Source organism: Bacillus sp. FSL R9-9497, assembly GCF_038005805.1.
GTDB classification, from domain to species: Bacteria; Bacillota; Bacilli; order Bacillales; family Bacillaceae_G; genus Bacillus_A; species Bacillus_A cereus.
Map to the genome: position 1 here is coordinate 3,024,217 of NZ_JBBOTY010000001.1, position 115,343 is coordinate 3,139,559.

Genomic DNA, 115,343 nt, shown 5'->3' on the forward strand with positions numbered 1-115,343 from the left:
ACATTTTATTATATCGGCTTAAGTATTATGAAATTAAAATTGAAAATAACACCAAAACTCTTTTAAAGGCTCACACATCGTTCGTATCGGGTTTATTATCTTTTGATACCTATTCCATTAACACAACTAAAAAAGTTTATTACAAAGGAATATGAGAGGTTTTTTCAATTTCGAATTTTTTTTTTGTAAATTAAAGGAAAAATAATCCATATATATACGGATTATTTTCTTAGTGTACTCTGTATTGACCTGTTAACTGTTTTTCAGCCATTCGAACTAAGCGTTTTGTAATCTCTCCACCGATCCGAACCATTTGCAGATGATGTGATGTATCAGGTCCCAGTGTGACTCCTAGTTCAAAAGCAATTTCATACTTCATTTGCTCAATAGTACTTGTAGTAGCAGAAATAAGAATTTCATTTGTATTACTTTCTCATCTTTGAATATTTATAAATAACATGTACCTAATTATGCTATTTATGCATGAGCAACCTAATTTATTCCAGTATTTTTATAGAAACCCTTTCCCTCCCCTTATTCCACCAATTGAATTTGAAACACAAATGTACATTGCATTTCAATATAACAATAAAAGCTACAAAAGCAACGAATTTACTATTTTAAAGTTAAGTGTTTAACCTTGAAGTACTTAAATTCTTTTTTCCAGATAAAGCATACATTATATCTTGATGTTTTATTGTCCTCTTATAATTATGTGGTATCGGGAATTTATTTCGGTGTTCTTTTATTATAATTAAAGTTTGAAGTTCAATGTTCAATACTTTTGCGAGGACATGATAGTTATATCCATTGTTTAACAGAGAAATTATGTCATAAAACATAGTTTTTCCACCCACTAATTTTACTAATTTATTCTTTAACTCATCCCCTTTTTCTTTAGCTTCATCAATTTCTAACAACATAGATTTTTTATTTGTCTGCTTAATGTATTGAGTATACAACTCTGGGAATTCTTTTTGTACTTCTTTGTTTAATACTGGTTTATATTTAATCATATAAGTAACTTGTAACAATGAGCGTTTTAACAAACTATCTTCAATGAGATACGCTACTTTATTAAATAAATGGACATATTCCTCAATATTGGAATAACTATTAAAATGAGCTAATACTCTACTTTTTATACTAAAAGCCTTGCCTACATAAATAATATTGTCATTATAATCTTTAATGAAATAAATACCACTGTCAGATTTTTTCAATTTATTATCTAATTCTTCTATACTCATAAAATGCAATTCACTCATACTTCTCTCTCCTTAGCAGTTTTAAATCGTAAAAAACAAGCAAGGTTTCTAAAAAAGTACTTAGCTGCCCTAGCATCTCTTATTTTATCTCTTGCTAAATGTCAAAAAACTGTTTCTATGTTCCTCAACTATCAATATGATTATTAATAAAATTTTCTATCGTTATTATCTCGCAATTTTATCATGTAATTTCGAGATCGTTTCCTCATTTAAATTACTGTGTTTTATCGAATAAAGGAAATATATTACTACCCCAATAGTAATCCAAATACTAAAGTACACCCATGTCCTTAACGGTAAATTTAGCATTAAAAACACACAGCATACAATTGCAACGCATGGTAATACAGGTACAAAAGGTACCATAAATCCACGTTTTAAATTTGGGTGTGATTTACGTAGAATAATAACTGATAGACAAACTAACGCAAACGTCACCAAACTACCGATATTAACTAAATTAACTAATTCTTTCAAATCAATAAACCCAGCTATTATAGAGCTCCCTATTCCTGCCAATCCAGTTATAAAAGTGGGTGCTCCAGTTTTCTTATTAACTTTCGCAAATGATTTCGGTAACAATCCATCACGACTCATTGCAAAGAATACTCGTGTTGCCGCATACATATTGGAAAAAATAACAGCCATAAGGCCAATTACAGCACCTGCAGCAATTGCACCAGCGACTTTTCCTTGTCCTACAACTTCCATTACATAAGCCATTGCCTCAGGAACATTTAATTCTTTATAGGAAACCATTCCTGTCATAACAAGGCATACCATAACATAAATAATTGTACATATGATTAATGATGCAATAATACCGATTGGAAGATTACGTTTCGGATCTTTTACTTCTTCTGCTGAAGTTGCTAATATATCAAAACCCGTAAAAGCGAATAAAATAGCTGCTCCACCCGTAAAAACTCCACTTAAACCGTATGGTGCAATTGGTATCCAGTTCATTGGTTTTACATAGAATATACCAACCGTAATAAACAACAAAATCATTCCAATTTTAATCAATACCATTGTATTATTGATTCGTTTGCTTTCCCTCGTACCACGGGATAACATCCATGCTAATATCAATGTAATGATTACTGCTGGTAGATTCACAATACCACCATGCGAAGGAATTGTTACTAGAGCTTTAGGTATCTCTAATCCAAATCCCTTTATTAAATTGTGGAAATAGCCTGTCCATCCAGCAGCGACAGCTGCTGTTGCCACGATATATATTAACAGCAATGACCAACCTACTAGATGAGCAACAAACTCACCAATTGTTGCATATGAGTACGTATATACACTACCAGACGCCGGGAGTGTAGAAGCAATTTCCGCGTAACATAATGCTATAAATCCACATATAATTGCTGCAAGTATAAATGAAAAAATAACTGCTGGACCAGCATCTCTTGCTGCTACTAATCCAGTTAACACAAGAACCCCCGTTCCAACTATCGAGCCTATCCCTAACATAATTAAATCAAATGCTCCTAATGTTTTCGTTAAAGTCTTGCTTTGATTATGCTCTAACAATTGTGTAACGGATTTCTTTTTTAGTAAATTACTCATATTTTCTGTATCCCCTTTAAAATAAGGTTGGTTCTTCTCGTTAGTGTTGTATATAAATTTACTTAGTTATTAACTAGCCTCATAATATTTCTTTTACATTAAATAGATTTGAAATATTATATAAATTCGCTTCTCACTTACTAGTTAAACTAGACATTTCCATAGATTTTTGCGTACAACGTTTCATAGCTAAAATGATAGCTGTTCTTAAACCTTTTTCTTCTAGCGTTACTACAGCTTCTATCGTCGTTCCACCTGGGGAACAAACCATATCCTTCAATTCACCTGGATGTATTCCTGTTTCCAATACCATTTTTGCAGAACCTAATACAGCCTGAGCCGCAAATTTATAAGCTTGTTTTCTCGGCATACCACCAAGTACAGCAGCATCTGCCATGGCTTCTATAAACATATACACATATGCTGGAGAAGAACCACTAATAGATGTAACAACATCCATTAGTTTTTCATTTATGACCTCCGTCTGGCCGAAAATATTAAATATGTTCAGTACCTCTTTTATATCTTTTTCTGTAACCATTTCATTAAAACATAACGCAGACATTCCTTCTCCAACAAGTGCCGGTGTATTAGGCATTACTCTAACAACCTTTAACTTTCTACCAAATTCATTCTCAGTGCTCTTAATACTTTTTCCTGCAGCAATAGTTACAACGATTACATCATTTTTTATTTGATCTTTTATTTGGTTAATTACCGATGAGTATAAATCTGGTTTGATTGATAAAATTAAAATGTCAGCACTGTTAGCGACTTCATTGTTGTTAGTAGTTATAGTTATGCCATATTCATTACTAGCATTTTTTAAATTAATGACGTTTAAATCTGAACAAATTATTTGATCTGGAGAAACTATATTTTTTTTTATCATCCCACCTATCATAGCAATACCCATGTTTCCACATCCGATGAATCCTATTTGTTTATTCATAATAATTTGCTCTTGCTCCTTCTACTCTAAATTTTATTGATTTTGAAATTATTATTCTAAATAAGGGCTATTACAATTACTTGGTTTATCAATAGAATTTCAAAATTCTCCTTCCTATATAGAGCTTACATATACCTCTAATAACTTCTTTGCTTTCGCTGAATTTTGAGGTGGGGGTCTTACTGCCCGGCAAATAGCCGGATAAAATCATTTCTTTAATCTATAATAAGAAAGACATAAAAAAACAAAAAGTTACAAAAATTTTTAAATTAAAATTTTTGTAACTTTTTGTTTTGATGCAAATATAATTTCAATTAAGGTATCTCACCGTTTTAAACTTGACGCTCCATAATCTTGTATAGTTACATTTATATGATATTTAATCGGTACCTTACTAAATGTTTGATCCCAATTTTTTTTGACTTTCTCCCATGTTCTCGGGTGTTTAATTCTTAATTGGTTGCCAAAACCCGCAATATCGACTTGGTATTCTTTTTGTATTTTTTTTGTAACATGATGTACTAAGTGCTTTACTTCTTTTTCAATGGCTTTTTCTTCCCTTTTTAAAAATTCACTTTCAAAATCTTTTCCTGATTGTATCCAATTTTCAGACAAACGCCCTTCTGATTCAATGTTTACATCAAAGGAAATATTATTTCCGTTAACATGTGGTATGATTTTGCTTTTTATTGACTTTATTTCGTATATAATGAGTTTCTTTGATTCTTTATCAAAAGTTTTTACCACACCACCATTCCTTTTTCCGTTTATCCATACTACTCCTTCCAATTCCTGTTCATTTAAAAAGCCCATCAGCTTTTTTGTCTTTCCTTTAATTACAGCAGCTCCTGCAAATTTCGTTTCTCCTTTTATCGAGATTACATTTTGCAAAAGAAAACTGGACCCTGACCGCATCTTTCCTTCCAATTTAGCGAGCGATACAGGAGGTAAAATCCTTGTTGTTCTATTTCTATTATCTGCAATTCCAGACAAACGAAATGCTGGGATTTCTCCTTTTTTGTTTGATTCCAGTACCTCCTTCGCTAGACCCTTGCTAATTAAGAGCATACAGCTAAGCCGAACTTCATTGTCACGGAGATACTGTTCAAGTAATTGTTCTAAACTGTATGTACGTACAAGATTATCACTAATAACAATGTTTTTTAAATGTGGGCTGAACATTGTGCTCTCTCTTTTCAATGAAAACTCACGAACAATTTGATGAATGGAATCACCGGTCTCAGAAACATTTATATAACGTTTTTGTTGTCCATTTCCTTTACTTTGTGCTTGCGAACTAACAATTTGATAAGTAGCTGTTATAAGATTTCTTTTAGGATAACCTCCTTCCTCATCCTCTTTCTCAATTGTTGAATCCTTCCCTTTATCTAGTGCTATACCTGCAGTTAAGCTCAACTCTTCTACTTCTTTACTGCTCCAACATCCTGTTAAAAATAGAAGCAAAAGCGTCCATAACAAAGCCAAATAGAACCGCATATAATTAAATTTATGTTTCACACTACTCCTCCTTTTAATCGCGTAATAATAAGAAGAAGCAGTGGTAGTAAACCAAATAAAAATAATGCAACATTACCGAGCATATCCCCCAATTTAAGCAAGTCATTTATATTTTTCGAAGTCATAGCAATGATGTAAATGATTGGAATCAAAGCAAAAATAAACGGATGAATACTCTTTTTAAAGAGTTGCGCTAATCCTAATGCAGCTGCATAATAACTAATCGTATAGGTAGCAAATATTTGCATAATCCATATTACAAGCAGTAAAGATTCAAAACGTTCAAATATCAAACCAGAAATTTCAAAACTGCGCATAAGGTCAATTGTCGGCCATGTTCTTGTTACAACCCCATCAATTGATAATGCACCAATGACCATTACAACAGTTATTACATAAAAGATTAACGGAATAGAAATTCCAACTAAAATAGCTTTTACTGCTTTCTTTCGTTGTTCCATAAATACCAAAAGAATTAACATAATTTCAGGACCTGTATATGCGAGAGACGTTGTTTTTATCCCATCTAACACTGGTTTAATTCCCAAACCTAATACGGGACGGAGATTATCTATCTCGAATATTCCGATACTCATAAAGGAAATGATTAAAAAAATAAAAACAGTAATAGGAAATATTATTTCAAACATCCGTGCAATTGAATTAATACCACCCATAATCAAATAGAGACCTATCCACATAAAAGGCATAACAATAGCCCATGTGGGGGTTCCTTCGAGCAAAAAAAAGCTTATTACTTCTGCCATTGAACGAATTTGAAATGCTGAAGTTGTAAGAAAATACCCTATAATAAGAAAACTAAGCAATCTGCCTATCCATTTCCCTACAATATCTTGACTGTATTGGTAAAATGTTTTTTCTGGAAACTGCTGACTTAATTTGACCATAATTACTCCTGAAACCATTGCGAGTATCCCACCTAATATCACACTTAACCATACATCTGGTGTTTTCACTTTTTCCACAGATGCTCTGGGCAAAGTAAGAATTCCTGTCCCAAGTATGTAATTTACAATAATAACAACTGCTTGTGAAGTTGTTATTCGGTCTTTAGGTATAGTAATCACTGAAGGCCACTTCCTTTCGTCATCAGCTACCTTTTGCGGATAGTTTTTTTGGTATGCATTATTTTCGGTCGACGTCTCATTATTTTTAATGGCATGCGAACCATAAAATCTTTCCAATCACTGAATCGATATGGAACAGCAGGGCTGGTATAAGGAACGCCAAAACTTTTCAGTTTCACTAAATGACTGCAAAGTAAAAGAAAGAAGAGAATAACTCCATACAATCCAAATATCGCAGCACAAAACATAGCTACAAAACGAAGAATGCGTAACGTAATTCCCACACTATATTGCGGAATAGTAAAAGAAGAAATAGCTGTTACCGCAACAACGATAACCATTATTGGACTAACAATTCCTGCTTCTACGGCAGCCTGACCAATTATTAAACCGCCCACAATTCCCATTGCCGGTCCAATCGGTTTAGGCAGACGTAAACCTGCTTCTCGTAAAACTTCGATAGCTACTTCCATAATTAACGCTTCTATTAAAGCGGGAAAAGGAACTCCTTCTCGCGATCCGATAATAGAAATAGCGAGCTTAGTGGGAATTAATCCTGGATGAAATGAAATAAAAGAAATATACAGTGCTGGAGCAAATAATGAAACAAAAGCTGTCATGAAGCGTAATAAGCGGAGAAGCGTACCAGGAAGCCACCTTTCATAATAATCTTCTGGTGATTGCAGCAGCATACTAAATGTAACTGGAGCAATTAAAACAAATGGTGTTCCATCTAACAAAATAGCTACTCGACCTTCCATCAAAGCACTAATAACACGATCAGGTCGTTCTGTATTTTGAATCTGCGGAAAAGGACTGAGATAATTATCTTCAATAAGTTGCTCTATATAACCAGATTCGAGTACACTGTCTATGTCAATTTTCTGAATTCTGTTTTTTATTTCATCCACCAATTCTGTACTAGCAAGATCTTTAATAAATGCGACGACTAACTCTTTCTTTGCACGTTCTCCTACTGGTAGCTTTACTAATGATAAGCTCTCATCCGCACAGTGTCGTCGCAAAAGTGAGGTATTATCACTTAATACTTCAGTAAAACCGACCCGTGGCCCTCTGACTAATGCCTCCGATACTGGTTCTTCAATGTTTCGTTTATTTGCTTTTGTTGTACCAAGAATAAACACATCTGCTAAACCATCAATTAAAAGAGCTGTTGAACCTATCAATACTTTGGGTATTAAATCTTTTATGTAATGGACTTCTGCTACTTCACTAATTGTAAGAACTTTATTTTTAATATATTCTTTTGAAACAGTCCCCTCCACATAAGAAGATTCATTTTTATATTCATCAGAAAAATCATCCATTAGTAATTTCATAATATGTTTGTCAATTATCTCTTTATCTGATAGACCATCAACAAAAACGATCCCAGCCTGAATATCTGTGCGTCCAATATTAAACTTCCGAAATCGAACATCAGAATTATGTCCGATTTGTTGCTTTATAAGTTCTAAGTTAGAGGCAAAATCATTTGTGAAATGAACGTTTGTATTTTGAGATGGTTTATGCTCTTGTTTCGTTTTACTTTGAATATTATTTTTTTTCACTTGTTTGTCTCTTGACTTCCACCAACTCATTCTTCCCACTCTTTCTCTGACATACGAACCCAATGAAAAAATCTTGAGATAGTATACGGAATTAAAAACAAGATAAAAGCTTGTACAAAGACTTTCCAATCTGGAAGATAAGAAGTAATTATGTTCCACATTTTTATCACCCAATTTATATACTCTGCTAGGATTGAGATTTCTAAAAAACGATATGTACTTAATAAAAAATAACGATAAGATTAAAGAGCAGAAAAGCGAGACATTATGCTTATTTAGTACCAATAACCTAATTAGTATAAAAACATTTCTGACCTAAAATACCATTTCCAATTATAATTTGTTAAATATTATCTCCTTTTCCCTTATTTATATGCCCGCATTTGAATTTCAAATAATATAAGGATCAATGATATTTCCTCTTAAAGAAAAAAAGATGCCAGAAGATAGCATCTTTTTTTCAATTCAACTTACTATGTATTTATATTTTATTGTTAAAATACTCGTTTTTTTTAATGAATATTAATGTGTAAAAAATACATATTCTTTTGTTTTAAGTTCATACACTTCTACCGAATCGATACGGAATTTTCTGATTTTAAAGCCAATATGAAATAAAGGAAAATCCTCTCTTAGAAAAACTATATAAAACCAATAACATGAAAATAATAATCAATCTATCAATTGAAAATAATACTTAGCAAGAGTTTATCATCTTAACTCCAAGTGTATTCGTTTTGCTTCAAAATAAAGAACTTGAATAAATTTTTTCGTATCAATACGAGCAGGTAATGTTGGTTCATTATTCAATTCTGTCATCTTTCTCCTTACGGTAGTAAAATCAAAAAATCTAGAAGCATAATTTTCGAACTTCGGGTTTAAAAAATCAGTAAGTCCAAGGGATGCTAAATGGTTTAATGATTGATAAATTGCTCTCCGAATCCGTTGTTTGGAAGCTTCTATGAACCTTTTTAATTCGGCATCTTCAGCTGAATCCCCAAGTTTTTTTTGAGCTAAATTCATAAAAATCTCTTTTAGTGAGGGAAAGCCTTGTTCCAACGTGTTATCTTGTTCATATTTATATAAATAATCTAGCATATCCATTAAATCTTTACTTCCACTTTCACTGGCTATTCCTAATTCAGACAAAAGAAAATGAATGGAATTTTGAAAATGATTGAAAGTATTTAAATGTTTTTCACTACGGTATTTTTCTTGCGTACTTAAATTACTATCCAATTTTAGTACCATATTAAGCGATTCTTGAATGTTTTTTATCGATTTTTCCAAACGAATTCGTTCAATGACTTTCCGAACAACTGTTAATACTTCAATCCGGTTAATTGGCTTAATAATATAGTATTCAACACCAAGCGAATAAGCTTCAGCAATTAATTCTTTTGATTCTACTTGAGAGACCATGATGATTTTCCCTTTAAACGAAGGTTTTATTTGACGAATTGTTTTTATTCCATCTTGATTCGGCATTAACAAATCGATAAATAAAATGTCTATATTTTTAAGGATTACCATTTGTTGCTCTAAAGATAAACCATCCTCAGCTTCTCCTATAACCTCCCCAAGATCTTCATCCTCGATAATTTGAGCCAACATTGAGCGAACCGCTTTTTCATCATCTACTATATAAAAATACATAGAATCACCCTTTCGAAATTATATGATCAATCCCTAATCTAATTATAAAAATTGATCCTTTTCCTTCGGTTCTGTCCTCAAGCGTAACATCACCTTCAAGTTGTTCGACCATTTCTTTAACATACGATAATCCGATACCTGTCGATGGGTTGCCTAAATCATCATATTTAGAAGTAAACCCAGGCTCAAAAATTGAATCTTTATATTTTGAAGAAATACCAGGACCATTATCGCCTATTTGAAATTCAACAAAATGGTGGTCTTTATTAATGTCAATTGTGATGGTTCCCATACCTTGGATAGCTTCTACAGCGTTTGTAACGATATTATTTATAATAGATAAGATTGTGTAAATATGATAATGAGGATGCACACCATCAATTTTATACACAAATTGGATGTCTTTCTCTAGCAACCGTGCATATTTCGTATTTGCCCGTATAATGATATTTACTAGTTCATGCACAGACATATAATCTGTAAAACTTTCATCAGAAATTAATTTTGAAAGTCCCGCAAAAATACGTTGGTTATCCTTTTTAACATCATGGACCTCACCAGCAATTTGTAATGCCTGTTGCCTTAAATCCTCAAACTGAAAATCCATCTGTTTGTGCTCAAAAGAGTCTAAGGTTTTATATAAATCATAGGATTTTTTTGTTATATTCTCAGCATCTTGTAATGTTTTCTTTAAATGAACAGCATCTTCATATAAATTAGAGATAAGCATGAGCATATGTTCATTTTGTTTCTTTATATGTCTCTCCCTTGATTGCGCTTCATACAATTTCATCATATTGAAAAAGCTTAGAACTATAAAACTATGGGAACATGCGATAACAATGATCTCATTTATTGCCTCGGATGTGATCGATGTTTTTAATACGAAATATTGAATCATTAATTCCACACAGTCTGACAGTATTTCAATCATGCAACCAATAAAACCAATCATTAGTGGTTGATGATAAAAACGTTTGATTTTTGCTAAATGAAAGAGATACGAATAAGTAAAATAAAAGAAAAAACTAGGATAGTGAGTATGAAAAGCGGCTAGCCAATCCATATTTCCCTTTATAATGACATCCATTGAGATACGAAATACTACCACGACTATCGCTGTTAAAAAACCCGGTAAAAATGCTGGAATTCGTCGAAACAATAACAAAAAAAAGAAAAATGTTGGTGCGCCAAAGCTCATTCTAAATGTTTCATTTAAAGGAAATGACTTTATTTCACCTACTAAGGGTACTGTAAGTATCATTAAAACGAGAATATAAATGTCTTTTTTTACTAAATTACTAAGATTCAAAATAATCACTTCTCACTTTCGCCTAACAGTCAGTATACAAACCTATTTGCATTAATACAATACTTACTCTATTTTTTTCAAAAACTGATAAATAAGATATAAACGAAAGCATTCTAGATTGTGAGTATTCATTACACCCTTCTACTTTAGAAAGATACTTTATAACTCAAAAATGTTCAGACACAATATAAGGTCTGAACACTTTTGGACTCGCTCTAACACCAAAATATCTGTGCTCCTTTTTAAAATATACTTAAATCCCATTCTTTTGCAATATGTTCTAACAACATAATTCCTGGTAAACTATTCCCATATTCATCAATGGCTGGTCCGTAAATACCAATACCACATCCATCTTGGAACGATAAATCCTTCCTAGATTTTGAGGGAACAAGTGTCATAATTCCGCCCGATACCCCACTCTTAGCTGGTAATCCAATGAAAGCAGCAAATTTTCCAGAAGCATTGTACATTCCACAAGTTAGCATTAAAGCTTTTGTTAACCTAGCTACTTCTTTAGGGAGCACTTGTTCTTTGCGAATAGGATGATATCCATCATGTGCTAGTATAAGCCCTATTAAGGCAATATCTTCTGTATTTATTTCAATCGAACATTGTTTTAGGTAAACCTCTAGTGTCTCCTCCACATCTGATTCTAGAAAACCATTCTCCTTTAAATAGTATGCTAATGCTCTATTACGATGAGCCGTTTCCCATTCTGATTGAAATACTATTTCATTAATAGCGGGACGCTTCTCTATCATTTTTTCAATTAATACGTATAGAGATTCTAATTTTTCTTGCACCGATGTCCCTGGCAAAAGTGAAGCTATCGTAATTGCTCCAGCATTAATCATAGGATTAAAAGGTTTTCCTGGTTTATGTATCTCTAAACGAATAATTGAATTAAAGGCATCTCCAGTTGGCTCTACGTCAACTCGTTCTAATACATAAGAAATACCGCGACTTAAACAAGCGGCTATAAAACCGATTACTTTTGATATACTTTGTAATGTGAAAGGTATCTCCCAATCTCCTGATTTTATCATTGTTCCATCTGGCTTTACTATACAAATACCTAACTGCGATACATTTATTTCCCCCAGAGCAGGAATATAACTGGCGCTTCGTCCCTTAGCTGCATACGTTCGATAATGAGCTACCCATTGATCTAAGCAAACTTTTTCTTGACCCTCAACTTGAACGCTAGAATCCTTTATCATTTAATCATATTCCCCCGTACTATTAACTTTATATAGAATGATTTTTTCTTTACTATAATCAATAATATTTGCACTAGAACCAAGAAAAATATTCAGACATATTGCAGTCTGAATATCCTTCTTATTACACACTTTTCTTTTTTGAAGTTTTCTCATAACTATCCCAACATTCAATATTTTCAAGCCCTTTAATGTTTTCTTTATAAAAAATAGGATCTTTACCAGCTTTTTTCTGGTTTATATAATCTTGTAACGCCGCAAATGCTACTTTTGAAAGTAAGGTAATAGCAATTAAATTAATAATAACCATAAAGCCCATAAATAAGTCCGCTAAATCCCATACAATTTGAATCTTTGCAACAGAACCAAATACAATCATAGCCAACACACTTATTCTGTATATCATTAACCACACTTTACTTGTATGTAAGAAGCGAATATTTGTTTCACCATAATAATAGTTGCCAATTAACGCACCAAATCCAAATAAAAAAACAAAGATAGCAAGACAACCCGATGCCCAAGGACCTATGTGTTCACTTAATGCTGCTTGTGTAAGTGCAATACCATTTAACCCCGGTTGTTTATATGCATCAGACAGCAAAATAATAAAGGCAGTGCTAGTACATATGATCAGTGTATCCGTTAATACACCAAATGCTTGAATCAGTCCTTGTTTCACCGGATGACTTGTTGTTGCTGTTGCGGCAACGTTTGGTGCACTTCCCATACCAGCTTCATTTGAAAATAAACCACGTTTAACTCCATTCATAAGTGCTGCACCAATTGAACCGCCTGCTATTTGTTTAAAACCAAATGCGTTTTGAACAATAAGAGAAAGAACTTCCGGCATTTTTGATATGTTGGTAACTACAACAAATAATGCAACTCCAATGTATAATACCGCTAAAAATACCACCTTGTATTCAGCCATTTTTGCAATACGTTGTACACCACCAAAAATAATCGCAGCGAAAGCAATGGCCATGATTATCCCAACTGTTAGACGATCTGTACCAAATGAGTTTTGAAAAGCAATTGTAACTGTATTTGATTGTACTGAATTGAATACAAGACCAAAAGTAATTGTGATTAAAATAGAGAATAATACTCCCATCCAACGTTTATTCAACCCTTTTTCCATATAATAGGATGGACCACCGCGGAAACCAGTTTTATCTTTTACTTTATATATCTGTGCTAATGTGCTTTCGACAAAACTGGAGGCCGAGCTAATAATAGAAATAATCCACATCCAAAATACAGCTCCAGGACCACCTAATGCAATTGCAATCGCAATTCCTGTGATATTCCCTGTTCCAACGCGGGCTGCCATACCAATACAAAACGCTTGAAAAGGAGAGATTTGATCTTTAGAACCACTTTTCCCCTCCATTAATACACGGACCATCTCTTTTAACATTCGAAACTGTACAAAATTCAATTTAAATGTAAAATAAATTCCGCAAATAACAAGCATAATAATTAACAATTTAGACCATAAAAAATCATTTGTTGATCCGACTAACTCTACAAAAAATCTTTCCATATTATCACTCCATACCAAAAATTTATCTATCATAATCTATATAAAATCACCTATATTCCTTGGCATAAATACCTCATTCATATTCAAATACAACAAGGATAAAAATTTTCTATATGAATAGAATTGGCCTGTTTAAACAAACATCGTAACATGCAACTTCAAAACTGAATTTTCTAAAAACTTTCCGTTTATACACACGATGCTCTATCCCCTTCTGCAAAACTAATATTCTTATCCACTAATGTTGTTGTACTATTATGTTTGTTTCGTTTACCGGTGATTTATATTTAAATCATAATAATCAATAGTGATTAACTGGTTTTTTGTTAATTTTCTTAAGAACATGGAAATATCTCCTTTCTTACTACTAATCTCAAAAATAGGCTAGGTAAAAATTTCACGAAAAACCTATAAAGCGCTTTCAATCTTTAACTAAGAGAAGCTTGTCTTTAATTTATAATTAAAAGTACAGAATGTTACGAAAAAGTACAGATTTTTATAAAAACAAAAAAATATTTTAAGATTTTTCATCTAAAAAAACAGTGAGATTTTGTGAATTTTATACAGTATCCAAACGTCGCAGATTTTGTTCTACCTATCCTTTGGCAAGCCTCTATTTTCTTCATAAAAACATGCATACTTTTTCTCTTTTAGAAGTTCATATAAAGTATTTGAAATCAAGAATCAATAGAATATTATAAGAATATTAAAAAAATAAAGCATTTAATTTATTTATGGTATCATACAAAAAACATTTGTTTTCTCAATTAATCCCCCTAGTTGGATTCGTCTATATTGCACATATTTACAACATGAAAGACACTAAGAAAAAAGGATTTTGTTGAAAGGATGAAACATTACAAAACTCTTATTTAGGACCTTATGACATCGTCTTTTCTAGCAATATCGAGTTATCCCAAAAAACGTATATTTACTAACATAGATTACAGGTGGTGTATTGTGAAAGAAATAGTATTCGTTCAAAATAAAAAAAGACTCCTTATGAAATTCGAATTTTTAAAAAAGGATTTAGTGCTTACCATTTCACTGATACTAGCAATTGTAAGCTGCTTAATACATTCGCCAAAGATCGAATATATTAACTTTGAAGTGTTAATTAGCTTATTTAATCTAATGGTGGCCATTAAGGCCTTGGAACAGCTAAAGATATTAGACAAACTTGCCGTTGCGATTTTAAATAAATGCAATAACAGCAGGTCAATATCTATTATTCTAATTTTGTTATGCTTTATTTGCTCCATGTTTGTAACAAATGATGTCGCTCTCCTCACTTTTGTGCCAATAACACTTGTCATTAGTAAAAAAACACAAATGAACATGATGGATACAATCATCCTGCAAACAATTGCGGCAAACATCGGCAGTAGCTTGATGCCTATGGGAAACCCACAAAATTTATACTTATATTCTTACTATGGAATTAAGCTCATCCCATTTTTAGGTTCAATCCTGCTTTTAGCTGTACTTGGAATCAGTTTGTTATTTATATTTACTCAAAAACTTCAAAAAACAGATTTAAAAATAGAACTACCTGTTATTACCGTGAAGAATCGAAAAAAAGCTACCATCTGGATTTTGATACTTATCACTATCATTGCATCTATTTTTGGTGTCATTAGTTATTACATTGCGCTAATAGTTACATTGATGGCAGCATTTACGTTAGATAGAAACTTACTATTTAAGATCGATTACTTTCTTCTAATAACCTTTGTCTGTTTTTTTATTTTTATCGGAAACATTTCCCATTCCGATGCGCTGGAGACATTTGCTCGCGCTAATTTAAAAGGAGATACTTCAGTCTTCTTTAGTTCCATATTTTTGAGTCAATTGATTAGCAATTTTCCTACTTCAATTCTTCTATCAAACTTTACTTCTGATTGGAAAGCTTTATTACTAGGAGTAAATATTGGAGGGCTTGGAACAATTATCGCATCTTTAGCCAGTGTAATTTCCTATAAACTATTCACTCAAGCCAATGGTAAAGAGAGTAAGGCGTATTTAATTAAATTTAGCATTTACAACTTTGCATTTTTAATCATACTTACATGTATACAATACTTTATCTTTAAATTTCTAAAAATTTTTTAAAAAATTGATTACTTTAGAAAAACCCAAATATCTCAGCATTAAATTGAGAAATTTGGGTTTTAATATAGGTATGTTTAAAGAGATACAACAAAGTTACCATCAATTTAATATTTTAAGATGTTCTCAAAGCGAAAATCTTTTAGCTTTTACGCTATTTATTAGATTTCAGTTCATTTTTGAAGTCCTCTTCACAAAATCCTTAATGTCCCTCAATTTTTTTCCGCTAATATTATCTTTGATCGTTGAATCTATGTCATTTTCAATATAAAAAGTTTTATTCTTAACCTTTGTTTCAAATTTATATTTATTTTTATCCCAATTTATTAGATTGCTCTTTAAGTGTGCAATATTTCTTATATCAAATTCAATCATAAAAGGTTCTAAAGCTGGATAAAAATGTCCAAGTTTATTATTTTCTTTTAAAAAAACTATATATGTCTCCTCGGATTTTGGTTTTATATACAATGGATCTTTATTTTCTACTTTTTTAGTAAACACTTTCGTAGCACCTTTCAGAATGATTCCATTTTTATCAATGATTTCATTACTTTCCTCTAATACGAGATTTTCTGAATATCTATGATTTATTAAGATTTCATTCTTTACATAGTCCCCTTTTAAGATTTCTTTGACATGAAAACTAAACAAATGGCCTTCAACATCTTCACTTTGAATCTCATGTGATGAACTGTTTGCCATATTCCATTTAGAGTATAAGCCGTCATATTCACCTAGTACAATTACGTCTGCTTCTTCAACCATTTCGCTTAAATGATTTGTAGTTTTGAATGTCTTATTTAATACTATAGTTTCAGAATTCGATGACACGCTAGACACTCCTGCCACATCTATACTGGACCAAATTGTTTTACCAATAATAATTAAAAAAGTAAATATGAATAAACATAGACACCATTTCATTGCTTTATATTTATACATTATAATAAAGTCTCCCTAATTATATTTTCTCAATACAAAATATTCTAAATGTTAATTAAATATTGATCCAAAAGAAGAGAATGGTGCTATAATTCTCTTGTTAAAAATAATCTTTGGAGGGATAATATGAATTTTAAAAAAGGGATTACTGCATTTTTATTAGGTACTGTGTTTGTTTTTTCAAGCGTTGGCGTTTCAGAGGCTTATGTAAAAGAAGGATGGAAGCTGCCTTCAAAATCAGCTACATATAAATGGGGAGACAGATTAGACGATGGTTCAAGTATCATCAAATCTGGTTGGCAAGCTGCCGATTCAGCCTGGTACACTGCTTCTCGTATTAATTTTACAGTTTCTGCTTCTTCTGTGAACACATTAAACTCTTGGTTTGAAAGTTCCTCTACTTATTATGGAAGAATGAAGACATCTTATAATACATCCACTAAAAAAGTAACGAAATTTGCCGGTGATATTAACGCAGGTAATACAAATATTACAAAATCAAATGTTGCTAAAAGTACAGGAGTCCATGAGTTTGGTCATGCAATAGGAATAGGTCACAACAGTGGTACTTCAATTATGAACAGCAATCGTAATCGTACTACTATGCATGTCCCTCAAACTGACGATAAAAATGGTGTAAATGCAATCTATTAACAGAAAAAGGAGATGATTTCTTAATGTTAAGTAAAAAAGCAAAAACTATGGTAATTGCAATACCTTTGGCTACAGTAATTGGTTTGGGAGGATATTCAGCATTTAATAGTCACTTCTCCCCTGTTGCTGAAGAAGATAAGAATACCGAAACTGTTATTCTCAGTAAAGATTTCCCTGCTACAAGTGACTTAAATCAAATGATTAATGAAGCAGATCTAGTTGTAATCGGTGAATATGAAGGTCTTGACTCTAAGTGGAATATGGCACGTAATCCAAGTAATCCATCGGAAGAGGACAAAGAAAATTACGTTGAAGGACATCTATATAATTTCAACATTTCCGAAACAATTAAAGGTGTGAATGAAAATAAACAAATAAAAATCAATCATCGTTTCGCTGAAACTGTAAAACTTGAAGATTCTAATGCAGTTGTTGCACCAGATGGCACAGTTACAAAAAAGGCTACTAAGATAACTACTAAAGAGGTGCAAAATAAGGATCCTTTATATATCGAACCTATGGTTAATAAAAAATATATGATGTTTTTGAAGAAGGATCAATTATTTGGTAACTACTACGGAGCAATTGAACCATTCGCAATTACCTTTGATGAAAATAACAAAGCAGATCTTCAGACAAACATAGAAACTATTAATGAAAGTAAAATGTCTTCTAAAGCACAACTTGCAGGAAAGACCATTGTATTAAAAAATGAAATACATGAAACTATTACTGATAATATTAGCGGTAAGACCCTTGATGAATTAAAAGAACAAGTAAAACAAAAAAACAAGTAATCCTTATAACTTATAATGCTTTTCCCTATTTCATAAGATAATTAAAATTAATTTATAACTGTTATTACAGATTAAAGAAAAATCATTTTTTTCACCCAAAAGCAAAGCAACTGCCTATCAATTTTTTTAGTAGGCAGTTGTTCAATTATTAAAATAAAGTACCATACTGTTTAATTAAATACTATTTCCAAAACAAAAAAGTAAAGGTTTTCAATTCACTTGAGCTTTCTTGTCTCTAATTCATATATTCTTCTAAATTTATTTTTTGTATATCCCCCAAAAAAAATCCTACATAGCGCATGTACCAAGATTCATCCGCATAACTAGTTACATTCTCCTTTTTCTATTGTTAATAGCTTCACAATAAAAGCTGTTAAACGGAAAAAGTGCGAAGTCTTAAATTAGACTTCGCACCTTATATAAATTTACAATTAGTGACAATACCCATACAAATACAATATATAATAATCACTCATTATATGTGTTGCTCTTTTAATCGGCCAATGTATAAACCAATCCTTTTGCTTAGCTATCTCTCATGATTGGTTTGATTGTTTCTACATACTTCATCCCCTCTATCTATACTCATTTCAAGCGGTAATCCATTCCGATTGAAATTACAAATGAAAAAATTTTTCCGTTTTTCCTTGTTGCCTACTTGCTAAATTCAGCAAGTAAAATATCTTTAAAAAATTCCGGATTATTAATGTTTAAACTGTTCGCATTGATAGCAAATGTATGTTTTCCTCCAAGTGTTCCACCAACAAAAGTGGAAAACCCTGGAACGGCACCCCTATGTCCCCATATCGAAACACCGTTCGGAAGTTTAATTTCAAGAATTCCAAGGCCATATCTAGTTCCCTCTCTTTCTGTAGGAACTGTAGTAAGCATTTGTTTTAGTTGCTGTTCCTTCAGTATTTTGCCACTGAGTAAGTAAGAGAAGAATTTGTTTAAGTCGTCAGCATTAGAAATTATATCTCCATCCGAGCTACCTGGGTTAATATAAGTAACGTCTTTTAGCTCACTCGCTCCGTCTAGTTGCAAATAGCCACGGGCATGCTTGGTGCCTGGAATCACGCTTGAATTACCAGGTAAAAATGTATTTGACAAATCAAGCGGTTCAATAATCCGATTTTCAACCTCTTCCGCATAGCTGTTTCCTGTTACTTTTTCAATAAGGATTCCTAGTATTACATATCCTGTATTTGAATAAGACCAACCCTTTCCTGGGGCAAAGTCTGGGGGAAGTGAAATCCCCATCTTTACAAATTCTTCAGCCGTATACGATTTTTTTATATCCGTAATATCAAAGTCTTTTGAATTTATATAGTCAGCAATACCACTTGTATGATTCAATAGTTGCCGGATCGTAATCTGGTTACCATCATATCCGTTTCCTTGAATAACACCAGGTAACCATTTTTCAATGGAGTCGTCTAGATTCAAACGGTTCTCTCCAGATAATTGAAGTAGAACTGTTGCAATGAACGTTTTCGTCACACTGCCAATGCGAAAGCGAAAATCTGCTTTCATTGGTTTCTTAGTTTTCAGATCCGCTACCCCAGCTGTATAACTCCAAGTTTTACCCCCCTTAGAAATTTTAGCGAGTATTCCCGGGTATCCAAGTTGCAGTTCATCTCGCATTGCTTTCTTAACAGAAGTACGATCGTTTTGCGTACTTGTTTGTAACGAACTAGATACATTTTGCGTAGATTCTGCTTTTACAATTGATGTTGGTGTTATGTATAACAGGGAACTTCCAGCTATTAAAAGTGCTAGACTTGCACATGTAATTTTACTGCGTGTTTTCATAAAGAATTCCTCTCTTCTATTTAAATTGTATTGATGGCTGATAGCTTTCTCATATACGAACCACACAGCTATCAACTCTCCCAATGATAAAAGTCAACACTGAATTTGCAATTATCGTACTAATCATTATTTTCACAAACACCATTGTGTCCTAACAATCTCTAAATCACTCTTTTTCCATATGCATATTAACCATAGAAATTACTTCTTTTCCTTAAAACACTCTTGTTACTGATTATTTGTTTTATATGTAGGCCGTACTTGTTCCCCCCTTCATGCCTCCTTATATTTTTATCCTACACAATGAAAATCTCTTTTTTCTTACCTATTCCTTACAAATTCCTTACATACAAAATCACTTCTACAATAGGATTGAAGTAGCATCTGTGCCCGAAAGCGCAAAAAACACCGATGCTTTTCGCTTCAGTGTTTTTGCGCTTTACATATTGTAAGATTCGTTTTACTCTTAACAGGTTAAACTGCTGATTTTTTCTAATGCGATTATTCTTCTTGTTATATAAAACAAATTTCATTGTGTTATATGACACACTATGAAATTTGTCATTACGGCACATGATTCTAAATTTATTGATGTACTTGAGATGGACTCACTTTTTGAATTTGAACAAGTATATCAAACGCTTTACCTAATGATATATCAACAGTTTTTGGTATATCAGGCCCTTCGGTAGTTATTCCAGCGAAAATTGGATGTTGTTCGTTTAACCAAGTTTTTGTCACGCCGTTCGCCTTACGTAAATCAATAAAAAATTGATCTTTTTTGACCTGTCCAAAAATGTAGTTATAACTGTTTGGATCATCCGATTTTAATGTTCCATAGGGGCCAAATTCACCATTGCTATTCTTCACATTGTATTGTCCTTCATAAACTGACGTTCCAATAGATACGTACCGTTTTCCGTAATATTCTGCTAAATGCTGCCCTGCTACTTTAGGGTATATAAAAGAAAGCATATTTGTTTTCGAAACGTGTCCATTATGTCCCCATACAATGGTTTTTCCTAAATGTTCTTCAGTCCACTTCGCATTTTCATACAATGCAATATCATGTTTCAAATAAAAATCCGCTGGTTTATCAGGAGGTGTCGCTAACATTGTAGTAAACTGTTCAATAATACGAGCATTTTGCTTTATCCATACGAACTCTTTAGATTTCCCATTTAAATGACTTTTATTTTCCTCTAATAAAGCACTAATTTGTTTAGCATCTAAAACATACTTTTCTTTTTCTTCTTTCGTAAGGCTTTCAAAAGTATTCATATCCTTTGTTACAGGAATAAGCCCTTTTATCTTCTCTTCTACTCTAGGCAACAGTTTTGAATTGTTCGCTTTAATATATTCTATTATATTATTATAAACATTTTCGTTTACTGATTGAATGTCCATCCCGATGACACGTACTTTCGATTTATGTTTTGGATTAGCATTATATTGCCGAATCCAATCAAGTAAATCTAGCATTTCTTTCGTCTTAAATACAGGTGTTAGATGTTGGTTTGGGTTTCCCTTACCAGTAAGAACATATCGATCAAGTTCCAAGGCCCTGTCCCATCCCTCTTCTAAAACTAGATTGGTAAAGCCCTTTTCAGATACTAAATACTTAACAATGCGGTGTTTCATCGTAAAAACTTCATGAGCCCCATGCGTAGCTTCACCTAAACCTACAATTGAAGCTGAACCTACCATATCCTTAAGTGGTTTCAAATCATTAAGAGATGCAGTTGGATTAGTTGTTTTTAAAGGCTTTGCATGTGCTTCTAACCATTTCGCTATTTGATTTGTATTATAGGGAGCTGTAACAGAAACCTCTGTTTTCGAATCTGCATAAGTATTTCCTACAAAATGAGTCATTGTTATAGCAGAAGCAACAATTGCAATAATTATTTTCTTTTTCATAAAAAACCTCCTGAAATATTTACTTATAGCTTTTTGACATACTCTGCCAACTTCCGTTTAAAACATTCATTTTCTTATTACTGTTAAGATACATTTATTCTAGTTCCTAAAACTCACTTATTTCTTAATAGGTTCTTAAGAAATTCTTAATTCACTTATACAAATATAAAACTAAATAAGCTTCAATTCATTGTATTGTAAATTCCTCATTGCATAACATTATAATGTACAGATATCCGTTATAAATGATGTTATCTAAAGTATTCAATTTCAGTATGTATTATTAACGTAGTTAATATATGGTTAATATGAAGTTCCAAATTTTGATTGTTTGTAGTCTCTTTATCATAGAGTTAATTTAGGGGTTATTTTTTGTTCACTTCATTTTTTTCGGCACTCTGCATCTAGACGGTATACCCATTGGCCACAGTTAGACTATTTCAAATCAAAAAAAATAGATTACCTGCACACTAAAGAGTATAGCGCACAGGTAATCTAGTTGTTTTTGAGATTAATAAAAACCTAATTTATCTTTTGAATTCTTCCATCAATAATAGACTGAATTGGTTCTTTTGATTTTTTTATATAATCTACTAATGCTTCAAAATCAGTTGGTCCTGTTTCAGCATCTTTACCGTTTTTAAAGGATACAAATCCATCTCCCCCTGAAGCTAGAAATGCGTTCGCAACGACGCTGTAAGTTTTAGAAGGAATAATTTCTTCTCCATTTGTTAAGCGAATACTTGTTACTTTTTCTCCATTAGGCTTGTTCGCATCCCAAGTGTATTGGATCCCTGAAATTTGAAGCATTCTTGTTATGTCTTTTTGCCATTGTTGATTTAAAATATCACGAATGTCTTGACCTGTTAAATTTACTTTTATTAATTGATTTCCGAATGGTTGAATACCATATATCTCTCCCCATGTAATATCACCAGCATCTAAGTCATTACGAATACCACCAGGATTCATAAGTGCAATTTGGGATTGCATTGTTGCACGCTGAGCATCAGCAACTAAATTTCCGAGAGTAGATTCACCAGCCGTATTGAGTTTACGATCTAGTGGAGCAATAGACTTACCTACAATTTCATTAACAAGAGGTGCGATTTTTGCTTGATATTTCTCCATCTTCTTCTTGATTTTTTTATCAGGCTCCATGCCTTCATGGTAAGTTGTAACAATTTCTGCTTTTTTCTCAACAATATCTTGTGTTTTACGATCAATCTTTACATCAACATCAGCAAAAGCCATACCATATGAATTTGCTTGTACGACAAGTTTATTATTAACAGTTCCATTTACATAGGTGTGGCTATGGCCACCAAAAATAACATCGACTTCTGGATCAGTCTCATTTGCTAATCGGACGATATCACCATTTGTTACGCCGTTCCCATCTGTTATACCTCCGTTATGTGCAAGAACAACGATAGATTTAACGCCTAGTTTTTTTAATTGCTTTACGGATTTGTTAATAGCTTCAACTTCATCTGTAATTTCTACATTCTTTAGCATAGTAGGCATAACAAGGTTAGGAACATCCGTTGTTACGACTCCGATAAAGCCAACAGGAACTCCTTGTACCTTTTTTATAGTGAATGGTGGTAAAAATAAACGACCGGTGGATTTATTATAGAAATTTGCAGCAACATATGGGAATTTTGCTCCTTTAAAATTTCCTGTTTTCTCATGGTATCCACCATAAATAAGGCGGTTCATTTCTTCAACACCTTCATCAAATTCATGATTTCCTATCGTTCCAACATCGAATTTCAAATCATTTAGAAATTCAATCGTAGGTTCGTCTTGTAATAATGCTGAAACAGGAGTACTTGCTCCAACAACATCGCCAGCATGTACCTTTAATGTATTCGGATTTTGTTTTTCACGATCACGTAAATAAGCCCCTAAGTACTCAATTCCCCCTGCATCTTTATTGTTAATTTTTTTTACAGTGTCTAGTTGCCCATGAAAATCGTTAATACCGAGCATTTGTACATCTATGTAGCGGTTTTGTTCTGTACTTGCTTGGATTGAAGGCGCAGCAAATACACTAGTAAAAGTAACTGTACTTAATGCTAAAGCAACTGGAATGATTTTTTTCAACATAAAATTTCTCTCCCCTAATTAAAATCTGACATAATACGATGTTATTTTAATATATTAAGAGAATTATTTCCACAAAAATTCTACCAATTATAAAAATTAATAAGATTTTATTGTTTTCTGATAAGATATTTCTTCCTCAGAAAAATGTATATTTCTTTGTTTTGAGGATTATTCAAAATATTATCTTGATAGTAATATAACAATACTTCTAAGAAATCTAAAAAACTCTAATCAATATATTTTAACTGTTAAGAAGAGTATTCAATCCAAAATTAATGGAGATTTATCAACCTAACATCTCAATATCACCATTTAAAAAGATGCTCCTGGATTTATCCAAGAGCATCTTTTATAAAGCTTTATTTTTTACTTGTTTATAATTTATCAATTAACAATTATATAGTTGTAATCAGTCATTTAAAAATAATAGGAGTGCTTCATTAAATTCTTTAGCATGCGTTGCATGTAGCCCATGTGGACCACCCTTTATTAAGGCCACTTTAGAATTAGGAATTGCTTCATGTGTTAATTTCCCACTATATTCATATGGTACAGTTGCATCAGAATCACCGTGAATAATAAGAGTAGGTATATTAAACTTCTCCAAGTCTTTTCTAAAATCTGTCTTACTAAAGGCGGTAATACAATCAAGTGTTCCTTTAGGTGATGCACTGGCTGCAATATCCCAATTATATAAACGGAATGGCTCACTAACTAAATCTGTTCGATTACCAGCCGCGAAAAATCCCTTAGTAAATTCATCAAGAAATGCAAGGCGGTCATTTATCACACCACTTTTGAATGCTTCAATTGTTGCATCATCTAATGCCCCTTCAGGATGATTCTCTGATTTGTATAAATATGGAGGTACTGCTCCAGCAAAAACAGCCTTTTCAATACGATCTGTTCCATACGTACTAATATACCGGGCTACTTCGCCTCCACCCATAGAAAAACCAACAAGTGTGACATTTTGAAGCTCTAAATGTTCTAATAGTTGATGTAAATCAGAAGTAAAGGTATCATATTCATACCCTTCCCACGGCTGAGATGATTGTCCAAATCCTCGACGATCATATGTTATAACTCTGTATCCAGCCTCAACAAGAGCGGGAACTTGGTATTCCCAAGATCGACCACTTAACGGCCAACCATGAATGAGTACAACTGGTTTTCCTGTGCCATGATCCTCATAATATATCTCAATTGGTGCTTGATTTTCGGTTCCTACAGTAATTTTAGCCATGCTTCTACCTCCAAAAAATATTCTAATATGTATCCTTTTCTTCAATAATCTGGATGAATGTCATAACCTATTCATGCACGTTTATGTTGTGAACTCTAAGTATGAAACTCTATTGTTCCAATGCATTCATTTTCTCCTTTTGGAACAATCCCCCCTCTAATACCTTTTTCATCATAAAATAATTACTGAACATTACTCCTATTCAATTGTAATAACAAAAATAGGTGACTATCAATATTGTTCTATCTATAGGATGTATAGGTAAAACCAATCTATTTTATAGTGAAAACAACTATAGTTACAACCTATACGAATTATAGATAATTTAGAATTGATTAACGAATCAGTTTTCAAATACTATAAATTTGTATAGCACTTCATGTTCTATGAATGCTGCTATAACCAATATTATTGGTCAGCTTAGTTATAAACGAAGAAACTTATGATAGTATTCGACTATTTAAAATTTCTTCGATTACTTAATTTTTAGGAGGAATACATAATGACTGATCTCTATTCTCGTATTAACAAAGACGATGCTGTCGTGCTTTTAGTAGATCATCAAACTGGTCTTATGTCCGGACTAGTACGTGACTATGGTGTTGATGAATTCAAGAACAATGTTTTAGCTCTTGCTCATACTGCTAAGTTTTTTGATTTACCAGTTATTTTAACAACAAGTTTTGAAAACGGGCCTAACGGACCTTTAATGCAAGAATTGGTTGATCTCTTTCCTCATGCACCAAAAATAGCTCGACCTGGACAAATTAACGCATGGGATAATGATGATTTTGTAAAAGCAATCGAAGAAACTGGAAAAAAGCAACTTATCATCGCGGGCGTAGTTACGGACGTTTGTGTTGCTTTCCCTGCACTTTCCGCTATAAAAGCTGGATATGAAGTATTTGCTGTTACTGATGCTTCAGGAACTTTCAGTAAACAAGTTGCAGATGCTGCCAATACACGTATGGCACATAGTGGCGTGCAACTTATGAACTGGTTTAGCGTAGCTTGCGAATTACAACGCGATTGGCGCAACGATGTCGAAGGTTTTGGCAATTTGCTTGCTAGCAATCTTCCAGGCTATCAAAATATAATTGGAAGCTATAGAGGAGCTCAGCGAGATCTTAGTAAACAAAATGCATAAATGTATCTCAAGTAAATAGCTTTAAATCACCTTTTTTAAAGTAGATAGTATAAATTTAGTGCTGATTAAATCAGCACTAAATTTAAATTAAAAAGTATAGTAGAGCTTCAATTGACAGAAGATACATTACTTTCAATAAACAATTGAAAAAGGAGCGTTTTATTATGAGTAATTTAGAATTGTTAAATCCGGAGAACAGTGCCTTAATTTTAATTGATTTTCAACCTCAAATGACTTTTGGAGTTGCAAGTATTGATAGACAAACATTGATTAATAACGTTATGCTACTTGCTAAATCAGCAAAAACTTTTAACGTACCTACTATTCTTACTACAGTTGAAACACGCAGCTTTTCTGGTTATTTTTGGCCACAAATTCTTGATATATTCCCAAACCATGAAATTATAGAACGTAGTTCAATGAACTCTTGGGAAGATCCGAAATTTGTTGAGGCAGTTAAAGCAACCGGTAGAAAGAAATTAATATTTGCAGCACTTTGGACTGAAGTTTGCCTTGCATTCCCTGTGCTTGAAGCAATTAAAGCTGGCTATGAGGTATATGCAGTTGATGATGCTTCAGGTGGTACTAGTTTGACAGCACATAACGCTGCTATGCGTCGTGTAGAACAAGCTGGTGCAATTCCAGTGACAGCAATTCAAGTTTTACTTGAATACCAACGTGACTGGGCACACAAAGACACTTATGATGCTGTAATGGAGATTGTAAAGGAACACACTGGTGCTTATGGTCAAGGTGTAGAATACGCATATACTATGGTGCATGGCGCGCTTCCAAGCAGGAAAATATGAAACAAGAAGGAGTAGCTGTCGAAGAGACTTATACAGGGAACACGATGGATGCCGGCAATCCAGTAACAACGATTGTTACATGGGAAATTCAAGAAGGTAGAGAAAAACAGTTTGAAACATGGAGACATGAAATTGAGGCTGCGGCTACTAAATTCCCAGGACATTTAGGTGTAAATCTAATAGTCCCAAGTAACGAATCCAGAGAGTATACTGTTATTTTTCGCTTTGATACGTATGAGCATCTACGTACTTGGCAAGAATCAGATGTTCGCCGGGATTTGTTAAAAACGGCGGAGCAATTTCAAGCCGCTAATCCAACTTACAAAACTGAAAGCAGTTTGGCTTATTGGTTTGTTACTCCGAAAACGCCAGTTCCACCGCCAAAATGGAAAATGTCTATCGTTACCCTTCTGGGTGTATGGCCTCTTAGCATGTTAGTTCCTAAAGTGATAGGACCTATTATAAAACATATGAATCCTATTATGTCAGCTTTTTTTGTTTCTGTATGTATCGTGTCCTTGCTATCATGGGTAGTCATGCCGATTTTCGGTAAATTATTTCATCCATGGTTACAAAATAATAGGAAGTAGACGAGGTGTGAATATGAATGTACCGGATATGGTCTTATACAACGGAAAAATTACTACCCTTGACCCTTCTCAGCCTGAGGTATCTGCTATCGCCATAACTGATGGTTTAGTCACTGCAGTAGGTGGAGATGAGCTTCTTAATAGTGCCACGGAAAAAACAAAAAAAATAGACCTTAAAAGAAAGAGAGCTATTCCAGGCCTGAATGACTCTCATATACACGTTATTCGTGGTGGTCTGCATTATAATATGGAATTACGTTGGGAAGGCGTACCATCACTTTTTATTGCTCTAGAAATGCTCAAAGAACAGGCAAGACGTACACCTGCTCCTCAGTGGGTAAGAGTAGTTGGAGGTTGGTCTGAATTTCAATTTAAAGAGAGACGGATGCCAACATTAGAAGAGATTAATGCTGTTTCTGAAGACACGCCTGTCTTTGTGCTACATCTTTACGATAGAGCACTTGTAAATCGTGCAGGGCTACGTGCACTGGGATACACGAAAGATACCCCAGATCCTCCAGGCTGTTTAATTCAGCGGGATAAAAGAGGTAATCCAACGGGCCTTTTAATTGCTAACCCTAACGCTTCTATTCTTTATTCAAGTTTGGGTAAAGCTCCAGTACTTAATCTTGACGACCAGATTAACTCAACTCGCCATTTTATGCGTGAATTAAATAGATTAGGTATTACAAGTGCCATTGATGCAGGTGGCGGTTTCCAAAATTATCCTTCTCGACTACAAAGTTGTTGAACATTTAGCCGAGAAGGAACAATTAACTTTACGTATTGCTTATAATTTATTTACGCAAAATCCTAATCATGAATATGAAGACTTTGCTTCATGGACAAAAATTGTTTCTCCAGGTCAAGGAAATGATAAGTATAAAATGAATGGTGCCGGAGAAATGTTAGTATTCTCTGCAGCTGATTTTGAAAAATTTCAAATGCCACGGCCCGAACTAGCTACGATGATGGAAGCCGACTTAAAGAAAGTAATTTCTCTATTGGTGGAAAACCGTTGGCCATTCCGTTTACATGCAACTTATGACGAGTCAATCACACGTTTCTTAAATGTATTTGAGGAAGTTAACAGAGAAATTCCTTTTAATGGGCTACGCTGGTGGTTTGATCATGCAGAAACAATCTCAGATCGTAGTATGGAACGTGTTAAGGCTTTAAATGGCGGTATTGCCATCCAAGACCGCATGGCTTTTCAAGGTGAATACTTTGTTGACTTATACGGAAAGGAAGCTGCAAAGCATACTCCTCCGATTTATCGTATGTTAGATCTTGGTATACCTGTTGGCGCCGGTAGTGATGCAACCAGGGTTTCCAGCTATAACCCTTGGGTCGCTCTTTACTGGATGGTTGCCGGAAAAACCATTGGTGGTCTTTCCATATACGATGAAAAAAATAAACTTGATAGAAAAGTAGCCCTGGAATTATATTCAAAAGGAAGTGCGTGGTTCTCTGGTGATGAAGGTAAAAAGGGAACCCTGGCAGTCGGTCAGTTTGCTGATATTGCTGTATTGTCTGCTGACTACTTTACTGTGCCAGAAGAAGAAATCAAAGACCTTGAATCATTACTCACCATTATGGGTGGGCAGGTTGTTTATGGAAATGATGAATTTAAAAATTTATCACCTGAATTGCCGCCAGCATCACCTGATTGGTCACCGACGGGCGTTTATGGGTATGGTGGTGCTAACCTAGCCAACACTATACTTTCTCACGATTCCCATGATAACAAGTTACATAGTTGTAGTAACCCTCTCCATCAACATACTCATACCGTAATAGGAAAAGATGGAACTAAATGGGGGATTGGTTGTACTTGCTTTGCTTTCTAAATCAAAACCACCGGTATAATGCCGGTGGTTTTCTTTCTACAATAAGGATATGTAGATTCAAAATAGCAGTGTATATCCCTTATGGAATCTGTTACTATACGATAAGACCAAAGAATTGATTGATTAACTTAACTTGTTTTTGATAACCTTCTCTCCTTGCAAAGTCTTTCCTTTTTTCCTTAATTAAAAATCAATGGTATCCCCTTTTGATCGACTACACCACACATATAAATCCACTGCCCTTTGACTTTAATATAGATCTTAATTTTTCAATTGTTACACTAAAATCATTATTATTTCTATTACACTGATACTTTTTGAGAATCATTTAACTTCTGCATAAAGATACGTGCTGCAAAACTTAAAAATTTATCATCAAAGTGAATAAGATTAATATCTTGACTTGGTGTTGGATCAGTAATACGAACTATGCTCAAAGTATCATTATTAACAAAGTTAACCAGTGAAAGAGGTATTATAGCAACCCCATGTCCATTGTATACAAGGCTCAATAGAGAAATAGAAGATTTTGTTTCTATATTTGCTTCAGATAAAGATAACCCTAAACTCTCACAATATATCTTAATAGATTCACGACAACTACATGAAACCATTACTCTACTGAGCCCTACTAATTCTCGAAAAGAAACAAATGATTTTTCATTCAAAGGATGATTTTTTGGAATGACAAGGACGAGCTCTTCACTATACAAAAGGGTGTTTGTTAATGTGTCTGGAATTTGAGCACTACGTGTAATCCCGAAATCAATATTTTTGTCAACGATTTGATTTACAGCAACTTCGGATTCTATAATTTTTACTACAATGTTGGGATAATGTTGTTGAAACTTCATAATATAAGGTGTTAAATAAGTGAGATCCTCTAATAAACCTCCTATAGTAATCACACCTCTTTTTACACCCTTTAATTCAAAAATTTCATTATAAACGTCATCAAATTGTTGCATGATAAATTTTCCTTTATCAAATAGCAGCTTACCCGCTTCTGTCATTTTGATACCTCTTCCAACTCGATGAAACAAGGGTGTATCAAGTTCACCTTCTAAAACTCGTATTTGTTGACTTAAAGTCGGCTGTGAAATACCTAGAACTTCCGCAGCTTTAGTGAAACTATTATTATTACAAACTTGAATAAAATACTCTAAATGACGTAATTCCATTCTTGATACCCACTCTCCGCTTTATGAAAGATTTATAATTTAAAGGACGATATGTATATCGTTAACATAACAACTTTATTTCATACTATACCAATTGAAATTACACGTTTTATTCATTTTGTATTATAATAAATTTACTACCATTTATTAATTTTTCCTCCTATTTATTTAATTTATATTTAATTAGGACATTACTAATTCGAGATATATTTCTAAAAATTTATAGTTCGAGTGCATAATACCCTAATTTTTTCAACTTTTCGATTATCATTTTTTTCTCAATATAGTCCAAACCACCAAATATTTGCCGAATCGCCTCTTTATGCTGAGGAAAAATAATATCCATCAATTCAATACCTTCTGAAGTAATTGACGCATACGTGACACGGCGGTCTTTAGGACATGGTTTTCGTATTAAGAACCGCTTCTTTTCCAACTTATCCACTACATACGTGATACTACTACTTGCAAGTAATATTTTGTCCCCAATTTTTTGTATAGGCTGATCGCCTTTACTATACAGTAGCTCAAGCACTGCAAATTCAGTTGGATTAAGTCCATAACTTTTTATATCCTCTTCAATACGCTTAGTAATTGACTGTACTGCCCTTGATAATATAACAAATAACTTTAAAGATAAGCTCTCATCGTTAATCACGCTCATAATTACCAATCCTTTACAAGTTATCTTGAATTCGAGATTCATTATATTATCGTCAAAATATTATGTCAATCATTCATTTTAGCTTTATCAATCCAATCATAATTTATTTCTCAACATATGACATATGGAATTAGAAGAAAACAATTGTTACTATATAAGTATCTCAATTACGTTATTTCTTCTAAAGAGAGCTTGTTTTTAATGGCAAGTTCTCTTTTGCCATATTCTAAATTGAATCCGGACAAATTTCAGAGTATATGATATAGTTTTTAAACAAAGATTAGAGCTCTCCTACAAGAAGGAGAGCTCTAATCTTTCATATAAATATTCACCATTTTTATCATTACGGGACATCAAAACTTTAACTTGATGGGGATATGGTGCTATCTCGATTAATAAATATTACAAATCATATATCTATCATATTTTTTATAAACAGGATTAATTAGATTTAAAAAAAGATTTCTTTTTCTTTACTCGTAATAAGTCACCTGTCCATCCTTTGAATCGCATATACATATACATCCCCCCTGTTGTGAAAATAATAAATAAGAGAGCGATTAAATAGCTATATTTCCATTCTAGTTCAGGCATGTATTTAAAATTCATACCCCATAATGCTCCTAAGGCTGTCAAAGGCGTACTCACAGCAGTTAATACAGTAAGAGCTTTCATAATTTCATTCCCACGATGAGAAGAAACAACTTCTTGTAAATGAATCATCGTGTCTAATTCTTCTTGGTACTCTTTAACAAGTTGTAATCCACGCTCTAATTTTACGTGTGTTTGTTTATAACAAAGGGTGTTTGTTAGTTTTTCTAACCAAGCTTCTTTTAGGCCTTGTAACACTTCTTGTATTAAGCGAAACACATGTGTGTTCATAAATAATTCATGACGAATATGATAAATCCTTTCTAAAACTGCTATGTTATTATGATGATAAAAATCCCATAATACATTTCTGAAATTGTTTTCAAAGTAGTCAACCTTTCGCAAATAATGAGATATAAACATTGATAAGATAGCACATAATCCTTCAGCGGAACTATTACAATTTTTTGTACCCATAGGGAAATTATGTATTAATTTTTTGAAATCCTCTTCCTCTTTTTCCTGAACTGTTATCAGTATTCCATGAGCTACGAAATAATGAAGAAATTTTTGAATTTTGGCGTCCTTTTTATCTTGATCATATAAAAACGAACCATATACACAAGTTTGACTTGGTGATAACGTATAAACATATAATCCATTTTCACAAGGAGAACTTATTTTCTTTACAAATTGAGAGAAATAAGATGTTACATCACGAGGGATTATAGAAGAAAGTTTTTCAAGCTCACTAGTTTTCACATGATACCAACTCCATTTCGTCATTTTTATGCATTCCATATTATTCTTCCTTTCTAAATTGTTTTATGTTTAATCGAATCATAACCGTAATATGACATTTGTATGTAGGTATTCATGTCTTGGAGGAAAAGTTTTTAGATCATCTAAATTACAAAATAAATGACATAGGAGGCCTTATTCTTTTAAAAGAAAGACCCCCTATATATTAGTTATTTTCATTCTCAATTTTAAACATTTCCTCTATACAAGCACTTTTTATCTTTTCTTATAAAGAATTTATTATATATGGAAAAGAAGCTACATAATTTGGCACGTCTATTCAACAAACTCCATTTCATTCGTTATTATAATTTGGATTCATATGCAGATTGATTGGTGATGTCGTCAAATACTTGACTCCCAATAATATAGTATCCATGGAGTGCAGCCTCTTTCGAAGCGTCTACCATACGGAAAGAAGAAATTTCACTTTGCATTTTTTCAATTCGTTTTTTGTGGAGATCTACTATTCCTCCTGTCCAAATAATAGTGTTATACTGTTCTAACTTAAATTGTTCTTGTAATACACGCATGACGTCTTGGAAGTGTGCATCCAACTCTTTTTGAATCAAAGTATGAACCTGACTTGTCTCATGATTTTCTTCTCGACATTCATATCCTTTTTCTAATATGTTTGGCATGTCGTTAATATGCAATTGATTACTTTCACCCTCATGATTCTGCACGATATTCTTAATATTTTTCAAAGGCTTGCTACATCCTAGTTCCGTCTCATAATGATTTAAAATGAGATTCTGTTTCATATCTGTCATTTCTAATGTGCGAAATCCACCATCAATAATTAAGATGCGATCTCGTTCCTGAATGATTCCCTCTTTTAAGAAATAGGCATGTAAAGCGACCGGTTGCTGAAGAATCAAAGCATTTTCCACCGTAATATGAATAAATTTCCCATCAATTTGCACGGAAGTTTCTTTTTTTAGTGCACGTTGTAATTGCTCATGCTGACTACCAAAACAACTGATGGGAAGCCCGGTAACAACTAAAGGTAACACGACATTTTCTTTATAATCCTTTGCAATGCAACCAAATATTTGTTGTTTAAATCGTTCGCTTTCATAATAATTTTCTATTTCTTCGTCAAATGGAGGAAGAAATGAAGCGTCAGATTGATGTGCTTCATTTCCCATGTAGTATGCAAAGTCTAAGTCTATAAAACTTACCTTTGTTAAATCTTCACTTTCAGCATGATTAGGTACAGGGGCTAGTGTGGAAGCTTCACTCTTAACCGTCATCTCAGAATCTACATCCTGGCGATATGCCCTTTTGGTAAAGCCAATTCCTACATCAATTGCATACAGAGATTTCATACTTTTTTCCTCACTTTCTATTTTTAGAGTTACATCTAGGCACTCTCTTCTTTCCCTTCTTTCACATATTTCTTTTCATTTTTCGTTTTTTCCCCGTCTAAGTTCTTACTATTTTCATTTATTTCGTAATCCTTTTCATCTGTTTTCTTTTTGTTATTTTCGTTTTCTGTTAAGTCTTTAATGGTAGAAATCACAACTGGTGTAGCTGTAAGCAGTTGTGGTAATGTTTGTTTTGCAACATTAGCTGCAGTTACAGAAAATTGTTTACTTGTCTCAGTTACCTTCTCCAATGTTTCCTTTATGTTTCCTTCTTGTAGTTTTTCTTTTACGCTTTTTCCTTTTGTTTGTATAGCTTTCCGATTTTCTTTTTTTAATAGGGAGACGATGACTCCGGTCGTAATTCCAATCACAGCATATTTAAATATTGTATGTTTCATTTTTCTCATCCTTTTCTATTTTTATTTTCTTCCATGCTACAACCTAAAATAATTCCCTTACCTATTTATCAGATGTTGCAATCTATTACAGAGAATGATAGTTTTGCGGCTGCCTAGCATTCGCCATTGGTACTTCAGCTGTTACTAGGAGTAAAATCTTCCCTTGATCTAGTTTTTCTTCATATAAGTTAGCTTCCTCCTTCGACAACCCCATTTCTTCCATTTGATTTCGAAGTTCGTCCCCTTTTTTGGAGAAAAAGTTGATAATACTTGTTCCCAATCCTTGTTCTTTTACTCCAATCGTATTTGTGTTTGTATCATCCGCAATCCTTTTTGTTATATGTTTTTCATGTGCTAAAACATAAATGTCATCGTGGCGAACCCCTTGCAATTCTAGCTCTTTTACTTTCATAACTACTTCCTGTTCATTTTGATATTCATAAACTACCGTTTTTCTTTCATTCGTATGCATCGTATCTTTCCTCCTTTAGATTTTTTATTTTTTTATTTAGTTGTTATGTAATATGTAATACACCTATTTTAAAGATGTTAAACCTAAATTTTCAAAAAATTTTACACAATAGGTTATTCATGTTTTTAATATCAAAGAAATGTCACAAGAACTTTGCTTTGATAAAAGCGCTCCAAATAACGATTTGTTTGGAAGGTAAGCCCATTGTTTTATAGAAATCATAGAAAAATAAAAAAGCACTCCTTTTTAAAGAGTGCTTTTAAAAAACATATAACCTAATCAAAATATTTCTATTTTGATTACGGAAAGAAAGTCTTTATTAAAACATATGGTTGCTAATTTAATTGCGATCTGTCTTGCACCCAAGCAGCAATATCATTTATAACATACTCAGGGATATTAGCAGGACTATAATATTCATTTGGCTTACTTATTTCCCCTTCACCCTCTGTAAAGAAATGATTTAACTTTGGATATAGTCGATAATCTACGTTATCTCGTTCTTTTAATTGTTCTTTCCAAAGAGGAATTTCAATTTTTGATTGAACTTGATAGTCTCTTTCTCCTTGAATAATAAGAAGCGGTGTCTTTTGTTCTTTTGACATTTCTGCCGCTTTAATTTTCCGTATAGAATCCCAAAATACTGCTGATCCTAAGTAAAAATCTTTTGGGGGATTCTGACCAGAGAAATTAGGATCATTTAATAATTCAAATTGCGATTTGTAGAATTTATATTGATCCAGGTTCATTGCTCCAATAGAGAAAAGGTACTCAAATTGATCTAAAACAACGTCTTGGATCGTACGAGCTGGCCCTCCCATTACAATTGCTCCAGCAATATTTTTATTTTGGTCTTTTTCAATCATTTTCGGAAGCATCATTCCACCTTGACTATGACCCAAAATATAAATTTGATTTTTATTTATTAGAGGCTCATTTTTAAGAAATTGAGTTACAAGAAGAGCATCATCTGTTGTCTCTTTATCAACTGTATAAAAGGGACTGAATTGTGTTTTCAACCCATGTTCATAAGTTCTTTTATTATAGCGAAGGACAGCAATTCCCTTCGATGCAAGACCTTCAGCTAAATCGCGAAATGGTTTTAAAGCAAACGCTGTTTCATCCTGATCAGTTGCTCCTGATCCTTGAACAAGAATAACCGCTGGAAAAGGACCCTTTCCTTTTGGAACCGACAATGTTCCTGGTAATGGAAATGCACCACTTCCAACTACTACTTTTTTATCAACAAATGATTCAGGCTTACTATATGATGGACGCTCTGCAACAGGACTAAACGACATGCTGAGTTGAAAATCGTCTATTTTTCCAGATGGATCTAGTTTAATTAGTAAAGGTACAGTCATTTTTTCAAAAACTAATTGAATCTCTACATTTGTATGAACAGGATTTGTCTCTTTTTGTGTAACCTCTCCAATTTCTATAAAAGAACCTGCTTGTAATTGCACTGGGAGTCCCTCCCAATAGTTCTTCAGCCATTCTTCGGATATTATTTTCTGTAATGACCTTGAGGTTAAATCAAATGCAGATTTATAATCTTCACTATTCATATGGCGAATAAATGAAAGAGTAGTAGATATAATAGGATTTTCATCATCACTATTGTCTACTTTTTTTATAGTTGTGTTTGCTTCCTTTAATTTCGAACTAAATTGGTAGTTAAACGGATAGTTATATGTATCAGGATATAAGCTTGTTTTCAATACTTCCGTATTCCGTCCCTCATACAAACTTGAAGAACTCGTAAAATTTTCAGGTGAAATTACTTCCTCCGCATATGAGACTGAGGGAATTGCTATTGTAAAAATTGCACTGACAAGTAATAACTTATTACTTATTCTTCTTTTCTTACCCATAATTATTGATTCTCCTTTCAAAATTAAAAATTTCTAATACAATATGCCAACTATAAGGAAAATAAAAATTATGAAAGAGATTAATAATCTATTTTACGATCCCCCCCTAACTAGTTAAAAATCTATCATTAACAAACTTCAATAAAAAATGCCTTCCCCCTCTTTTTTTATCATTGGATTTTTCAGTGACATAGAAGCACAGTGCCGTATTACATGTAACTGACCCATGTGATTCTCTATTCCAAAAGAAAAAAGCAATCCACTAGATGCTTTCTTTAATTGTTCTCACTCTAATTTTTTTAGATAATTCTCTTATTACTGTAAGATACATTTATTCTAAATCCTAAAACTCACTTATTTCTTGATAGGTTCTTAAGAAATATCAAAAAATAAGGAAAACAAGTTATTTGGTTATTCATTCCGTAAGCTTAATGCTCAAGTTAGTTTTTTTCACACGGTTAAACTTTATTAAGAAAACCTTAAGAAATTTCCCTCTATATTCATAAGAATTTTTTTCTATACTGAATCCTGTAAATGAACAAGAGGAGAAACGACCATGAAAAAATTTGTACTTTGCATACTAGGAATAGGCCTTCCTATATACTTACTACCTTTCATATTACGCGGGGATTTAGACAGATTTAATCCGATTGCTGAAGAAAAAAATGTATACGCCGTTGCGAAAGGATATGGTGTTCCGGATTATCATCAAAAAGGAAAAGCTATGTACTCACTAAAAGCTGTTGATGAATTAAGCAATGAAAAAGAATATAATGTTGGAACGAACACGCCTAATGATTTTATAAGAAAAACTTACTTAAAACTTCATGTGAAAGGAAAGTATGTGTATTCTTACGATATCATTTCTAAAGAGGATATTCCGAAGAAAATAAGGGGACAATTGGAGATAGCCAATAAATAAAAGAGCCACTTCGTACGATTTGGCTCTTTATTCTCTCTCCCATCTACCGTTGGGAAAATTCTTTCGGTAGATTTATTAAATTCGTTATCATTGTTCCAATAACCATTGTTCAATTACTTTTACTGTTTTATCTCGTTGTGCTTTTGCCGTAATTAAACTCGCATTATCACCTTTTTGCTCACCATACATGCCAAAATGAGCATGGTTTCCCCCTTTTATCATGTGCATAGTAGTATTCTTTGACATGAACTTTTTATTGCTCTCTATTTTTTCAACAGTTGCTAAAGCATCTACTTCCCCGTAAATTGATAACATTGGAATCGATTTCGTAGAGAAGTCATCTGCAGGATACGAACCTAAGAAAATAATCCCGTCTACCTTTTCTTCATGTTGAAAGGCATACCTAGAAATCATAGCTCCGCCCATTGAATGCCCAGCAACATACCATTTTTGAACTTCAGGATACTGTTCAATTACACTATCTACCTCATTTATTCCAAGTATCGCTAAGTTTAATGGTAACTTAGGCATTACTACAAAATGCCCATCTTTTGCAAGAGCTTCTCCTAAGTAACTATAAGCCTCGGCTTCTACTTTAGCTCCTTGATAAAAAATAACTCCTATTTTTGCATCTTTCTCTCCAAAAACTATATAATCTTCATCTTTTTTATCATCTACTAAAGACAAAGCCTCTTTCGTTGGTTTATAAGTAAACTGAGACCAAGTTAAAAAAGTAATACTTCCGACGATTAAAATAGCTAGTAAAGAGTACAGAACAATTTTTATCCATTTTTTCAAAAAGATGACCTCCCTAAGATGTATATATTCTATATTTCAGATTATCATTAATAAACATAAAAACTCGAGCACTTTTATTATGCTCAAGTTTTTAGTTCCGTCTTTAATTTATACTATAAATTGTCCAAGATAAATATGTAGCAAATGCAGACCATAAAAAATATGGTATTAGCAACCATGCCGATACTTTAGATAAATTGGAAGAAAACATAATGAGAAGTAACGTAGTAATAGCGACTAGTAAACAATCTACTGTTGCTAAAAACAAATTCTTTTGGCTAAATTGAAAATAGCTGAACGCTTGATTACATATATAATTTAAAAGGAATAAAAACCAAAATGTTTTTGGCTTGAATCCATAGTTGTTGTAAATAATTGCAACTGATAATGCGATAAGTCCAAATAATACAGCCCATATCATTCCGATTGTCATACCAGATGGTGTCCAAGACGGCTTTTCTAACGCATCATACCAAGTACGATCAATAGGGAATAAAACACTAGAAACATAAAACAAACCATATGTTAGTAAAAATACTATAATACTAGATTTTTTCATAAACATTCTCCTTTTTACTAGAAGATTATAGAAACTTTATATGATTAGTATGTCCTTGTACTGGATAAAATTCTAATATTAAAATTCAAAATACATATTGTTTAACCTATTTCATACAAATTCTTTCATACTTTTATATGCACAAAGGGCTCTCTCCCGTGCTGCCTTATGATCAACAATCGGAAAGGGATATGTATCACCAAGTTTTATATTGGCTTTTTGCAAAATATGCTCAGATGCTTCCCAAGGTTTATGTATATACTTATTCGGTATACCTCTTAATTCTGGTACCCATCTTCTTATATACTCTCCATTTTTATCAAACTTTTCTCCTTGTGTGATTGGGTTAAAAATACGAAAGTACGGTGATGCATCTGCTCCACTCCCAGCAACCCATTGCCATCCCATTGTATTATTTGCAATATCAGCATCTAGTAGTGTATCCATAAACCATTTTGCTCCTTCTTGCCACGGAATTAACAAATGCTTTACAAGAAAAGAGGCTACAGCCATTCTTGCCCGGTTATGCATAAAACCTGTTCGCCATAGTTCTCGCATTCCCGCATCAATAAACGGATAACCAGTTTCACCCTTCTGCCATACTCTTAATAACTCCTCTTCCTTATCCCACGGGAAATTTTCAAAGCTCTTATTAAGAGGTTTATATACTGTAAATGGATAATGATATAGCAAATAATAAGAAAACTCTCGCCAAATTAATTGACGTATAAAGCTATTAACTTGTTTTTCAAAAAGACTACATTGTCTTTCGGTACTTTTATTTATTAAGTAATGAAACATTAGCTTTACTGATATTTGACCAAATGAAAGATACGGTGCCAACATCGAATGGACATTTTGACCTGGAAAATCTCTTCCTTCACTATAAGAGACTAATTTACTAGAGAAAAATTTCTTGAATGTTTTATATGCCCCTTCTTCTGTCGGATCCCATATTACTTCCATATGAGATGTCCACGGTATAGTCGGCAACAATTGTAATTCTGAAACAGATAAGCTTGCTGGTAAAGAGTTTCCCCACTTTATACTCTGCACTCTGCTAATAGGTTTAGGTATTACCTGCTTTTGAAATGCATTGTAAAAAGGCGTAAACACCTTATATTCAGTGTTATCTTTCTTTTTAATAATCCACGGTTCTAATAATAAATGCGAATTAAATTCTTTACAGATAATACCTTTATCCTCTAACATCATTTTCATTTTTTGATTAGATTGTAATCTGTCCGGATCATAACAAATATTCCAATATACAGCCGTTATATCTAATTGCTCTATGAGAGAAAGTATTTCTTCCTCCGTACGTCCTTTACGAATTATTAAAGTAGAGCCCAATGCCTCAAGTTGCTTCTTTACATCTATTACAGCATGGTGCAACCACCACTTTGACGCACTTCCTATTGAAAAAGTTTCCTCTTGTATATATACAGGAAGAACCTCACCAGACTGAACAGCCTCAAATAGAGCTGGGTTATCATATAAACGAAAATCTTTTTGAAACATAACAATAATTTTATTTTGCATGGCTATCCTTTCCCATTCTTAAAGCAAAATTCATTCTTTATTAGAACAAATACTTCTGTTATTTTTAAATGATTATAAGAATCATTTTTTGTAATTGCAAACAAACTCTTCTATCTTTAATGGATTTTTCCAACTCTTAATAAAGATAAAAATATAATGCACTTTGTACTTATCTTAAACTCTTATAAAATAAAAAAGAAAATGGAGAGAAAGATGAAAAAACAATTTTATAAACAATCAAACTTAAATACATCTATAGATTCAACAATCCTATGGACTTTTCAAAACCAAAATGCCATAAATACACTTTTGAATGAAGGTAAGCTTATAACCGATCCTATTTTTGTTAGTAAAGAAGATTGCACAGCATATAAATACATTGTAAGACACATGAAACAGAAAGGTATTGACTTTATTATAGATTTCCCCATTTGGGCATGGCATTCATGCAATGGTTACCAAAAGAAGCCTACTTATGAGACTGCAAGAGAATTACTATCAGATATTCAATTAGAAAAAGAAATATACCTCATCGAATTCACATGTCCTAATTTTTTATTCATGTTAACAAACTATAGCGGATGGTGCGACATTTATTTTAAACTTACTGGCAATCCTAAAGCAAGTGTAACAAATGATGAAGAAAAATACTTATTTAATCTTTACCCTACCATTGAGGAAGAATGGGAATATCATCATATCCAAGCAACTCTACCCTACCTAAAAAAAGAATGGATTATACAAATAACTGAACTTAGTAAAATGAATGGATTTAACAAATAATATTGTTTATGAATGCTTTATTTAAGCATTCATAAACATAACAAATAGTCACATGAAACTAATACATTTAAAATAGCGTTTTTTTATAATGGAACCCTAAATAAGCTCCTTACTACTATGATTTTGTATACATGCAGTTTACTCATTTAGTTTTGGTCTAGTTTGTAAATATAAATTCAAATCTGGACTTGAACCGTTAATAATTATATCTCGAACAATTTTAGAAAGTACCATACTATAAACTAATCCATTATCTCCATACGCATAGATAAAGTGACAATTTGGAAACTCTTCATACATTCCAATTATAGGTAAACCATCATGAGTACCACCATAAAAAGCACTTAAATAAAATTCAGGTTCAACTGTTATATTGGGAAAGAGCTTATTAAATTCATTCACTAATTTCTCTTTTTTATGGATTAATTTTGAATCTCTTTCTTGAGCAATGTTTGTATCTTCATCTAATCCACCTATAATAATCCTATTATCTGCAGTAGTTCTCATATAAATATATGGTCTCGCAGTTTCCCAAATGAGAGTGCGTTTATACCAAGAAGATAAATCTTCCACAGGATTAGTAACAATTGCATATGAGCTAATCAGTGTAGCGTTCTTTTCCTTTTTAAATTCCAATCCTTCATATCCTGCAGCCACAATTACTTTATTGGCAGTAATAGAATTGCCCTCCTTTGTATAAAAGATAGCACATTCTTTCTCTAACTTTTTGCCAACAATCTCTGTATCTTCATAAATGTGAACTCCTTTATTAGAGGCTTGTTCTAATAAACTATGTGTAAATTTATAAGGATTTATTTCACCATCATTATACGTATAAATAGCTGCATGTTTTTTAAATGGATATCTCTGTCCAATTTGTTTTTCTGATAACCAAGCCGCTTTAAAATCATGCTTATGTAAATAATACAGTTCCTTTTCTAATTTCTTTATATCCTCTTCATAACTTGCATAATATAAGCTGTCACGTCGTTTAAAGTCAGAGCAATAAGGCAAGTTTTGATCAGCATATTCCATATCATTAATAGCTTGTTCACATAATTTCATATGCTTAACTGCATACTCTTCCCCAAATGTATTTACAAGTTCAAAAAACATCTTATCACCTAAATATTGAATAAGTGCTGTATTTGTAAGGTTACTTCCATGTCCTACCTTTCTTTTATCAACGATAACAATATTTAAATCTGATTCACTCAAATAGTATGCTGATTGAGCACCCGAACTTCCTGCTCCTATTATTAGTACGTCACATTTTATATCTTCGTCCAAACGAGGATAAGAAGGTGTATTAGAAAAAGTCGTGTTCCAATATAATTTCCCTTTCTGTAAATCCATTTTAATTGCACCGTCCTAAATAAAATAGTTATATCCCCATCGGTATCTCCAAATCATTCTTACTATATACTTCTTATCAAAATTATCTTGCTATCATGAATAAAGGTTTTCATAAACCTAAAAGCCTTGTCTTAAAAATTTTTTTCGAAAAAACGTCAAATAATTTTTTATTTTTATTATAAAAAGAGCAAAAGATCTCCATTTATAGAAGATTTCTTTTACTCTTTTTAAAGGAAACAACTCCAAATATTTAACATATTATAGTATCTACCAAATAAAAGTTGCTTATCTATCGATAACTTACACATAAGAATGCATTTGTTTCACTACTTTATTAACAGAAACTTTAACAACCGTTTCTTTTTCCCCTGTTCTATCAATCTTGAAACCATGAACTTTAACATCAGACGGTACTAGTGGATGATGACAAATCATATCTATACTCTTCTCAATATTTTCACTAACATTTTCTTTTCCACTTAGCCATTCATCAAGGCTACCATTTGAAAATTCAGGCATGCAATTTTCAAAGAGATAGTCTAGTTCCCTGTTATTTTTTATGGAATCACGTTGAATTTGTAGATTAACTACCTCAGTTTCTTTATCCTCTATTCCTACAACAAAAATTTCTTCAACATTTTCTTGATAAATAGCAATAATAATAGATCTCATTATATCTCCATAAGGATGTACAATTACAGAATCGTAGCTGTGTATAGTCAACATGTTTTCTTGTTGAATGTTAGTTACTTGTTGGATAATAGGCTCTATTCCGTGTTTAATGTCTGTTAACAATAAAACTTTTTTATTCTTTGAATTCATATGGAGCACCCCTTCTTCATTATTGTATTTATGAACCTTTTAAGTTAGTAGCAATAGTTGATTATGCATTACATGATTGTTACCAGTTTTTCCAGCGTCCCTCTGGATCAACACTTGCAAGTCTAACCCATCCATTTTGAACTTTTTCTCGAAATGTGAAATCATTATTTAGCAAACGTTCTATATATTGAATAGGCGCTTGAATTACAATTAGTAAACGAAGTGGTGAATGATACGTCTCACTATCTGACTGCATAACGGATTGCCAAGGTAAGCCTGGCAACAAATCACTTGCATTTCCCTGCATAACACCTAGACCCGCCGTTACGGTTTGGGTTGTTTTGTTTCCACTACCATAATAATGAGGAGCTACAGTTGAAGCGTAATATTGTAGATTTATCCACTGAGCTACTGTTCCTGGTCCTGCAATAATGTTAGCTAATATATCGCCACTTTCATCCTGTTTCCAATCATAATTATGGAGGAAAGCCCTACCTTCTAAGTCACAATTCTGAGTTAATTCTCGTTGCCCGATAATAAAAGATGCATTACGAGCTAATCCCCATTCTGGACGTATTTCACTCCAATCTTCTGCAAATCGATGTGCCTCTTTACTCGCATTTTTTATTTTCGTTTTAAAATTTGGTAATTGCGTTAAACGCTCTCTATTTGCATGTTGACTCACATTTGGCATAATCGACTCGATACAATCAAATGCTTCTTGCGCAGTTTCCGAAAGTTCTGGGACGTAAATCCATTCCAATTCATCCACTGTTGTTTTATGTTCAGCTGCTGCAAAAATGGTATCCTCAGGAATTTTAATACCTTCAGCAAACAACGCTTCTCTCACTTCTGGAAGATTACATAAAGTAGCAAAAACTCTTGCATTGAATCCCCCTGCTGCTCCGCCACAAGCACCACACTCAAGTGCTGCAGCATAAGGATTGTTCGTACTTTGACTACTATGTCCGCACATTACAACTAAAGGAGCAAATTTTTCTGTCAGTCCCACCATTTTTAAAGCTTGACGCACATAGTTCACTTTTTCTTCTTTCGTAAAACCGATAGGTATCTCACCCTTTGTGTCATGAACATGATTAAGCGAGAATGTTGTATCAGGTTTTTGTAACATAGTTTTACGAAGGTTACGAATGAAACTACCAACTCCTCTTGGGACAAAACTTCTTGTCACCATCTGTAGACCAAGTAAAGGACCACTTAACTCAGGTAGCGCCATACTTGTCATTACGTTCTGTTTCATCGTTTTAAATGTATAACGTACCGAACTGCCTACCCTCTTACGCTGCTCATAAGATTTAAGTTCATTTTCATTTGTGAGCTCTTTTATTTGATGTTTCGGTTTGAGTATAACTGGCAAAGAAGGGTGGTTGTTATTACTACCTAGTTCACTAGTTGCAATTGGTAATCCAAAGAAACCAGCTATTCCAAATGTTTCAAACGGACCTAATTTTTCAAGGTGGCGACGAAATGGTTCTGAACGTACATCAATACAGAATGCTAATTGAGCTAATACACGCTTTTTATCATCGGTTGCACGTTGTGTAGAAGCAATCTTCTCTCTTAATTGCTCTGCATGCGTTTGTTCCCAAGCTTCCAGCCAAAGTTTCTTGCGAATATTTTCATCAAAACGATAAGCGAATACTAATAACTCACTTTGTTCAGTAGCAGGCATTTGTAACCATTTCCGTGTTGAAATATTCCCCCAATAGATCCAAGAAGCTATAAGTGGGACGATCGAAACTTTTTTCTCAACCTTTTGATTTTTTAAAGGTAAATAAGGTTTTACAATAGCCAGCTCCATAGAAATTCGAACTGCTAAATATTCTATGAGAAGTTCCTGTTCCTGAATTGCTTGTTGTGAGCGCCATCGTATCATTCCTGCCCACCCAGGCAAAGAAAGTAAGTGCCCTTCAAGGTAAGATTGTATGTTAGATTTAGAAATTCCTAGTTCAGATAATGCTCTCGCTAAAGCTACTTCGGCATCTTGTGGCCAATCTTTTAAAACTTTACGCTCATTTTTACTGAACGCTGGATCAAATTTAATAAGGTGTTGCCATGCACGATAAAAACCTTTCTCTCGATTTGGCATCGTCCAATTTGATCCGGATTCATCAAGATATAATTTACACCATTTAATGATATGATAATTAAGAACATCAGATAGGTTTTCACTATTTTGACTCTCTATAAGCGAACTTATTGGCTGCATAACAGAGGCTTGCATACTTGCTGTATTTATATAATTCATTTCTTCTGCCAATTTATTTACTTCTGGCGATGATAATAGACTAGAAGGTAATTTTTCTAACTTTAAAGCTGCTTGGCAAAATCGCTCTGCTTTCTCTCGCGGAATATGAAAAGATTGTGAATCTATCCAACGAGACAAACTCATTTGTAAAAATGATTCCTCAATCTCACCTTTCGCTTTTGCCGAATGAATCATGGAGGCACTAGGATAAATATCCACATTACGAGCTTCTTTTAACCAATTTGCGACTTGTTCAAATGATTGCTTTTCAAGTCCCATCCAAGGGTGGTGAGCTGCAAACGTAGAGATAGGCCAAAGTGGCGCAATAACTCGGCTAGCAGATGCAACTAAATCATTTATATTATTTTCTTGCATATCAATGTTTGTATCTTTCTTTAATATTGACGGTATGCTCATCACGAATTACCTCCCTTTGATACATAATGTTTCAGATAGCTTGGGTGACTTTCTACTGACTTTCGTCTCGCCTCACCTACTCGAACTAACCAAAGATAAAGTACAGCGAATAAAGTAGAAGATTGATGACGAGTAACGAAAGTACTAATAACACTACTAAATAGTAAAATACATATAACAAAGATAACGGCTGGAGCTGAAGGTTGAACACTTTGATAAATATCAGTATGCAACCATTTATAAAGAGAATTATGAACGGTAAAGTAAATGAGAGAAAATCCAATCAAAACAATTACGCCAGCAATTCGTCCCATTCTTCCCTCTCCAAAAACAACAAGCTGTTTCCATGAAAAGTATAGTGACCAGCCTAAGATTAACGCACTAACTAGTTGATACCCCTCTCCAGAAGTCATAAACCAGAAAGTAATTGCTATAAATAATCCTAAAACACGCCCAACTATCATCCATAAATTAGACATCTTTTCATTAGACTGATTCACTACCCCAAAACGTTGCACGGAAGAACCAGCTTGTAAAAATAGTGTAGCTTTAAACAAACCATGTAAAATTAAATGAATAATAGCTGCTAAATAGGCGCCTAATGCACATTGAATAAGCATAAATCCCATTTGTGCAATAGTTGAACCTACTAGCTGACGTTTATAATCAACTTGAACTAAACTAATTCCTGTTCCGATTAAGACAGAAATACTAGAGAAAATTAGTAAAATGATTTGTGCAATATCATCATGAAAAAGTGGCGAAAATCTAGTTAATATGATACCTCCAGCATTTACTAAACCCGCATGCATAATAGCAGAAACAGGAGTTGGAGCAACAGCTGATTCAATTAACCATCTGTGAAAAGGCCATTGTGCTGCTGGAATCATCACAGCTACTATAATCAATAAGTTAATTCCTGTTTTCTCCAATGTTCCAAATTGAGCTACATTTTCATTCGTTAAAACTGATGTTAACTGCCACTGTCCTGTTACTTGAAAAAGCCAAATGATAGCTGATAGTAAGGCAATCCAACTTATTGTAAATAGGTAGCCAGAGATTTTAGTTGCTTCACTAACTACTTTCCACCCTTTATTTAGCCCTATAAGTAGAACCAATCCTATAAGCGTTGCTCCCCAACAAATGAGCATTAAGCGAAGATCATCACTTAACCATGCAACCGAAGATACACCTGTAGTACATGTAAAAAGTGCAAAGTATTTTCGATATGAGTGATCCCCCATTAAATAACGTACAGAGAAACGCTGAATGATTAAACCAATTGTAAGAACAAAGAAAGCCATTAACCAAGCTAAAGTATCTAGATGCCAAGGCCCCACAACTCTATCTCCATTGTTATTAACAAGTGCGAGTAAAGAAATCAATGAAGGCAAAGCAGCGATACCAATATGGATATGAACAAAACGTAAAGGCATCCTTGCATGTAAAAACAATAATCCACTTAGCCAAGAAGCACTAAGCGCCATAAAAAATAATGTTAACAGTGTTGATGAACTCAGCGAAATTAACATGTTAAATACTCCCTTCTAAGCGAAAATAGCCTATAAAAATTCCTTTTCATTACGATAGTTTTTTTAATTTCAATTTTCATTCACTCTTTTTAGTACATCGTTTTTTCCCATAAAAAAAACCGACAACTTCCATAATTCAATGATTTTATATCATCATTGAATTATGGAGATTGTCGGTTTCACTTCAACTAACTTCAATAAAGTTTTTTGAAGAGCTCCCATTTTATAGAGGATAGTAATGTATGTATTACTCCTATTAAAAAGAAATGTATATTTCTGATCTCCTAGATTATGCAATCAATATATCAATTTATGTTATACGCTATCTTTTAATTAAGAAACTTTTTCATTTAGTCAATATTACATATTAAAAAAATGCTAAAGCCTTAATTATAGCAAACTGTTAAAATGAGCATCTATCAATTTTTTAAAACAATTATAAGATAAACCATATTAAGCAGTTTGTCAATTTCTTTATCCGTTTTTTAAGAGTTATTAGAATTAAGATTTATTATACCTAAATAACTTCAAGTTTTTAATTATTAGCCTGTTAATAAAGTGCAAAACTTGTAGGTTTCTTAATCCTTCCACTAACCTTAAGGTATTTTTAAAATTTCTCCTCAAGATTATGAAGCAATTTAAAAATCATTACTCGTTCGCCTGTACGGGAGCTTATATCCGTATGAAAGCTTTTCACTTCCTCTCCAGTTAATTCTAGTATAATCTCTTTCAGATCATCAATTCCAGATTCAACTAGCTCCGAACGATTTTTCTTTATCGTTAGCATACCGTCTTTTGTTTCGCAAACACTGTATTCAGCCGGTGTTAAAACACCTTGTAAATTTACGATAATCATATCCCGTAATATATCTGTCTTAACGGATATAGACCCGCGTCCTAGGTAGTCCTTTTCCCAGTGAGTAATTGCTTTGCTTATCTCTGATTCAATAGAGCCTTTTGAGCTTTTCATCTATGTATCCTCCTTCAATAAAATAAATTTACAATAACAATATAATAATCCGGATTGATTTTATTTTCAATTATTGAGAAGAATTTATAGGGATCGTTGTCAGGTATCCTTTAGTATTAAAGTGAATTTTTATATTGCGATATATGTTTTTTAATTATCCCCAACAAAATACTCTTACTATAAAGACTCTGTTGCATACATTTCTAAAAAGGACATTCCGGAGAAAACAAGGAAACTCTTGTAACGTAATATACAAACAAAAAATCCTACACTTATAAGTAGGATTTTTCTCTTTTTATATTAGTCAAAAAACTAAAAGTATACCTGTCCTCCAAACATATTAACGATTGGGTTTATGCATATTTCCTTCGAATTTTGCCAACCACCAATAACAGTAAAGGAATCCCTAGCTCATAAACGGGAAATGCAATTGGAATTACGAAAAATATGTAGTAATAATGGGTAAATGTTTGGATATTTTTAACTGACACAGCTATGATGAACGAAATAGGAGCAAGAACTAACGCTACTTTTCGCCAATCCTTCAAATGAAATATTTGCGCTGTTCCATAACAAGCGATGAACATGTATAACGCCAATTTCACAAAAATACTAAAAAACCAAATAATAACTATCAAAATATCCACATTTTGAATGAACTCCATGACAGATATGTATCGGCTCAAATCGTAAACCGGATACAAAAAACTTGAAGATAAATTCGGACCGAATGTTAAAATGACCGCTAATGTTCCGATCGTTACCATGAAAACGGCTAATCCTACCCCCAACATCGCCCTTGATGACGCTTGCTCTGGTTTATCCATAAAGAAAACGAACATCATCATCATAACAGCCTCTCCAAAAAATGCGGCTACAGGAGTATAGGAACCTTTAAGTATGGGAAGCCAACCAGAATCGTGATAAATAGGCTGCATATAATCCCAATTCATATTGCCAACATTCAAAGTGATTACAAACGTTATCATTAAAAGTACAATTGGCCCTATGATTTCACTTAAACGTCCAACACCTTCCACCCCTCCTTGGTAAATGATAAAAATGAGCAATAATATCGCAGTAAAGACAATGACCCACAAAGGTGTATTATGAAACAAAGCGATAATAATGAACTCACCAAATTCACGGACGGTTATCCAAATTATCATGTACCACCCAAAGAAGTAAGGAATCATCAGCAGCTTTCCTAGCCATTTACCAAGAATAGTTTGACTAAATTCAATGAGAGTTTGTTTCGGATAAAGCGAACCAAGTGTAGTTGCCAAAAAAGTAAGAGCAACCCCTATCGCTCCTGCAATCAAAATCGAGATCCACGCATCTTGTTTGACCGTACGAATCGTCGCTGGAATAACTAGAAGAAGGGATTGTCCCACTTCAAATGTGAACATCATCCAAAAGATTTGCCTCCCAGAGATTTTCATCGAATTTCTCACACTCTATATCCCTCCTTATTTTTTCATTTCATTTTTCTTCAACTGCAACGGTGGTCCAGTCAGTCCTACTCGCCGAATAGTAAGCTTTGTACGAACAGAAACCTCCACTTTTCGAAATTGTTTACTCCAATTCTTTTTTAACCCTTTCCATTCGGATGGATATTTTTGATGAATGGCTTCTCCAAATCCAAAGATATCGGTTCCGTATTGTTTTTGAACCTTTTTAATAGTTTGGAGAGCTTCCTTTTCGGACTGTTTTTCCAATACTTGTTCTAAAAGAGTAAGATTTTTTGGCTGCGAAAGATCTAAATTCGTATTGTTCTCCTGAATTGTTCCTTCACCAGAAAAAACAATGTCACACTTAATTGTGTCCCCTTGTATAGTAGGCATGATTTTTCTATTGATCTTTGTCATATATAAACTTGCACTACCATTTCCTTTAGAGGCCGTTGCTGTAACTGTCTGTTTACTTAAACGATTCACTACCCAAAGAGTAGTTAACCATTCCTGCATGTTCAAGTATCCTACCAATTTGAAATCGTTGTTAAATATAGCACCGCCTACAATTTGAAACCCTTTGACCACGGTTTTACCTTTTTCATGAGACACATTTAGTTTAATAACGGGCAAAATCGGGGTGATTCCATCACTCGTACCAGCAATGAGAAAATTTAATAAAGACATATCTCCCGCTGCCTCTATTTGCATATGCTCTTTAAGTGCCCCAAGTGCCGGGATAGACTCTAAAGGGATGGATGCTTTCAGAAAATCTTTTGCAGTATTCCCTTTTATGACAAACACACCTGCTCGTAATCGAATATCAGGATCGCGGCTATATGCATCTAAAACTGGAGCAAGACCACTTTTAGCCATTTTTTCTCCAATCAATATTACACGCTGGTGCCCTCGAAAAATTTCTCTCGACATTTTTGTTTGCATCATTTGTATAGCTTCATGTGTATCCCTTCCCGTTCCCGATTCTGTAAAAAACGCTTTTCCTGCATTACTTCTTCCGCTCTGTCCCATTCCCATTTTTGATGGAATAATAAACTGAGCACTAATTTCAATCTTATTATTCTTCGCTTGATCAAGTCCCCATCCTAATTCTATTGCCAAATCATTTAATTCTGTCCGATCCCAACATCCCGTCAAGAAGCATAAAGAAATGACCAGTATCATACAGAGTGCCTTGTGCAGGCTCATTCTGTTTCCCCTCCCCGTTTCTCATCTGGCTTTTGTCCACCTGGAAAACGGACTTTCTCTTCACCAGATACCATTATTGGGCGGTGGGTCATATTCCAACGAGGTGTTCGGAGAAAAACATCCTTTAAATCACGAGGAGTCTGAGGTGCAACTGGACTTAAATACGGAATGCCAAAAGAACGAATGTTAGTTAAATGAATCAAAATCGTAAGGGTACTTATTGCAACACCGTATAGCCCGAGCATCCCTGCCAATAACAGCATCGGAAAGCGTAACATCCGGTAAGCTGTTCCTAAGTTGTAGCGCGGGAACGCAAATGACGCAATACCGGTCGTCGCCACAACAATGACCAAAGGTGCGGAAATAATACCTGCTTGCACAGCAGCTTGCCCGATAACAAGTGCTCCGACAATACTAACTGCTGATCCAACAGGTTTTGGTAACCGAACCCCCGCTTCCCTCAAGCCTTCAAATAAAAACTCCATCATTAGCGCTTCTATGACAGCCGGGAACGGAATGCCTTCTCGCGCAGCTGCAATACTAATAAGCAAATTTGTCGGAATTAATTTAGGATGAAAGGTTGTAATAGCAACATAGAGAGAAGGAAGAAATAATGAAATATTAATTAATATTAAACGTATCCATCGAACAAAAGTTGTGTAGATGGAGCGTTCATAATAATCCTCCGCTGCTTGTAGACCAGTCCAAAATGTCATAGGAACAATCAAAACGAAAGGTGTGTTATCTACTAAAATGGCGACTTTCCCCTCTAATAAACTTGCACAAACCGCATCTGGCCGCTCAGTATTTTGAATTTGTGGAAAGGGCGAAAAGGGTTGGTCCTCAATAAACTCTTCAATGAAAGCTGACTCCAACACTCCATCAATTTGAATTCGCTTTACCCTTTGGCGAACTTCATCCAAAACCGAATCAGGTGCAATTCCCTCAATATAGGCAATTACCACATCTGTCTGTGACAATTCCCCAATCGAATAAGGTTCCATTTTTAGTTTTTGGCTTCGAATTCTTCGGCGAATCAGGCTCGTATTGACCCTTATCGTTTCCGTAAACCCGTCCCGAGGGCCACGAACAGAGATCTCCGCAGCAGGCTCTTCAATACCTCGTTTTTCAAAACCTTTTAAATCAGCGACTAGAGCTTGACTCTCTCCTTCTGTTAAAATGACGATATTCGCTTTCAATACTGCTTCTATAACCTCACGAACTTTAGAGATTGTCTTTACTTGAGAAACCGCAATTAGCTGATTTTGTATAATTTCTCCTACCGAATCCACACTCTTTACTCCACTAGGCAGACCTTCGAACATCATTGGTTTCAAAACAACTTGTTCCACAACTTTAGTGTCAGTTAATCCATCTATATAAATAAAAAGAATTTTATTTTGACTTTCTATGATTATTGGACGAAAAACAATATCGGAACAATTTTCAAAAACTTTTCTCAAAACTTCTTCATTCGCAGATACACTCTGCTTGAGTTCGCACTCTTGATCATTTTGGAGCAGCATACTTGCACTCTCAAGTTCCTGAATATCTTTTCTCAAACGCTTTCTACTAAGTTTTTTCATCATACTACCCCATTTATCGAGTGGTTTATGTTTTGAACCCAATTTTTAGTAATTTCTTGACAGAATAGCTTTAAAAAACCGTTCCACTAAATGTTTTTTGTAAGTAATCATTTATCTAGAAAACAAAAGGAAAATATCCCCTCTATATCCTTCTTAAAATCTCCTTACACATGAAAATTATTCAATTTTTTCTATAAGTTAGTTATTCTAAAATGAGGTATCCATAAAGTAACTTGTAAATGCTGCTTTGTTAAATTGGTAGTAATAAGCTTATAGCAGCGAGCAAAAAAAGCATGTCCTGAAGAAAGATAAATCAGAACATGCTCTTAATTTATTTATTTGATACTATAGACGTTGATCTTTCTGGAAATTTAGTTGAAAATGATCCGCTTCATTGTATACCCCGAATTCATACCCTTTTTCCTTATAAAATTTAATAATTTCCGGAAGCGCTTGTAATGTCTGTGGTTTTTCATGCATTAGAACTACTTCCACATCTTCTGTTGTTGTACGCTTTACATTTTCTATAATTTGCTGTGGGTTACCTTTTAGTTTCCAATCATTTGAATCTATTGTCCAATCCCAAACTTTTATTGCTGCTTCTACAATTTGATTACGAATTTCCTCACCCTTTAATCCCGGTGCAGATCCATATGGCGGACGAACTAGTTTAGGAGTTGTACCCGTAATATTATGGATCAGAGCTAACGTTTCTTTCATCTCCGGTACAAATTGTCCCTTTTTGTATAGCTTATCACTATTATGTGTCATACTATGAGCACCAATATAATGTCCTTCTTTTACCGCTCTTTTTACATTTTCCTGAAAACCTGTATTTTGTAAATTGCTACCTTGCATAAAAAATGTCGAGGCAACATTTTGTTTTTTTAGTACATCTAAAAATTTCCCAGTTAATTCACTAGGACCGTCATCGAATGTTAAATACACAACCTTTCCTACCGGTTTTCCATCAGGTCTTTTCTGTTTTGCCAGTGATGTGTCCTCTTTCTTTTTTTGTTGTTGCGTATTAGCTAGCTTAATACTTTCATTAGCTACTCCTTTCGCTGGAATAGAGTTCCATTTTCCTATTAAAAAGAACGTGAAAAAGGTCGTTGCTAAAACAACTCCTAGAGATATTATTACCTTAGTTAGTCGACTTGTTTTTTTCTTACTTTGTGATTCTTTCATTATTTTTCGATCCTTTCCCTATTAATTTTTATATTCATTATTTATACAGCTGAGCATTAACTCCAGCTGATGTTTACAATAAATAGATTAATAGAGGAAGGTGAAGATAAAATGCAGATAATGTCGAATTTAGTTAAAGAATAACGTATGGCATCCACTCTTTAAAAAAATATTTGTTTCTCTACTACAGTTAAATTTGAAAACTGGATATACATCCAAAATAAAAGATACTACTCTTTCTAAACAATATTTTTATATCAAGATAACAACATACTGGTATAAAGATAAAATACAAAGATAGCCGTACTATTGAAATTCTATTATAATTTTGTAATTGGAATTCATTTGAACCAAATAAAAAACTAGAAGAAATATTATTATGTGGAGGTGCCCCGATGAACCTTGTAATTAGAGAGTTAGAAACAAATGATTTAGATAATCTCCCGGAGATTGATGACAGTTTTATAGTGAATGCTCGGTTAATTCTTTCTCTTTCCAAAGGAAATAAACGTATAGAATATACAGTAGAAGACGTTCCGAGTTATGAAAAAAGTTATTTACAAAATCAAGATGATAATGAAGAACTGGCTTACAATGAATATATAAATAAACCTAATCAAGTCATTTACATAGCACTGTTACATAACCAAATCATTGGATTAATGGTATTAAAAAAGAATTGGAACCACTATGCTTACATAGAAGATATAACGGTAGATAAAAAATATCGTACACTCGGAGTTGGTAAAAGATTAGTTGATCAAGCAAAGCAGTGGGCAAAAAAAGGTAATATGCCAGGTATCATGCTTGAAACGCAAAATAATAATGTCGCAGCATGTAAGTTCTATGAAAAATGCGGATTTGTAATTGGTGGGTTTGATTTTCTTGTTTATAAAGGTTTGGATAAGACAAGTGATGAAGTTGCAATTTATTGGTATTTGCATTTCAAATGAAACTGTTTTTAACATTAAACAAAGTCAAAATAAAAACCCCAATCTCTCTATATTAAAATTGAGAAACTGGGGTTAAGTTATTTAACCATATTTTTTATTTAAAACAAGTAACTAATTAATAATCCTGCTGATAATAAGAAGCCAAAAATCGTATTTGTCATCGCTGTTGATTTCATTGCGATGCGCATATACCCAGGATCCTTTGCCCCTTTTTGGAAACTTTGAATCGCAGAAATTGGCTTTCTCAAACCTAGGAACATAACTAATGCCCAAGGGCTTATATAACCCATTAATACAATTACGGCAATCCATAAATACGCAATAAAAAAGGCTACCGCTAGTGTTACCACAGCTTTCTCTCTCCCAAGGAGGATTACTAATGTCTTTCTTCCACCTTTAATATCTTCTTCGATATCTCTGATGTTATTCGACATATTGATTGCACCGACTAAAATTCCAATTGGAATGGAAATCAATACACTTTCAATCGTTACAGTATTCGTTTGAATAAAGAAAGCAATGAGTACAAAACATGTCCCCATTAACAATCCAGAAACTAATTCTCCAAACGGGGTGTACGCAATTGGTAGTGGACCACCTGTATATAAATAGCCAACTGCCATCCCAATTAAACCAATAACCACTAACCACCAACTACTATTCATACAAATATAAATGCCAATAAAAGCTGCTACGACATATAATAAAAGCGCAACTGTTAACACATTTTTTGGCTTCAACCCATGACGGACAATTCCGCCACCGATGCCAACGGATTCAGCGGTATCTAATCCACGTTTAAAATCATAGTACTCATTAAATAAGTTAGTTGCTATTTGCAATGCTAAACATGCAACCATCATCGCAATAAATAACAGCCAATCAATTTTGGCAACATAAAGTGATGCCACTGTTCCTAAAATTACAGGAGAAAACGTCGCCGTTAATGTATGTGGGCGCGTCATCTTCCATATTAATTTAGCGGAACTAATTTCTTTTTCTGTCCCCATAACTCTGTTCAATCTCCCTACATTTTAAGTATAAATTACTAGCAGTATCTTTCTATCTATTTCCTGCTTCGCATCCATTCATTATATCAATAAATGATTATCCTTTCTAACAAATCAACTTTTAATAAAGTAAAAATTATAAAATGAAACTTTACCGTTTTCACATAATATTCTGTATTATTCCTAAGAGTGGTTTTAAAGCAATGCGATAAGTAAATGAAATACATAATAAAAAAGAGCCCATCCCCTATAAGATAGAAGATTGACTCTTTCCTTTATTTACTCCCCTGTTTCAGAAAATCGCTTTATACGTTCACCAATTTCATCACGAACACGTTGAAATTCGGACCACTCTTTTCCTGCTGGATCATCAAATCCCCAATGAACACGATTTACATACGGCGGAGTAGATGGACAAACAGAATCCGCATGACTACACAGCGTAACGACTAAATCAGCACTATTTAAAATGTTTGCATCAATTATATCTGATGTTTGATTTGTTATGTCGATATTTACTTCGTTCATTGCTTTAATTGCATTTGGATTTACTCCATGTGCTTCAATTCCTGCAGAATATACATTCCACTTATCCCCTAAATATTGTTTACCCCATGCTTCTGCCATTTGGCTTCGGCATGAATTTCCTGTGCATAAGAAATAGATTGTCTTTTTGTTTTCCATGTTGTTTTCCACCTTTGTTTTTAAATTATACTGGTTGATCATTAAAATATTTACGCTTAAACCAAAAAGCGACGTTTACAAGTGCAATCATTACAGGTACTTCCACTAACGGCCCGATAACAGCTGCAAATGCTGCGCCCGAATGAATACCAAACACACCAACTGCTACAGCAATCGCTAACTCAAAGTTATTACTACCTGCTGTAAATGCTAACGTTGTCGTCACCGGATAGTTTGCACCAATTTTTCTTCCCATAAAGAAAGAAACAAAAAACATTACAATAAAATAAATTAATAACGGAATCGCTATTCTTAATACATCTAATGGTACGCTAACAATCATTTCCCCTTTTAAAGAGAACATAACGATGATTGTAAATAGTAATGCAAGTAATGTAAGTGGACTAATCTTCGGTATAAATACCTTTTCATACCACTGTCTACCTTTTAACTTAACGAGTACAAATCGCGTCAACATACCTGCTATAAAAGGAATTCCCAAATAGATAAACACGGATTTCGCTACTTCTACCATTGTAATATCGACAATAGCCCCTTCAATTCCTAACCATTCTGGAATGACTGTTACAAACACGTACGCATAAACGGAGAAGAATAGCATTTGGAATACTGAGTTAAAAGCCACTAAACCTGCTGCATACTCTTTATCCCCATCTGCAAGATCGTTCCAAACAATGACCATCGCAATACAACGTGCTAACCCAATCATAATGAGACCAACCATATATTCTGGCTTATCAGGAAGAAAAATAATTGCTAAAACAAACATAAGTACAGGTCCGATAATCCAGTTTTGTACTAAAGATAAAACCAATACTTTTACATCTTTAAATACTCGGCCCATTTCCTCGTAACGAACCTTTGCTAACGGTGGATACATCATGACAATTAAACCAACAGCAAGCGGGATAGACGTTGTTCCAACTTGTAATGTATTTAGTCCGTCTACTACACTAGGAAATACATACCCTAAACCAATCCCAACAGCCATAGCTAGAAAAATCCATAGTGTTAAATATCGATCTAGAAAAGATAAACGTTTCATTTTATTTTCCATCTCCTATTAACAACAAGAATTTTGTTCTACTACGTTAGAAGTCGTGCAACAAGATGCCTCTTCTATTTTATGAACATCACTATGTGCTTTCGTATAAAAGAATTCCCACTCGTTCCCATCAGGATCCGTTACCCAAAACTTATCTTGTACTGCATAGCAACAAGTCGTATCCATCTCATCACGTGCAAAGAATCCTTCTTTTTCTAATCTTTCTTTATGTAACGTAATTTCTTCAGCTGTGTCCACTTGGAAACCGAAATGATTTACTTGGTTTCCCTTCACTTCATCTCTTACGTTCAGCGTGAAGTTAAGTCCTGGCGTCTCTAATAAAAATTTTGCATAATCCACCTTCACCTTAACTGATGACACACCAAATACCTTTTCGTAAAATTCAATAGACTTCTCTAAATCCGTAACGTTTATACCGACGTGAACATATCTCATAGCTTATTCCTCCTCTTTGTATATTATTAATCAATTTTTTTTGATTAATGACTCGAAATTTTAACAACAGCTACCTTTTCCTGTTTTTCTAAAGATACAGCACAATTCTTCTGATAATAAATTATTTACTTCCGCATCATTTAAATCATAATAACTCCACGTACCTTTTGTTTCTTTCACAATTAAACCTGCGTCTAATAAAACCTTTAAATGATAGGACAGCTTAGATTGTGTCATTTCAAAGACCTCTGCTAAATCACATACACAAGTCTGGCCTCGCTGGCAAAGCTCATACATGATTTCTAAACGTTTTTGATCAGCCAACGCTTTAAACTTTTTCTCATATAACTGAAAATTTTGTGCCACTGTAGTTCACTCCCCTTCATCAACTTTTTTTGATGTTTATAGTATATACGCTAGTGAGTTTATTATGCAACTTATTAATCAATTTTTTTTGATTTAGAAAAACTTCCTCCCATTATATCTTTGTTACAATTAAAAAAGACCATAGCTTTTTCAAAAATGAAAAACTACGGTTCTTTTTACAACTTAATAGTTACAATATTTCCGAGGAATGGAGTCTCTATAACTGTTTTAAATTTTAATTTGACCATTATAGAGTAGTGCCCCATTACCATCAAGCTAAGAAAAACAAATACCCCAAAATGAGAAAAATCGATATAACTCTTCGGCAAATAAAGATAACTCTTGTTTTTAGCGCATAATCATAAAAAGCACGTCACCCTTTCTCATTAACATAAGAGAATAGTAACGTGCTTTCAATTTCAAAAATAGTCTAAATCCTTAAGTTGATGGTTGTGGGGCCGGCCCCAATAAGAACGGTATCTAAGATTGTATGAAAGGTGTTAGTTCCATTCAAAAGGCCTCAGCCGACGATTAACTCAAGTACCGGTTTCGGATGACTCCCATGTGATGAAGTTCGTGTCCTGCGATGCCGTACGCGAGGGCGCGCGCCGTAATGCTTAGGTTGTTGGCTGTGCCCTTGCGGTTCCACGCCTCCGCCGGTAGCCCGCGCAGCAATGTGATCGTTGATTGCCGGACGGCCTGGTAGTCTTCGGCCAGTTGCGCGATTGTCCAGCTTCCGAAAGGAGGCATGAACAATTCCTGATCGAAACCGGTCAGCGGCGTCTGGTCCCCTCTTGCGAACCGGAGCAGGCGGTAGGTCATGACGCGTTCCGCGTCTGTAATGTGGCCCACAACTTCTTTCAGTGTCCATTTTCCTTTCGCATACCGATATGCGGCCTGGCTTTCGGTCAACGATGCCAGGAGCTCGGTCATTTGCTTTTCCTGGGCGAGCAGAATGTCGGTGATGTTACCGTCTGGCACCAAACGGATATATTCGCCGGAGCTCCCAGCGTATTCTTCTTCTGACGGTCTTTGATTCATGCGTAGTCACCTCTTTATGCATATATAGAAAATTATAGCGCTCGTCTATGTCTAATCAATTCGCGAAATGATAGGACTTTCCTTCTAATAATTGAGGAGAAGCAACTATTTAGTTGGTCGGTCGCCACACTATCCTGATTCGCTAGCACAATAAGCAACGCTAATCAATAATGCATAAAAATTATCTGTTATACAATATTTCGAAGTTATTAATATATAAAGGTAACACCTTCTTTTTTTAATTTAAAGATGAATTTTCAATTGTATTTTGAAATGAACCGAAGTAAAACACACTAGTCTAACTACTTTTCTATACAAGATTTTATGCAAAAAAGAATAGCGAAGACCCCTAGAATCCCCGCTATATCAATGATGTATAAAATCTTGTATAAGTGATAGATAGACATAGAGACAAAAAATTTAGTGAAAACAAGGATTCTATGAAAAACTTGCTACCGATAATCAAGAATTATGTAAATAAGCTGTCCATGTGGACAGCTTATTGTTTTTTTTACAGTTAAATTGTCTGTAGTAATCGAAGAAAGGTTACAGAGAGGGAGCTGAAAGCTTATAAGCATTGGTTGGAATTTTTGTACAGTAACATCGTACATTTGTTACTACCTATATAAATTTAATTGAAAATACGAGATACAAAAAACATCCTGCATGTTTGAACCATGCAGGATGTTTTCTAGTCTTTGTTTTTCATAATGTAAGAAATCAAACGAAGGATCTCTAAGTATAACCATACTAATGTCATCATAAGCCCTACTGCGCTGTACCACTCCATATACTTAGGTGCTCCACTCTGAGTACCATTTTCTATGGAATCAAAATCGAGTAATAAATCTAATGCAGCAACAATAATTACAATTGTACTTATGATGATACTAATTGTCCCACCTTGGTGAATATATGGAACAGTCACCCCTAAGATGCCTAGTAAGAAAACAATAAAATACATAATAAGAATTCCAAGTGTTGCAACCGTTACAACCGCACGGAACTTTTTAGTTACTTTTACTATTCGCGTTGCGTATAACACTAACATGGCAAATAAAATCGAAATCGTTAGTAATACGGCAGTTAAAGCGATAGAATCACCAAATCGCTTTGTATAATAAGCTGAAATACTTCCTAATAAAATTCCTTGTAATACTGCGTAAATCGGTGCGCAGATTGGTGATATACGAGGAATGAATATAACTAAAAATGCGACAATTAGAGTAACTATTATAATTCCAATTAACACAGGTATTTTCATTGTCCCTTGTGTCATCTGTACGTATGAATAGACAGACGCTGCAAGAAGTAAGATAAGCAAAATGAATGTTTTTGCTATCGTTCCACCGATAGTCATCGTAGAAGCATTTTTCTTTTCTTTATGAAATTTTTCTTTTTTTAATATTGGATTAGTTGTCCTCATTTTTTCCTCCTAAATATACTTTACCTTTAAAGTGGAGCTTTATATTTCTAATTTTTTATCTATGATACGACCTGTAATAGCTGTTAGAACAATTATGAATAAGCAAGTAAAACATACATCTAAAATAGTGAAGTCTTCACTAGGATACAGTGAAGTGTCAATAAAACCATTTTTATCTATGAACCACGTACTCTTTATGGTGATTACATATTCTCCTAATTTACTAAAAAAATCCAATACTAATGTTTGTATGATTAAAAATAAAGCAAAGAAAGTCATTGATAAAAATCTTTTACTCAATGATGACTTTATAGGAATGAGTTTTGTAATTACCATGATGAAATAACAGGAAATTAATATACTCATGAAATCGATTCCCCATAAAAAAACGGAAAGTATGTGATGAAAAACTCCATATGCATATAACTTATGAAATTCTTGTTGATAGCCTTCAGATACTTTTTCTCCAAGGTTACTCTGAGAAAAATAGTATAGAAAAATTAAGCCTATTACTAATAAAAGAATAAACATTAATGTGAAAAAAAATAAATTTGCATATATATACTTTTTTCCTGAGATAGCTGTATAACGAATCATCGTATTTTTTAGCATTTTATTGAAAGAAGGCAAAGCTATTAAAAGTAGTAAAAATGCAGCGCCACCTATGATGAATATAAATATACCTAAAGTTATATCCTTTGTAATTTGATTTGTCACCTTTGATAATCCCACCATCTTAAATAAAAGAAGTAATGAAATAGTAATAAATCCAAGGTAAAATACAGCTATCCTTTTTCTATTACAGTTAAACAAATAACGAAAAAGTGGGTTCATTTCTCAAAAACCTCCTTAAATAACTCATGTACTGATTTTCCATGGTGAAAACGAATTTCTTCTACATTTTCATGCAATACAATACTCCCGTCTTTTAAAAAGATTACCTCATCAAATATATTTTCAATTTCCTCTACTAAATGAGTCGAAATAAGAATGGTACTATCTTCACGATAAAAGTTAAGAATTAAATCTACTATATGCTTTCTAGAAACAAGATCAATTCCACCTAATGGCTCGTCTAATACATATACCGTTGCTTTCCTTGAAAAAGTTAATATTAGCTGTAATATCCCTGTTTTCCCTTTTGATAAGATGCTTATATTCTCCTCTAGCGGGATTTTAAAGTTAGCTATCAAATCTATTGCTTGTTGTAGATTAAAATCAGCATACATATCTTGATAGAACAACAAAGCATCTTTTACAGTCATCCATTTTTCAAAAACAGGACTATCGGGCATAAATGAAACGATTTTTTTCGTTTCTAATCCCACCTTTTTATCTTTAATTGTAATACTTCCTTTAGAAGGAAAACGTAAACCCGAAATCATTTTTAATAATGTCGTTTTCCCACTACCATTTTCACCAACAAGACCGATAATTTTTCCTTCTGAGATTGTTAGGCTTATATCTTGAATCACTGTTTTTAAATCATATCTTTTCGACAGATTTTCAACTTTCAATAATTCTTTCATTCATTTCCCTCCTTTTTCTTTTCCAAATAAGAACGGAGTATTGGGAGAACCTCTTCTTCCATAAATCCTAAGTTATTCATTCCATTTATAAAATTATCAAGCAACTCTTTTGCCATTTCTTTGCGTAGCTCTGTAATTTTTTCTTTATTCATTGTTACAAATCTTCCTGTTCCTCTACGTGTCTCAGCAATACCTTTCCGTTCTAGCTCTTGAAACGTACGTTGAATTGTATTTGGATTAACTTGTAATTCACCCGCTAATTCACGTACAGCAGGAATTTTTTTACCTGGTGCCAAACGTCCTGTTACAATTTCTTTTTTGATGTATTCCATTACCTGAACATAAATAGGGATATTAGGAGAAAACTCAGTTTTCATTTCTTTCCTCCTCTGTATTAGTGTACTAGACAAATAGTACACTAATGTAAATTATATGTAAATAGTTATTTTGAAAACCATAACAAATGGAAGGTGATATATTTAGTGAATTCGTGTAAACACCCAAGTTCCAAAAACGACCGTTTATTGTACTTTACTTATTTCTATCCAGATAGAGAAAAATACTATTTAAATTCAGTTTCAAAACTCATTACCAAAAATAAACGCTCCTAACATGTTAGTCATATATAATATGTTAGGAGCGTGATATTTTAAGTGTTTTTTAGATTTAGGTCTTGATAATAAAATCAGTGGTCGCTGTGATAATTGCGGCAACACCGCATTTAAAAGTTCCGTTAAAGATTTCATCTTCTTAAGAGAATGCCGTCAATGTGGTATGAAGAAAATTATATAGCCCTATCTAGGGCTTTTTTCATTACAAAATAAAATCATACTATTGGTGTAGAAAGACATGAAAGTGGATACTTTTTAGACACGAAAGTAGATACTTCTTGAATATCTTCCGCTACTAATATAAATTCCAAATGAATTTTCAGTTCACATTTAATTAGGCTTTGCTGAAATGCAAAAAAAGAGAGCAAAACTCTCTTTTTCATTTAATCAATACTATTTTTAAAATTTAAATAATAAAAAATAGCCAGTTAAAATAGTGTGTTGTTATATGTTTTGCTAAACACGCTCTTACAAATATTTAAACCCTGCATTAATTTCTTATTCCATTCATTTAACTAATAAATAATTTTTTATATTCGGTTATCATGCCACAAGTTTATTGGAAAATGATTATTCTGGTTATAAACTTCAAGTTCATAACCTTTTTCTTTTAACCCTTTTATAATCTGTGGAGCTGCTACCATCCTGCACTTGCATTCATACCAGAACCCATAAAAGTAATAAATAACGGCCATAATAACGGCCATAACGTAAGAAGTATATTTACAAGTATAAGTATACTATATACCCCAGGGAAATTATGATTTTTACAATTTACCAATACTAAAATCACTAATAATATTATGGGTATTAAATATAAAAATAGCATTATAAACCAATACCATGTCATTAAAGTAAGGCTCAATGGTCCTAATATCATGTGTACAACTCCGAATGATATTCCTAATGCTCCAAAACTAAAGGTTGTAATTATTGTTTTTAGAAGCACTTTAGCCAATTTTGAGTCGTACGATTTTCTACTATATAGACCTATCACGATATACAACGATAGATATGCCATTAATACACCTATCCAAATCAATAGCCAGTCTGCATCTAACATACAGATGTCAAACAGCGCCCAACACACCCCTACTATTGAAAAAACAAGGGAAATAATTATATATTTTAAAACTGGTTTCATATTCATTTCACGTCCTTTAAAAACTTAAGAATACATTATTAGCTTGTATTCTTCTTTTTCTACCGCTTTACTATAGTCTGTTGTATATTCAATAACAGTAATCTCTTTACTTCTAAGTAGATTCTTTTTCCACGTTTTCGCATCAGTTGACAGTATGAGTTATTCTCTCCTAATTTAGATGGATCACTGGAATTGGCTTTAATATGAATCTGCTACCTCAAACCGCTTCATCTCAAGTAAAACTATATCTAAATGATGAGGTTTTACTTGAGATCCAGGTGATAGCGGTAAAATACATCACCATTTGCTAGTATTCTTCCATTACTTCTTTTTGAATTATACTCCCTCCTGTTCTCCATACAATATACCTACCTAGATTCAATTTATGTTTTAAATTGTTATTTTTTTTCATTTCAATCAAGCTAGCAAAACTAAATATCATTTTACTTTTTTATTATATAGACTATACTAATTTCTCTTCCCACTTATAGGTTTCGTTTAAGCTAAAAAATATAGCCTCAAGAACGGGATCCTGAGACTCTATTTTTATTTTAGAAAGGACAGCATAACTTTCTCTGTTTCTTCTTTACTTAAATCACCTGCAATAATAAAGACTTGAAAAGCGCTATTCTTTCCTTTTGCAGGAACTATCATTTGCATTACTTTATAGGTTTCCTCTGTATCAAGACTTTCAACTAAGGTTATTTTTGTACCTTCTAATTCATAATTTGTTACCTTTTCATTATAATCCGCTTTTTTATTCGAGAATTCTATTCCCTCAGCAGTAACTGCAGATTGGTGCACAATATATACATTATCTTTACTTTCATTTTGATATTCATAAATAAAATCGGGATTCATTTTTCCAGTAGTCATCGGTGTATTAACACCTTCTCCAGTTAATTTAAACCCTTTTACCACATAACTTGGGGTGTTAATTGGAAAATCAACATATTTCTGTGCTTCCTTTTTAGTTAATCTAAAATGCGAATGAATTTTCTCTCTAAATGGTCCAATTTCTTCACTGTTTTTCTCATATTTTTTTTCCTCTTCTGGGTCTAACTTTTCAGGACTTCCTACTTGCCTTACTTTTTTATCTAAAATATGTGCTTCTGTTTCCAATGTAATGAATCGATCAAATTCTTCTTTCGTAAACAGATTCCTCGCCACTCCAATCTCTGTAAGTAAAGTATTATAGTCTCCTTCGGAAACAAAAAATTCTGCTTCTGCTTGTTCTTTTGTACCAATCATTTTTTCTACAATTCGCTGTATAGGAGCATCTGTTCGTGTTTTTAATTCTTTCATATTATTTTTCACTTCTAATTGTTGTTTCTCAGGGTTAGTCGGCTGATCAGCACGGGCGTTTAATAAGGATACAGATGATACTGCAATCACTGCCACAGCGCCTATCGCAGACCAACGATATGATTTTTTTTGGAATTTTTTAATCATTAGAATTCTCCTTTTTAACGCTCTCTTGTTTTTACTAAAATTTGCTATACTTGGTACTTGATAATAACTTGAGTAGTGTTCCAATAGACTAATAATAGTATGTCCATACGCAATTTGTTCCTCTGAATCTATACATGTAAGAGCTAATGCATCGCATGCTAGCTCTTGATCTTCCCGCATACATGAGTAGGCATACCATAGAATGGGATTAAACCAATTTAAAATGAGTAACCCATGCATAAGCCAATTTACACCAACATCTCTTCGCTTGATATGAGCTAATTCATGATAAAAAATATATCGTAATTGTTGTTCATCTAAAATCTTCATATGTACACTGGATAACAACAACTTGGGGCGAATAAATCCGAACACCGTTGGACTAGAAACCTTTCCAGATACAAATAGAGGGATATTCCGTTGAATAGACATAGATTGCTTACACTTTTCAAAAATCTGGACAATCTTCTCATCTGTAATAACAGGTTGTTTTTTTATGTAAAGTAATAAACGCCTGTTCATTATAAACGTAGCAACGCTTAGAAGGATAACGCCAGTAAGCCAAATGTATATACAGATTGTATAAAATGAAATCGACTCATCGTCCTGCTTTTCATTAATACCTGCTTGTGTCTTGTTTGCCTGAACAGTTTTTGTTGAACTTGAGGTATAAGTATCTTCTTTTGTGAGAACCTTTGTATCGTCTATACCTTTTAATTCTTGCGTACTCTCTTTTGTAAGAAACTTAGCTACAGGATTTCCCCTAGAAATGAATGCATCGTCATTCTTGTAAGTAAGAACAGAATAGATACTATAGGAACTATCTGGAGACCAAGGTAATACAAGTCTTATCATTAATATGATCCATAGCATATACTGCCAACGTGGCGTTAACTTATTTCTAAACAAGACCTTGATACACAAGATTAGGCCCACTAATATACTAGCCATAATAGAGGTCTCAATCATCCAATCAAAAAAAGCAGGTAGATAGATATTTATAAATTTTTCTATCACTATAATCTATCCTTCCTCTGATTTTCCTCAGTTTTCTCATCCAGAATACGTTTAAGTTCGTTAATATCTTCTGAAGACAGCTTTTCTTCTTTTAAGAAATTTACAAGTAAAGGTTTAAATGCTGCACCATAGAAACGTTTAAGTAAAGATTTCGTTTCTACTTGTAAATAACTATCTTGCGATACCAAAGGATAATAAGAGTACAGACGCCCTTTATCTTGATGATAAGCCACTGCTTCTTTGTGAACTAATCGATTAATCAACGTTCTAATCGTTTTCGGTTTCCAATCCATTTTTACCTCCAACGCTTCAATTACATCATTTGCCGTTTGTGGAGAGTTTGACCACAATACTTTCATTACTTCTAATTCAGCTTCCGAAATTTTAGGTAATTCTTTCATTGGTTAAAATTACACCTCTCTGTATTACATTTGTAATCTATAACTGAATATTACACTTGTAATCTCACGTTGTCAATCGTATTTAATGTTTGTAGAATCCTTTCCTATGCCCATTAACATAAATTTAGTCTATCATTTTCTCCTAATGAGACAAGAAAGCAGACCTTTCATAAATATTTTTTGTTACTAATATAGAATGGAGTCCCACCAACAAAACGCGAATTTCGTACGCTAAGGGATGAAGTGAACCCGAATAGTGGTACATGAAAAAAACACCTCCTGAATTCGCATACTAAGTATGCAAATTCATTGGAGGTGTTTTTCGTTTGAAGACAAGAGTTCATTACCCAGAAGAAACAAAGTGGAAAGTCATTGAAATGAAGAAAGACGGTTATTCAAATCGTGCAATTATGGAGAAACTCGGAATTAAAAATGTTTCCCAAATTAAGACATGGATGAAATGGTATCGTACAGATCAAACGTATCGTTTTCAACAACCTGTAGGAAAACAATATTCTTATGGAAAAGGACCAAAAGAGCTCAGTGAATTAGAACAGCTACGTTTAGAAAATAAACATCTAAAAACAAAATTACTTGTATGGGGAAAGTATCTGGAAATCGAAAGGGGCTGAAACCAGAAACTGTAGTTACTTTATGGACCAATTTAAAAACAAAACTAACGGTAAAAGAATTGTGTAATGTATTAGAATTACCCCGGTCTACATTTTATCGTTGGTTACAACGAACAGTGGACTTGAGAGATGAGATAGAAGAGAAAATAAAGGATGTTTGTCTTCGGCATAAATTACGATATGGATATCGAAGAGTGACCGCAACTCTTCGGAAAATGGGCTGTGTGTGAATCATAAAAAAGTATTACGAATCATGAGACGAAATCACATTCTTTCAAAAGTACGTCGAAAGAAAAAGAAATATATCAATGGTGCGGAACCAATGGTAGCCCCTCATCGATTGGAGCGTGAATTCGATGCATCCAGACCAAATGAAAAGTGGTTTACAGATGTGACGTATCTCTTATTTGGAGAACGTACCTTGTATTTATCAACGATCATGGATGCCTTTAATCGTGAAATTATTAGTTGTGTCATCAGCGAATCACAAACACTGACATTAGCGATGAAGACATTGAAACAAGCAATGAGAGGGCGAAGAGTAAAAGATGTCATTCTTCACTCGGATCAAGGAAGTATTTATACAGCAAAAGAATTTCAAGCGTATGCCAAAGAAAACGGCATGATCACCAGCATGTCCCGGAGAGGAAATTGCCATGATAATGCCGTCATGGAAAGCTTCTTTGGTCATTTGAAAAGTGAAGCTTTCTATTCACAAGAGATAACAAAAGTATCCAACACAACTGTGCGAAAGATTGTGCTAGAATACATTCATTACTACAATTGTGTGCGAATTCAAGAAAATTAAACCACCTATCCCCTAAAGAATTTAGGGAACAAGTGGTTTAGGTGTTTTGATAGGTGTCCCGTTTTCGGGGTTCACTTCAGGATAATCGGCTTTTTACTGTTAATTTGTTTGTAGTGGTCGAAGAGATTCCAAAGGTGCAATTTCTTTCTTATTAAATCGGTATTCTCCTAGGAAATTAATATGTTCCCACCCTAATAGAAAAATATGTTTTAATATCTCTTCATCAAATTTTTTCTTCAAAACTTTTATTGCTTCATTTAAATAAACCGTATTCCATACACTAATCGCATTAATTAAAAGGTTTAGTGCGCTACTTCTTTGAAGCTAATCTTGTAGCGCTCGTTCTCGTAATTCACCATGTTTTCCAAAGAAAATTACTCGAACTTCTGCTGGTTCTTTTTCTCTTGGTATCTCGGCTAAACCCCATGTTGGTTCAAACGATATTTTCTATCAAACCTTAACTCATAGCTACGCTTATCCCACTTTTTTATCTTTACTTTCTGATTTATGCAAGATAGATTCACCTTCAACATCTATATTTGGAAGAATCTTATCCAGCCATTTCGGCATATACCAAGCTGCTTTTCCCATCAATGTCATAACGGCAGGAACAATCGTCAGCCTAACCACAAAAGCATCAAATAGAACTCCAAATGCTAGACTCATCCCTATAGCCTTTACCATTGGGTCTGGCATAAGCATAAAGCCAAAAAATACAGCTATCATGATTAATCCTGCTGCAGCTACAACTTTTCCGCTGTCTCTCATCCCTGCAAGTATAGCTTCCTTTGGATTGCCTGTATGCGTGTAAACTTCCCGCATACGACTTGCAAGAAACACTTCATAGTCCATTGCTAACCCAAAAAGGATACCAATTGTAAGGATTGGCAAGAAGGCAAGAATTGCGCTAGAAGAAGGGAAACCAAATAAATCAAGAAGATTTCCATCTTGAATAACAAACACGGCAAATCCTAGTGTTGCAGCCAATGAAAGGAGGAAGCCTACTACTGCTTTTAAAGGAAGTAATAGGGATCTAAATACTAACACTAACAGGACGTATGCCAGTCCTACTACAAGCACTGCGAATATAGGTAATGCTGTATTTAGCTTTTCTGTTATATCTATATTGACCGCCGTTGTACCAGTAACTAATAACTCAATGTCATTTTCTTTTTTGGTTATATTCGACTTTTCTCGAATATGCTTCACAAGATTCTTTGTTTCTATATCATTTGGTCCCGTTTTTGGGGTCACAGTGATAATAAAAACGTCACCAGAAGAATTAGGGAAAGCTGGTGTTACACTCTTAACATTCTTTAGCTCACCAATTTCTTCTGTAATCTCCGCCATTGCTTTTTGTGTCTTTTGTGGGTCTTGTTTTTTACTATCTATTTTTGCTGCCACAACTAGAGAAGAGTGAACACCTTCCCCGTATGCTTCTGTCATGAGATCATATGCTTTTCTTTCCGTTGTATCTTTTGACATGGTATCCCCGTCATCGGGCAGTCCTAGGTTCATATGGAAAAATGGAAGACTAATGACAGCAAGTAATGCGATAGCCAGGAAAGACATAACTAACGGATGTTTTGTGACAAGCTTTCCCCATTTATTCGAAGGTACTTTGCCTTCTTTTGCACCTGTAATTTTTTTCAAGAATTTATTTCCTGTAGAGGGATGAAATCTATGCCCTACTATTCCTAGTAAAGCTGGAAGTACGATAATGGAAACCAATACAGCACTTAATATACTAATAGATGATACTGCTCCCATCTTGGTTAAAAAAGGAATCTTCATGACAGATAATCCAAGAAGTCCAATTATTACAGTGATTCCAGCAAAAACAACGGCACTCCCTGCAGTACCAGTTGCTATAGCAATAGATTCTTTAACGGAATGTCCTTCGCCAAGTTGTTGTCTAAATCGAGTCATAATAAATAAAGCATAATCAATTCCAACGGCTATTCCCAACATGATAGCCACTGAAAGCGAAAGATCCTGCAATTCAATAAAATTAGAGCCTATCATAACTACGAGCATTCCAGTTCCTAATCCTATAATAGCAGTGATAATAGGCATCCCAGCTGCTAGGAAAGATGTGAATGTAATCGCCAAAATTATAAAGGCAATAACTATTCCAATAGCCTCCGATTCACCATTTGATTCGACTACAGTAAATTTCACATCACCGGTTAACTCCGTTTGGATTCCCTCCTCACGAGTTTGTTCAATTTTGTTTAATACATTCTTCTTAGACGATTCCTTTATATCTTCAGCATCATTTTTATAATTGACAACAGCATACCCCATGGTATTATCTTTGGTTAAATTTTTAAGTTGCATAGGGGTTGCAATTGATTCAACATTTGAATCATCTTTTTTAATATCAGACAAAGTATCCGTAATCACTTTATTTACCTGTTCCGAATCTAATGTCTGATCTTTTGGGGCTTTAAAAACTATTTTAATTTGGGCACCAGCACTTTGAGATTCAGGGAATTCTTTTTCTAACAACTTGCTTGCCTTCTCAGCTGGTGTGCCTGGAATCGTTAACTCATCATTGAAAGAGGGACCTAAACTTCCAGCTAGTACCCCCAAGATGAATAAAATTCCTAAGGTACTAAAAACAATACTCTTCCCATGTTTTGCTGCCCAACCACCTAATTTGTAAAGATACTTTGCTATTTTAATCTCCTCCAACTTCGTTATTTACAATAGTAAGTACATGGTTTCAAATGACCTTTTTGCATACATTGACAGTAATCAAATTCCTTTTATAGAATAAGCATAGTCATTATCGAAACATTTGTATTAACATTAGCACTTACACATGTAAGTATAAAAGAGAGGGGTGGTTTTTCAAGCACTTTTAGATAAATAGAAGCTAAAACTAACAAAATGAAAGGATGTGTTAGCGCTGAGAAACTCACGTCAGGATGGTATATATTCCCAAGAATACATTACAGAAGCTTTGGGTCTGCTGCTGCAAGAAAAAAAATTGGAGGATATAACAGTTACGGAACTTTGCAAAAAAGCTGGAGTTGCAAGAGTTACATTTTACAAATACTATCGTACCATTTACGATGTGCTTAATGCCTCTATGCAAAAAGGTATCGACAAATTTTTAGAAGAAATTACTTATTTAGATTCTCATGATAGTCTTCAACTTTTTATAGAAGGTTTAATAAGTTTTATGGCCAATGAGCGTATCCTAATGAAAAACATAATAGATTCCAATATGTCTGGTCTTCTTCTTGATTATGTTAATTCCGCAATAAAATCTATATTTGAAACAGACAATCCGATCAGTAATAACATGAGCAAAGCTCAAGCATTATTTTTTATTGGTGGATTCTTTAATGTCTTCATTGATTGGATCAAAAGATCGTCAAGAGAGTCTCCTCAATCTTTAACTGAAAAAATATATGAGATGTTCCCAATAAAAAAAGAAATATAGAAAATTTCCCCTTCTACTAATCAGCCCCTTTTTGTGAGATAAAAATAGCTGCCAAAATGGCAGCTATAATCAAAGAAAGTCTTTCTTAAGGGTGTTGAAAATTTATTTAATGTTATTGGCATTCCCTTTCAAATTGAAAAATATCTTGATTTTTCGATTTTATCTCTCAATTGTTAAAAATTACTTAGCATTAGTTTTTTATGAATATTCAAAAAAGCCTATTTACTCTGAACGAGATGAAAACGATTGTTTTAGAGAAGATACCCCTCTTTAGTTCTGATGTAAAGATCATATAACTTTGAGATAAAGATTATTCTTATATAGTATAAGAATGTGTCTCATTTTGACCATAAGTAATAATGATTTAAAATTAAGGTATGAGATAAAGTTAATAAATAAATCGGAGGATGAAATGTATAAATTATTGATTGTTGAAGATGAAATAAATATAGCGGATACACTAAAAGAACATCTCGAAAAATATGGATATCATTGCCTCATTGTAGAAGATTTTCAAAAGGTATTAGAAATTTTTCAAGATTTCCAACCCCATCTCGTCATAATGGATGTTACCCTTCCTGCCTTTGATGGTTATTATTGGTCCCGTAAAATCAGACAAATATCGAATTGTCCCATTGTGATTCTTTCTGCTCGTATGAGTGAGACGGATCAAGTATATGGCATTGAAAATGGAGCTGATGATTTCATTACCAAACCTTTTTTATTAGGAGTCGTTCTTGCAAAAATTAATGGACAAATTCGTCGTATATATGGCGAATATGCCAGAAATGTACAGGAGAAAATTTTCAAAATAGGAAATACAATTTTAAACTTAGATACTGTACGATTATGCGCACCTAATCAGGAGGAGCTATTAACGATAAAAGAATTCCAGCTATGTACAATGTTCTTTGAATCATATCCTAATGTTGTAACAAGACAGCAACTCCTTACAGCCATTTGGGATGAGGAAGAATTTGTAGAGGAAAATACATTAACAGTAAATATTGCAAGATTACGAAAGAAATTAGAAGCCATTCATTCTACTTTAGAAATTAGAACTATTCGAGGAATTGGCTATCAATTAACGGAGAAACTCACATGAAGTTATTTTTAAAAGACCATTTGAGCTTTATTATTCTTTATATTATTACATTTATTAGCTTACCAATCGTTATTCATCGATTAGATGGTTTTGAAAATCATTATACCTATTTTATATTTCTAGCCTGCTCTCTATTAATCGTATTACTTTTTGGTCGTTATTTACGTCGTAAAAAAATGTATGCACATATTGGGAACAAGAACATCCATACGGACAGTTTCATGATTTATCAGCCAATTGCTCCATACGAGAAAGCATACGCAACTCAATTGCAATATATTCAATCCTTATTTTTATCAAAAGAAGAGGAGTATAAGAGTTCTTTACATAATCAGCAATTAATGATTTCTCATGCAGTTCATCAAATGAAAACGCCACTTTCTGTCATTCAACTGCTTATACAGTCCAATCAGTTTAAGGAACCAAATTCCCTTGCAGAGTGGCAAAAAGTAAAAGTTGAATGTGATAAACTGAACTTCTCTATAAATCAGTTACTAACGTATAGTCGCTCTACTAAATTATTAGCTGATTTAAAAATAGAACCAATTCTGTTAAAGCATGTCGTACAGGAAGTTATTAACGATTTAAGAGATTATTTTATTGAGGAAGAAATCTTTCCTAAAAGCACCATACCGGAGCATATATTGCTTTATTCAGATCGTAAATGGCTAAAAGTTGTGGTTTACCAGTTATTAAGTAACGCTGTTAAATATGGCGAAAAACACTCTTCTATTATGATTCATTATGAAAATGGACAGTTATTCATTCAAAATAAAGGAGAAACGATACCTGAAAGTGAAATAAAACGTGTTTTTGAATTATTTTACACAGGAACGAAAGGACGTACAAAAGGGGAAGCAACTGGTATCGGTCTTTATTTAGTAAATAGGATCCTCACTACATTAAATCATCCATACCACCTACATTCTAAAGGTAATGAAACAACATTTACAATAGATTTCTCAAGAAGTATAGAAACGGCTACCAAATAAGGTAGCCGTTTTGAATGTGACAATTTTGTCATCTTGCTGTCACATTGAGAGATGTTAAGAAGTTACAAGCATATTTATACTAAAATACTGAAAGATACAAAGGAGTGAAATATTAATGTTAAACACAATCTTAAATGTAAAGAATCTTCAAAAGGACTATACAGGGGAAATTATTTATAAAGCATTAAAAGGGATTGATTTTCATTTAGAAAAGAATGAGTTTGTTGCCGTAATGGGTCCTTCCGGTAGCGGTAAAACAACATTCCTTAACTGCATTTCCACAATCGATCCTCCAACTAAAGGATTAGTTACAATTAATTCGAAAAATCCTTATGAATTAAATGATACTGAACTAGCAAAGTTTCGTCGTACAGAATTAGGGTTTGTTTTTCAAGATTTTAACCTTGTTCATACTTTAACAGTAGAGGAAAATATTTTATTACCTTTGGTACTTGATTCTGTAGAAGCTAAGGAAATGAGCAAACGTTTAGAGAAAGTTGCAATTTTTTTAGGTATTAAAGAAATTTTAAAGAAACGTACATTTGAAATTTCAGGAGGACAAAAACAACGTGTGGCAATTGCGCGAGCTGTTATTCATGAACCTGGATTATTATTAGCCGATGAACCAACTGGAAACCTAGATTCTAAAGCGGTAAATGATGTTATGACTTTGTTTGAGTCAATTAACAAGACCTTTAACACAGCTATTTTAATGGTGACACATGATGCCTATGTTGCTAGTTTTGCACATCGCGTAATCTTTATAAAAGACGGTATTCTTTATAATGAGGTGCATCGAGGCAATAATAAACAGAAGTTTTATCAAGAAATTATGGACACACTTACATTTTTAGGTGGTGGACAGCATGAGTTTTAATCATATTGTCCTTCAAAACATCTTGCGCGATAAATGGACATATATTTCCTATTTTTTAAGCAGTGTATTTTCCATTTTGATATTTTTCTTATTTTCGATTGTAGCATTCCATCCAATGCTGGCGATCATTCAAACAGGAAGCACACTTAGCCTTGTAATGATACTTACGAGCTGTATTGTGTATATTTTTTCATTCGCTTTCATCATTTATTCGATGTTTTCGTTTTTGAAAAAGAAAACGAAAAGCCTTGGCATTTTTATGATTACTGGAGCATCTATGAAGCAAGTGCGTAAGATGGTGTTCAGAGAAAATATGCTTATTGCTGGTGTAGCAATTCTAACAGCGATTGTGCTTGGGCTTGTAATCGCCCCTTTGTTTTTAATGGTCACCAAAAGGGTGTTACAAGCGAGTAGCTTTGGTATGTATATACCAATGCAAGCTATCGCATTAACGATTTTTCTATTTGCAATTTTATTCTTTATCGTTTCTAAATTTATAACACGTTTTATTAACAAAGAAGAAGCTGTTCATCTGTTAAAAGCAGATGTAACACAGGAAAAGTTAATAGCGCCTGCACCATGGAAGTTGTTACTATCCGTAATTACGAGCGTATTCTTAGCACTATCGCTCATATTAGAAATGAATTGGGTTGAATCATCTGGAACGATCCATTACATTTTACTATTTGTTAGTTCGCTATTAGCCATTTATTTTATTATCACGCAGGGAATGTTTTTATCGATTCGTGTATTACAAAAACGACCGTCGTATTACCAAAAAACAAATATGCTTTACGTTTCGAACATAAAGGCCAAAGGACACTCACATTCCTATCTTATCTATTTATTAACAGTTTTGTTGCTAGGTGTGTTTGTATGTACAAATGTACTGTACAGTTCCTATTACAATATAGATACGAGAGTAGAATCAATAGAGCCGTACAGCTTTGAATATATCTCACTCTCAGGAAATGCAACGGAAGTTGAAAAGGATGATATTTCATTTATTGAAAATTCATTAGCAAAACACGGTAAATACGATGCATATCATTCAGCATTTAAAACAGATAAAGATCATAATATCGGTTTTATGTCGGTTTCAAATTATAATGCACTTGGCTTTCATAAGGAAATTTCACTAAAGGATGATGAGTACTATGTTGCAGCAGGAAATAACTATGCTCTTCCAAGTACAGAATTTATTCGTGACTACCCGTTTGGAAAACTTAAATATGCGGGCCTTGAGAAACGAAATATTTTAACTTCAGGTTTTAAAAAGATGTACTATATCGTCCCAGATGCTGTTTATGAAACGATTGACTATCCTGTATTTAAAGTATTTGCTTATGAAATTGATAATTGGACAGAAAAGCTCGACTTGTCTGAAACGATTCTTTCCAAAATTTCAACAATACCAAATGAGCGCCTAATTTCTTCTAAAATTAATTTTTACGAGACTGAAAAAACTACAGTGAGCCTCCTATTCTTTATCGGTTTCATGTTGAGCCTTATCTTTTTGAGCGCGGCAATGAGTATTCTTTATTTCTATCTGCAAACGTCATTTGAAGGCGAAAAAGAAAAATATGCAGGAATCAGAAAACTTGGCTTTTCTACGAAAGAATTAGTTACTGTGGTGACTAAGGAGTTGGCAACTTTAATTTTTATCCCGTTTGCACTTGCATCTATTCTTCTATGTGGAATAACGATTGGAATGCGTAACCATTTTTCATCAGCATTTTATGGAGTCACAGCAATAGGTGTAGGAATATTTTTATTGCTATTTGTTATAAGCTTTTTCATCATACGACGAAACTATTTGAAAAAACTAATGAATTAACAATACATGTATTTAATGTTTTAGATACTTCATCTAAAAATAATATAGCAAGTTTACCCAAAGTTTTACTATTCGAGAGGTTCTATTTTTTATAAAAGAACCTCTTGGACAAAAAATTTATACTTTTTTATGAAAGTATATTGTGTATGTAAGAAAACAAAACTGTGTTTTCAAAAGATTAATAGTATCTGAGTAACATGTAAAGTGGAGGTTTTATATATTATGAGGTTAAATGCTTTTCAATTAAAGATTTTTGCAATGATCCTTATGGTCATTGACCACGTGTATACTTACATTCCGGGTATACCAATGTGGATGCATCATCCAGGACGTATTGTAGCGCCAATTTTCTTCTATTTTGTAGTGGAAGGATTCTTCTATACACGAAATCGTACAAAGTATGCTACACGTGTATTTATGTGGGCAGCGATTATGTTTGCAGGTTCAGCGCTAATTCAGTACTTGTTCCCAAGGGAAGGTGGACTTCACAATAATATTTTCTTGTCACTTGGAATGAGTATTGTTTTACTTTGTACGATTGATTATACGAAACGTACAAAAAACTATTTACTAGGAATTCCAGCTACCATTATTGCGGCTATATTAGGACTGTTTACAGAAGCAAGTGATATTGGCGTCATTATGACATTAATCTTCTATTTCTTTAGAGAGAAGAAAATGTGGTTAATTATCACATATGTATTACTTTCATTAATAGAGGTACCAACATCACTTATGTCTGGAGAAATTTTTACGGAAATGGGTTTATTTGGTTTTAACAACCAATGGATGATGATATTTGCTTTACCATTCTTCTTCTTATACAGTGGAGAACGTGGTGTAAATAATTCATTAACAAAATATATGTTTTATATTTTCTATCCGGTCCACTTATGGATTATCTATACAATTGGATATTTTGTGAGTAAATAAAGAGAAAGCTTTGCATATTATGCAAAGCTTTCTCTTTTATTATAGTATCCTTATTTTACTAGGAACTTATCCCCCTGACAAAAACACAACTATGTATACAAACCATTTTCATCCTATTCGTATATAAAATCCCAGTATTTTTCAAGTTTCTAAATGAAGTTGTAGGGAATGCATCTTACGGGAAGTTTTTAGTACATTCAAATTTTGCTTAGCGTACGAAATTCGCGGTTTGTTGGTGGGACCCCATGCCCACATCGCCATCAAGCTAAAATTTTATAGCACCCCCAGAACAAAATTTTGTACTATCTTGTAACAAAATGCTCATTTTTTCGTTTTGAGGTATTTGCGTTTCTTAGTCTGATAGTGATGGGGTGGGCCCCCACACAGTACGATTTTATTTCAAAAACACAACGATTTTACTACACACTTTTTATTTATCCCACACTCTCATCTGCTAGTATCACTATTTTTCATTACTAATGTTGCCGTTTCACTCGGATGGCTAAGAGGAAAATGATGGCCATATGGAACAAAATCAACCTTACCAAGATACGATGGAGCAGAATAACCTCTGTCATAATCCCCCCAAATAATGTGAAGATTATACTTTGTTACTTCCTTGAAATCACCTTGATCTTTTTTCAGTAGTAAACTGTTAAGCTGAACCGTAGTATTTAAAATTCTAGGAGAAGTAAAACTGTTACTTACTTTTTCGATATAATGTTCAGGGATGCTCTCCATACTTTCAAACAAACCATTACTTAATAAATATCGCTCTATGAAATTAGTAGTTGCCAGTTTTAATGTCCATTTGTTCATAAATTGAGGAACATTTAGCGATTTAGCATTTTTTTTAACTACAGGTGGCTGAAGTAAAGTGATTGCATACTTCTTATCTATGTACTCTTGTACCAATGCTTCCAGAAGAATAAATGCACCGAATGAATGACCAATTAGATGTGCACCATTCGTAGCTTTCTCCAATAACTTTTTCACTACATTCAAATAGATATTTAGAAGATTTTTATCTCGTTTAAAAGGAGAACGCCCCAAACCTGGAAGATCCAAGATCCATACAGGTTGACCAGTTTTTTCATGAAGCTCTTGTGCTAAAGGAAATAAATCCTCTCCATCACTCAATAAACCATGTAATAAAATAAACGGTTTACCCTCTCCTTGTAATTGGTAAAGGGTATTGTTATCGCATAATGTTCGTTTAAATACATGATTATGCTGGCCATTTTGATACATCATTCGATAATCCAGATCAGCTACTACGGCAGGGAAAAATTTCATTACACTCGTCTTCCTAAACCAATCTCCTCCCATAATTTTTTTCGCTGAAACATTTGAAAATTTTCGTTTTGTAATAAAATTCAGTCCATCAGAAGGAATTTTTGTTATTTTACTTACTCCACTATTCATAATTGTTTTCATAAGCGGCATTGGAACCGAGATTTTTGGTGCCCTCATATTCATACTTTCCGACATAATACTTAATAACTCAGCCATGTTCTGATCGTGCTGTTTGTCTTCAACAAGTGTATATGTTTGAATAGTCGGTTGCTCCAACCTGAAAACCTGCACAATAAACTTCGCAAACTCATCGTTTGAAATAAGTGGTAACCTATATCCCTTACCTCCAGGAATCACTGGCATGAGCCCTCTTCGCATACTCATCACAAGCAAACCTAATCCTGCTATCTGCTCTGTACTCCCTGTTTTGCTACTACCGACTACAGTTGGTGGATTAATTACAGAAAGCGGATAACCTACTGCTGATGCCTGCTGACGGATATAAAGATCTGCTAAAAATTTTGTTCTCTCATATGGATTTTTTATTTTCAAATAACTGTTTCCTTCTTTAAACACATCAATTGCAATCTTGCTATTTTTATCATCAAAGGGACTCATATAACCTACAACATGAATAAATTGTTGCAAGCCCTTCAATTGATGAATACTTTTAGCTAATTCACTAATATGTTTGGCGCCATTTAAAAATACGGAAGCTGCCTCTTTACTTGTCGCTTGAATATCCATGGGGCCTCCTGCGTGAATAATCACATCCGTTTTCAATACCCTCTCCTTATCTTCAGCACTTAGACCTAAATCTATTTTCGTCAAATCACCTTCAATAAAGTGCATAACTTCCTTTTTTAAGATGCCTCTTTCTTGAAAAAGGCGTATTGCTTTACTTTTCGACCTCACTAAAAGAAGAATTTTCACATCCTCTTTGGCTAATTCTTTCACTAATTGCTTTCCAATAAAGCCTGTTCCACCAGTTAAAAATACTGTTCTCATATAAAATCCCCTTTTTTAGTACTAATCAGTACTAATTTGATGTAAAAAAAATGCTTCTTTTATCGAAGCAATTTTAAAAAATGATCTGCTGTTTTCGTGATTACAGTTGCATCCTTCAATGTTTCTGAAATAAATAACGCTCCTTCAAGATTTGTAATAAAAAGTGATGCAACCTCATCAATATGAATCGTATTTCTGAATTCTCCATTCTCTACCCCTTGTTTAAGTAATAGAGAAACTTTCTTTTGTAATCCTGTAAAAAAAAGACCTATTTTTTCTTTTATTTGCGTGGCCTGTTTAGGACTTTGAATATAAAGAGTAATAAATGGACAGCTCCCCTTATACTCTCTCGACTGAACTCCTTGTGATAATTGCTTTAAAAACAGTTGGATACGATCTTCAACTAAAAATTGGTTCTGAGAAAGTACGTCATCAATTGCAGATTGATACATTTCAACCCAATAATCAACGACCCCTTCTAATAATACTTCCTTATTAGAAAAGTGATAATACACATTAGACTTTGAAACTTTGCTTACACGTACTAATTCATCCATACTTGTATAAGCAAACCCTTTTTCTAAAAATAATGTTGCAGCTACTTCAATCACACGTCTTTGATTCATTAATTTTACCTTTGTCATAACTAGAACTATATAGTACTAATTTAAATATTGCAAGTATTTATGTTAATTTAGAAAAAATTTTGATTAAAAAAGTTCCACTAACATTGATTTTACTGCAAAAAAATCTTATTTTGAATAAAGTTGAACTGAACCCCGAAATTGTTAATTCACTATCGTCTAATAGAGGTCACCATACATGCTCATCAACTTAAGAAAAAGAAATGCCCCCAAAACGAAAAAATGAGCGGCTTCTCAAAATAGCTATCTGTAGAGAAAGAAAATTTAAATTTAGGGGGATATGAAAATATTAGCTTGATGGATATGGAGTAGTGCACCTATAAACAAAACCCTCCAGAAACATCTAAAATCTGCCCTGTTATCCAGCGGCTATCAGCAGAAGCAAAGAATGCTACTGCATCTGCAATATCTTCAACTTGCCCTATTCGTTCGAACACAGATGAATTCGTAGCAAAACTTCGTATTTCCGGATCATCTAGCAATTTTGCATTAATATCTGTCTTCGTATATCCAGGCATAATTGTATTCACTGTTATACCTCTTTCTCCGAGATGTTTAGCTAGAGGAAGTGTCATCGTATTTAATGCACCTTTACTTAAGCCGTATGCAATTGAGCCTGTAAAACCAAGTCGTACTTCAGCTGATGAAATGTTAATAATACGCCCCTCTGCTCGTAGTAACGGCAATGTTTGCTGAATTAAGAAGAACGGTGCCTTAATATTTACAGACATAATTTCATCAAAAACTTCTTCTGTCGTATTTTCAATCGTCCCTTGTGTACCTATCCCTGCGTTGTTTACTAAAATATCAATCTCTGATGTACTAACTTTTATTTGTAATTCATTCTTTAACTGTTCTACTAGCTTTTTGACACCATCAATTGAATTGAGTTCAGCTTCAATTAAGAACGCTTTTCCTCCACTAGATTCAATATCACTAATCGTTTCATCTGCAGCTGCCTTATTTCGGCCGTAGTGAATCGCAACTAATGCACCATCGTTTGCCAATCTCCTCGCAATCGCACGACCAATACCACGACTCGCCCCTGTTACTAACGCTACTTTCCCATCAAGATTCTTCATTTTTTCCATCCTTCCTAAATTTCTATTCGATAAATCCTATACTTATATTTTTATTCAAACACCAATAATTTTAAATATAGATTTATAGGTAATTCAGTCCGTTCACTTATAATATTATAGTTATAATTTGTTATTTACTTAAAAAAATAAAATAAGGAGGCTACACAATGCCAAACGCAGTAAAATTGGATGAAATCGATCATAAAATTATGAACTTGTTGTATGAAAATGCGAGAATTTCTGTTTCAGAAATAGGACGAATTATATCCATGACGCAACCTGCTGTAAAAGAACGTATTAACAAGCTTGAAGATCAAGGAGTTATAGCGGCTTATCGAACGAAATTTGAGCCTGCAAAAATTAATAAAAACATTCAAGCATTCATCATGTTTAAAACGAGCCAATGCTCTGATTTTATTCAATTTTGTAATGCCGCTCCTGAAGTAACAGATTTATATCGAATTAGTGGGGAGTTTAATTATATGATGAAGGTCATGAGCGATTCGATGGATTCTCTCGCTGCATTTTTAGACTCTTTAATGCAATTTGGCTTGTCATCTCCTTTAATTATTTTAAAGAGTGAGTTTGAGGAGAAATTGTCGTTCTAATAAAGGGATACGTATTATCCTCCGCTAACAGTACAAGCTTTTCCTTTATGAGAAAATCCAACAAAATCAATGATTAGTAACCAAAAAAAGAACATTGATTTTCAATGTTCTTTTTTATACCTCTACTTATTAATTAGATTGCTCTGCGAAAAGAGCACCTTAATCCCCTTATTATCCCTGATTCCTCTGCGCCTCTCTAAACTCCGCCTTCACCTTCTCTAACAACCCTTCTTCCGTAATTAATCGATATGCCGTATTCGCTAATGCTTTTGCCGATGTAATTAATGCTTTATCTCCAAGTTCTGAACGTGCTGCTTCTCTAAATTCATTCGTATGTGCAATTAAATCATCTGGTCCGATTTTAATGTACGGATGAATTGTCGGTACGACTTGACTTACGTTTCCTGCGTCGGTTGAACCAATCCCTACTCTTTCTTTACGATTTACATCTTCACCTAATAGTTCTAGTTCTTCCGCTACGATATCGTTATATGTTTTTGTTACGAGTAATTCATCGATTTCATTTTGGAATTGATGGATTTTTACTTTTGCACCTGTTGCTAACGCTGCTCCCTGTGCAATGTTTCTTACTTTTTCTGTTACTTCCGCGCATCTTTTTCGCGTTGCTGCACGGATGAAGAATCTTGCTGCAGCGTAGTCAGGAATAATATTAGGTGCTTTTCCGCCCTCTGTAATGACCCCATGAATTCTCACGTCTGACGGAAGTTGTTGGCGAAGTGCGTTAATACCGTTATAGAGCTGAATAACCGCATCTAATGCGTTAATCCCTTCTTCTGGCGAAGCTGCAGCATGAGCTGTTTTTCCATAAAAATGAAAATCAAGTGGATCGACTGCTAATGAAGGACTCGTTGTCGCTGTCTTTCCGCTCGGATGAATCATAAGCGCCGCATCAATGTCTTTAAATAAACCTGCCTTTACATAACTTGATTTCGCGCTACCATTTGGCCCGCCTTCTTCTGCTGGCGTACCAAACACGACAACTTCCCCGCCAATTTCTTCAAGCGTTGCTGATAATGCGATTGCTGCTGCAACGCTAATTGTGCCAATTAAATTGTGACCACACGCATGACCTAGTCCTGGTAAAGCGTCGTACTCCGCTAAAAATGCGATTGCAGGTCCTTGTTTTCCAGAGCTTTTTCGCGCGATAAATCCCGTTTCATGTCCAGCTATATTGTGCTGCAACTGAAATCCTGCACTGCCTAGCAATAAACTTAACGTTCTAGATGCATAAAACTCTTGGTTACCAATTTCCGGATTCGCATGAATATCATGACTTGTTTCTATGTACTTTTCCTTATTTCTTTCGATACTCTCTTCAATTGTTTTTCTTTGTGACGCTACTCCTGTCGCTCCCATTTTTCTTCCTCCTTTTATTTTCACATAAAAAAGCCTCTTTCTAAAAGATAGAAAGAGGCTTCTGTATATACAGTCAAAATGAGCTTCTTTCTTATCTTTCAAGTTACCTTGCTGGAATTGGCACAGTATTCATAACGAATCCGCTGCCGAGGTATCATAGGGCCAGTCCCTCCACCTCTCGTGATAAGAATTTTCATAAAATTATATTAAATTATTTTTTATTCTAAGTTCATTCCAAGTAAAAGTCAAGGAATTCCTATCCGAATTTACCGAATATCTAAAAATCCTTTTAATACACCAATTGTCTCAGGTGCTTGCAGTCTTGCACATACGTACGGAAATTCCGTACTACCTTCAAACATCATTTGGGATGTAAGGGGTGCGCCTGCCCAGAAGATTTCATCATCAATTACGATAAACGGGAATGCTTTATTTTGTCTTTGTAACTTTACATTTTTCAGTGGAACTGGTCCATCACTATACACTGTTATTTGCGCATTTGTACGCATTAACGCTTGCCATACTCGTTTATCCACTTGTTTTGTACTTGGAAGTGAAATAATAATTTTTCGTTTTGCGACTAAAATATCTTTCAATAACCCTTTCGTTTCCTCAAGATTCATTTCCATAAACCAGCGTAAACGTTTCGAAATTTTCCGTTCCCACAATTGTCTTGATGTCGTACGATCATACACATCTCCGTGACGTTCTATATGAGCTGTTAATTGCGATAACGCTTGTTTTCTTGAAAGGTTTTTACGCATATAATGGCAATCTGATAATTGAATGAACTTCCCTCTCGCCCTTGTCACTGCTACATTGACGAGGCGATGGTTTTTGTGATCAAAGAATAATACGCCAGGTCGTTCTTGCGGATAACTGTCAACCGTATCAAAGATCATCATATCTCTTTCAGAACCTTGGAACTTATGAACTGTCGCCGCTAAAACTGGTATGTTTTGATATTTCGTTCTCTGCAACATTTCTCTAATACACGTTGATAAAAAGCGTGACTGCGCCCTGTAAGGTGTCACAATACCGATTGATTGCACACCGTCTAACAATCCGATTAACATCATTTGCATTGCTACTAAACCAGACATAATGTTAAAACGTGAACCAGAAGCAGCATCTTTTAACGAAAAAGCTCCCATTTGGCTCGTATCAAATAAAACACTCGCTTCATTTGCGAACGGCTGCAATTGCGCAAGTTCTTTACGCTCTGAAACAGACGGATGATCGTATACTCTATTTTTATAAATAAACGAATTCGTAAACTTCGATATATCCGCATGCATACGTCTTTGTTCCTGCAACATAAATAGGTTTGGGTGTGCTTCTGATTTATTAACAGACTCAACAATCCCAGCATGGTAAAACATATCTTCCCCAAGCCATTTGCGAACGAGTTCATGATTTGCCATCGCAATTGGAGGTAACTGTAAAAAATCACCGCAAACGACGATACGTTTTCCAAGTGAAGCAGCTAATGCAATTTGCGGAACATATGCCATACTTACTTCATCTACAACAACTAAATCAAATGTGCGCTCATAAATAAGTGAATCAATGGCACATTTCGATAAAGTTGCGCCGATTACTTTCGCATTTTCAATATATTCTTTTTCTACTTCTTTAATTTTAGCCTTTTGCTTTCGAAGATCACTTTCAATCTCTTGTATACGCTTCTTATCAGCAGATGTTGCTTTATACGATAAGATTTTTTCACGAAGCTCTTGTCGCGTCTCTTCTAAATAGAGTCTTTCCTCACCCCAAGATCCGTTCGTTGTTTCAACTAACTTCGACGCAAGTAACGTTTCATGATTTCGTATATGTTCATGTTGACTATAACCGTAACGAACAATTTCGCCAGGCGTCCATTTCTTTTTCTTCTCAATTTGCTTCGTTACTTCACTCATTAATACGTCTACTGCCGCATTACTATGAGCCAACACAAGTACCGATTTTCCTTTTTGATAATGAGCCGAAATAATACGTGATAAATTGTAAGACTTCCCTGTTCCTGGTGGTCCCCATACGTAAGTTGTCGGATTATAAAACGCACGATATGCCAATTCATTTTTCGGATTTTTCATCTTCTCAATATGTTTCGGACTGCTCGTCCCATCAACAAGACGCTTTATACGATTACGTTTTAGCTTATCTTTACGTGCTTCCTTCAACCTCTCTTGTAGTTGCTCTAACAATTGCCACGGTTCACTATATAAAACAGCTTCTCGTATTTCACCTTGTATATAATCATTTAATTTCAGTTCTATTTCTAATCCATGTACAGACAATACTTCTCCTGTCGCTTCCTCACCATCAAACTCAATTCGAATGGGTGAACCTTCAGGTAAGCTTACTTCCGAAATAAGCTGAAATACGTATACTGTACTTTCATAATCTGTATATAAAAAACGACCATTCATGATAGAAATTTTACTACCACCTATCGTTTTCCAATGTTTAATTTCATATGCTAATGCATAATGCCACTCTTTCATCGTTTCCGATAATGAAGGAGTTTGAGTAGTTGTATTCATCGTATAATCTCCTTCCTTCTCCCCAAACATACTTTCTCACTATACCATATAAAACGCTAAAATTTGTAAGGTTTTTATCTTGCTTATTTTCTTAATTTTCAATAACATATTGTATATAATTTTCAGAAAGAAGGAATCTACATGCCAGTTAGAAGAATTGAACACGTCGGACTTATGGTTGCAAACTTAGAAACATCTATTTCATTTTATGAAGAAGTAGTCGGCTTACAACTCATGAAACGTATGGGACACCCGAATCCAGACTTAAAACTCGCTTTTTTAGGTGTGGAAGAATCAAAAGAAACGATACTAGAACTCATTGAAGGCTACAACTCTTCTCTTCCGGCAGAAGGAAAAGTACATCACATTTGCTTTAAAGTGGATTCATTAGAGGATGAGATCGAAAGACTGAAGAAACAAAAAGTAACCTTTTTACTAGGAGAAGAAATCGAAACATTACCAGATGAAACACGTTACATATTCTTCGCTGGTCCTGATGGAGAGTGGATTGAGTTTTTTGAGACGGAGAGATAAAGCAAACCTTTATTTTGCGGGATAGAAAAGGAGCCGGAATTCCGACCCTTGTTTTTAACCAGTAACAATGAAACATACCTCCAACCTAAGAATTTACCAAGATTAAAAACACAATCATTTTGTTAGGAGGAGAGAATGGGAAATACAGTCTTTATTATTGTTTTTTTGGATACTGATACTATTTCCAATCCTTTATGTAATCAAGATAAAGGATTGGAATATAAAAATAGTTGCCTTATTTGTTGGAAGGATTCTATTAAGCATTTTCTATTTCATAAATGGAATGGTGTTAGGTCTGCAACGAAATTGGGTAGAATCTCCCTATGAAACAGAATGGGATTTCTTTGTAAAGTCTTTACTAAACGGAAAAACTGATGCACTTATACACTTGTTACTTCTAATTATTATCATTACTTTGGATCTATTCTTTACATTTTATTATATCAATAAAAAGAAATAGGATATTCTATCCTATTTCTTTTTTTATGAGTAGCGCCATATCGCTATCAAACTAATGTTTTACGCTGCCCCTAAACAATAATTTTTTACATTTTTACTATGAGAATGTCAATTTTACTATTTTTGGGGTATTTATTTTTACTAGCTTGATGGACATGGGGTTGATTTATTTTCTTAGGTTAGTAGACATGTGGTGCTATCCCACATCCATCAACTTAAGGTATATTTTCAAACAAAATGTGGTCTTTCCATATAGTTTTTTATTATCTTTTGTAGATTTTATAAAAGCGGGCATATCAAATAAACCCTGACGGGTTTCAATTTTTTACTATGCTACCTGATGAGTAGAAGTGGTATACTCATAGACAACACCCAAAATATCAAAGACTGTCTTTTTCTCGTATCGATGAGATTTTCGTCCGTTGTGCTGTAGGAGGTTAAACAGACGAAGGAGAACCTTTGATAATTCTTGGGTGTTTTTGTGTAATGCTTGGTAAAAAAGTGAAAAATAATCCTTAATTATGTACATCGCTTTATATTCACTTAGCTCTTTCTGTTTCTTACGTAATAGGAGTTCTCGCATTTTAAACATAGTAGAAGAACATAATAGAATACTAATGAGTTGCCCATAAAGATGACATTCTAATCGCTCTTGTTTAATAGATTTACAACGATGAATTTGAAACCAAGATTTCCATATTTTAAATAACAGCTCAATTTGCCAACGTAATGAATATAAATCATAGATTTTCTCTTTTGGTACCCATTCCGTAGGAATGTTTGTCATATATACCGTAATACCTTGTAAAAGCTTTGTACGCTCTGTATATGTAATTCCTTTTTTCTTTTCACGAATAGCTCGGTCACGTAGGCGTTTCTGTTTTTGCTCCTCGGTACACCTATAAACTACAATACGAGTAGGCAATTTGTCCTTACTCCCTACATATACATCGTGTAATTCATACACTTGGCCAGGTTGTAGTTGTTTCATAATGTCTTCCAAATGAATTTGTATATATACTGGTTTCAATTGAGAGGGTTTTGTTTTAAATACCACTGTTTCGAACTCTTTTCTATATATTTTAGTTGGTAACTTAAGACGAGATAAATAATACCCCTGCTTGTCTTGAATAGACTTAAAGTCTTGTAGACGAAAATATCCTAAGTCACGAATATACAGCTCATTCTTTTGTATCATGCCTGTTCGAGTCGCACCATACGCCTGATCACTTCGTTTTCCTGGCTCAATTTTCACATCAGAAAATTCCCCACTCAACAAGTCATACTCTAGTTGAATTTTCACACCAGCTTTATGACTACATCCTCCGGCACCAGGATAGGTAGATGCGAATCGATCTGGAACCTGAAAGGTTGTAGAATCAAGGATGCGAATGCGCTCAAAGTAGGAAGAAAGAGAATGAGAAATCTTAGATACGCCTCCAATTTTAGCTTGTAGAAGTGTAGTAAATACAGTTCGAAAGAAGGCTACAGAAGCAGAGTTAAATCGCCGATTAAGTCCTTCCGGACTTAATAAAACTCCTGTTGAAGTTTCTAATTGACTACATAGTTGAGTAAGAGAGGTAGTAGCGACTTGTTGATTTAGCCATACACACAAAGATAAGAAATGGTGCCCGTGGCACTTACGTTTTCGTTTCATTCCGCCTGCTTCTATGGCTAATTGATTAAGTGTAGCGGGAGACATATATCGATATAACTCTTCAGCGAATAAAGATAATTCTTGTTTTTGATTCATATTCATAAAAAACACGTCACCCTTTCTCATTAACATAAGAAAATAGTAACGTGCTTTTAACTTCAAAAATAGTCTAAATCCTTAAGTTGATGGATGTGTGGTGCTATCCCATTGCTATTAAGCTAAGAATTTAAGTGTAATATCATTTAAGGTAATACTTAAGATACAGATAAAATATCTTTTCCATGTCGCACTGTTTTATTGAAGTCTATCCCGAGTTATAGCTAGTTCAATGCGACTGTAAATTCGGAGTTCGGTGCGCCAGCAAATACAACTGTTCCGTTCTCTGGTAGTTTCACTTTGTTATTATTACTAACAACGCTAAAATTGACGCATACTCCATTCCCATCATACACCGCGAATGAACTTCCTGATGGCAACTCCACATTCATCGTTTTCCCTGCTACCTCTTGCGGAATCGTAAACCATTTCGCATGCCCATTTTTTTGCAATGTAACTTTCGATAATTGACCTGTATCAAGGGGTTTTACGTTAGATTCACTGACGTATAAAAAGCTGGACATCTCCATATATTCAGTACCATCCTCTGTATAGAAATGGGCTTCCTTTGTATCCCGCCCATTCATCACAGGAATTTGAATTTGATGCGTCGCCGTATTCGGACCTGTAATTGTTTTGCCGTCCCAATATCCATCCTTGATCGTAATTTGTGTGTTAAGAGGCATTAGTTGTCCTAGATAGTTCATAGAATTAAATTTTTCGTTAACGAGATAGAACTTGCCACCCTCGCGCTTCGCCCATGCAGCAGCTGTTTTCTTCGGTAACACATTGTTTTCTAATTTCTGGGCTAAATAGTGAGTCAGCACATTTTGCCCCAATCCCGGTAATAATTCATATGTGCTCTCTCTCAAATAAACTTTTCCATTCTTCTCTGTGACGAAGTTAAGCTTGGAAGTACCCTTCTCATTTATAAAGCTTCCATCCGCCGTATATACATATTTTTCTTCCGGTTTAGTTGGTAAAAACAGTTCTCCCTTCTTCGTAATTTCTATTTTGAAATGGCTATAGCTATTTCCATAAAATCCTGCTTTTTTTACCACATCTTGAGGCACTTTAGCCTTGTCGGGCTTGCCGAAGGATTTATCTGGCTTTATATCCTTAATTGTCCCTTTCTCTTTAAGCCTAGCTAGCAGTAATTTATTTGCCAACAGTTGATTTGTCATGCTGCTGCCACGGGAGGACAATACAGCTGCTGCCATCTTCTGTTCTGGAAGCACGACCAATGTAGCATGTTGCAGTATCGTATCCCCACCTTTAGTCAACGCTTTTATCCCATATTCACTGAATGGGTATAGTTTCACACTATCCCAGCCAAGTCCATAGTTGAACACATTTCCGCTATCTTCCGGCCACATTCCTTTTTTATATTCTTCTTGTTCCATCGCCTTGACTGCTTTATTAGAGAGAATTTCTTTCCCCTGTCCCATAAATATTTGTGAGAATCGCACCACATCTTCTGCAGTAGAAGAGATTCCTCCCGTACCAATTAGATTCACCATTTCACTTGGTAGCTGTCCCTGGTATGTCGGAGAATACAGTCCAGCCCGCTTTTCGTCTTCCCATTTGTCTTGCGATGTTATCGTATGATTCAGTTTTAATGGCTCTGTAAACTTTTGATGTAGAAATTCAGTAAAACTCATACCGCTGACTCTTTCTACCAAGATCTCAGCCAGTGTAAAACCGTCATTACAGTATACTGAGAACGCGCCAGGGTCTGCCTTCAAGTTTTGGTTGGACAATTGTTGCAACAAGATATCATGGGCATAAGCATCATTATCTTTAAATAAAAATGCATTATTGAACGTCGAACCTTGCAAACCTGAGGAGTGATTCAACAGCATACGCGGTGTAATGCGTTTATATCGTTTATCTTTCATTTTGAACTCAGGAATATAGCCAGTAACAGGAGCATCCAAATCAACTTTTCCTTCGTCTACTAGTTTCATAACAGCCGCTGCTGTATATACTTTACTGGTTGAACCAATTCCATATAGAGTATCTTTAGTTAATGGTTCTTTCCCTTCTATGTCGTTCTTGCCTGTCTGCCCCGACAAAATAAGTTTACCATTATCAATCAGCGCATACTGCACGCTAGTCGTCTCATAGGACTTCGTGAGTAGTTCAGCGTTCTCTGCAGCAATCTTCTCCAAATCTTTACTAGCAACTTCTTGGCTAGATACAACCGGAGCCTTACTGCTAGAAGACGCTATCGCTCCTGTTGGCAAGCTCATCGTTAGGGCCAAAGTAGCGGCTAACACCCCAGATAATTTATTTTCCATAAAAAAATGCCTCCTTAGATAAATGATTAATTTCATCTTTTATTTGTTCAATTACAAACATCACATAAACTACTATTCTGGCTTTATCCCTACTGTTGTAATAAACGGTAAAACCTCTCTTTTTCACATGTATGTTAGTACCATAAATGATTTTTTTATTTAGAATGCGCTTGTTACTAGTTTGGTTTTCGTATAAATAAACCCTATTTATCCTCCCTCTTTTGTGCTTCTCTATATTTGTATCCTACATAATAAAAATTTCTTTTTTCTTATGCATTTCTTACAATTTCCTTACGTTCAAATCACTTCTATAATTAGGTAAATTTTATTTTAAAATCTCCAGGATAATAAATGCTTATATAATCCCACAATTTCATAGAAGATGGATTCATACCCCTGCGCCAAATCATCATACACATCTCTGCTATTTCCTTGGATGCCCCCCTCAACCTTTACAACAGTTCCAACTGGCATCAACACTTCTTCACGTTCTTATAAATAGTAATAACTAATCAACTCCTTACCTGAAAATAAATGAATATAGAAAAAGAGAGATAAGGTTAAAATACCTTTATCTCTCTTTTTCTTTCACAAATTTTGCAAAGATTTTTTTTGTAAGAGTCCCCTCACCATCAATTTAAGAATTAAAAAAAGAAGGGGATTATCCCCCTCCTTTTTACGCTTGCTCCGACTTTCGAAATTATTTAATATACCCACGGTTCAGTTCCGTTAACTTTTCATTGATGTTAAAAATTTTCACTCTAATATCTTTTACACCAGCTGCTTCAAGTCTGCTCTTGTGCATTTCCGCGTATTTTTCAGCATCTTGTTTTTCTTCAAATACATAAATGCCTCCAGCTTCTTTTGTTTCTTCATTCTCTGTCCATATTTTCCAATGAAACCCTTCTTCTTCGTTAATACTTTTTGCTAAATCCCAAAATCCTTTTTCCATTTCTTCACCAAAAGGACCTTCAAACGGAAAATCAACTTGTAATAAATATGCCATTTTCACTCACTCCTATTTTTAATATAAAATTCTTCCCATTCTTTTACTGATTATGATTCAAATGATCGTAATGTCTAAATCAGTATTGCTATTATTATTCAAGCACTAATTTGAGAATCCCCCTATTTGTAAAATAATCACATAATGATAGTAACTTGAACGCATAAAGTGAAAGTTTAATAGTTTTCGGTTATTTTTAAAAAATGTGATACAAACTTATCCCTAAACTAAGGACAAACAAAACAAGTGCAGGTATCGCTTTCTTAAAGGGATCTCTCGCTAATACAATTAGCGTTAATGCAGCTGCAAGCATCGTACCGCCTAATAACAAGCCTGCCCATAAAGCTACTGTTGAAATCCAAATTCCTATCAACATTCCAATCGCTCCTACAATCTCAAAAGCTCCAGTTAAGAAATTAAAAAACGAAGGTAAACCAAATCGTTTGAATTCATCTGCCATTTTCCCGGATATAATTTTCGTTCCTGTCATTAAAAAGAACAGAAACAACACTACTTTTACAATATTGATGAAAATTAAAATAGTAATCACACCTCTCTTATTATTTGATAAAAACTCAGTATTATTCAGGTAGTAGTCACTACCTTTACCCTATTTCCTGAGATTACCCGTATGGAAGTCGCTTCAATTTACATTACCCTTTTCAATGTTAAAGGGCTGAAAATTATATGCTATAGCATATATAATACCTAAAACAAAGTTTGTTCCTTATGAATAGCATAGCATCAATAAGGAACAAATATTAATAGTGTGTATCATACAATTTGTTTAATAGCGATTGTAATACTTTAATTTCTTCCTCGCTCAAATTACTCGTAACGAAATGGTGAGCGTCTTTCACTACAGGCAAGATTGTTTTCTTTAACTCGTCACCTTTTTCAGTTAAAAAAAGGTTATGTGAACGCCTATCTTGGTCATTCAAAGCCTTCTTTACAATCCCTTTTCTCTCCATTGACTGTATCATTCTAACAACAGTAGTTTGATCTTTATCAATAGCTTCCGCCAATTCTTTTTGAGTAGTGCTCCTTTGGCTACAAAGAACACTAATAATCCCCCACTGCTCTGGCGTAACTCCATACGGCTTTAATTTCTTCGTAAAATAATTGGTCATTTTCACATCAGTACGATGAACAAGATAGCCTATTAAATCATGTAAGTTCATATATCACCTCTATAAATTAAGATATAAAAGGATATAGCATACCAGTCAATCATTCACAATGAATGTATTTGTTTCACCATATATATGCTATGGCACATATAATAAAGTAGATTATTTTAATTGTCAAATGATTTACCTATTATTTTTCGAAAACAAAATCGCCCCCTTAGATTATAGAAGGAATGACTAATTTGACGTATTTCTCTGGCGATTTCTCCCCTGTCGTTTTATGATATGCTAATAACATTTGATAAAATATGGTATCTACAAATAGTCAAATACCTTTAAAGATACCTCGTCCAGTTCTTGCTGTTGCAAGATAAACAGCATATAATCAGTTAACCACCCTCATGAGCAACAAAAACATAAAAAAGACATTCCAAATACGGAATGCCTTCTTTCATTTTATAAACCCCTCCACTTAAATCTATTTTACAACTATAACATTCAACACGCTGAAATCTCCTATTTAACGTAATCAATCAATTAACTAAAAAAAATTGTTAATTGCACAATGCTCTTCTCACTTTTCTTGCAAAATTTAGTGGATCATCAACGTCTTCGATATTAACGTAAATCAAATTTGGATCATCACATAACCACTCATTGTGTATAGACGAAACGATTATTCCTTGTTTAATAATTGTCGCCACAAATTCAGTGACTTCTTTTTGTAAGAGTGCTACTCGGCCTAGGCATAATGCCCGTCCAGTTTTATTGTCTCGTGATTCGAATGAAAAAGAAGTGGTTACTCTAAAACGTTTTCCCAAGATTGTTGCTCGTATTTCATCCCTGTTTATTGTTGCCACGCATTTCCCACCGGCGAATCCTTCTTGTCCACCGATAATTCTTGCAAACTGTTGACAAATTGATTCCTCATTAATCGCCATACCTTTAATCATCTCCCCTTTTACTGTTAGATTATGAATGAATACATAGGTCTGAAACGGTAATGAATCTAATGTATTAAAAAAATGATGGCAATCTACCGAGAGCTATTAGCTCAATTATTCTTGATTATTTAAATTAACTCGGCTATATATGTTAAGACATTTTTAAAGAGCATAAAAAAGACACCTTAAGGTGCCATTCTCCGATTTGAGAATCATATCTATGTATGGAGAAATTTAGAAAAGAGAAGCTTCTAACTATAATTTATAGAACTCTTATGCCATGAATTACTTACATATTTCCTTATTTACTAGAAGAAGAATCTCAGTTACATTATTTTCTGAACAGTCTCGTTAAAGCCATCCCAAGAAATCCAATGCCCATTCCTATTAGCCATCCAGTTTGGGCATTACCTAACATAGATCCCACTCCTCCACCAAGAAACATACAGCCAACGAATACTAATCCTCCAATTCCCCAATTCGGCCGTTCCATAATTCAATCACATCCTTTCAATAAAACATATGCGATTAGCTCCCTCAACTTTCTTCTATAGGATAGTTCATTATTTTGCTTAGGTTTAGCGCTTCAAGGAATTCATAAGATGTGAAGCTTGAGCCATTTATATAGATTGTAGAAGTATGAAGATTTTCCACATTTTCAAATGGTAACGTATAAGCATGAAAACACTATCGAAATAAAACCCCAGAAATCCAACGGTCTCTGGGGCTTCATTATATATTTAGCTCTTTTTGCTTTTTATTTTGTTTATGTCTATACAGCAATTTTCGACTTATTAGAGAAATCACTAATAAGGTCAGAATTAATAAGATAAGTTGCATAAATGATAAATCAAAATATTTAGCACCTGTAACGATTAAAAGTGTAGAAATCGTGCCTTTTACAACGAAAAAAATAATAACCCATAACCCGCCTTTTTTCCAGTTCATTTTATATTACCCTTTCCTACGTTTAAATTCTTAAAAGATTTAATTATAGTTCTTAAATGTGACAACTTAATAGAACTCTATTATATTAACAAAAAATTCATGTCTAATTAAATGCAACGATTCTATATTAAGTGAAAATGATATTCATTGTCAATTTTATTGACTATTTGAATACTTATTCTTAATCTCTTCCTACTTTGTTTCTTATTAACAATACACTTTTGTATTCAAACAAAAACACCTCCATTACATTTGCACACTTAGTATGCGAATGCAAGAGGTGTTTTTTCATATACCATCAGGTAAGATTTCCTGTTTTGTTTATTTCTTGATACGTAGCTATTTTTTAATACACGATAACTGGATCATACGTGTTCAAACTATCATATACAGTTTTTGCAACATTAGGAAGAAGGTTCACACATCCACCTGATCCTCCTGTTAAATAAGCATTATTTCCCCAGTCTTTTCGCCAGCCGGCATCGTGGAATCCTTGACCACTATTTGTGAATGGAACCCAGTAATCTACTTTAACCGCATAATCAGCTTTTCCTACTGCGTTACCTCTTAGCGTATATGGTGTTCGTTTATAGAGGACGTACCACACACCTGGTGATGTATCTTCACCAGTACTATGTTTACCAGTTACTACATTTGTTGTAACAACTAATTTTCCATCTTTGTAAATCCAAATTTGTTGCTCTGCAATTGAAACTTCTGCATACGTGTCTCCGATGCCATTATTCGATGTTGTTTTATAACCGATACCTTCCTTCTCCCAACCATTTCCGTGAATATTAGAAGCAGAAAGCGACTTTTCGCCTTTCTCAAAGGCTTGTTGAACTTGTTTAGTTTCTTTTTCAACATCTAGTGCCCAGCCGTATCCTTGTCCTTTTACTGATATGACTGAACCGGAATGCGTTTTAAATGAGAAATCTTTATTTAATGTTGATTTGGCATTATTAATTTCAGTAATTTTCTTCTTAATATCACTCGCATCAATTGTAACTTTCATATCCTTTGACATAGAGGCATTTTGAATTAAATCTTTCGCTTTTAAAGGATAAACTTCATCCTGCACTTTATACTCAACAGACTGCCCAAGAAGATTCTGTAGTGCTTTCTCCTCTTTTTTGACAATCGGATCGTCTTCTTTAATAGGTTTTATGTATGCAGACTTCAGATGAATTTCGCTTTTATATTTTTGCTTATCATAATCTTTCAGTAGACTAGTAACATCATACTGTTTCCCTTCCACACTTTTCGAAATAACAATTTTCCCTTGTTCTAGCTTCGCCATAGCATCTTGAGGCGCTTTTAATTTTTCATTCATAGAGATGAGCGTTTCTTCTACAAGTTTTTTCATCGTTTCACTACGATACTGATCTGCCTTCTCTGGTAGCAATGAATAATTTTCTCCCTTTGAGGAAGGGAAAAATGTCCACTGACTTTTTAATAGTTTCTTAACTTGAGGCAAATCTTTTTCCGTAAGTTCCGTTTTTGTATCTTTTTCATCTAAAATTTGTTGTTGATCAACATAGACTTTGTTTGCTAGTCCAGATGTCTTTAATTTCTGTATTGCCTGATCAGCGCTCAGACCACCAACTTTTGTGTCATTAATTGTAACATTCGAATTGAAGTGAGTTGCCTGATAATAACTCATTCCCCCAATAAGAAGTGCAATTACACCAATACCCACTACGATAAACTTCCAATTTGTATAACGTTTTTTTGATCTTACTCGTTTTTGATCAATTTCTTCAACTGATTCATTTGTTGTATTGTTGTTCATCAATCTTTCCCCCGTATGCATTAACGTCAAACGATTTTCAACTAAAATCATAAACTAGTGTACCTTATTTTTCCTAAAATTTCATTATTTCCGACCACATTTTATCGCAATTTAATGATTAAATTTAGATTTTTTAATAGTACGATGCATTGAACAGCCACTTACAAGTAATAAATCATTCAAAAGTGTTGCTTCCTTATATCTATTAATCTAACAGAATAAGTTGCTCCCAAAACGCTACAAACGAACTAAATTCTCATGAATAACAGCTTGTATTCATATTTGGATACTTCAACATATTTAATTGATAAACATGACAATTCCCCTTTAAGAAAAATATAAAAAATCAGACAGTATACTTGAATTGCTCTTCGCAAGAGAATATACTAATAAAGCAGGCTATGACGTTCCTTCCTTCTAACTTCTTTGGCGAAATAGGGATGTTACTTTCCTGCTAAACACATAGGCTATGACAATTCTTCCTTCTTTGTAGAAATTTCAAATTGTTTTAGAGTTGTCAATTTCCTATGAAAATAATTAAACTATAAAACCTCTTTCTTCTTTGGGATTGAATAAACTTTAGTTTATCAACCATTGATGTAGAGGTTTTCTTTTCTTCATTAACAAATTACCACTTAACAACTAAATGTTATACCCCTAATTTTTCACTAAAAAATAGCTATGTAACCTCTGTGCATTTTTCTACAATTAGTGTGTTTATGCATGTGAAAATAAAAATCTACCACTGAAAGGAGGACAGTCGGACTATTCCCCTCTTTTATAAGGAGTGAATAGCTGGCGTTCTCATGAAAAATTCTATTTATATAAGAAGAAGTTTGAAAGTAATTATAAAAAGAGAAGAAAATAAACTACCGAACATGTATTTAGCCACTGTTTTAAAAAACTTGGAAAGTTTAGGATTTACTTTTTCTGAGCCTTTAATAGAAGAGTTGCAAACACTTTCGGTTGATGCATTCACATCGTTTTACAAAGAGTTGGTAAAACATTTAAAAGAAATGGTTGGTGCACATATTCAGTTTACTCCTATGTATCCAAACTTTCCGCAACAAATGATGGATTTAAGTGACGCTGATTTATACATCAATGCCGTTATTCATTATGTGACGTTGCGCCTACCTGTATCAAAAGTAGAAGAACGACTTCCTCTTTTAGATAGCGTTGATTTGAAAGTTATTGACTTAGGAAGTGAAGAAGATTTCAATCAAATGATTTCTCAATTGATTCGTGCAAACAGCTCTATTTCCTCAACTGATAAGACAGATGTAGAATGGGCTATTACACACACTGAAGATGTTTCCTGTTTTCTACCTAATGTAATCCCTCATAAGGAAAATATGTCTTTTATAATTGGGGTTTTATTAATAAACAGAAAAATATCAGCCGATGCTGTTGCAAAGTATTTTAAAACGGCAACTGATGTTCTTCGCCTTGCAGTTGCTTTATCTGAAGGCGATGTGAGTTTAGCATCCTCCGTTCGATTCAAGAAGTTTAACCGAGCAGAAAGACGCTTCCTTTTAGGATTGTTAGAGCAATGCGGAAACATTACAGAAGATATGCTTCGATACAAAAAACGTTGGATTCGTTTAGGTGAAATTCTTCATCCAGCAGAATATCATACTCGTTTCCCAAAAACCCACCGAGCATTTGAGATTCTTCGCAACAACATTAAAGTTGAAACATTTAATGGAAAAATAGAAGCAGCTTTGTTGAATCGTGATATCATGACAGCAAAAAACCTTTTAAAAACTCGCCCTGGGGAATTTGCCAGACGCTTGGATCATTTAATCCGTTTATGTAGTAATGAGTCAACAGATATTTTCAATATTCTCGAAGAGTTTCTAAGTATAATCGGAAACGTTTCTACTCCTGTATTACTTCAACTCACGGCTCATTTTAAGCATCGAAATGATAAAAATGAATTTCGTACATTTTTTCCAAAGGGAAATGTAGCAAAAGCTATAGGTATTGAAAATACACTTCCATTTATCTCAGAGGATATTTGTTTAATGATTGTAAAAATGTGTGAAGATACTTTAAAAAATCGCTTCGCAGAACTTCCAAGTCTCGGAAAAGTATTTTTGGATGAACAGTTAAAAAATCACTTAGTTCCCTTCTCTCAACGTTCAGCCAGCAAAGCGCTTCGCACATTATCTCGAGGAAGTAAAGTAGATTTGCCAGAAGGAGATACGATTCGTTTTTTCCTATGGTGGAAAGAAGGCTATGTGAATGGACAACATACAGGACGCGTTGACATTGATTTGTCTGCTGCAATGTACGACGAAGATTGGCAATACAAAGAACATGTATCCTTCACGAACTTACGTTCAAAAAATTTCAAAGCCTACCATAGCGGAGATATTACTTCTGCACCAAAGGGAGCATCTGAATTCATTGATTTCGATATTCCGTCTGTGCTGAAATATGGTGGACGCTATGTAGTTATGACTTTGCTTTCTTACACAGACCAACCATATAAAGATTTACCAGAATGCTTTACTGGTTGGATGGTTCGTCAATATCCTGGTTCAGGTGAAATATTTGAACCTTCTACTGTTCAAGATAAAGTGGATATTACTGCCGACACCCAAATCTCTATTCCAGTTATTGTAGACTTAAAGGAACGAAAATTGATTTGGACAGATTTGTCTCTTACAAGAGATCTAACTTATGATAATACCATCGAAGCTAATCAAAAAGGTATGATACTAGTTGGAAAGGCTTTAACTAATTTAGTTAAACCGAATTTATATGACTTGTTCCGATTACATATTGAAGCTAGAGGTGAACTCGTTCAAGACATCGAAGAAGCAGAAACTATTTTCTCTTTGAATAAAGGGATTACTCCTTTCGATATCGAAAAAATAATATCTGATTTTATCGCTGACTCAAAAGGCTAACTACATTACAAACATTGATAATGTGTGGAAAATATCGATGTATAATGTCTATGTGAAACAGGACCTGATAGATGCATATCAGGTCCTGTTTTTTATTTAGTAGATACTAAATAGTCTTGTTAATCACTATTCATCTAAATACACTATACTAATAAAGTGAAATTTATTCGAAAGAAGTTCATTAGTTAATATGTATCTAATTAAGAAACATTCATATACCAGCCCAAACATCTTTTCCGTATCGCCCTTCATCTTGCACACGATCCAACCAATTTCTTGCTTCTTGTTCACTTACTTCATGAATTTCTTGATATGCTTGACAAAGGGTATCTTCTACATCCGGAGCCATTTTACTTCCATCACCACATATATAAAGATGAGCTCCATTATCTAATAACGAAATTAAATTGCTTCTATCTTGTTTTATTAAATGCTGTACATATGTTTTTGGATGTCCCTCTAGACGAGAAAAAGCTGTGTGTAAAGAGATTAATCCATCTCTTTCATCATTTTCTAGTTCTGTACGATAGAGATAATCTTTTTCAGGATGACGACAACCAAAATATAGATGTGCTTGTCCTAAGTTCATACCTTTTTGCTTTTGAACACGACGCGCTTGCAAGAATCCACGGAATGGTGCAATTCCAGTACCTGGCCCCACCATAATAATTGGTGTTTCTGGATCTTTAGGTAATTCAAAGTTTGATTGCGGCGTTCGAATGAAACAGATAATCTCATCTTTATTATGACGCTGAGCTAAGTAATTAGAAGCGACTCCTTCATATGTCCCTTCCCCACTCCATGCAGGCGCATTAACAACACCGACCGTAATGCTCAGACGATTGTGTGCAACGAGTGGAGAGCTTGAAATAGAATAGTAACGCGGTTTGAGCGCAGGAAGAAGTTCTAAAAAGCGTTCAAATCGGATTTCACAAGCCTCATACTTTTCAAGAAGGTCCAACATTGAAATCCGTTTCTTTAGTATTTGTTCATGGTAAACTCCTTCTTCTAATAATGCTTCCAATTCTTTTTTATGAGGAGGACATGCTGTGAATGTTACCATTTCTCGTATTTGTGCTCGAGTGGCTGCTTCTTGAACTTCAACACTATAACTAAGAAGGTCCAATAAACTAACAGGACTGTCTAAAGGTATGTGATTTATACTTCGTCCACTTGCACTCAGTATAACTTGATCCTTCCCATTTAATCCAAAACGTTTTAAAATTCGGTTGATATTTTTCCCGCTATTAACTGGCAACACTCCAAGGTGGTCTCCTTCTTTATATGTAGCGCCTTCTGGCAAAAATACCTCGATATGTCGTGTACTTCTATCACTGCTGGATGATTGGAGTTCACGATTTTCTAGTATAGATGCATACACTGCTTCATATATTCGTGCAAGAGGAGATCCTCCAAGACGACTGACAAATTGCAAACTCAAAGTACTGCGCTCTTTTTCCACATTTTTGTTGAGCTCCAATCCAAATGCCTTCATCGCATCAGACCACATGCTTTGTTTCCATTGCTCAAGCTGTTCCTCGAAATCACCACTTGCATCTGCTTCTCCGCGTTTAGAAAATCTTGTTGCTCCTTTTTGAGCCATCTGCTCATCAATGTATCTTGGAATCCGTTGGTAGGTACTAGCCCAATTATGATCTCCACAACCAAAAACTGCGTATTGAACCCCTTTTAGCTCATCTGGTTTTAGTTCCTCCAACCATTGAACAAACTGCCCTGCATTACTTGGCGGTTTTCCATTATAAGAAGAAGTTACAATAAGTACCGCTCCTTCTTTTGGCAAATTTCCAATTCGATCGTTAAGAGCTACCACTTCCGTTCGAACTCCTTCTAAACTAGCTGTATCTGCTAATTCTCTTGCAATACCTTCTGCTACACCTGTATCCGAGCCGTACAGAACAAGAAGTGAAAGATTATCGGCCCCAATAATAGAAGGTGTCTTCTGGACGTGCTGCTTAATTTCATCGTTTTTCAGCTTGTCCTCTGTAGGTGCAAGAACAGTAGGATGACTAATAGTTTGTTTTCGAGGTAGAATCCTAATCTTAAAATCACCGGGCTTTAGCGTTAATGTTTGTTTTACGTCCAGCTGATAGTTTTGATAATCGATTAATTCAAAATGTTGAAGAAGCATTCCCATCACAAGAGTGGCTTCATGAAGTGCAAATTGCATACCGATACATGCTCTCTGGCCATTTCCAAATGGCTTATAAGCATGATGAGGAACCTTATCCAGCTCTTCAAATCGTTCAGGTTGGAATTCTTCCACATTGTCTCCCCATGCATCTTTATCCCTATGTAGCTGTGGAATAAGAACAGAAATACGATCTTCTCCTTTCTTAATTGGGTATTTCCCGCCAATCACTGTATCTTCTTTTGCATAGAGACTGAATGCTGGAGCGGTAGGCCATAGACGTAGCGATTCATTTAAAATCATCCGTATATACTTCAGTTTCATAACTTGTTCGTATGTTGGAGTAGGATCTGTCAAAACACGGTCTACTTCTTCATAGGCTTTTTTCAACTTATCCGGATTCTTTAATAAGAAGTAAATTGCAAAAGATAACAATCCACTTGTTGTCTCATGTCCAGCTATTAAAAAGGTAATAATTTGGAAACGAATATTTTCATCATCTAATTTTTCACCAGTTTCCGGATCCTTCACATTTAACATACGGGAAAGTAAATCATTTTCTTTCTGATCTCCACTACTTTTACGTTCAGCAATAATATTATCTACTAAAGAAAACATAGATTGGATATCATGCTGAAATTGACGTTTCGTTCTCCACATAAGTTTGTCTTCTATATCCAGCCTCTGTAATTGGTGCATCGCCTCATCTAGAGCACGGGTCATGCTAGTAATAAAAGGATGAGGTGTCTCACGATAAAAGCTATTGAAGCGGTAATTAAAACCACATAGACCAATTGTATCTAACGTAAGGCGAGTCATATCCTCCGGAACATCTACGTTTTCATTCGGATTAAGTCGTGCCCATTTTTGAACGAGTTGTACAGCAATATCGACCATCATGGCATGGTAATCTTTCATTGCCCGTTGGCTAAATGTAGGCATCAAAATATTATGAGCTTTTTTCCAGTTAGGCTCGTGAGTCTCGCTAGTAAATAATCCGTCCCCAGCAAAGGCACGAACTTTTGCTAAAGCACCCTCTATACTTTTATCAAACCGTGTTTCGTCACAGACTTCTGCTACCAATTCATGTCCAGAAACGACAATGATGGTATCACTTAAAGTTTGAATTTGAAAAATGGGACCATACTCTTCCGCTATCTTGATAAAGGATAGGGTCGGTTTATCTTTATCGATTAATGGGAGATTACCCAGCGGTCCATATGTTTTCGGCTGAGGAATGGCAGATACTTTTTTTTCCATTAAAAACACCCTTTCAAAAAAGCATGAAATAAAGATATGTAATTGATTACCTTATTTTATCTTTTCCCTAACTATTCATGATTATGATATTGCGTATAAGCTTGGCAATTAGATTTATAACTTGTAGAAAAATACTAAATTAAAATGAAGCGAATAAATATAGTTGGAGCCTTTTAATGTTGGTATTAAAAGATAATCTAAACTTGTAATGTTTATGAGAAATTGCAAACGGATCTCATCTCTTGTATTTGTTCATAAAAATGATTATTTTGATTCATTTTCTTCTAAAACACCCCAAAATAGAGAAGTTGACGAGCTTAAGATTGTAGTATTTGAAAAATCAGTGGTTTAGTTAAACCAATACAATAAGCAATATACCGTGTTACTAATGAAAGAGGACCTGATATGAACATCAGGTCCTCTTTCACTACATAATTATGTCACTGCTTCTTTCAGTTCTTTTCCAGCTTTAAATACCGGCGCCTTAGCAGTAAAAATTTGCATTTCTTTATAGTCTATCTAATCAGCAAACAACTTGTAGGAATCATTATCTAGCGTTTTATTCTTCTCTACCGATTTAACTTCTCGACGGCTTCCGCACTTGTATCTACACGTTTAACGAAAAAAACTAATAGTAGTGCAACAACATTCATGCCAAGCGCTACATAGAAGGAATACTGAATTCCAGATAATAAAGCCTTTTGAGTTACTATTGCCTTCGTAGTTTCTGTGAAGGTTGTTGGATCTATATCAGACATTAAACTTTCAACTTTTGTTTTTGTTACAGAATTCATAATCGTAACAAGAATAGCAGTACCAATCGAACCGGACACTTGTTGAGCTGTATTATTAACAGCTGTACCGTGCGGATTTAAGCGAGTTGGCAATTGATTAAGACCATTTGTCATAAGTGGCATCATCACCATCGCCATCCCAAACATCCGCAGTGTATAAATAAGAATAATATGTGTATGACTAGAGTCAATTTGCAGACTTGCCAACATATAAGTTGAAACAGCTGTAATGGAAAGCCCTACTATGCCAAGAATCCGAGGACCATATTTATCAAATAGTTTACCTGTAATTGGTGACATAATCCCCATTATTACCGCACCTGGAAGCATCATCAACCCAGAGCTCAGCGGCGAAATACCACGGACGTTTTGTACATAAGCTGGTGTTAAAATCATACCCGAAAACATGGCCACCGCGTTGACAATTGCAATTACAGACGCAAGTGCAAACATTGGGTACTTGTAAACACGTAAATCCAATAACGGCTCATCCATTTTTAATTGACGGATAATGAAAGCAATTAAGGCAATAGCGCCTATGATTAAGGCTGTTAAGACAACTTTATTCGTCCAGCCATCGGAGCTTGCAGAACTGAATCCATATAACAAACCGCCAAAACCGACAGAAGATAATAGTAATGAGAGATAATCAAGTTTTGCATTTTTGTTTTGTTTCATGACATTCTCAGATTTCCAAATCCCTAACAGTAAGCTAATGATTGCTAACGGTAAAATCATTTCAAAAAGCAAACGCCAGTCATAATACTCTACAATATAACCTGATAGTGTCGGTCCAATTGCTGGAGCTGTAATCATAACTAGTCCAAAAATCCCCATTGCTGTTCCCCTTTTTTCTCTTGGAAAGCTTACTAGCATAATATTCATTAACAAAGGCCCCATAACTGAAGAGCCTGCCGCTTGAACCATCCGACCAGTAAGTAATAAACCAAAATTCGGCGCTACAGCCGCTAAGGCAGTACCAAGAATAAAAATCAACATAGATGTAATAAATAGGCTTCTATTCGAGAAACGCGTTATTAAAAATGCTGATGCCGGAATTAATATACCACTTACAAGCATATACCCTGTAGAAAGCCACTGGATCGTTGAATAATCTTGAATGTCTAAATCTTTCATTATTGATGGCAAGGCTACATTTAAAAGCGAGTTATTTAGAAATGAAACAAATGCCCCAATAAAAAGAATTACAAGCATTACATATGGTGGTTTTCTTTTATGTAATGTTTCACTCATATATTTAATTGCCCCTTCATTATAAATTTCATTGATTCGTTTAAATCGTTTACATATTTGCACAAGAAAACATTACCCTTGCAGTATTTTGCCAAACTCTTCGAATGGATATTCTCTTTTTAGCAATTCCACTTGCTCAACATACCATTTTAAAATCTTTTTGTTGATGAAACCTTTATAAAAACGTTTGTTAACGGAATTTAAATTAGGCTGAAATACACAAAATAAGCAACTGAAAATCCCCTTCTAAAATAAAGTGAAACTTTAAATCAACAAGTCCACACACCCATTCCTTTAAATACAGGCTTGTAGATCTAGTTATGTAACCATCCATAAAAAGGAATATTACATAGGCTAAGTCTAACATTACATTTTTAAAGTGAGGAGAATAAGCGTATGCACCAATATTGGTATTTGAATTCAAAGGGAAACGGGGAACAATATACTAACCAAATTTCATTATATTCATCAGCCAATTATACGGGATTCAATCCCCAACCTCCTCCCTTCTCTTGGGGGCAGCAGCCAATCAATTATGCAGGGATAATACCACAAGGTCATCCTGCCAATTGGACTCCATTACCAGGCCATGCAGGTTTTAATTTTCAAAAACCTCCCTTCCCCTGGGCCCAACCATTCAATCATGCAGGGATGTTTGCACAAGGTCATCTTGCCGCTTTATTATCTCCGCCAGCCAAGCCTTTTCATATCAATACCAATAACTCGGGTGTTTTTGGAAACCCTCCAGGATGGGGTAGTCCGTGGGCCCCAATGGGATGGGGAAATAACGGAGGTAACGGTCAGCTAGGAATGCTTGGAAACTTATTTACAGCAGGAAAAAGCACCATGAGTGGAATAGGAATGATTAGTAGTCTAATCGGGATGGGGAAATTCTTCTTTTAGTTAATTAAAGTGATAGAATTGGTCCGCAGCTCAAATAGTCCAGTATATAACAAAAAGCATTGGATACCCAATGCTTTTTACACTTACGCAAATAGAGACGTATTCGCATATAAAGCTGGTGAACCACCTGAATGTACGAATAAAATATTGTCTTCCTTATTAAATTTACCTTTTCTAATTAAGTCGATTAATCCCGCTACTGCCTTACCTGTATACACTGGATCAAGTAAAATACCTTCTGTTTTCGCAAGTAACTGAACTGCCTCTACCATTTCCGGCGTTGGTAACGCATAGCCTGGCCCTACATATTCATCAAAGCACGTAACAGCGTCGCGTGGGATAAAGTTTGGAATACCAACGTGTGCTGAAGTTTCCTCTACAAGTTTTGCTACTTTCTCTTCTTGCTCAGCTTTTCCTCTACTTACGTTAATCCCGATTACAGGAATATGGCTTTGCGTTCCAGAAAAACCAGTAATTAAACCAGCATGCATACCAGCGCTTCCACTTACACAAACAACTGAACTGAAATCAATTCCTTGCTCAAATGATTGCGCCATAATTTCTTGGGCACAAGCAACGTATCCCATTGCGCCTGTAGGATTTGATCCACCAACTGGAATTACATATGGTGTACTACCTTTTTCACTTACTTCTTGTGCTACTTTATGCATTTCTTCCATCAGGTCTGCTCCGTTCGGTACAACAATGACATTCTCAGCACCTAATAAGTGATATAAGAAATAGTTTCCGTTAAAGTCTCTCTTCTCTTCTGGCTCAAGCCCTTCCTCTAATACAAGAATACATTTCATTTTTTCTTTTACCGCAGCAGCAAGTGTCAGGCGGCAATGATTTGACTGAATACCACCAGCTGTAATTAATGTATCTGCACCCTTTTCCTGTGCATCTGCAACTAGAAATTCTAACTTTCTCGTCTTATTGCCACCGGCTGTTAAACCAAGTAAATCATCTCGTTTAAAATAAATAGTCGGACCACCAAGTGATTCAGAAAAATTGTTTAACTTTTCAATTGGTGTATATGATTCTGTATATTTTTTTCTCGGGAATTTAGCTAAATTCATTGTAACGCTCCTTTTGTACTTCTTTCACAATATATGTAACGTTACTATTATTACACGTAAAAATGGTGAAGTCATCTTTCTCGGTTAAAAATGTATTAGAATTTCATTTTGATAAGTAAAACCGTATTAATGCTTTTAACTTAATTATGGTACATGAAATTTATATCAACGATTTTTTAAATATATCGTTCATTACTTACAATATATCAACGATTTTTCAAATATATCGATCGTAACTTGCAGTATATCAACGATTTTCTTAATATATCGATCTATCGACAAAAAACGACAAACAGGCAACCCCTTTCTCACCAACAAAAAAAGAGCCCACACATTCAAATGCAGACTCCCTCCAATCACTTATTTACCGAAAAACGAAGTAACTGCGTTAATCCCGGCTCTAAATTCATTTCACCTTTATGACGTACGTATACGACTTTATCTCCATCAAATTTCGGAGGATTTGCTTTACTATACGTATGCCACTCATTCGTTCCTTCTATAGTGTACTCCATATATTCAGTTGCACCGACAATTATATTTTTACTATCATCTGCTGTTACATTTGGTGCCATCTGCGCAATTTTTGAATCACTAATTAATAACTTCTTTATATCCTTATCACGTTTGTAATCGTAAGCTGTCACAATTACATCGTTACCATATGCTTTCACTTGCAACCCTTGTTTAAATGAATAGCCATCAGGAGCAGTCCTCTCTCCTCCATTTGGTCCAGCCGACATCCAGCCCGTTTCAATCCCGCCCGTATTTACAACAGTAAATCCTTTTTTATCTCCGCCTGCAATTTTCTTTTTACCAGCCCAGTCCGGTAAGTTTAAATCCCAATGCGTATGACTCGTAAAGAAAACAACTTGCGGATAGTCTTTTAATATATCGTACAATTTATCAACGTTTAAATAGTCTTGTAAATATGGTGATTGTCTTGATCCAGATACTGTATCAGGTAAAACGTGATGAGAGAAAATGAAAATTGGTTTATTTTTATCTTTTTGGCTGTACTCTTCTAAATTTTGTTTTAGCCAACCTAGTTGCTCATCACTCATATATACTTCATCCCACATTTTTGAATCATGGTATTTCATATATTTTTCCGTCCCTAAAAATAGAAGCGGATAACCATCTAATTCTTTTTTATGATATACCTTTTCTTGTCCACTAAATTTCAGATAGCGGTTAAATAAAGTTTCCTCAGTTACACCATTTGGCCATGTACTTTGAGAGAGTTTCCCATCCGCTGTCCATTTACCAGCATAAAACTCATGATTCCCAACAGTAGACCATACATTTTCTGGATGCTTATTTTTATTTAACACACGCTTTACATCATCATATTGTGACTGTTGTCCAGTCGGCGTTATATCCCCATTCATAATAAGCGCTCTAGAAAGTGGCGTCACTTTGTTCATATCTTTTAGCACATGATCAAAATCCCCTAAATCCCCTTGAATATCACTAATAACATTAAAAGTTGTAGCTGATTTTCGGGCTTGCTCTTTCCCTTCCGCATGCACTGAAAACGTCGGTAATAATGCCGCCATAACTGCTAACGCAGCAACTGTCTTTTTCATACAAATTCTCCCCCTAATAATAGAATGTACAAACTGACATGTTCTGCTTTCTCTTAGATGCTTGTCCAATTCACATTATAAGGAGGGATTGTAAAGATAGATGGAGTAAAAAATTAAGTGTTTTTTAAGAGATTTTGTCTTTTTTCACACCCCAAAATTAGCAATTCGCGCCAATATAGCTTTCTAGTCTTTAACATTACATAAATGTAAATGAATATGATGAATCTCTTAGTTTAATATGTTGTCTTTTTAATCTCTGTTATATAACCGCCACAAAATATGCTATCTTTTCAAGTTCTCTTTCTTTAATAAACGTTACTCCTCTTTTAATTCGCCTTAAAATTGTAAAGTGGCTTAATAATATGTTTAATATCAATTGTTTCTTTTGTATTCTCAATAATTTCATCCATTGGCTTATATACCATTGGTGCTTCATCTAAAGTACTTTCTGCAACAGATGTAGTCCAAACCTCTGTCATTGTATTTTGAAAATCCTCTAAGTTAAGTACTTCTTTCGCCTTCTTGCGACTCATAATACGCCCTGCTCCATGAGGGCCAGAAAAGTTCCAATCTGGATTTCCTTTACCAAATGCAATGATTGAACCATCTCTCATATTGATTGGAATGATTACTCGTTCATTTTTCTGAGCTGAAATAGCACCTTTTCGTAGAATCATATTTTCCATATCGATGTAGTTATGAATTGTAGTGAATTGATCTGTTACTTTCCAATCCATTTTAGTGACGATTTCATCAATCATTGCCTTACGATTTAACTCCGCATATTTTTGTGCAATTTTCATATCATTCATGTAATCTTTAAATCCTTGTCCTTCTAAATAAGCTAATTCTTTGCGAATCACCGGTTTCTTAATTTCACGTAAAGCTTCATGTATTTCTTGTTGTCTACCTTCTTTCGTTAAACGCTCAATCAGTTCTTCTTTAATAGATTTAACGTTTATAAGTTGCTCGTAAGCAAAGTTTTGATAATACTCTGCTACTTGTTTCCCTAAATTACGCGAACCACTATGAATGACAATGTATACATTTCCTTTATCATCCTCATTCAGTTCGACAAAATGATTGCCCCCGCCAAGTGTACCAATACTTTTTTGAGCACGTTGCAATGTAAACGGGGCTCTTACACTATCAAAATCAATCATTTTTGAAAATCGATGTTCCTTATCTCGAATACGAAAACCACTTGGGACAAATTTACGTATCGTTTCGTCTAAGTGATCGAAATTGATTTCCTCTTTTTTCTTATTAATCATCACAACTTCCATGCCACAACCAATATCGTACTTACCTCTCAGTTTCCTGAAAGAGTGGACTATACCTTCTCTACAGTCATCGAGATATGCAGTCTCTACTGTAGGCTCACCGTATTAATTATTCCTCTTCAATTCAAAATGGATGAGGAATAATTCTGTACCTTAGTCTGCTAACATGGTACAAGTCTCTGAACCATTCGATTATGTCACCATAACCACTGGCTGCTGATTGCCCTCGCCTTTTATCGTTAGGGTTTCCAGTCAATTGAGTGAGTAGTTTAAAGTCTGAGCCGATTAGTTAACCCCGACTAAATTAGGAACAATCTTATCTTGAATTGTCATTGTTGTCCCAATCGTACAACCTGCGCCCGCATGTGTATCTGGCATAATACGAATCTTGCTATCCTTTACAAATTCTTGGTTACAAAGATCAATAATTTGACCTGCTGCCGTTTCTTCTACATTCGAAGTATACACTTTCGCTTCATTGTATTTTCCTCGTAATTTCAACATCTTCTATTTCCCCTTTCCTTTAGTTTCTACAAGACATTAATTTATAAATATTATATATTTATAATTATATTTTCCACCACTACAGCTCATTTCCTTTTTTATAAAAAAAGACACAGAGATTCCTCTCCATGCCTACTAATTTCTTACCTTTTCACCGCATGTACATAATGCACCGTCTCAAAAGCTTTCAAATAATCGTTTCGTCCTTCAAAATATAATACATCAATATCCTCTGGTGATAAATGCTCATAAATGAGTAAGCCCGCCTTCTCTAACAGTGCTTCCATTTCAGCATAAGAATAACATGATTTCATCGGTTCTCCGCCTACCGCAGCCATTTTCACCATATTTTCAACTCGATTGGACAGTCCCTTTTCTGTAAACAAGTTTTCATCGGGATAATCAAAAACGATAGAACTACCTGTCGGAACCATCTCGAATAAACATTCTAATAAACTAGCAAGTTCCTCTTTCGTTAAATAGTACGTAACACCTAAAAGGCTAAAGAAAGTCTTTTTATGTTCAAATCCTTCATTGCGTAACTGTTCATAGGAAAATCCTTTCGTAAAATCCATTGAAACAAAATGAAGGTTATTTGGAACTTCAAGTTCTACTTCTTTTATTCTTTCCTTCTTAAACGCCTGCGTAGAAGGATGATCCACTTCAAATATTTCTATTTTATTTTCTAATTCTCGGTGTCTAAAACTGAATGTATCTAATCCCGCACCGAGTATAACGTATTGTTTCGCTCCTAATGTAATTTCATGTAGTAATACTCTTTCACAATATGCGGCACGTGCTAAAGGTGTTGGTGATAACTGAACTTGCGTAATCCATTTTAATATTTCTTTTGGATTATCTTGAAACTGCTGTGCAATGTCTGTATTGAAGAAATGTATTCCTTGAACCATATTCGTTTCAATATTAATTCGTTCTTTTGGCGAAATGAACTCTTTAGCTACATAATCATCAAAGATTTTCGGATTATCAAATTCACTATGATATGCCCTGCTGAAAGCTGATACTAACGATGTTACACTTGCTTCACCTTGTTTCACGCACATACACTCTCCTTCATTTTCACAACAAAAATAGGGTTCCCCTGGCCAGGAGAACCCTATTATACACCTTATTTTTATATTGGTAAATTATAGCATAAATAAGTTTTTTTGTCAAGTTCCCAGCCTACTAACGCTCCAACAATTTGTGTAATCTCTAGCAGGAAGATTTCGATCTACACCGAATATTCCAGTTCATAACAATACAAATGGAGGGCGTCATGAAAAGATTAGTCATCATTACAGTTGGAAAAACACACAGTGGAAAAACTACATTTGCAAAAGCTTTAGAAAAAGAGTTACCCCACTCTTTCGTTATGGATCAAGATAACCAAGCTGAATTTATTAACACGCATTATGAAAAATTACAGCCGGCTGAAGGTGCTAATACATTTAAGCACGGTCTTTCAAAATTCATTGTTGATTATGCGAAAGAACATACAAATTTACACCTTATTATTTGTAATTCCAATCGCAGTAAAAGCGGAAGATTCTATTTACTAAACGAATTATTTCCACAGAATGAATATGTACGCATATTAGTTCATTTTGACATTCCAGATGATGTACTTTACGAAAGAGTGGCTCGAAGCACGCGAAGTACCAATATTTTTAGAGGTGGATATTCTAGTTTCAAAGAAGTACTTGATCGACAACAAACTGAATCACTTCACGATGATGTGGTAGATCCTGTAGAAAACGAGGCTGATTATTTGTTTGTTATTCGCAATAATAAAGATGTAAGCTTTACTATAGAAGAAATTGTTCATCTAGCTAAAGGTTTATTCCCTACCCCAAATAAGAGATTATAAAAATTACATAATCATAGATTATTATGCAAATCCTTCCTCTAAGCGCCTAACATAGTATATAATAATAAGATAATCTACTTCTATATGCTCATTTTTACACAAAACAGTTCATGCATATGAAAGAAAAGAGGTACAAAAATATGAAAACAAAACAAACAATCGCTGCGTCTACACTAGCTTTAGCAATGATTGCTGGCGCGAACCCTGCTCATGCGGAAGTAAATGATGCTACTCCTCAGCAAAGTACGGGAGATCGATTAGCTGAAATTAAGCAACATAAACAAGAGTTAGATGCGAAATTGCAGCAACACAAAGAAAACGTGGATCAAACATTGAATGAACTTAACAAGGTTAAGGAAAATGTTGATACGAAGGTGAATGAACTACATGAACGTAAACAAGTTGCTGATGAAAAAATTAACGAGATTAAACAACATAAACAAGAGTTAGATGCAAAACTTCAGCAAGACAAGCAAATCGCCGAAGATAAAATCGCTGAAATTAAAGAGCATAAAAAACAAGTAGAAGATAAAGTTGCTGAAGTAAAAGAGCATAAGCAAAATATCGATAACAAAGTGAATGAGATTAAAGAACATAAACAAAATGTCGATGAAAAAGTGAATGAAATGAAGCAACATAAAGAGAACATTGATCAAAAGGTTAATGAACTTAAGGAAGTTAAAAAACAAGTAGATGAAAAATTAGCTGAGTTAAAAAAAGCGAAACAAACTGCTGAGGACAAACTCGCTGAACTAAAAGAAAACAAGCCGAATACTGGTAATACGTTAGAGGAACTTAAGAAAATTAAAGGCAATTTAGACAGTCTTTCCGCTAACTTAGAACTAGCTAAACAAGATGTAAAAAACAAACTAGCTGAATTACAAAAGGCTAGAGAAGATTTACTAAATAAAATTAACGAAATTAAACAATCGAAACAAACTGTTTCAGACGATTTAACAAAGAAAAAACAAGACTTAGATATTAAAATCAACGACTTTAAGCATACTGAGAAAAAAATTGACGACAAATTAGCTGAGTTACATACAACGAAGCAAAATGTTGATAACAAGATTAATGAAGTGTCACAGTCTAAACAAACGCAAGCAGATAATAGTACTAAAAACAATAACGCTAAAGAACTTCCTAACGCTGGTAGCGAGCAATCAAACAATATGGCTCTAGGAATGCTATCTGTATTAGGCGGGATTTTATTAATAACACGCAATAAAATTAAAACGTTATTCTCAAAATAAAGCCATTATACTTATTAAAAACAATGATACAAAGGCCAACCGCATATACGGTTGGCCTTTTTCTTTATATTAACTGTCCATCTCGAAGCGTCAATATACGATCACATACATCAAGCATTCTTTCATCATGTGTAATCATAATTGCTGCTTTTTGGCTCTCTTTCACTTCGCGTTTCATCATTTCAACAACTTCACGTGCGCGTTTTGAGTCTAAGCTTGCCGTTGGCTCATCCGCTAATATTAAATCTGGGTTGTTCATGAACGCACGAGCGATTGCTACCCTTTGTTTTTCCCCGCCAGATAGTTGATTTGGATAATGATTCTTTCTTTCTCCTAATCCAAATGCCGCTAATAAATGATCTGCACGCTTTTCGGATTCTTGTTTACTTTCTTTTTTTAGCTTTGCAATGTAAAGTAACTGTTCTTTCACATTTAAATATGGAACAAGGTTTGCAAACTGGAAAATGAAGCCGATTTTTTTCAAACGAATGTCTGTCATTTCCTTTTCTGATAACTGTGTAATATTTTGCTCACGAATGTAAATATCCCCTTTTGATGGTGATAATAATGCACCCGCGATTGATAATAACGTACTTTTCCCTGATCCAGAAGGACCGACGATTCCGATAAATTCTCCGGCTTTCACATCAAGCGATATCGGATGAAGGGCTGTTACTTCCGTATTCCCTTCTCCGTACACTTTACTTACTTTGTCTAATTTTAATAATGAAGTCATTACATCCCGCCTCCAATTGCTTCTAATGCATCAACTTTTAATACTTGGTATAACGAAATAAGTGTTCCTAAAATA

General features: G+C 34.2%; 93 protein-coding genes, 6 pseudogenes and 1 riboswitch (1 of these 100 running past the window's edge). Of the genes and pseudogenes, 25 read left to right on the top strand and 74 right to left on the bottom strand.

Annotation, left to right across the window (positions count from 1 at the left end):
• Positions 1-229 precede the first annotated feature (229 nt).
• From MKY21_RS15600 to MKY21_RS15650, 11 genes are all read right to left on the bottom strand, one after another.
• The gene (locus MKY21_RS15600) at positions 230-415 is read right to left on the bottom strand and encodes an alpha/beta-type small acid-soluble spore protein (protein WP_130813691.1); all 186 of its coding nucleotides are present in this window, start codon (positions 413-415) and stop codon (positions 230-232) included.
• A gap of 211 nt (positions 416-626) precedes the next feature.
• On the bottom strand, positions 627-1,268 hold the full coding sequence (locus tag MKY21_RS15605) for an excinuclease ABC subunit C (RefSeq protein WP_001292158.1): 642 nt from the start codon (positions 1,266-1,268) through the stop codon (positions 627-629).
• A gap of 165 nt (positions 1,269-1,433) precedes the next feature.
• Positions 1,434-2,849 (bottom strand): amino acid permease, encoded by a 1,416-nt coding sequence (locus MKY21_RS15610; RefSeq protein WP_341076741.1) that lies wholly within the window; start codon positions 2,847-2,849, stop codon positions 1,434-1,436.
• Between the two features lie 133 nt (positions 2,850-2,982).
• Positions 2,983-3,801, bottom strand: coding sequence for a pyrroline-5-carboxylate reductase (gene proC, locus MKY21_RS15615; protein ID WP_046392860.1), 819 nt, complete (start codon positions 3,799-3,801; stop codon positions 2,983-2,985).
• Between the two features lie 324 nt (positions 3,802-4,125).
• Positions 4,126-5,319, bottom strand: coding sequence for a Ger(x)C family spore germination protein (locus tag MKY21_RS15620; protein WP_000680792.1), 1,194 nt, complete (start codon positions 5,317-5,319; stop codon positions 4,126-4,128).
• Positions 5,316-6,407, bottom strand: coding sequence for a spore germination protein (locus MKY21_RS15625; RefSeq protein ID WP_000628607.1), 1,092 nt, complete (start codon positions 6,405-6,407; stop codon positions 5,316-5,318). Before MKY21_RS15625 ends, MKY21_RS15620 begins: the two co-directional genes overlap by 4 nt.
• 26 nt (positions 6,408-6,433) lie before the next feature.
• The gene (locus MKY21_RS15630) at positions 6,434-8,008 is read right to left on the bottom strand and encodes a spore germination protein (protein WP_000119234.1); all 1,575 of its coding nucleotides are present in this window, start codon (positions 8,006-8,008) and stop codon (positions 6,434-6,436) included.
• Positions 8,009-8,689: 681 nt separating this feature from the next.
• A complete protein-coding gene (locus tag MKY21_RS15635) occupies positions 8,690-9,634 on the bottom strand; it encodes a response regulator (RefSeq protein ID WP_000274085.1) in 945 nt (314 codons plus the stop codon).
• Positions 9,635-9,638: 4 nt separating this feature from the next.
• Positions 9,639-10,955, bottom strand: a complete 1,317-nt coding sequence (locus tag MKY21_RS15640) for a sensor histidine kinase (RefSeq protein WP_000584790.1) — start codon at positions 10,953-10,955, stop codon at positions 9,639-9,641.
• 233 nt (positions 10,956-11,188) lie between these two features.
• A complete protein-coding gene (glsA, locus tag MKY21_RS15645; protein WP_000588656.1) occupies positions 11,189-12,169 on the bottom strand; it encodes a glutaminase GlsA in 981 nt (326 codons plus the stop codon).
• 124 nt (positions 12,170-12,293) lie between these two features.
• Entirely contained in the window at positions 12,294-13,718 is a 1,425-nt protein-coding gene (locus MKY21_RS15650) for an alanine/glycine:cation symporter family protein (RefSeq protein ID WP_000439283.1), read from the bottom strand.
• A 960-nt stretch (positions 13,719-14,678) separates the two neighbouring features.
• Between MKY21_RS15650 and MKY21_RS15655 the strand changes: the two genes are divergently transcribed.
• Positions 14,679-15,830 carry an anion transporter gene (locus MKY21_RS15655; protein ID WP_098906628.1) on the top strand — a complete coding sequence of 384 codons (1,152 nt, stop codon included), beginning with the start codon at positions 14,679-14,681 and terminating at the stop codon, positions 15,828-15,830.
• A gap of 165 nt (positions 15,831-15,995) precedes the next feature.
• On the opposite strand, the gene MKY21_RS15660 is transcribed toward MKY21_RS15655, so the two are convergent.
• Positions 15,996-16,769 (bottom strand): hypothetical protein, encoded by a 774-nt coding sequence (locus tag MKY21_RS15660; protein ID WP_063264095.1) that lies wholly within the window; start codon positions 16,767-16,769, stop codon positions 15,996-15,998.
• 126 nt (positions 16,770-16,895) lie between these two features.
• Between MKY21_RS15660 and MKY21_RS15665 the strand changes: the two genes are divergently transcribed.
• Positions 16,896-17,423, top strand: coding sequence for a matrixin family metalloprotease (locus MKY21_RS15665; protein WP_001009604.1), 528 nt, complete (start codon positions 16,896-16,898; stop codon positions 17,421-17,423).
• 23 nt (positions 17,424-17,446) lie between these two features.
• Positions 17,447-18,220, top strand: a complete 774-nt coding sequence (locus MKY21_RS15670; RefSeq protein ID WP_000949362.1) for a hypothetical protein — start codon at positions 17,447-17,449, stop codon at positions 18,218-18,220.
• Between the two features lie 654 nt (positions 18,221-18,874).
• On the opposite strand, the gene MKY21_RS15675 is transcribed toward MKY21_RS15670, so the two are convergent.
• From MKY21_RS15675 to MKY21_RS15690, 4 genes are all read right to left on the bottom strand, one after another.
• Positions 18,875-20,098, bottom strand: a complete 1,224-nt coding sequence (locus MKY21_RS15675) for a serine hydrolase domain-containing protein (RefSeq protein WP_341076750.1) — start codon at positions 20,096-20,098, stop codon at positions 18,875-18,877.
• Between the two features lie 519 nt (positions 20,099-20,617).
• Positions 20,618-21,949, bottom strand: a complete 1,332-nt coding sequence (locus MKY21_RS15680) for an erythromycin esterase family protein (protein WP_000726831.1) — start codon at positions 21,947-21,949, stop codon at positions 20,618-20,620.
• 522 nt (positions 21,950-22,471) lie between these two features.
• Positions 22,472-24,061 carry a bifunctional metallophosphatase/5'-nucleotidase gene (locus MKY21_RS15685; protein ID WP_016122791.1) on the bottom strand — a complete coding sequence of 530 codons (1,590 nt, stop codon included), beginning with the start codon at positions 24,059-24,061 and terminating at the stop codon, positions 22,472-22,474.
• 409 nt (positions 24,062-24,470) lie between these two features.
• Entirely contained in the window at positions 24,471-25,307 is an 837-nt protein-coding gene (locus MKY21_RS15690; protein ID WP_139848957.1) for a bromoperoxidase, read from the bottom strand.
• 502 nt (positions 25,308-25,809) lie between these two features.
• Between MKY21_RS15690 and ycaC the strand changes: the two genes are divergently transcribed.
• The 4 genes and pseudogenes from ycaC to MKY21_RS15710 all read left to right on the top strand — a co-directional run bounded on the left by ycaC (position 25,810) and on the right by MKY21_RS15710 (position 29,703).
• Positions 25,810-26,454: an isochorismate family cysteine hydrolase YcaC gene (gene ycaC / locus MKY21_RS15695; protein WP_000131214.1), complete on the top strand. Its 645-nt coding sequence runs from the start codon at positions 25,810-25,812 to the stop codon at positions 26,452-26,454.
• 164 nt (positions 26,455-26,618) lie between these two features.
• The gene (locus MKY21_RS15700) at positions 26,619-27,263 is read left to right on the top strand and encodes a hydrolase (protein ID WP_000067162.1); all 645 of its coding nucleotides are present in this window, start codon (positions 26,619-26,621) and stop codon (positions 27,261-27,263) included.
• Positions 27,260-27,853: an antibiotic biosynthesis monooxygenase gene (locus tag MKY21_RS15705; RefSeq protein WP_016122792.1), complete on the top strand. Its 594-nt coding sequence runs from the start codon at positions 27,260-27,262 to the stop codon at positions 27,851-27,853. The genes MKY21_RS15700 and MKY21_RS15705 overlap by 4 nt, the downstream gene beginning before the upstream one ends.
• A 13-nt stretch (positions 27,854-27,866) precedes the next feature.
• A pseudogene (locus MKY21_RS15710) lies at positions 27,867-29,703 on the top strand (amidohydrolase).
• A gap of 302 nt (positions 29,704-30,005) precedes the next feature.
• Here the strand turns inward: MKY21_RS15710 and MKY21_RS15715 are convergent.
• From MKY21_RS15715 to MKY21_RS15745, 7 genes are all read right to left on the bottom strand, one after another.
• Positions 30,006-30,884, bottom strand: coding sequence for a LysR family transcriptional regulator (locus MKY21_RS15715; RefSeq protein WP_000423188.1), 879 nt, complete (start codon positions 30,882-30,884; stop codon positions 30,006-30,008).
• A 220-nt stretch (positions 30,885-31,104) separates the two neighbouring features.
• Entirely contained in the window at positions 31,105-31,548 is a 444-nt protein-coding gene (locus tag MKY21_RS15720) for a MarR family winged helix-turn-helix transcriptional regulator (protein WP_000111426.1), read from the bottom strand.
• Positions 31,549-31,989: 441 nt separating this feature from the next.
• On the bottom strand, positions 31,990-32,940 hold the full coding sequence (locus tag MKY21_RS15725; protein ID WP_322369462.1) for a magnesium transporter CorA family protein: 951 nt from the start codon (positions 32,938-32,940) through the stop codon (positions 31,990-31,992).
• Between the two features lie 305 nt (positions 32,941-33,245).
• Positions 33,246-34,271, bottom strand: coding sequence for a ParM/StbA family protein (locus MKY21_RS15730; protein WP_061113108.1), 1,026 nt, complete (start codon positions 34,269-34,271; stop codon positions 33,246-33,248).
• A gap of 35 nt (positions 34,272-34,306) precedes the next feature.
• Complete coding sequence (locus tag MKY21_RS15735) at positions 34,307-34,708, bottom strand: hypothetical protein (RefSeq protein ID WP_000683215.1); 402 nt, start codon at positions 34,706-34,708, stop codon at positions 34,307-34,309.
• 85 nt (positions 34,709-34,793) lie between these two features.
• Positions 34,794-35,180: a general stress protein gene (locus tag MKY21_RS15740; RefSeq protein WP_000557320.1), complete on the bottom strand. Its 387-nt coding sequence runs from the start codon at positions 35,178-35,180 to the stop codon at positions 34,794-34,796.
• A 335-nt stretch (positions 35,181-35,515) separates the two neighbouring features.
• Entirely contained in the window at positions 35,516-37,054 is a 1,539-nt protein-coding gene (locus MKY21_RS15745; protein ID WP_137074887.1) for an alpha/beta hydrolase, read from the bottom strand.
• A gap of 556 nt (positions 37,055-37,610) precedes the next feature.
• On the opposite strand from MKY21_RS15745, the gene MKY21_RS15750 reads away from it, so the two are divergent.
• Positions 37,611-37,976, top strand: coding sequence for a YxeA family protein (locus MKY21_RS15750; protein ID WP_006918137.1), 366 nt, complete (start codon positions 37,611-37,613; stop codon positions 37,974-37,976).
• A gap of 87 nt (positions 37,977-38,063) precedes the next feature.
• Here MKY21_RS15750 and MKY21_RS15755 read toward each other — a convergent pair whose 3' ends face one another.
• The 3 genes from MKY21_RS15755 to MKY21_RS15765 all read right to left on the bottom strand — a co-directional run bounded on the left by MKY21_RS15755 (position 38,064) and on the right by MKY21_RS15765 (position 40,875).
• The gene (locus MKY21_RS15755; protein ID WP_049108397.1) at positions 38,064-38,774 is read right to left on the bottom strand and encodes an alpha/beta hydrolase; all 711 of its coding nucleotides are present in this window, start codon (positions 38,772-38,774) and stop codon (positions 38,064-38,066) included.
• A 103-nt stretch (positions 38,775-38,877) separates the two neighbouring features.
• Entirely contained in the window at positions 38,878-39,333 is a 456-nt protein-coding gene (locus tag MKY21_RS15760; protein ID WP_048657114.1) for a TspO/MBR family protein, read from the bottom strand.
• A gap of 111 nt (positions 39,334-39,444) precedes the next feature.
• Positions 39,445-40,875 carry a cryptochrome/photolyase family protein gene (locus tag MKY21_RS15765; protein ID WP_326036504.1) on the bottom strand — a complete coding sequence of 477 codons (1,431 nt, stop codon included), beginning with the start codon at positions 40,873-40,875 and terminating at the stop codon, positions 39,445-39,447.
• 213 nt (positions 40,876-41,088) lie between these two features.
• Between MKY21_RS15765 and MKY21_RS15770 the strand changes: the two genes are divergently transcribed.
• Complete coding sequence (locus MKY21_RS15770; protein ID WP_016122800.1) at positions 41,089-41,658, top strand: DUF3841 domain-containing protein; 570 nt, start codon at positions 41,089-41,091, stop codon at positions 41,656-41,658.
• A 138-nt stretch (positions 41,659-41,796) separates the two neighbouring features.
• Here the strand turns inward: MKY21_RS15770 and MKY21_RS15775 are convergent, their stop codons facing one another.
• From MKY21_RS15775 to MKY21_RS15815, 9 genes are all read right to left on the bottom strand, one after another.
• Positions 41,797-43,014, bottom strand: coding sequence for an NAD(P)/FAD-dependent oxidoreductase (locus tag MKY21_RS15775; RefSeq protein ID WP_341076780.1), 1,218 nt, complete (start codon positions 43,012-43,014; stop codon positions 41,797-41,799).
• Between the two features lie 300 nt (positions 43,015-43,314).
• Positions 43,315-43,836 (bottom strand): carbonic anhydrase, encoded by a 522-nt coding sequence (locus tag MKY21_RS15780; protein ID WP_341076783.1) that lies wholly within the window; start codon positions 43,834-43,836, stop codon positions 43,315-43,317.
• Between the two features lie 79 nt (positions 43,837-43,915).
• A complete protein-coding gene (locus MKY21_RS15785; protein WP_341076785.1) occupies positions 43,916-46,522 on the bottom strand; it encodes a DUF2309 domain-containing protein in 2,607 nt (868 codons plus the stop codon).
• A complete protein-coding gene (locus MKY21_RS15790; RefSeq protein WP_341076788.1) occupies positions 46,522-48,054 on the bottom strand; it encodes an NADH dehydrogenase subunit 5 in 1,533 nt (510 codons plus the stop codon). The genes MKY21_RS15785 and MKY21_RS15790 overlap by 1 nt, the downstream gene beginning before the upstream one ends.
• 607 nt (positions 48,055-48,661) lie before the next feature.
• On the bottom strand, positions 48,662-49,024 hold the full coding sequence (locus tag MKY21_RS15795; protein ID WP_000842547.1) for a DUF2294 domain-containing protein: 363 nt from the start codon (positions 49,022-49,024) through the stop codon (positions 48,662-48,664).
• A 353-nt stretch (positions 49,025-49,377) separates the two neighbouring features.
• Positions 49,378-50,466 carry a GerAB/ArcD/ProY family transporter gene (locus MKY21_RS15800; RefSeq protein WP_341077921.1) on the bottom strand — a complete coding sequence of 363 codons (1,089 nt, stop codon included), beginning with the start codon at positions 50,464-50,466 and terminating at the stop codon, positions 49,378-49,380.
• Between the two features lie 27 nt (positions 50,467-50,493).
• Complete coding sequence (locus MKY21_RS15805; RefSeq protein WP_000052111.1) at positions 50,494-51,681, bottom strand: Ger(x)C family spore germination protein; 1,188 nt, start codon at positions 51,679-51,681, stop codon at positions 50,494-50,496.
• Entirely contained in the window at positions 51,678-53,270 is a 1,593-nt protein-coding gene (locus MKY21_RS15810; protein ID WP_001986345.1) for a spore germination protein, read from the bottom strand. Before MKY21_RS15810 ends, MKY21_RS15805 begins: the two co-directional genes overlap by 4 nt.
• Before the next feature lie 342 nt (positions 53,271-53,612).
• A complete protein-coding gene (locus MKY21_RS15815; protein ID WP_000665179.1) occupies positions 53,613-54,455 on the bottom strand; it encodes a polysaccharide deacetylase family protein in 843 nt (280 codons plus the stop codon).
• A 395-nt stretch (positions 54,456-54,850) separates the two neighbouring features.
• Here MKY21_RS15815 and satA point away from each other — a divergent pair, with 395 nt between their 5' ends.
• Positions 54,851-55,408, top strand: a complete 558-nt coding sequence (gene satA, locus MKY21_RS15820; RefSeq protein WP_088859588.1) for a streptothricin N-acetyltransferase SatA — start codon at positions 54,851-54,853, stop codon at positions 55,406-55,408.
• A 98-nt stretch (positions 55,409-55,506) separates the two neighbouring features.
• Here the strand turns inward: satA and menA are convergent, their stop codons facing one another.
• The 10 genes from menA to MKY21_RS15870 form a co-directional block, all read right to left on the bottom strand.
• On the bottom strand, positions 55,507-56,418 hold the full coding sequence (menA, locus tag MKY21_RS15825; RefSeq protein WP_000536385.1) for a 1,4-dihydroxy-2-naphthoate polyprenyltransferase: 912 nt from the start codon (positions 56,416-56,418) through the stop codon (positions 55,507-55,509).
• 279 nt (positions 56,419-56,697) lie between these two features.
• A complete protein-coding gene (arsC, locus tag MKY21_RS15830; RefSeq protein WP_098906499.1) occupies positions 56,698-57,102 on the bottom strand; it encodes an arsenate reductase (thioredoxin) in 405 nt (134 codons plus the stop codon).
• A 25-nt stretch (positions 57,103-57,127) separates the two neighbouring features.
• Positions 57,128-58,168, bottom strand: a complete 1,041-nt coding sequence (gene arsB, locus MKY21_RS15835; RefSeq protein WP_137074850.1) for an ACR3 family arsenite efflux transporter — start codon at positions 58,166-58,168, stop codon at positions 57,128-57,130.
• 18 nt (positions 58,169-58,186) lie between these two features.
• Positions 58,187-58,624, bottom strand: a complete 438-nt coding sequence (locus tag MKY21_RS15840) for an ArsI/CadI family heavy metal resistance metalloenzyme (protein WP_137074851.1) — start codon at positions 58,622-58,624, stop codon at positions 58,187-58,189.
• A gap of 60 nt (positions 58,625-58,684) precedes the next feature.
• Positions 58,685-58,990 carry an arsenical resistance operon transcriptional regulator ArsR gene (arsR, locus tag MKY21_RS15845; RefSeq protein ID WP_002103330.1) on the bottom strand — a complete coding sequence of 102 codons (306 nt, stop codon included), beginning with the start codon at positions 58,988-58,990 and terminating at the stop codon, positions 58,685-58,687.
• A 531-nt stretch (positions 58,991-59,521) separates the two neighbouring features.
• Positions 59,522-60,031 (bottom strand): DinB family protein, encoded by a 510-nt coding sequence (locus tag MKY21_RS15850; RefSeq protein WP_341076805.1) that lies wholly within the window; start codon positions 60,029-60,031, stop codon positions 59,522-59,524.
• 691 nt (positions 60,032-60,722) lie between these two features.
• Positions 60,723-61,457, bottom strand: coding sequence for a Bax inhibitor-1/YccA family protein (locus MKY21_RS15855; protein WP_001260970.1), 735 nt, complete (start codon positions 61,455-61,457; stop codon positions 60,723-60,725).
• A 39-nt stretch (positions 61,458-61,496) separates the two neighbouring features.
• Positions 61,497-62,291, bottom strand: a complete 795-nt coding sequence (locus MKY21_RS15860) for a hypothetical protein (RefSeq protein WP_001068594.1) — start codon at positions 62,289-62,291, stop codon at positions 61,497-61,499.
• A complete protein-coding gene (locus MKY21_RS15865) occupies positions 62,288-62,986 on the bottom strand; it encodes an ABC transporter ATP-binding protein (protein WP_000661383.1) in 699 nt (232 codons plus the stop codon). Before MKY21_RS15865 ends, MKY21_RS15860 begins: the two co-directional genes overlap by 4 nt.
• Positions 62,983-63,363, bottom strand: coding sequence for a GntR family transcriptional regulator (locus MKY21_RS15870; protein WP_341076808.1), 381 nt, complete (start codon positions 63,361-63,363; stop codon positions 62,983-62,985). The genes MKY21_RS15865 and MKY21_RS15870 overlap by 4 nt, the downstream gene beginning before the upstream one ends.
• Positions 63,364-63,676: 313 nt before the next feature.
• On the opposite strand from MKY21_RS15870, the pseudogene MKY21_RS15875 reads away from it, so the two are divergent.
• Positions 63,677-63,778: pseudogene (locus MKY21_RS15875) on the top strand (hypothetical protein); the annotation flags it as partial.
• Between the two features lie 349 nt (positions 63,779-64,127).
• On the opposite strand, the pseudogene MKY21_RS15880 reads toward MKY21_RS15875, so the two are convergent.
• From MKY21_RS15880 to MKY21_RS15895, 4 genes and pseudogenes are all read right to left on the bottom strand, one after another.
• A pseudogene (locus tag MKY21_RS15880) lies at positions 64,128-64,235 on the bottom strand (polysaccharide deacetylase); the annotation flags it as partial.
• Positions 64,235-64,741, bottom strand: coding sequence for a DUF3902 family protein (locus tag MKY21_RS15885; protein ID WP_000805755.1), 507 nt, complete (start codon positions 64,739-64,741; stop codon positions 64,235-64,237). The pseudogene MKY21_RS15880 and the gene MKY21_RS15885, both read right to left, overlap by 1 nt.
• A gap of 546 nt (positions 64,742-65,287) precedes the next feature.
• On the bottom strand, positions 65,288-67,210 hold the full coding sequence (locus tag MKY21_RS15890; RefSeq protein WP_000570341.1) for a M56 family metallopeptidase: 1,923 nt from the start codon (positions 67,208-67,210) through the stop codon (positions 65,288-65,290).
• A complete protein-coding gene (locus MKY21_RS15895; RefSeq protein WP_000661430.1) occupies positions 67,210-67,611 on the bottom strand; it encodes a BlaI/MecI/CopY family transcriptional regulator in 402 nt (133 codons plus the stop codon). The genes MKY21_RS15890 and MKY21_RS15895 overlap by 1 nt, the downstream gene beginning before the upstream one ends.
• A gap of 326 nt (positions 67,612-67,937) precedes the next feature.
• Here MKY21_RS15895 and MKY21_RS15900 point away from each other — a divergent pair.
• Positions 67,938-69,092 (top strand): annotated as a pseudogene (locus MKY21_RS15900) (IS3 family transposase).
• A gap of 58 nt (positions 69,093-69,150) precedes the next feature.
• Here MKY21_RS15900 and MKY21_RS15905 read toward each other — a convergent pair.
• Together MKY21_RS15905 and MKY21_RS15910 are read right to left on the bottom strand one after the other, a co-directional pair.
• A pseudogene (locus MKY21_RS15905) lies at positions 69,151-69,441 on the bottom strand (Tn3 family transposase); the annotation flags it as partial.
• 84 nt (positions 69,442-69,525) lie between these two features.
• Complete coding sequence (locus MKY21_RS15910) at positions 69,526-71,733, bottom strand: MMPL family transporter (RefSeq protein ID WP_064774787.1); 2,208 nt, start codon at positions 71,731-71,733, stop codon at positions 69,526-69,528.
• A 223-nt stretch (positions 71,734-71,956) separates the two neighbouring features.
• On the opposite strand from MKY21_RS15910, the gene MKY21_RS15915 reads away from it, so the two are divergent.
• The 6 genes from MKY21_RS15915 to MKY21_RS15940 all read left to right on the top strand — a co-directional run bounded on the left by MKY21_RS15915 (position 71,957) and on the right by MKY21_RS15940 (position 78,249).
• Entirely contained in the window at positions 71,957-72,505 is a 549-nt protein-coding gene (locus MKY21_RS15915) for a TetR/AcrR family transcriptional regulator (protein ID WP_001986429.1), read from the top strand.
• Between the two features lie 412 nt (positions 72,506-72,917).
• Positions 72,918-73,610: a response regulator transcription factor gene (locus MKY21_RS15920; RefSeq protein WP_000277459.1), complete on the top strand. Its 693-nt coding sequence runs from the start codon at positions 72,918-72,920 to the stop codon at positions 73,608-73,610.
• Positions 73,607-74,602 (top strand): sensor histidine kinase, encoded by a 996-nt coding sequence (locus tag MKY21_RS15925; protein WP_341076812.1) that lies wholly within the window; start codon positions 73,607-73,609, stop codon positions 74,600-74,602. Before MKY21_RS15920 ends, MKY21_RS15925 begins: the two co-directional genes overlap by 4 nt.
• 115 nt (positions 74,603-74,717) lie before the next feature.
• Positions 74,718-75,479, top strand: a complete 762-nt coding sequence (locus tag MKY21_RS15930; protein WP_000935297.1) for an ABC transporter ATP-binding protein — start codon at positions 74,718-74,720, stop codon at positions 75,477-75,479.
• On the top strand, positions 75,469-77,316 hold the full coding sequence (locus MKY21_RS15935; RefSeq protein ID WP_341076813.1) for an ABC transporter permease: 1,848 nt from the start codon (positions 75,469-75,471) through the stop codon (positions 77,314-77,316). Before MKY21_RS15930 ends, MKY21_RS15935 begins: the two co-directional genes overlap by 11 nt.
• Positions 77,317-77,538: 222 nt before the next feature.
• On the top strand, positions 77,539-78,249 hold the full coding sequence (locus tag MKY21_RS15940; protein ID WP_001238740.1) for a TraX family protein: 711 nt from the start codon (positions 77,539-77,541) through the stop codon (positions 78,247-78,249).
• 447 nt (positions 78,250-78,696) lie between these two features.
• Here the strand turns inward: MKY21_RS15940 and MKY21_RS15945 are convergent, their stop codons facing one another.
• The 3 genes from MKY21_RS15945 to MKY21_RS15955 all read right to left on the bottom strand — a co-directional run bounded on the left by MKY21_RS15945 (position 78,697) and on the right by MKY21_RS15955 (position 82,279).
• Positions 78,697-80,553, bottom strand: coding sequence for an alpha/beta fold hydrolase (locus tag MKY21_RS15945; RefSeq protein ID WP_047386514.1), 1,857 nt, complete (start codon positions 80,551-80,553; stop codon positions 78,697-78,699).
• 59 nt (positions 80,554-80,612) lie between these two features.
• On the bottom strand, positions 80,613-81,179 hold the full coding sequence (locus MKY21_RS15950; RefSeq protein ID WP_341076815.1) for a TetR/AcrR family transcriptional regulator: 567 nt from the start codon (positions 81,177-81,179) through the stop codon (positions 80,613-80,615).
• A 335-nt stretch (positions 81,180-81,514) separates the two neighbouring features.
• Positions 81,515-82,279: an SDR family oxidoreductase gene (locus tag MKY21_RS15955; protein ID WP_000792678.1), complete on the bottom strand. Its 765-nt coding sequence runs from the start codon at positions 82,277-82,279 to the stop codon at positions 81,515-81,517.
• 167 nt (positions 82,280-82,446) lie between these two features.
• Here MKY21_RS15955 and MKY21_RS15960 point away from each other — a divergent pair, with 167 nt between their 5' ends.
• Complete coding sequence (locus tag MKY21_RS15960; RefSeq protein WP_001132318.1) at positions 82,447-82,887, top strand: Lrp/AsnC family transcriptional regulator; 441 nt, start codon at positions 82,447-82,449, stop codon at positions 82,885-82,887.
• A 171-nt stretch (positions 82,888-83,058) separates the two neighbouring features.
• Here the strand turns inward: MKY21_RS15960 and MKY21_RS15965 are convergent, their stop codons facing one another.
• Together MKY21_RS15965 and MKY21_RS15970 are read right to left on the bottom strand one after the other, a co-directional pair.
• A complete protein-coding gene (locus MKY21_RS15965; protein ID WP_341076820.1) occupies positions 83,059-84,264 on the bottom strand; it encodes a M20 family metallopeptidase in 1,206 nt (401 codons plus the stop codon).
• 88 nt (positions 84,265-84,352) lie between these two features.
• A riboswitch (SAM riboswitch) is annotated at positions 84,353-84,454 on the bottom strand.
• 76 nt (positions 84,455-84,530) lie between these two features.
• Positions 84,531-86,840 carry an AAA domain-containing protein gene (locus MKY21_RS15970; RefSeq protein WP_002000162.1) on the bottom strand — a complete coding sequence of 770 codons (2,310 nt, stop codon included), beginning with the start codon at positions 86,838-86,840 and terminating at the stop codon, positions 84,531-84,533.
• A gap of 111 nt (positions 86,841-86,951) precedes the next feature.
• Here MKY21_RS15970 and MKY21_RS15975 point away from each other — a divergent pair, with 111 nt between their 5' ends.
• Complete coding sequence (locus MKY21_RS15975; protein ID WP_001145285.1) at positions 86,952-87,344, top strand: VOC family protein; 393 nt, start codon at positions 86,952-86,954, stop codon at positions 87,342-87,344.
• Between the two features lie 135 nt (positions 87,345-87,479).
• Positions 87,480-87,804 (top strand): annotated as a pseudogene (locus MKY21_RS15980) (hypothetical protein).
• Positions 87,805-88,131: 327 nt separating this feature from the next.
• Here the strand turns inward: MKY21_RS15980 and MKY21_RS15985 are convergent.
• The 9 genes from MKY21_RS15985 to MKY21_RS16025 all read right to left on the bottom strand — a co-directional run bounded on the left by MKY21_RS15985 (position 88,132) and on the right by MKY21_RS16025 (position 97,676).
• Positions 88,132-89,562: an IS4 family transposase gene (locus MKY21_RS15985; protein ID WP_001056973.1), complete on the bottom strand. Its 1,431-nt coding sequence runs from the start codon at positions 89,560-89,562 to the stop codon at positions 88,132-88,134.
• A gap of 218 nt (positions 89,563-89,780) precedes the next feature.
• Positions 89,781-91,856, bottom strand: coding sequence for a serine hydrolase domain-containing protein (locus MKY21_RS15990; RefSeq protein WP_341076821.1), 2,076 nt, complete (start codon positions 91,854-91,856; stop codon positions 89,781-89,783).
• A gap of 700 nt (positions 91,857-92,556) precedes the next feature.
• The gene (locus tag MKY21_RS15995) at positions 92,557-92,862 is read right to left on the bottom strand and encodes a monooxygenase (RefSeq protein ID WP_000323757.1); all 306 of its coding nucleotides are present in this window, start codon (positions 92,860-92,862) and stop codon (positions 92,557-92,559) included.
• A gap of 196 nt (positions 92,863-93,058) precedes the next feature.
• On the bottom strand, positions 93,059-93,409 hold the full coding sequence (locus MKY21_RS16000) for a DoxX family protein (protein WP_033685496.1): 351 nt from the start codon (positions 93,407-93,409) through the stop codon (positions 93,059-93,061).
• Between the two features lie 214 nt (positions 93,410-93,623).
• Positions 93,624-94,043 carry a MarR family winged helix-turn-helix transcriptional regulator gene (locus MKY21_RS16005; RefSeq protein ID WP_001048563.1) on the bottom strand — a complete coding sequence of 140 codons (420 nt, stop codon included), beginning with the start codon at positions 94,041-94,043 and terminating at the stop codon, positions 93,624-93,626.
• Positions 94,044-94,546: 503 nt separating this feature from the next.
• Positions 94,547-94,933 (bottom strand): DUF1259 domain-containing protein, encoded by a 387-nt coding sequence (locus MKY21_RS16010; protein WP_152121634.1) that lies wholly within the window; start codon positions 94,931-94,933, stop codon positions 94,547-94,549.
• Positions 94,934-95,267: 334 nt separating this feature from the next.
• Positions 95,268-95,429, bottom strand: coding sequence for a hypothetical protein (locus MKY21_RS16015; RefSeq protein WP_000441009.1), 162 nt, complete (start codon positions 95,427-95,429; stop codon positions 95,268-95,270).
• A 239-nt stretch (positions 95,430-95,668) separates the two neighbouring features.
• Complete coding sequence (locus MKY21_RS16020; protein ID WP_001104104.1) at positions 95,669-95,884, bottom strand: hypothetical protein; 216 nt, start codon at positions 95,882-95,884, stop codon at positions 95,669-95,671.
• Positions 95,885-96,230: 346 nt separating this feature from the next.
• Positions 96,231-97,676 (bottom strand): L,D-transpeptidase family protein, encoded by a 1,446-nt coding sequence (locus tag MKY21_RS16025; protein WP_341076823.1) that lies wholly within the window; start codon positions 97,674-97,676, stop codon positions 96,231-96,233.
• A gap of 806 nt (positions 97,677-98,482) precedes the next feature.
• Here MKY21_RS16025 and MKY21_RS16030 point away from each other — a divergent pair.
• The gene (locus MKY21_RS16030; protein ID WP_341076825.1) at positions 98,483-100,594 is read left to right on the top strand and encodes a TerD family protein; all 2,112 of its coding nucleotides are present in this window, start codon (positions 98,483-98,485) and stop codon (positions 100,592-100,594) included.
• A gap of 211 nt (positions 100,595-100,805) precedes the next feature.
• Here the strand turns inward: MKY21_RS16030 and cypD are convergent, their stop codons facing one another.
• Together cypD and MKY21_RS16040 are read right to left on the bottom strand one after the other, a co-directional pair.
• Positions 100,806-104,003: a bifunctional P-450/NADPH--P450 reductase gene (gene cypD, locus MKY21_RS16035; protein WP_341076827.1), complete on the bottom strand. Its 3,198-nt coding sequence runs from the start codon at positions 104,001-104,003 to the stop codon at positions 100,806-100,808.
• Positions 104,004-104,572: 569 nt separating this feature from the next.
• Complete coding sequence (locus MKY21_RS16040) at positions 104,573-106,051, bottom strand: DHA2 family efflux MFS transporter permease subunit (protein ID WP_000005123.1); 1,479 nt, start codon at positions 106,049-106,051, stop codon at positions 104,573-104,575.
• A gap of 396 nt (positions 106,052-106,447) precedes the next feature.
• Between MKY21_RS16040 and MKY21_RS16045 the strand changes: the two genes are divergently transcribed.
• Positions 106,448-106,954, top strand: coding sequence for a hypothetical protein (locus MKY21_RS16045; protein ID WP_284996331.1), 507 nt, complete (start codon positions 106,448-106,450; stop codon positions 106,952-106,954).
• A gap of 83 nt (positions 106,955-107,037) precedes the next feature.
• Here MKY21_RS16045 and MKY21_RS16050 read toward each other — a convergent pair whose 3' ends face one another.
• The 5 genes from MKY21_RS16050 to MKY21_RS16070 form a co-directional block, all read right to left on the bottom strand.
• Complete coding sequence (locus tag MKY21_RS16050; protein WP_006922782.1) at positions 107,038-108,033, bottom strand: D-cysteine desulfhydrase; 996 nt, start codon at positions 108,031-108,033, stop codon at positions 107,038-107,040.
• A gap of 356 nt (positions 108,034-108,389) precedes the next feature.
• Entirely contained in the window at positions 108,390-109,622 is a 1,233-nt protein-coding gene (locus MKY21_RS16055) for a DUF4073 domain-containing protein (RefSeq protein ID WP_000754260.1), read from the bottom strand.
• A 326-nt stretch (positions 109,623-109,948) separates the two neighbouring features.
• The gene (locus MKY21_RS16060; protein WP_000454390.1) at positions 109,949-110,908 is read right to left on the bottom strand and encodes an RNA-splicing ligase RtcB; all 960 of its coding nucleotides are present in this window, start codon (positions 110,906-110,908) and stop codon (positions 109,949-109,951) included.
• Positions 110,909-111,190: 282 nt separating this feature from the next.
• A complete protein-coding gene (locus tag MKY21_RS16065; RefSeq protein ID WP_012593282.1) occupies positions 111,191-111,409 on the bottom strand; it encodes an RtcB family protein in 219 nt (72 codons plus the stop codon).
• Between the two features lie 143 nt (positions 111,410-111,552).
• Positions 111,553-112,473, bottom strand: a complete 921-nt coding sequence (locus MKY21_RS16070) for a class I SAM-dependent methyltransferase (protein ID WP_033687104.1) — start codon at positions 112,471-112,473, stop codon at positions 111,553-111,555.
• Between the two features lie 215 nt (positions 112,474-112,688).
• Between MKY21_RS16070 and MKY21_RS16075 the strand changes: the two genes are divergently transcribed.
• The gene (locus MKY21_RS16075) at positions 112,689-113,279 is read left to right on the top strand and encodes an AAA family ATPase (RefSeq protein ID WP_000826966.1); all 591 of its coding nucleotides are present in this window, start codon (positions 112,689-112,691) and stop codon (positions 113,277-113,279) included.
• Positions 113,280-113,419: 140 nt separating this feature from the next.
• Positions 113,420-114,532: an LPXTG cell wall anchor domain-containing protein gene (locus MKY21_RS16080; protein ID WP_000850996.1), complete on the top strand. Its 1,113-nt coding sequence runs from the start codon at positions 113,420-113,422 to the stop codon at positions 114,530-114,532.
• 64 nt (positions 114,533-114,596) lie between these two features.
• Here the strand turns inward: MKY21_RS16080 and MKY21_RS16085 are convergent, their stop codons facing one another.
• Positions 114,597-115,268 carry an ABC transporter ATP-binding protein gene (locus tag MKY21_RS16085; RefSeq protein WP_000202597.1) on the bottom strand — a complete coding sequence of 224 codons (672 nt, stop codon included), beginning with the start codon at positions 115,266-115,268 and terminating at the stop codon, positions 114,597-114,599.
• Positions 115,268-115,343, bottom strand: the end of a protein-coding gene (locus MKY21_RS16090; protein WP_000477745.1) for an ABC transporter permease. Its footprint extends 989 nt past the window's final position; 76 of the gene's 1,065 nt are visible here — the last part of the coding sequence; its start codon lies beyond the right edge, outside the window; the stop codon is at positions 115,268-115,270. The genes MKY21_RS16085 and MKY21_RS16090 overlap by 1 nt, the downstream gene beginning before the upstream one ends.

Bases quoted from the DNA above. Each gene is read 5' to 3' on its own strand.
- MKY21_RS15605 (WP_001292158.1), bottom strand. From the start codon at position 1,268: ATGAGTGAATTGCATTTTATGAGTATAGAAGAATTAGATAATAAATTG.
- MKY21_RS15610 (WP_341076741.1), bottom strand. From the start codon at position 2,849: ATGAGTAATTTACTAAAAAAGAAATCCGTTACACAATTGTTAGAGCAT.
- proC (WP_046392860.1), bottom strand. From the start codon at position 3,801: ATGAATAAACAAATAGGATTCATCGGATGTGGAAACATGGGTATTGCT.
- MKY21_RS15630 (WP_000119234.1), bottom strand. From the start codon at position 8,008: ATGAGTTGGTGGAAGTCAAGAGACAAACAAGTGAAAAAAAATAATATT.
- MKY21_RS15635 (WP_000274085.1), bottom strand. From the start codon at position 9,634: ATGTATTTTTATATAGTAGATGATGAAAAAGCGGTTCGCTCAATGTTG.
- glsA (WP_000588656.1), bottom strand. From the start codon at position 12,169: ATGATAAAGGATTCTAGCGTTCAAGTTGAGGGTCAAGAAAAAGTTTGC.
- MKY21_RS15650 (WP_000439283.1), bottom strand. From the start codon at position 13,718: ATGGAAAGATTTTTTGTAGAGTTAGTCGGATCAACAAATGATTTTTTA.
- MKY21_RS15660 (WP_063264095.1), bottom strand. From the start codon at position 16,769: ATGTATAAATATAAAGCAATGAAATGGTGTCTATGTTTATTCATATTT.
- MKY21_RS15665 (WP_001009604.1), top strand. From the start codon at position 16,896: ATGAATTTTAAAAAAGGGATTACTGCATTTTTATTAGGTACTGTGTTT.
- MKY21_RS15670 (WP_000949362.1), top strand. From the start codon at position 17,447: ATGTTAAGTAAAAAAGCAAAAACTATGGTAATTGCAATACCTTTGGCT.
- MKY21_RS15680 (WP_000726831.1), bottom strand. From the start codon at position 21,949: ATGAAAAAGAAAATAATTATTGCAATTGTTGCTTCTGCTATAACAATG.
- MKY21_RS15685 (WP_016122791.1), bottom strand. From the start codon at position 24,061: ATGTTGAAAAAAATCATTCCAGTTGCTTTAGCATTAAGTACAGTTACT.
- MKY21_RS15690 (WP_139848957.1), bottom strand. From the start codon at position 25,307: ATGGCTAAAATTACTGTAGGAACCGAAAATCAAGCACCAATTGAGATA.
- ycaC (WP_000131214.1), top strand. From the start codon at position 25,810: ATGACTGATCTCTATTCTCGTATTAACAAAGACGATGCTGTCGTGCTT.
- MKY21_RS15700 (WP_000067162.1), top strand. From the start codon at position 26,619: ATGAGTAATTTAGAATTGTTAAATCCGGAGAACAGTGCCTTAATTTTA.
- MKY21_RS15705 (WP_016122792.1), top strand. From the start codon at position 27,260: ATGAAACAAGAAGGAGTAGCTGTCGAAGAGACTTATACAGGGAACACG.
- MKY21_RS15715 (WP_000423188.1), bottom strand. From the start codon at position 30,884: ATGGAATTACGTCATTTAGAGTATTTTATTCAAGTTTGTAATAATAAT.
- MKY21_RS15720 (WP_000111426.1), bottom strand. From the start codon at position 31,548: ATGAGCGTGATTAACGATGAGAGCTTATCTTTAAAGTTATTTGTTATA.
- MKY21_RS15725 (WP_322369462.1), bottom strand. From the start codon at position 32,940: ATGGAATGCATAAAAATGACGAAATGGAGTTGGTATCATGTGAAAACT.
- MKY21_RS15730 (WP_061113108.1), bottom strand. From the start codon at position 34,271: ATGAAATCTCTGTATGCAATTGATGTAGGAATTGGCTTTACCAAAAGG.
- MKY21_RS15735 (WP_000683215.1), bottom strand. From the start codon at position 34,708: ATGAAACATACAATATTTAAATATGCTGTGATTGGAATTACGACCGGA.
- MKY21_RS15740 (WP_000557320.1), bottom strand. From the start codon at position 35,180: ATGCATACGAATGAAAGAAAAACGGTAGTTTATGAATATCAAAATGAA.
- MKY21_RS15745 (WP_137074887.1), bottom strand. From the start codon at position 37,054: ATGGGTAAGAAAAGAAGAATAAGTAATAAGTTATTACTTGTCAGTGCA.
- MKY21_RS15750 (WP_006918137.1), top strand. From the start codon at position 37,611: ATGAAAAAATTTGTACTTTGCATACTAGGAATAGGCCTTCCTATATAC.
- MKY21_RS15760 (WP_048657114.1), bottom strand. From the start codon at position 39,333: ATGAAAAAATCTAGTATTATAGTATTTTTACTAACATATGGTTTGTTT.
- MKY21_RS15765 (WP_326036504.1), bottom strand. From the start codon at position 40,875: ATGCAAAATAAAATTATTGTTATGTTTCAAAAAGATTTTCGTTTATAT.
- MKY21_RS15770 (WP_016122800.1), top strand. From the start codon at position 41,089: ATGAAAAAACAATTTTATAAACAATCAAACTTAAATACATCTATAGAT.
- MKY21_RS15775 (WP_341076780.1), bottom strand. From the start codon at position 43,014: ATGGATTTACAGAAAGGGAAATTATATTGGAACACGACTTTTTCTAAT.
- MKY21_RS15780 (WP_341076783.1), bottom strand. From the start codon at position 43,836: ATGAATTCAAAGAATAAAAAAGTTTTATTGTTAACAGACATTAAACAC.
- MKY21_RS15785 (WP_341076785.1), bottom strand. From the start codon at position 46,522: ATGAGCATACCGTCAATATTAAAGAAAGATACAAACATTGATATGCAA.
- MKY21_RS15790 (WP_341076788.1), bottom strand. From the start codon at position 48,054: ATGTTAATTTCGCTGAGTTCATCAACACTGTTAACATTATTTTTTATG.
- MKY21_RS15795 (WP_000842547.1), bottom strand. From the start codon at position 49,024: ATGAAAAGCTCAAAAGGCTCTATTGAATCAGAGATAAGCAAAGCAATT.
- MKY21_RS15800 (WP_341077921.1), bottom strand. From the start codon at position 50,466: ATGAAAATCTCTGGGAGGCAAATCTTTTGGATGATGTTCACATTTGAA.
- MKY21_RS15805 (WP_000052111.1), bottom strand. From the start codon at position 51,681: ATGAGCCTGCACAAGGCACTCTGTATGATACTGGTCATTTCTTTATGC.
- MKY21_RS15810 (WP_001986345.1), bottom strand. From the start codon at position 53,270: ATGATGAAAAAACTTAGTAGAAAGCGTTTGAGAAAAGATATTCAGGAA.
- MKY21_RS15815 (WP_000665179.1), bottom strand. From the start codon at position 54,455: ATGAAAGAATCACAAAGTAAGAAAAAAACAAGTCGACTAACTAAGGTA.
- satA (WP_088859588.1), top strand. From the start codon at position 54,851: ATGAACCTTGTAATTAGAGAGTTAGAAACAAATGATTTAGATAATCTC.
- menA (WP_000536385.1), bottom strand. From the start codon at position 56,418: ATGGGGACAGAAAAAGAAATTAGTTCCGCTAAATTAATATGGAAGATG.
- arsC (WP_098906499.1), bottom strand. From the start codon at position 57,102: ATGGAAAACAAAAAGACAATCTATTTCTTATGCACAGGAAATTCATGC.
- arsB (WP_137074850.1), bottom strand. From the start codon at position 58,168: ATGAAACGTTTATCTTTTCTAGATCGATATTTAACACTATGGATTTTT.
- MKY21_RS15840 (WP_137074851.1), bottom strand. From the start codon at position 58,624: ATGAGATATGTTCACGTCGGTATAAACGTTACGGATTTAGAGAAGTCT.
- MKY21_RS15850 (WP_341076805.1), bottom strand. From the start codon at position 60,031: ATGAATCAAAGACCGTCAGAAGAAGAATACGCTGGGAGCTCCGGCGAA.
- MKY21_RS15855 (WP_001260970.1), bottom strand. From the start codon at position 61,457: ATGAGGACAACTAATCCAATATTAAAAAAAGAAAAATTTCATAAAGAA.
- MKY21_RS15860 (WP_001068594.1), bottom strand. From the start codon at position 62,291: ATGAACCCACTTTTTCGTTATTTGTTTAACTGTAATAGAAAAAGGATA.
- MKY21_RS15865 (WP_000661383.1), bottom strand. From the start codon at position 62,986: ATGAAAGAATTATTGAAAGTTGAAAATCTGTCGAAAAGATATGATTTA.
- MKY21_RS15870 (WP_341076808.1), bottom strand. From the start codon at position 63,363: ATGAAAACTGAGTTTTCTCCTAATATCCCTATTTATGTTCAGGTAATG.
- MKY21_RS15885 (WP_000805755.1), bottom strand. From the start codon at position 64,741: ATGAAACCAGTTTTAAAATATATAATTATTTCCCTTGTTTTTTCAATA.
- MKY21_RS15895 (WP_000661430.1), bottom strand. From the start codon at position 67,611: ATGAAAGAATTACCTAAAATTTCGGAAGCTGAATTAGAAGTAATGAAA.
- MKY21_RS15920 (WP_000277459.1), top strand. From the start codon at position 72,918: ATGTATAAATTATTGATTGTTGAAGATGAAATAAATATAGCGGATACA.
- MKY21_RS15925 (WP_341076812.1), top strand. From the start codon at position 73,607: ATGAAGTTATTTTTAAAAGACCATTTGAGCTTTATTATTCTTTATATT.
- MKY21_RS15930 (WP_000935297.1), top strand. From the start codon at position 74,718: ATGTTAAACACAATCTTAAATGTAAAGAATCTTCAAAAGGACTATACA.
- MKY21_RS15935 (WP_341076813.1), top strand. From the start codon at position 75,469: ATGAGTTTTAATCATATTGTCCTTCAAAACATCTTGCGCGATAAATGG.
- MKY21_RS15940 (WP_001238740.1), top strand. From the start codon at position 77,539: ATGAGGTTAAATGCTTTTCAATTAAAGATTTTTGCAATGATCCTTATG.
- MKY21_RS15945 (WP_047386514.1), bottom strand. From the start codon at position 80,553: ATGAGAACAGTATTTTTAACTGGTGGAACAGGCTTTATTGGAAAGCAA.
- MKY21_RS15950 (WP_341076815.1), bottom strand. From the start codon at position 81,179: ATGAATCAAAGACGTGTGATTGAAGTAGCTGCAACATTATTTTTAGAA.
- MKY21_RS15955 (WP_000792678.1), bottom strand. From the start codon at position 82,279: ATGAAGAATCTTGATGGGAAAGTAGCGTTAGTAACAGGGGCGAGTCGT.
- MKY21_RS15960 (WP_001132318.1), top strand. From the start codon at position 82,447: ATGCCAAACGCAGTAAAATTGGATGAAATCGATCATAAAATTATGAAC.
- MKY21_RS15965 (WP_341076820.1), bottom strand. From the start codon at position 84,264: ATGGGAGCGACAGGAGTAGCGTCACAAAGAAAAACAATTGAAGAGAGT.
- MKY21_RS15970 (WP_002000162.1), bottom strand. From the start codon at position 86,840: ATGTTTGGGGAGAAGGAAGGAGATTATACGATGAATACAACTACTCAA.
- MKY21_RS15975 (WP_001145285.1), top strand. From the start codon at position 86,952: ATGCCAGTTAGAAGAATTGAACACGTCGGACTTATGGTTGCAAACTTA.
- MKY21_RS15985 (WP_001056973.1), bottom strand. From the start codon at position 89,562: ATGAATATGAATCAAAAACAAGAATTATCTTTATTCGCTGAAGAGTTA.
- MKY21_RS15990 (WP_341076821.1), bottom strand. From the start codon at position 91,856: ATGGAAAATAAATTATCTGGGGTGTTAGCCGCTACTTTGGCCCTAACG.
- MKY21_RS15995 (WP_000323757.1), bottom strand. From the start codon at position 92,862: ATGGCATATTTATTACAAGTTGATTTTCCGTTTGAAGGTCCTTTTGGT.
- MKY21_RS16005 (WP_001048563.1), bottom strand. From the start codon at position 94,043: ATGAACTTACATGATTTAATAGGCTATCTTGTTCATCGTACTGATGTG.
- MKY21_RS16010 (WP_152121634.1), bottom strand. From the start codon at position 94,933: ATGGCGATTAATGAGGAATCAATTTGTCAACAGTTTGCAAGAATTATC.
- MKY21_RS16015 (WP_000441009.1), bottom strand. From the start codon at position 95,429: ATGGAACGGCCGAATTGGGGAATTGGAGGATTAGTATTCGTTGGCTGT.
- MKY21_RS16020 (WP_001104104.1), bottom strand. From the start codon at position 95,884: ATGAACTGGAAAAAAGGCGGGTTATGGGTTATTATTTTTTTCGTTGTA.
- MKY21_RS16025 (WP_341076823.1), bottom strand. From the start codon at position 97,676: ATGAACAACAATACAACAAATGAATCAGTTGAAGAAATTGATCAAAAA.
- MKY21_RS16030 (WP_341076825.1), top strand. From the start codon at position 98,483: ATGAAAAATTCTATTTATATAAGAAGAAGTTTGAAAGTAATTATAAAA.
- cypD (WP_341076827.1), bottom strand. From the start codon at position 104,003: ATGGAAAAAAAAGTATCTGCCATTCCTCAGCCGAAAACATATGGACCG.
- MKY21_RS16040 (WP_000005123.1), bottom strand. From the start codon at position 106,051: ATGAGTGAAACATTACATAAAAGAAAACCACCATATGTAATGCTTGTA.
- MKY21_RS16045 (WP_284996331.1), top strand. From the start codon at position 106,448: ATGCACCAATATTGGTATTTGAATTCAAAGGGAAACGGGGAACAATAT.
- MKY21_RS16050 (WP_006922782.1), bottom strand. From the start codon at position 108,033: ATGAATTTAGCTAAATTCCCGAGAAAAAAATATACAGAATCATATACA.
- MKY21_RS16055 (WP_000754260.1), bottom strand. From the start codon at position 109,622: ATGAAAAAGACAGTTGCTGCGTTAGCAGTTATGGCGGCATTATTACCG.
- MKY21_RS16060 (WP_000454390.1), bottom strand. From the start codon at position 110,908: ATGGAAGTTGTGATGATTAATAAGAAAAAAGAGGAAATCAATTTCGAT.
- MKY21_RS16065 (WP_012593282.1), bottom strand. From the start codon at position 111,409: ATGTTGAAATTACGAGGAAAATACAATGAAGCGAAAGTGTATACTTCG.
- MKY21_RS16070 (WP_033687104.1), bottom strand. From the start codon at position 112,473: ATGTGCGTGAAACAAGGTGAAGCAAGTGTAACATCGTTAGTATCAGCT.
- MKY21_RS16075 (WP_000826966.1), top strand. From the start codon at position 112,689: ATGAAAAGATTAGTCATCATTACAGTTGGAAAAACACACAGTGGAAAA.
- MKY21_RS16080 (WP_000850996.1), top strand. From the start codon at position 113,420: ATGAAAACAAAACAAACAATCGCTGCGTCTACACTAGCTTTAGCAATG.
- MKY21_RS16085 (WP_000202597.1), bottom strand. From the start codon at position 115,268: ATGACTTCATTATTAAAATTAGACAAAGTAAGTAAAGTGTACGGAGAA.